This window comes from Paenibacillus sp. EB106-05-06-XG162, assembly GCF_058791655.1.
This window is the reverse complement of sequence record NZ_JBYTDT010000006.1, coordinates 230,685-318,824: the sequence shown is the minus strand read 5'-3', so window position 1 is coordinate 318,824 and position 88,140 is coordinate 230,685. Positions and strand designations below refer to the sequence as shown.

Sequence of the window (88,140 nt, the reverse complement as noted above, 5' to 3'; positions counted from 1 at the left end):
ATTCCTTTTGTTCCGCAATTGTTGGCAATTAAAGGGATTGGCAGGGATACCATAGCTGGATTTCTCGCTGAAGTTGGTGACATCGGACAGTACCGACATCCGAAGCAGATCATAAAGCTCGCTGGGCTGAGTTTGAAAGAAAACACGTCAGGCAAACACAAAGGGCAGACCAAAATTACGAAGAGAGGCAGGAAGCGACTTCGTGCCTTGCTCTTCCGAGTCATGATGCCGTTGGTCGCCAAAAATGCAGCCTTTCGAGCCCTGTACGAGTATTACACCAAACGGCCGGATAATCCGTTGAAAAAGATGCAGTCCCTAATCGCCTTATGTAACAAGCTGATTCGAGTCTTGTTCGGCATTATGAAAAAGGGGCATGAGTTCAATGAAGTCAAGATGATGCAGGATATTCCTCGATTCGCAGCGTTACCGCAAGCAGCATAAATGAAGTCGTTATGAGATTTTGAGATCGTAGCAAGAACAGATAAAAGAAGCACGGATGAGTCGGAACGCAACTATCCTACGGACGAAGATCCTGTCGGGCAGCATATCTGACCTCCACCTCATGGACAGGTTGAATGAAGGAATGTGGGAGCGTAGACTCTGTGAGACATGGGAGGGTTGACCTCCATGAGCAGATGTGGAGATCCATAGGTGCAACCATATTTTACCTCAGGAACCACTTTTTACAGAGGGTGGTTTGGGTAAAGATCTTTTGCGCATTCAACAGCCCCACATTTTTCTTTATCTTCAATTTGGTTCCACTGAGAATTTATCTGTAAGCGGTCAAATTCTAAGGATACGTGAGCATTTAAGAGAAAAGCGTTTCTCCATAGAGGGAGGATAACACAATAAAGGAATCCCTAAACTTTGGTAGAATCAATGTTATTATGAGGTGAATTAGATGAACTTTTCGGACAGATTGACTAGCATTGATTTTACGGATTTTATGGGACAAAAAGTAACAGATATAACTGCTATTGGACTAGAATTACTAAACGTGAAGCTTGTAGATGGAAGCTTAAACGTGGAATGTTCTTGGAGATTAAGGGGTAAAACCGATATCCTGGTTGGTATTAATGAACGCAAAGAAACCGATTTTATATCTATATTGAAAGAACATTTAATGAATACACCAATCTCAAATATCAGCCACTTTGTAACAGGAGACTTATTAATCGAGTTTGGAGGACAATATTATTTGGATTTGTTTGCCGATTCATCAGTTTTTGAGCAGTACCAATTATATCGTGGAGAGAGATTGTTTTTAATTGGCAGGTAAGAATTCGCGTTGAACTAACGGGACACGATAGCTCAATAAAGACAGTGCAGCAGCCGATAATAAAGAGGCTGCTATTTTTGTTGAACTAAAGGGATGATAGTATTATTAAATTATAGAAGGTTGTGGAAGCAACAAGATGTGTTGCGATGGTAGATATCATAATATATTTATGGAGGAATATTAATGCAACTTGAAGAAGCAAGGTTTGGATGTAAGTATCTGTTGTTTGGATTTACCTCTCCTTTTGTTCAAGGAGGACTTAACGATTTATTAATTGGGTTTAATACAACTGATGAATTTGAGGAACGTTTCGTGGATTCGGAAGATGAAATTTCAGTGACTGGGTACGAAAACTATCAGGTGCTGTGTACTCAGATATCTCAAGCTGTGTATTTTGATTCAGAATCATCATTACTTGAATGGGTTCAGAATGGGTTTGTATTGACTAGCGGGTAAAGGCAATATGCGTTTTGAAGCATAATCAAAATATAATATTGGATGATTGAGCTAACGGGACACGATAGTTCAATCGCAACAAGAAGGCAGCCGATTATCGATTCGGTTGCTTTTTTCGTTACGCTAACGGGCAGATAGTTAAGTGGACTCTTAGTTAGAACAATAAACATCAATACGGTATTTAACCATATATATGGTAAAGTTTAATATGGAGGTGAGTGATATCAAATTATCGATTAAAGTAATACTTTCTTTTCTAATTGTAATTTTCGTTTCCTTTATCGTTTATTCTATTTATCTAATAAATAACTCACCCTTGGTAGTGGCAGTTATCGGATCATCGTTTGAAAAACGTGTTTTATTAGTGGAAGTCGGGAATAACAGTAGTCTTGCAAAGATTAGTATTAATGAAGTCCTTGTTAACAACAATAATGAGCCAACAAAAGTAATGATTCAGGTGAGCAATTCGTTGAAGGGATTTATCATTTCGAGAAATTTCGAGGGGCAAGAAGAAAGTAAGTACAATTTTAGAGATCTGAAATCAATAGGACTTCAAACCAATACAGATCCGCAAAAACAATTAGATAAAGTAAATAAGGGAACTGCTACTGAAGACGATAAGATATATGCTATTACAATTGACAATGATGAACTTATTCAGAAGGTAATAATTAAATACCGTTTTCTGTGGCTTTCATATAAAAAGGTTATCACGATTTAAAGAACGATATCACGTTACACTAACGGGACACTTTATCTCAATAAAGACACTACGGTAGCCGCGCCAGTATGACCGACTGCAGTTTTCTAATCTAATGGGCTAATGAGCCAGTTAGGTTTATCTGGATGAGCTCGTATTCTAATTTCTGATAAGCTTGAATAACCTTATACAGAACAGAATACTCCTCATGGGAGAGGGAGGTCCGGATGAAGAGTCATCTTATCAGGATCGGAGGAGATAGCATGAGCTTTCTGGAGATCCTTGCATTGCTCACGCTCCTAATAAAGATCATTGAGTTGACTCAAAAAAAGGACTAATTATTTTGTTCAGTAAATGGAGGGGCTTTTTAATGCTTCCTCCATTTTAATTGATCACGTCCTCCAAATGCTTCCCCAATTTTCGGTAATGAGGAATCTGTGAGTTCTCTGGAGAGGTACATTGCAACCTGCCTCGGAAAGGCCACAGCTTTTGTTCGCTTGCGCTCCTTAAATACTTCAGATCGCAACCCATAATATTCTTCTATATATTGCTGGATCTTAGGGATTGTCACAACTTGTGGGGGACAGGAGGGAATAATATCTTTTAAAGCATCTACTGCTAATTCAACGTTAATTTCCTGGCTAACTAGGGTAGAAAATGCAACAACACGAATGAGAGCACCTTCTAACTCACGAACATTTGTGTTGATATTGCTTGCAATGTATACCATTGCTTCATGAGGAATGTGAATATTCTCTGCCTTAGCTTTTTTTAACAAAATTGCAATTCTCGTTTCAAGGTCTGGAGGCTGAATATCTGTTATGAGACCCCATTCGAAGCGTGATCGTAATCTTTCTTCTAGTGTTTGAATTTCTTTAGGCTTCCTATCACATGAGATAATAATAGCTTTGCCTTCCTCTAGAAGAGAATTAAATGTGTGGAAGAGTTCTTCTTGTATTTGATCTTTACCAGCATTGAATTGAATGTCATCAATCAATTTAACATCAATATTTCGATACTTACTTCTAAAAGCTTCACCGCGGTTATTCATAATCGCATTGATAAATTCATTAGTGAATTTTTCCGATGTCAAATATAAAACATTAGCATTAGGATTGTGCTCTAATACATATTGTCCAATCGCATGCATTAAATGAGTTTTACCACGAAGAAATAAAGCGTTGTTCAGTGCAGGGAAATATTGGTTGATCGAGGGAAGAGGACCCAGAGGGTTTTCAAGAGGTTATCGATATTTTACAAGAATTTAATCTAAAACATTCAGAATCATTAACTATCATTGGTCTTTAGAAAATATAAAAGTATAAATCAAATTAAACCATTAGAAGGGAATGAACAAGATTTGATCGATTCAGGAATACTCACCCTTTACATTGTTAGAAGGGGCATTCAAACAAACTTCAGGGAGAGGTGAGGAAAAGAGGCTGCATGTTCAGTTTCAAGCAAAGGTTGTCCTATAATGCATTTTGGTGCATAAGATAAGGACTTTTTTTTATTATGTTAGGTTAAGCGCTTAACTCATATCTGAGGAGGAACGAGATGTTGTGCTTAAGAAACAAAAAGTGGATAAGCATGATGACAGTTATATCTCTATTGCTCTGCCTTGTTGTACCGAATGGCGTTGTATTAGCGGATGAAGCCAATACGGCTCCTGCTGATTTAGGATTAGTAGGGGAATGGAAGTTTGAGAGTATGGTTGGAGGTGTAACGCCTGACACCTTCTTGAACAATGATATTGTAGTTTCGAAGGCTGCACAGGGAAGCGGTAAATTCGGTAAAGGTTTACTGCTTAACGGATATGACAGCTATGCTACGATACCGAATCATAACTTAATCAATACAGGCAGCGATTTCTCATTGAGCATGCTTGTTAATTTCGACTCTACATATACGAATCGGGACGTGGTGCTGGTACAGCAGCAAGGGGGAAGCAACACAACCTTGCTGAAGCGCAGACCCGATGGTCGTATGGAATCATCACTCGGCGGAGTAGCCACAATTGGAGCAACTCCAATCGAACCGAAAAAGTGGTACCATGTCGCGCTTGTGCGTGAAAGCGGAACAGTGAAGTTGTACGTCAATGGCGCCTTGGACATGACGACAGACAATACACAGATGGACTCGAATACAGGGGAAATCAGACTTGGTGCGGATACATTCCCGGATTCATCTAATGCGTGGCCTGGATATATCGATGAGGTTCAAGTGTATGACCGGGCATTGACGGATAAGCAAATACAGCAGGCGCCAGGACTGGTCTGGCCGGCGATTACGCTCAGTGGCAGCGCAGAGATGACGCTGTCTACCAATGATGCATATGTTGAAGCCGGAGCGACAGCGACTGATGCTGTAGACGGCGACCTTACAGCTAGTATCCAAAAGACAGGCCATGTCGACACGAGTAAGGGTGGTATTTATACCATTAAATATACGGTGTCGAGCAGTCGGGGAGATAGTGCAACTAAAGTGCGGACCGTCAAGGTGGTCCCACCCAAGACGCTGTCTCGCGCAAGTCGGGTATTGATTGATAGAGGGCTGCAAATGCAGACATGGATGCCTACAGAGGAAATGGGCAGACCATTCGCAACGCCAGAGGAATGGAAAGGAAGTAATTTTACAACGGCTACTTATTACGAATGGCCTCTTTACAACAAAAGTTTCCATAAAGCTTTACCGGATACGCAATGGTCACTCGTTCATGGTATAGACGGAGGTCCCAAAGATGCCGATAAGAATGGGTTTCTCACCCCGGATCAAGCAGCGAATGTAAACAACTTAATTACGATCTCGTTTGGGGATGAACAATCATATAGCGAGGATATTTTGAAGACATTCACGGATTGGTTCAAGCTGAGTCATCAGTTATATCCGAATGTACTTGCCCATAGCAATCAGCAGTCACGTCAGTGGCAGAGAGATAGCTTCGAAACGTACATTAAAACGGCAGAACCTGATTTGCTCACTTTTGATGATTATACGTTTTCGATGGGAGGTACGGATAAAAATCTGTTCACAACCGTACTTAACAATATTAATGATCAACGAACGATCGCCTTGGGAGGCTACGATAGAACAGGCCAAAGCCCGATTGCTTTTGGTCAATATTTGCTAGGCTTCAAGACAGGCCAGGAACCGGCTGAAGTTGGTCCGTATATTATTACAGAGTCACAAGTGTACGGTATACCATTTGCAACACTAACGCTGGGTGGGAAATGGCTGAGTATGTTCCGCTGGGAATATGATAGCAGGTATTTCTTATTCTTTGATAAAGATAGGAAGCCTACGCCGCAATATTATCAGTATGCAGAAATGGCCCGCCAAATTAAAAACCTAGGACCGCATCTGGTGAGATTGAACAGTACGGATGTATTTACGGTACCTGGTCAATATAAGGATGCAAGCGGGGCAGTTGTAAACAATAAAACACCGAAAGAAACACCTGTACTTAATAAATTTAACAGGCTTACGCACCCTTACTTAAGAAACATGACTGTCAAAAATAACGGCATAGAAAATAACGGACTAAATGGCGATGCACTTATCGGATTTTTTGATCCGCTTCCGGATACGCAATCATTCTTCGGATCAACGGATATGGAATACTTTATGGTTATGAACGGATTGACGACAGGAAACGGACTCCTGCCGGATCAGCAGCACGGATCAGGCGCTGAGACGAAACAAACCATAACGGTTGAGCTGAATTTGGCTAAATATACGCCAGATGCTATTAAAAGAGTGAGCAGAGAAACAGGCAAGCTGGAGGCGGTTGCGCTTAAATCTCTCGGCGGTAACCGTTATCAGCTGAACGTAACGCTGAATGGCGGCGTGGCGGATTTGTTCCAGTTAGACAAAACGAAGGTCAACTCTAGTTACGTAGCTTTGGAGTCAGCCAGCCTACCTAGTAAGTTAGAGCTCAATCCAGGCGAGACTAGCGCTCTAAGCCCGGTTGTGTCACCTGCTAGCGCGACGGAAAAGGGCGTGGAGTGGAGTTCCTCCAACGAGAGCATCGCGAGAGTTGATGCAAACGGCAATATTACGGCTGTAGCTGGAGGGAAAGCTTTCATAACAGCTACAACTGTCGATGGTAACAAAATGGCTAGGATTGAGGTTACGGTGTCATCAATGGCGATACCGGTCACAGGGATCACGGTAAGTCCTGCGGATGTTACGCTTTATAGCGAGGATTCAGTGAAACTGACAGCATCCATTATCCCGGATTATGCAACGAATAAAGCGTATGTGTGGTCAAGCAGCGACGAGACAATTGCAAGTGTGGATCAGACGGGTAATGTAACTGCTGTTGCGCCAGGTAAGGCTACGATTACGGCTACGACCGTTGACGGGAGCTTCACAGGGACTAGCTCCATTACGGTGCTCGATGCATCTAGTGAAGCATCGATGTCGGAGTTAATCGTCAATGGAGGAAGCGCGGATCTTTCTTTTAACAGCAATAAGTTGGATTATACATTCACCCTTAATGCAAGCGTGGATACAATGACGCTGCAGCCTCGGTTGAAGAACAGCAAAGGAACAATAGAAGTAAATGGTACGAAGGTGAACAGCGGCCAATTGATTACAGCCAAAGTTCCACTGGGCAACAGCAAGATCGTATTCGTTACGAAAGCGGTTGACGGAATCACGTCAAAAACGTATACCGTTACGGTGAAACGCAACAAGAACGTTGCGCTTGAAGCGAAAGCCGCTCGTGCGACTTTTACGGAACACGGTACTAATTGGAATATTGATACGAATGATTACACGGAGGGTGCGAATTTACCGTCTGCGATGATTGATGGCAAAGTCGAAACGTATTTCCAAAGCGCGAGAATAGAAGAGTTAAACCCAAAAGGTGAATTTAATCCGGCTCATAAGATTTTGCTGGAATGGGATGAGAATAATCTTCAGGACTTCAATAAACTTGTACTCGTTGTCAACAAAGCACAGCGGCAAGGATTAACGGTTCTGGACATTACGACGACCGAGGACGGAAAAACTTGGGATGAGTTAAATTCGAACAAATTAACCTGGCAGACTGATAGCGAGGATGAGTACGAGCGTATTACGATTGATTTGGCCGACTATAAAGCGCACTATGGGCCTGATTACAAAGGTATAAGAGGCATTTATATACTGCTGTGGAAAGCCAACTTGAATGAAGATAAGCGTTATGCCATATCCGAGATGGAACTCTACAATGATAAGGATGCGACGGAACCAGTAGCATTGTCGTTATCTGATATTCCGGCAACCGGGGTGAAGGTGAATCCGCCGTCTGCCGAGCTTCTTATTCATGGAACGACGAAGCTGACTGCTGTGTTTGAGCCGGTAAATGCGACCAACAATTCCGTTCAGTGGAGCAGCAGTGACGAGCGTGTTGCAACCGTTAACGGAAGCGGTATGGTTACTGCCATAAGTGCGGGAACGGCGATCATAACGGCAAAAGCAGGGGAAGGCGGCCTTCTTACTTCTTCAAGTACGATTAAGGTGATGAATCCAGAAAGTGATGCGTCGCTATCAGCGCTGCTGGTGAACGACGGTAGTACGAATATTGATTTTAATAGCAATAAAACCGAGTATACGATTAACATCGCTCAGGGCGCGGACACCCTAACATTGAAACCTACGATGAGTAAAGCTGACAGTACGATGAAGATCAACGACATTGCAGTTACTGCAAATCAATGGGTCACGGCTAAGGTACCGATGGGTAACAGCAAAATCCATATCGTCGTTACTGCAAAAGACGGAGTAACGATCAAGACGTACACCATTACGGTGAAACGAAATAAGAATATTGCACTTGAAGCGACGGTGGTCAATGCAACATACAACAATCATGGACGTGATTGGAGTGCCACCGATTACGACAACAAGAGCGAGCATTCACCGCTTAAGATGATCGATGGTGACGATAATACGTATTTCCAAAGTGCAAGCATGCCAATATTAAACGGAAAAGGTGAATTTGATCCTCCGCATCGGCTTATGTTGCAGTGGAATAGTGATGATCTCAAAGATTTCAATAAACTAACTTTGGTCGTTAATAAAGCACAACATCAAGGATTGAAGGTGCTGGATATTTCGACGACAGAAGATGGGGAGGAATGGCAAGAGACCAAATCTAGCGTCTACCTAACGTGGGAAACGGACAGCCCGGATACTTATGAACGGGTAACGATCGATTTGCCTGATTACAAGGAAATTTACGAGCACGAAGGACATGAATATAACGGATTAAAAGGTATTTATATATCTCTTTGGGCTGCGAACTTGGATGATACAGACCGCTACGCCATCTCCGAATTTGAACTGTACAATGAGAAGGATGCGACAGAACCGATAGTATTGACGGTAAACAATCCTGTGGCAACTGGTGTAACGGTGAACCCGCCATCAGCAGAACTTCTTATTCATGCAACGGTGAAGCTGAAAGCGGTATTTACACCAGCAGATGCGGTCAATACTCCGGTTCAATGGAGTAGCAGTGACGAGCGTGTTGCTACCGTCGATGGGAATGGAAATGTTACTGCGATTGGTGTAGGAACGGCCATCATCACGGTAACGGCGGGGGAAGGCAATCATCTTACCGCGTCAAGTACAATTACGGTAAAGCCTGATCCAGTAAAGCCAGATCCAGAAAATCCGTATCCATACTACTCTCCGGTAACGCCACCTACAGTGATTGTAGAAAAAGGCTCAATCAACTTGGTTGTGACGAAGGTAGATGCAGCAACTGGTGAAGCGAAAGCAGCCGTTGTCATTACGGACTGGAATAAGGCAGTTGAAACGGCTTCAACAGATGCAGCTGGCGTCAAAGTCATCAAAATTGACGTTCGGAAAGCAGATGGTGCAAAATCCTATGTCATCGAGCTTCCGAAAGAGGCAATTGCCTCGAATGATGTCAAGACGAGGATTGAGCTTTCCACAGAATTCGGAACAATTAGTGCTCCAGCTACTATGCTGAATTCCATGGATTTGACGGGTGTGAATAGCATTGCGCTGTCTATAGCTGCTGGGGATATATCATCATTGGATCCTGCTGTGAAGACGCAAATCGGTAATCATCCAGTTATCGAGCTTAGCGTCAAAATCGATGGGAAAACGGTTGATTGGAGCAATCCGAAAGCTCCGGTGAAAGTATCGATCGCTTATAAGCCTACGGCGGAAGAATTAGCCGATCCAGAGCATATTATTGTATGGTACATCGACAGCACAGGTAAAGCCTTGTCGGTACCTAGTGGCAAATATGATCCGGTAACAGGTATGGTTACGTTTATGACTAACCACTTCAGTAAATATGCGGTAGTTTTCGTCCACAAAACATTCAATGACATCGGTGGCTTATCATGGGCGAAAAAACAAATTGAAGTAATGGCATCCAAAGGAATCATCAACGGAACATCAGAAAACGCATTTGCCCCGAAAGAAACGATAACGAGAGCTGATTTTGTTGCGCTTCTCGTGCGGGCGCTTGAGCTGAAGGCTGATGGTATCGAGACGAACTTCTCCGATATTCCTGCTTCCGCCTATTATTATAAGGAAGTAGCAATTGCCAAGAAGCTAGGAATCGCTACCAGCACGGGAGATGGCAAATTCAACCCGTTGCAGCCGATATCCAGGCAAGATGCGCTTGTACTGCTTCATAAGGCGATGAAGGTCGCTGGCAAACCGATCGTTGACGGATCTGCTTCTGATCTGAATCGTTTTGTCGATAAAGGAGAAATTGCTTCATACGCACTAGATCGTATAGCTGCACTTGTCCATAGTGGCATTGTTAAAGGAGACGGCGTCTCTGTTCATCCAATAGCTACTTTGACTAGAGCTGAAGGGGCAGTCATGCTGTACGATATGTACAATAAAGAATAATTTGCTTATCTAATCAAGCTGTTCCTCAGTCATTTTGATGACTTAGGGGCAGCTTTTTTTGTTGCCGGGATGTTGATGTGAGAGGTTGATGATCTAATGACTGAGCTAGCGTTTAAGAAGTTGAGAGTATCCTTTTAGGAAGGGGATAGTACGTAGAATTTGACTAAAAAAATGAATGGAAATACGATTTTTGATTTCGTCTACTTTTCCATATCTACAGCTTTCTCATAAGACAATGAATAAGAAGCAATACTACTTGTATAATTTCGTATCTCAAGGAAAAAGGAGGTCCCCTTGGAAACCCATCTGTTCCCCATCAAGATTGCATTCATCGCCTTTCCCTTCATTGCCTTCTTACTAACACTGCCCTTTTTAATCTACAATTACAGGCGCTACGGTTAGCTTCCATTAAGTCAAGGCTCTCGCCAAGGACACTATAGTTTAATAAATAACTAAATCGCGGCAGCTGGCAATAGATCGGCAGCCGCGTTTCGCTATTCCAGCTAATAGCTTGTCAATATTTAATTATTAATGGTCGATTCCAAGAGTGGTATACTTAAAAAAAGATATGACAAATAACCGTCCCTTCGGCACAGGAATTTATTTCATCTTTTTCTATTTCATGCTGATCATTCTAGCCGAAATGCTTCTTTTGAAGTCAAGATGGCAAAAATCCAGTGAATGAGTTTGTTTACACAAGCAATTACCGCTACTTTGAATAGCTTTCCTTCCGCACGCTTTTTATCGTAGTAAGCTCTTAATTTCTTGTTTCTATTACTACGAATACCACATCGCACAGCTTGATACAGGGCTGTACGAAGCCTTCTGGAGCCATGTTTCGTGATTCTATTTTGGGTTGCCACAAACTTACCTGAAGCAAATACACTGGGATCAACACCAGCAAAGGCCACCAGCTTCTTTGCGTGATCGAACCGATCGATTTCCCCGATCTCGGCCAAAATTGTTGCAGCAATTTTAGTACCAATACCGGGTATCGATTGGATTAAATCATATTCAAGTAACTCTTCTGCCAGGGCATCTATCGATTTATTAAGGGATGTTAGATGGTCCTGGTATTGAAGAAGTAACTTAATCAGCAGCTGCATGGAGATCAAATGACTTGGAAAAGCCGTCTCCTTAAAGGGATTCCGCCTTGCTGCAGCCGCTAGGATTTGAGCGCGTTCCAAACACCATGAGGCGGATCTGCCGTGTCCAGTAAGACGTTGAATTTCAGTTGTAATTTCCTTCTCGGACATTTCTAGGACCCCTTTAGACGTCGGGTGTAAGGCTAGAAACCGAAGCGAAACTTTCGAATAGAGGTTACCGAACACGCCATGGTATTCAGGAAAAACCTGATCTAGAATAGCCTGGAACTGCAGCTTCGCTTGAACATACATACCCGTTAAAGATTCATGCTGACGAGTGAGAAAGCGTAAATTCATGAGATGCTGACCCCGTTTTTTGAGGGGTTCAAACTCTTCTTTATAGAACAGCGCCCCAAGTTGATAGGCATCAGCAGCATCCGTCTTGACCCGTCTCAAATTAGTTTTTTTTGCTTCATATGAGATTAACGGATTAATGACGATGTACAGATACTGGTGCTCATCCAGAAACTGAACAACAGGGCTATGATAATGGCCTGTTGCCTCCATTACGATGCAAGGGCTCATCCCTGCAGCTGATTCCACTGCTCTAACATAATTAAGAAAAGACGATAATCCCTCTAGATCATGATTAAATCTAAAGATTTTCCCATGAGGTACTCCACGGTCTAAAAAAGCTTATGCATGGCTCTCTCCCTTGGACACATCCAAACCAATGACTGGATTCATGACATCACTCCTGTAGTATTTTCACCGGCAACCCCTAACCTTCTTGTCTTCCATACTATCGCATGTGATACGGGATCAACGTCCCAACCAGCCTAACCATGGTTGAACAAGTAGGGGGAATGAACAGAATAGCTCTCGGGATCAAAGTCCCACGGGCAGAAACGTTCGATCCCCGGCTACCGCTATCTTACGACCACACAAAAATGAGGTCCACCAGAAAGATCTGGTGACCTCATAATACGAACGGGCAGGATAGTTCAAAAGTTTCGCGAATACCCTACATATGGAATTGTTTACGAAGTTCGTGAATAAAACGTTATCTGCAATTCCTGCAAACATGTATTAAAAGCCTTAAATAACTAAAACGGTTTCATAACCATTCATACACATTCAGTTACAGCGGTTCTGGAGTTTGCCCATGTTTCAAAAACAGAAAAAATCACAATAGAAAAAATCGAAAGGAAGAGGATCAATTATGCAAAAAGCAATAATAGTTTATTTTTTAACCGAAAAGAAAAACAATCTTGAAGAACTGAATAATTTATTATCTGAGGGTTGGAAAGTAGTAAGTCAAAGAGCGATGAGTGATGGAGGAAACAATGCAGCTATGTCCTTAGTAATTGTTGAAAAATAAATGTAAGGGATCAAAGACTAAAGAACACATTGGTTGTTATTCAAGATGGCAGAAACAGTAGATAACAATGTATTCACGCTTCGGGCCTTTCGTCCCTCGGTCCGTCGGAGGGCTTTCGAGGAAGCGGAATCAGGCGGACACACCTGCGAGGCTAAGTCCTGTCGGACCCGGCAGCTATGCTGCCTTAAGCCTCTCGGCGTCGTGAATACGGTAACGTTAGCTGAAATACCCGAATAATCAAAAGAATATAATAAACAAAACGCAAACAATGCTTTAATAAATTTTCTAAAAAATAGTATTTATAGAAAGGAACAAAAAGGATGAAAAATCTCATAAACAAAATAAGAACATTTATTTGGAAGTACTATGACAAACTTCAACACTTAATAATGACAATTGTTGTATTAGGGATAATTGACCTTTTTGCTTATTATGAATTGGCAATTTCGTTGATGTCTGCACTAGCACCTGAATTAGCTCCGATCATAGGTTTGATTTTTGTATGGTTAATTTATAAAGGGATAAAAAAATTTATTCAACTACAGAAAAACAAGAAGTATACATTTATTTTTTAAACCCATAACAACACATTTGGATAATTCGAGGAAGCGGGGTACTTCAGCTAAACATCATATCTACGCCGCGTCGCTACGCTCCTTGGTCTGCCCGATGCATTTCGAGGAAGGGATGTCAGGCAGACAACCCTGCGTGGCTAAGTCCGTCGGACCTGGCGCGTAATGTCGATTAAGCTAACGGGACACGATAGCGCAATAAACTACACCACGAGGATGCCGCATATTGAACGGCATCCTCGTTCAGCTAACCGGCAGGATTGTATAATCGCTTCACGAATCATTTAACTAAGAAATAAATAATTATGGGTGATTGAATGAGCATAGATGATTATAAAAACAATGATGATTTACAACTTTATGATTCAGTCATAAAAAAACTTATTATTGACCACGAAAACAAACAGATTGTGGTTCACTTTTTAAAAGTGGTTGGACGGATTGACCGAAGTAAACATAGTTTCACATACAAGGTTAAGGAGGCAATATTAACGTTCTCTGGTGTTGTGTACGCTAATTTGCCTTATTGCATGGAATTTGATGAGTGGAGCGAATTTTATCGTTCTGCAATAGTTAAGTCATCACGAATACTTGAAAGAGTACCCGAACGTGCAAAATCAAATAAACAATTACAACATATTTATTTAGGTATTGATAACGGCAACGAGTATAATCAACAGGACATTGTCTGTGCAAGTTATTCAATGGATTTAGGACCAGACGAATTCGTTTTACATGATGATTTTGAATGGTTATTCGAGGATTAAGACGAAATTTTTGTTGATTGAACTAACGGGACACGATAGTACAAAGACAACAGGCTGCCGGAACGGCAGCCTGTTCAGCTAATGAGCAGGGGGGGATCATGCACGACTAAGGTTCTATAAGCCCCAGGCATCAGAAAAATGGGAGTGGTTATAAAAATGTTGAATGTCATTGGGCACAGGAAGCGGTCAATGACATGGGTTCACGTTTAATTGGACCCTCTCAGTTGTCATGAATCTGATGATAAAGGTGATAAAAGTAATTTATACTACCATACTTTTGACCATTTCTCACGATTGCAAACAGTTGCGAAACCTATATTATGATAGAACTCACGACTGCCTCCGAAACAATAGGTTACTCCATATTTTTGAGTACGTTTCATGGCTTCGGTTAACGCAATCGTAGCGAGGCCCATACGGCGGTAACGTGGGTCAGTTGCAAGAGGCTCGAGGTAAGCAAAACCATTAACCCCATCTATCCACATTCCTGCAAAACAGGCATATTCTCCGTTTGGTGCTTTAATAATTGTTGTTAAGTCTTTTCGAAAATGTGGTCCACTCTGCATAAGCATTCTGCAATCCACATCATCATCAGGTTCATCCCCATGGTCAAAACCCCGCCATAATACATCGTTAATTTTCCGGATATCATTTTCATCCTCTAACGATATCAAGGTAAATCCCTCTGGTAATAAACGTTCACGAAATCCATTATCATAATTAAAGATAGTAACTGGCGATTTGGAAACTTGGTTATATCCTTTTTGTAAGAGTTCTTCTTTTAGCTGATCTTCATAGTCAAAAATCCAGATATCAAGATTTTTTTGATTATTACTCACTTTGAATAATTCATTTTCCGCATAATCGATCATAAGCGGCTTCATTTGCTCGTAATGGTTTTTTGTAATAAAGTAACATTCACCTATATTCATTTCGTAACAAGCAACAGCAATGATTTCCCCGTTCTCCTCCCATACATCGAATCTATGGGTCAGACTGTGATTGAAACTTGGGTGTGTATGGGCATATTCCCAGAATGGTTGCGAGATATTTCCATTAAGCTGGTATTTTTTAAAGTTTTGTCGGATGAATTCATTGACTCTTTCAAAATCAGAAAATAATTTATATCTCCTTAGTGTGATACCCATTAATTGTTCCTCCAAGATAATATTGTCTATCGGTTATTTTGTTGTACATTTCCTCAAAGGTTATGTAACAATAATATCCAGTTAATATAAGGGAGTCGAGGGGGAATATTTTTATAAATAATACTTGCCATAACAGCTAGTACGGTGAACCGTATCATAGAAGAAGTACGAATCATTAAGCAAACGGGCAGTATTCGATAACAAAAATCCATGAACTAATAACAATTCTCCATTTATCTCCTATTGGAAAAAGGATATATTGTTTTCAAACAATAAGATTAAGGATGGTGATGTAAATGGAAAATTGCCTTATTTGTAATCGAATCAATATGATAAAAGAAGATACAAATAAGTATTTTGTAGCAGAATTAGAAACAGGGTACGTGGTAATAGGAGACCACCAATATTTCGAAGGCTATACACTATTTCTCTGCAAAGATCATAAGTGTGAACTTCACGAACTAAATAGAGAATTTAAGGAAAAGTATCTTGTGGAAATGAGCATAGTATCTGAAGCCGTATTTAATGCTTTCAAACCAGATAAGTTAAATTATGAACTTCTTGGCAATGGTGATTCTCATATGCATTGGCACATTTTCCCGAGAAGACTGACTGAACCAACCCCAAAGTTTCCTGTTTGGTGGACACCTAAAGAAATCATGTATGCAGATGATGTTAAACCCAGCGATGAAGCATTGGAGGCGATGAAGAAAAAGTTATTACATGAGTTGAACTTTTTAATATTGAACTAACGGGACACGATAGTTCAATTAAGACATGAAGGCAGCCGGCCAGAATACGGTTGCTTTCTGCGCTATGTTTCCGGCAGCTCTAGTTGTCCTAACTATGCGGTGGTAGAAATGATTCATCAAGAATCCAATACTCGATTAGCGAATCAAGGTTATATTGATAGTTTAATATTTAAACATTGCCGAACTGTGACAAGAACATACCTATTCAACAATCGCTTCTAGAGCTTCTGTGGCAATGGTCTTGGATGCCTCGTTACCTTGCTCTGAACTCTCCGCAATGGTGTGCAGCGCTTTCTTGGCGATCTCCATCTGTGCGGTCAAACGGTCAACCATTTTGGCAAGATCGATGGTAAAGTCGTCTGTTAACTCGCCATTGCCTATTAAGACGACCGCAGTAAATTCGAATCTATTCTTCATTTTTATTTATCTCCTTCAGCTTGATTTCATTGCCGACGTAATCGGCCCCAATAGACGTAGGCTGGAATCCGATGCAATTCCCGTTGGGCCCATATTAAAATCATATGCTACCAAATGCTACTTTGTAAATAATTTCCTTTTTCCCCATCCTCACTGACGCGGCATCTTACGTTATCCTAACAGGGGACTATAGCTTAAAAAAATAACGAAAACTCGGCTGCCGACTTAGATCGGAGCTGCGTTTCGCTAACGGACAGTTTTGTGAAGGAGGCGAGTTTAATGCTATATATATTTAGCGGGTTGCCAGGCACCGGGAAGTCCACGTTATCGTCAGCATTGGCTAGAGAGTTACAGGCCGCGTATCTCCGGGTTGATGTCGTCGAGCAGGCTATGCGGGATGCTGGAACGTGGGTCGATGGACCTGCGGGTTACATCGTGTGTTATGCGATTGCATCGCAGAATCTCCAGTTGGGCCTCGATGTGATAGCAGATACAGTCAATCCCATCCAAGTAACGCGCCAAGCTTGGCGCAACGTAGCGGAATCTCTTGAAACTCCGTTTGTGGAAATCGAAGTGGTCTGCTCTGACGATCGTGAACACAGGCATCGCATCGAAACACGTGTAGCCGATATTCCCGGCTTTGTTCTACCCACGTGGGAGAAGGTCAGGAACCGACAGTACGATGCTTGGGACCGAGATCACATCGTCATCGACACAGCTCATCAAACTGTGGCCGAAAGCTTGACGACGTTATGTGAACAGTTGGATCGGGAGCGTAGAAAATTTAGTTGATTACACTAACGGAGAACGATAGTTCAATTCTCAATAGGAAAGGGCAGCCAATATTACGGCTGCCTTTTCCCCGCTAACGGGCAAAAACATGAAAATTCATAAACAAATTTGAATGTTTTTCATCAATTATTCCGTCTTTAATAATAGAGGGGGTGAAATCATGGAAGATCTACTCGAGACTGATCTTGTACGAAAATCTTCATACGGTGATCAAGAGGCCTTCACCAAACTGGTTCGACAATACTCAAACGTTTTATACGGAGTTGCTTACAGTCAAGTGAACGACTTCCATTTAGCACAAGACATTACACAAGAAGCCTTTGTTAAAGCATGGTATAAAATTGATCAACTTGCAGACACGGGCAGATTTGGGGCTTGGTTAATCCATATTACGAAAAATCTGTGCAAAGATCATTATCGTAAGCAGAGAGTGCATGAACTGCCTCTTAAAGAGGCGGAAGATATTCCCAATGAGTTATCATTAGAAGATCAGATAAAGCTTCAATTAGATATGCAAGAGGTATGGGAAGCATTCGATGTACTAGATGAGAAATATCGTACCCCGACACTTATGCATTTTATCGGGGGTTATAAAGCGAAAGAAATAAGTCTTTTACTTGGTATTCCGTTACGTACAACTGAAACTCGTATTAGAAGATCCAAGTCAATTTTAAAGCAGGAGTTGATTGAGTTGGTCGAAAAAAGTGCTCAAGACATAAAACTGGGTGAAGATTTCGTCGGCAAAGTAAAAGCACGAATTAAAAATGCGTTGCAGGTGAGATTAGTCACGAACCTTTCCGAAGCACAGAATTATTATCAAGAAGTATTAGGCTTTACGGTTGATGGATGGGGTCATGTAGAACGTGACGGTGTAGGTTTTTTGCTCCAACAAGCGCAAGGGCCTGATGATGTCCGCCCCAATAATAAGCCAGCTAAAAATAGTTACACTCAAGACTGGCCAGGACCACCAACGAGCTGGGATACTTATGCATATTCTGATTACGACGGCGTACAGTCGTTGTATGAGGAATTCCTTTCAAGAGGGGCTGCGATCGCATATGCTCCACAAATAGAGGATATGGGTGAAAGGAAGTGGAAGGAGTTCGCAGTAAAAGATCTGGACGGGTATGTTATCGTTTTTGGTGGGGGTAATTAATCCATTAGAGTAACGTGACACTTTAGTTGAATAAAATTCAATGTTGAGCAGGCTACAGCAGTCTGCTCATTTTTTTAAGCTAACTACTATTCAGGACATGTTAAATAGTGTATGACACTATTTAACAACTCTTATAGAATAAGGGCTAAAACCAACTTATCTACATATGTACAAAATACGGGTTTTGTGAAGAAGTATATATAAACAATGACATTTATAGTGTTTTACACATTTTGCCACATGTCAAATTTCTCATTTACTTATGTATACACCCCCGCCAATAATTGACTCTTTTTATTTCATCACTCTCATCATTCGTCTGTCAGCATAATAGATTTTTGCATGCATTTAGTAATAATTTTGATCTTACTCGATTATTTTCATTTGAATACGAATGAATTCATTTTGTGACTTCGTTATAATATTGAATCTTCCTAATTCTCATTGATTCATATAAACAATCAAAAAAGGCATGAACAAAAAGAGTTTTGCCTCTTTAAATTCATGCCTTATCCAGTAATTGATTGAAAATCTTTCTATTTCAACGATTGATTCTGAACTAGTTCGTAATGGTTTCCACCTCTACGACCGGAATATTCAGCATTTGATCCCCAAACTGCACATCTTTCGACTGTTCGAAGGTTCCGATAATAACCGCTGTTCCGATTGAATAGGAGAAATCGCCTTGTAATTGTATGAGACTATCCCCCATTTGGGCATAAACGCCGGATTCTCCGACCATGACGATATTCGCCGTAAAGCGAACCTTCATGTGCTGATACTGCCACAAATCCCCAACAACGATATCTGTAAACTGCTGTACGATTGCTTTCAATTCCAAGTCTGCATAGGTTTTCTGCATGGACACAGCTTCATTCAATAAACTTGCTTATTATCCCACAGTCGGTCGGCCTCCGCTACGTTATTCATTTTGAGAATGATATAACCCCCTTTTACCCCGATCAGGACCAGAACCAGCGCACACAAAAAAATCATCACATTACGAGGGGTTATCGCCCGAATGATCGTCATATAGTGTGACCCCTTTGGTCTTTTTGTTGAAAGTCAGGATCCCATTGATATTTTTCCGTGTAAATACGCATGACTTCTTCCGACAGCCGCCCCCAATCTTCGTTCGGATATTGTTCGATCATCTGGTAAAGGCGAAGGAAACGATCTTTTGGCAGATTATAGGCATAGCGTCTGACTAAACCCGAATAACTGCGAACGTAATGCTTCATGCGTACAGCGGCTCCGGCAACGGCAGTTAGAATGTCTCGACCCTGTTCCTGCCCCATAATTTCTGGCTCGTAGGCCATGATATATTGAAACGTTCGGTCTTTAATCAAGTCTCGTTTGATCTTTGCCAGCTCACCGATATATTCGACCAACATGGGTTCATATTTGCGTACAAGCAGCGGTTCAAGTTCTAAGTCCATATCTTTACGAAGCAAAAATGTCTGAAGCAGCGTCAGTTGGCGTATACGAATCATATCATTGTGCAATAGAGTGCTGATCTCACGCAGCATTTCGTAGCAACGCTGGTTATCGGTACCCCAGTTATCGATTGCTGCTTTGTAGTCCCGAATGATGCCGTCTTGGATTTTTTTCTGATTGGCATAGAACAGCTTACTTAATGCACGCGTACACTCTACATCCAGCACATTTCGTTGCACGATCCATAAGACGCCGATCAACACGATGCTGGCAATGCCGCAGAGCACCATCTGCAGCAACGTACTGCTTAAGAGAATGCTAATTAGACCGAGACACACGGCAACGAGAATCACCGTATGCATGGCATGCTCCGCGTTACGCTCTGCTTGTTTTTCGACAGGGATAAGATGAGGTTTGCCGCAATTCGGGCAGATCGTGTCTCCTAAGATCGTGAAAGCATGGCATTTCTTGCATACCTTGAGCTTTTCGTATCGATATTTTGTTTTATAATAAGACTTCAAAAAAACAGGGGTTTTGGAGTTTCTCTTGTTCATGCCTGATCACGCTCTGAATTCAGCATGTCGAGCAACGCTTTGTCGATCGTTGCCGGGTCTAATGATTTTTTACGGTGCCATCCATATTGAATACATTTTACAATGACAAAGAGAAACAAAATTCCAATAAATACGTATGCAAACATATGAGTTTCCTTTCTTTTTTACGTTTTACAAGGAGCAAGATTCTGGAAAAGTTGAAGTTCAATGGCTTTAACTATATCATAATGAAAGATTCGGGATTCTAGCAAACATCGTTCTTTTTTTGTATGATACGATACAAAACTAGATTTTTTTACATTATTTTCTTTATCCATTTCATCTCGCATTAAGCATGAATAACTAGAATAATAAATATGATCAAACAGAAAAAGGAGCCTTACCTATGTTTAAAAATAAAATCGGCCTTATGATCTTGATGCTAACTTTCTCGATGCTGCTTCTTCCACTGGCCGGTAGCATACCTGCTGCTCACGCGGCTGCCCAATCGTCTAAGATTGACGCGGTGCTAGTCGTGGATGTCAGTAACTCGATGAATAGCAGCGACAAAAATAAAATCGGCAATGAAGCGATGAAAATGTTCATTGACATGTTATCCGTTAAGGGCGATAAGGTGGGCATCATTGCCTATACGGATCGGATCGAGCGTGAAAAAGCACTTCTTGAAATCAAATCCAATACGGATAAACAAGATTTGAAGCAATTTATTGATCAACTGAATCGCGGCACCTATACGGATATTGCAGTCGGGGTTCGTGAAGCGGTTAAAGTGCTAGAAGATGGCGCGGATGCAAGCCACGAACCCATGATCGTCGTCCTTGCAGACGGCAATAACGCATTGAACAAGAAATCCAATCGGACGCAAGCACAATCAGACCAAGAATTGAATCAAGCCGTCGAAGACGCGAAGAACAAGAACATTCCGATCTATACCATTGGGCTCAATGCGGATGGCAAATTGAACAAGGAAGCTCTAGCAGACTTATCTACAAGAACAGGGGCCAAATCATTCGAGACGAGCTCGGCGGATGACCTCCCTCAAATTCTGAGTGAAATATTTGCCAGCCATTTGAAGCTTAATATTGTCCCTATTCAATCCCTAACGGGGAACGGAAGCTATCAGGATGTCACAGTGAATGTTCCGAATGCAAACGTCCTTGAAGCGAATATCTCCATTATGTCATCCAAACCTGTTGACATCAAATTAACGAATCCATCAGGACAATCTATTCCTGTTCCTTCCAATGAAGTCCTGATATCGAAGTCGAAGAGCTACACCCTGGTGAAAATGCTCAAACCTGTTCAGGGCGATTGGAAACTTCAAGTTAAAGGTGCGGACAAGAACAAAATCGACATCAATCTCGTCTTTAACTACGATTTGGATCTGGCGCTAGACCCGATCCCTCAGAAGACGTATAAAAAGGGAGATACCATTGACATTGGCGCCTATCTCACGAGTAACGGACAGAAGCTTCAAGACAATGGTCTCTACAGCAATATGTCAGCCGTCCTTAAAGTCAAAGACCTGGGGACCGGGAACGTAACGGAGATGCCTTTGACCAACGCGGGTGATCGCTTTAAAGGAACCTATACCGTCCCGGACCAGAGAGCCTATGAGTTAACCGTAAGAGCTGAAGAAAAGAGCTTCTATCGCGAGTCAGACCCTGTGACGATTAATGGGAAAGCAACTGGCGGAACTGCCGTCACACCGAGCCAGCCGGAACCCAAAGACGAGAAACCATTTCCGTTTTGGCCCGTTATTCTAGGCGTGATTATCTTGGCTGCACTTGCAACCGGAGGTTATTTCATTCTTGCAGTCGTGAGAAAAGCGAATCGCGGCTTCGTCGGTCAACTTGTCGTTGAAATCCGCGATGAGAATACCGGAGAGAAAAGCTACCCGCAGTACAAGAAGTTAAAAGCTTTTAAAGGCAAATTCAATTTACACCAACTCCTGCAACTCGCACCTGAGCTTAAGGAAACCGAGCATATTATCTTCTTCCCTGCCAAGAATGATCACATTCTATTGAAAAACCAAGCCTCTAGCTTAATCGAGAAATCAGGCCGTACGATAGATGCGAGCCGGGGATTGGAATTGAAGAGCTCAGACCGCATTACCGTCACAATGAGTAGCATTGATAAAACGATTTTTATCGAATATCTCGTATAAACGCGTATCAGAGATCCTTAAGGAGGAAATGAAATGAAACCCATCGTAAGAGAGCATATACAACAATTGGACGTATCCCTAGGCGGCGGTATCGTCAGTGAAAAGATCCGTGTCGATACGATCGACAACCCCATTCTGATCATCGGACTTGGCGGAACCGGAATCGACGCATTGCTCCGCCTGAAATACCAAATTAATCGTAGATTCAGATTACCTGAGGACCCGCTATCCAAGAAAAAACGCGACAAGCCCGACAATGTCGAATTTCTGGCATTTGAGACCAACGAACAAGATCGCGCGAAGAAATATAAAGGGATCGGTCTAGATCCATTGAATGAGTTCGTCCTGTTATCTAACGCAGAAATTGGTGGATTGCTGCAGAATCGCAGCATTCTTGAGCCTTACATTACCGACTGGTTATCGCCGGAGTTATCCATCACCGATGGCATGAACGGGGCTGCGGGGGTTCGTCAAGCCGGACGTCTTCTCCTCTTCACCAAAATTAATCAAGTTGTACAAGCAATCGACAAAAAGATCAAAACACTATCGGTCGGTACCAACAAAAAACTGATGGTGTTCCTGCTTACGGGTCTATCCGGCGGTACGGGTAGCGGCTGTTTCCTCGATATTTCCTATATCGTGCGAGGCATAATTGAACGCGATCACGGTTCTGCCGGCATCGACCGCGTCAATACCTTAGGGTACTTGTTCACGCCAGACATCAACTTATCGAATAAGAGCTTGAGTGAGCATACACGGGAATATATCAAAAAGAATGGTTATGCTGCCTTAAAAGAGTTGGATTACTGGATGAACGTAGACAGTCGCGGTGAGCGATTCCAGCAGCAATATGGCAATATCTTGACGGTCAATTCGCCTCTGCCTCCATTCAATCTGTGTCATCTGATTTCGGCGACGAATACCGAAGGCAAGCTGCTTGAGAATGCTTATGATTATTGCATGAATGTCACCGCCGAGAATATTACGAACTTCATGGCAAGCGAAGAGAAACAATCTGGCGAGGAATTCGCGATCCATGACTATATCAGCAATATCCGGACGAACATCGCCCAGATGAATAAAGCTTATCCGGCGAACTATGAATACAACATTATCGGGGCGTCATCCGCTGTTCTTCCGATTGAAGAAATGACGACTTACTTAGGCTACCGCTTATTTACAAAGATGGAGGTCATGTTCGAAAAATCCCCTTCACAAGAAGAAACGGAGAAATTCGCACGTAAAATCGGGGTTGATCTGGATTCCATGGTGAAAACTTTCGAATCCCGTATCCCTGAGCCTTTGACTGGTTACGAGAATAGCGAGCGGCTGAGCTACAACAATGTCGTGAAGCATCAAGTCATTAACATGGATACCGAGTTAGAGCAGACTTTCTTGACCCGTGCGCGTGAAGAATACATTAAAGTCAAAAAACAGCTGCCAGGTGAAATCGTAGCGCAGTTCACGGATCAAATTCGACGCATGTTCCTCCATCCGGAACAAGGTCCGATCTATGTATCGCGTCTCGTCTATACAGAGAAAGGCTTCTGCCTGCTTAAAATGCTTCTCTCTTACATCGAAACTTTACGTGATAATCTCGTACGTATCCCTCGCGATATTGAGGCAGCCCGTGATTTTTCGGAAGAGACATTAAGCGATGCTAGAAGTGCTTTTATCTCGAAGGATAAAAAGAAAAATGCCTATATCGATTCCAAAATCAGTGAGTATTGGCTTCATGCCGATTTGGAACGAACCGAGCAAATGATCGAGTTCTATGAAGACCTCTATGCATTGCTGAACTCCGAGAATAATCGGATTTACCATGTTTTTACAGAGATCTTGAACGCGCTAAAATCGATCTTCGAGAAAAATGGCGATATCTTAATCAATGCCGACGAACAAGCAGATCACAAAGGCAATAAGACATATTACTGGAATCTTGTCAGTGTACCGGACATTTCGAAAGTCATCAGCAAGATCATGGAGCAAAAAGAAGTCGACGATCTCATTCGTGATTTCGCATCCGAACTTCTGAACCACTCCAATCATTGGATCAAGGAGCAAGAGCTCGACATCGTCAGCTCCATCTCCGATTTCCTTTCGGAGAAATTCGGGGATTTGATCACGCAATCCATGGAAGAATTCCTTGTGATGAAATTCGGGCATGAAGAATCGATTGAGAAGTTCGTTGAACGCAATATTGCAAGTAAGCTTGACGAGGAAGCCGTACCGGTATTCCATTTGAGCAACAGCGCCGGCAATTTATACTTCCCTTCCTGGGGATTCGTATCCGTGCCAGTGCAAGCGCCGAGTATTCTGAAAGGGATCCGGAATTATCAGAATAACGCCGTGGGAAAATCCCATTTCACGGTTAAAGAAAGCGAAGTGAAGAACCGGATCTTCTGGTTGAATACACGTAATGGCGTTCCTCTCTTCGTCTATACGCCGCTTAAAGTGTATGAGGAAAGTTATGAGAGAACGATCCTAGATAAGGAAGGGATTGGACGTCATCTCGTGCAGACCGACAAAGTGAACTGGACGTATTTACCGTCTCCTATTCCGCAGAAGTCCTGGGGCGAAACCTACAGCAATGCTCGCGTACGTGATTACAACGCACGAATTCGCAATGAATTCACCAAAGCTGTGGAATGGAACATCATTAAACTGAAAGACGTCGATCAGACAACAAGCAATCGTTATGCTGTCGTGTTCACTGAGCCACTACATCTTGCAGATATTCTCGGCGGATTTGATATGCAATTGCATGCATCCAAGCCGAATCTTGGTGAGGTTCAACGTGCACGTGCAGAGCTTCGCCGTATGCTCGATGAAGGCTTGGTTCAAGAATCTACGAAGGATATCTTCGGAAGTATCCATGAGGACATGGCCAAAGAGAACTTCATTCGCTCACCGCAGTTGATTACACGTGTTCGAGAAGAGATCGCAAAGTATGAGGCAATTCAGGCCAAAGTAATTGAACTAGAAAAGGTGCTCGCCCAATTCCAAGGGGAAGAGAAATTGCAGGATCAATTTATTGAAGCCTTCTACACGGGTACGATTTGCAAAAAAGGCGCGCTCTACGTCTATGACCGGGATGCTGAGGAAGAAGCTTGGGAACCGTTCGCCAATTTGATGAAGAGCCGCGATTTCGTGGAATTCGAGATCTTCGAGCAGTTCCGTCAGTTGGATGAGAAGAACCGCAGCATGCTTATGCGTAAAGCGTCCCGCCGCAGTTCCGAGATGACAGCATCGGAGGATATTGCACCTCTCCTGTCCAAGCTCGAAGAGTTGTATGAAGTGTTCCTGGATGCCCGCGATCGATTAGAATATGAGAAAATCGAACTTGCGAATGGTGAAGAAGCGTATCAGTTCTACAAGCAAATGACAACGAAACTCCATGCGATTCGCAGAAAGTTGAAGTCCTAGTATGAAACCTTTATTACACCAATTCGCAACACAATATGCCTATGAAGAAGAACGTCTATCGGGCAAAGGCGATGATCTGAGCAGCTTCCACTACCCTACTGTATTTATGTATGTCGGGGATAAAGCTGCCGAAGCGATAGAGCCGATGATACGGATTCACGAGAAAAAATCGGTCAATAGCGCTGGAATCAAGTATGTGCATATTGCTTCTGAAGATGGCGCCAAGACTTCGGGGATAGGTACCGACCATCCTTCCCGTGTCAGCCGACTCGTCTTGCCCGTATCCACGGAAGAGCGAAACGACAAATCGCTTCGCAAACATATCTATCAAAGCTTAACCCAGCAAACACAGCCCTGGTTCGAACTGAACCGGGTGCTGCGCCAGGTAAGTCGTCATATTGCTGATTATGGTCGAAACTACGCTTCATTTGACCGAATTCATCTGTCTGTCATTACGCGGGTCGAAGACCCGCTTAATGTGTTTATTCCGGAGGTAACCTTGCTCGCGCATAGCATTCTGAGTCAATCCTTTAAATCCGTACAGATGGATCTGTACGCGCTCATCAGCGAGCGGGATCAAGTCGAGACCTTCGGCTACAGCAGTTCGCTCGGCGTTGCCTTTCTTCGGGAGTTAGATACGATGCAGCGCAAGGACTATTCGTTCTCTGCGCCGCTACAAGTCACAGAGGATGGCATATCGATTCCTGTTACGCATGCGGCCTCCCCTCTATTCGATCTGGCATACATCCTATCGGATAAGAATGAACGCGGGATTTCATCCCCGAGTGACATGCAGGATAATTATGAGATCATCTGCCATATCAGCTTGCTGAAGAACCGCAAACAACAAGAAGCAACATTCGAGATGAACCAGAACAGCTATAACAACACTTCATTCAAGAACAACTTAATGACGGAATCGGGACGGCAAGGCTATGTATCGGCGGGCATTTCCAAAATCAAACGGCCGAATCAATCCATCGCATTGACAGTGCTCTACCACTTCCATCAGGGACTGATTCATCGCATGCAAAGAGAACTACATGTGAGCAATGCGGAAAAGCTCATGTATTTCGGCCTCGATCCTGGAGCGATCGATAGACTACTCACCTCCCTCCTTCCTGATGCGGGGAAAATTGATGATATGAGTGGGATCATGTCGCGTGAGATGAGTTATTCACAGTTGAAGGCCCTATCCCTCGAGGACGCGGAACGAGCGCTTTTCGGGGAAGGCTGTCAAGCCTATTTTCACGCTAATTTTGTACAAGAAGCGAATTTAGCCGTTGACCAACTGGATATTAATGCTCTTTTGCAGCGTTCAATGGAGAAACAAGCGTCGCTGTTCACGCAGGTCGGATTCATGCAGTTGTTCCAATGGACGAATCCATGGGTCGAGCATGAGAGTATTCTGCCGGTGATACGCAGCCTGATTCGACAACGAGAATCGGAGAAAGACTTCGTTGTCTCTGAGCTGGAACAACTCTATCAGGAAAAAGTCGATAACCAGACATTTAAGCGAATGCCATTTATGGATAAGCACAACGTGCGCAGTTTCATCCGCTTTTTCTTTGAGAAGATCTATTGTAAAAAGCTAGAGAGGCTTCGGCTTGAGCTGGAAATCGTCTGTATGAAGCGGGTTGAAACGGCTTTAGAGCAGCTACATGTCATCTATCAGCGGCAGGTCCAGCAGGTTCAGGAGCTTCGTGATGCCCTTCATGAAGCAGCGCTTGAAAGTATACGTACAGCAGATGATTATATTGGGCAGAACATCATCGAGTTCTATGAACGGATAACTCAGAGCGTCATGGAAGATCTAGAAGCGAAGCGCGGGCAGGAAATTTTCTTCGATGAACGTTATATGGGCAGCATCTCTTCGCTGCTCCATCAAGGCAACGAAGCCTATGCTAAGAAACTCATGGCCGTCTGTCGGCAACATCTACTAACAGCCGAACCGTTCCAGCAAACCTTTGAAGAAGAGTTGCTGCAGCGTGCGAATGTGACCATAGCCTATGAGAACAAACAAGTGTTATCGAAGGATGAACTATTTAAGAAGCTCTACCGTACGCTCGAGGAACAGGCAGGAATTCATATCCGCCTGTTGGATTACACACATGAACATCGCTATGAAGAGAAATATTTCTTCGGTGATTATACGAGCGAATTCATTCGCTATGCCTTGGGTGCAGACGAGACTACTCGTATCTACAAATTAGGCTGTGTGCATGAGAAACGGAGCAGCGGCGTTGATAAATTGAATATGATGGGCGGTTTCCACGTCGAAGATTTAATGTATTATCGCAACGGTAAAATTTACTATGAAAGCTATATGCAAAATGAGTATGAATTTCACGGTGTGGATGTTCATCAGTTGTCAGAGCTTCGCTAAATCAAACCGATACAGGTTCCATAGAGAGGATGATTGTCGTTGCAGCGCAAGATCAACTTACTACTCGTGTTATTCAGTATCATCGGAGGCTCCATCGGTTTTGCGGTTGGTGAAATGATCCTTCATACCTTGCTTGATTCGATGCCAACGTTCGTCGTGGTTGGCATTTATTTTGGCTCCCTCGCCTTTTTCATCGGGCTATTCTGTCTCATCGCAGAGATGATTGCACCGCGACTTAATGGCTCGTCGTGGCGGCAGCGGTATGTCGGAATGTCTTGGAAATTACTTGTTCCGGTCACGCTTGTGCTGCTGTTCGTTGTCGGGCTTGCACTCGAAGCCCTCTACCATATCAATGTCGGCGGGGCGAAGCCTGTCAAAGATATCGTGCTTGTGATCGACAACTCAGGCAGTATGACGGAGACGGACCCGAATCAAGATCGCTACGCCGCTGCCAAACGTTTAATTCAAAAAATGGACAGCGATAATCAACTCTCGGTCTTGGTGTTCAATGATCAAGTTGAAGTCATCCAACCGTTTACCGCAGTGAACAATCAAGCTGCCAAAGACGAGATCACGGCGAAAATCGATGCCCTGCAGCAGACCGACGGTGGAACGAATATTGCACTTTCCTTGGATGAAGCCATGAAGCAAATTCAGGAGAAAGGAACCGCGCAGCGAGGAACGATGGTCATTCTTCTCTCCGACGGTTTTAGCGAAATCGATACGAACCAGGTGCTTGCTAAATATGAGCAGAACCAAATTGCGATCAATACGATCGGTTTAAGTCTTGTCAACCCAGAGGGTACCGCCCTCTTGCAACAAATTGCTGATCGAACAGGCGGACAATATTACGATGTTACGAAAGCCGATGATCTATCGCTCGTGTTCCAGAAAATCTACGATAACCTTGGTAATCGCACCCTAGTCACAGAAAGATCGGACAACACCAAGGATAACGCTTATTACATGATTTTGCGGATTATCGCTTTACTACTCATCGGTACAGGAATCGGCTTATCGCTAGGTCTCGTCTTTGACAATCGCCATCTCGCCCGGAGCTTTATGATAGGCGGATCCGTTGCAGGACTTTTAGCTGGTTTATTGTTAGAGTTTGGATTATCCGGACACCCATTCACCGATGGGTTGACACGGTTCATTGCAGCACTGATATTAGCAGGCGTGATTGGCTTGTTCACATGGATCGTTCCTATTCAGGAATATCAACGGCTGCGTCAAGATCGTCATCGCAACATCCATGCCGGTCGTCCGAATCAAAGCTTCGATAATCGGGCCCGAGACCAACACAACAAAGGCTTTTAGTTAACACCTAGGGAGGCGCAATAACCATGCAGTTTATGGATGCCCATGCTACATCCCCCATCATACGGGACCTTCAATCAAGCGTAAATGACAACCGTTGTACGCTCCGATGGCTGTGGCCAAGCGACGTCCAATCCGTTTACATTCATAAAGTACACGCGAGCGAGCAGGTTGATGATACGCCTGACGCTCGCGCCTTAAAGCTCTATACCAAGGATGAATTCAAAGCAAATCATGGCTATCAGGATCGATTGGACGGTGTCGGCCGCTGGATCTATACGATATACGCCAGCACGACCGTCGATGGAGAAACGCGATTAATTCGACAACCTGAGTATGGGAATCGCATTGAAGTCAGTACAGGAAAAGCGAATATATATTACTCGATTCGTCTCAAAACCGGTTTCTTTCAGAAATTCAAAACGGCGCAAATTCAAGTGACCTCGGAAGTCCCCCTTGCGAAAGACGTACTCTGTTATGTTAAAAAGCAAGGCGGCTACCCGACGCATAAAGAAGATGGGACGGTCTATCCATTCGTAGAGCCATTTCCTGCAGGCAAGACGGTCTTACCTGTCATTGAAATCGGCAAGAACGATTTTATTCGATTATTCTTTACAGACGGCCGGAAATACGGGCATGTATATGCACTCATACCGGAATAGGAGGAGCACCCATGAGTTTTTTCGATATATTTAAAAAGAAACCGCAAGCAGCGCCAAGACCGCTGTTTTACGATATTGTATGTCCCTATTGCTTCCGTAAATATGCACCCGAAGATGTGGTCTTCCGTGCGGCACATCACCGGGAAGACGATGAGAATTATGCGCTTCAAGAAGATGACATCTTGAATCGTTACCGCCAGCAATTCGGTTTAGATTCCGTCTACGATATGGAAGCCATTCTCTACCCGCACGACATTCCTGAAGAGCATCACATCTACTCCGATCATGTCCTGATTGGGTTGAACGATCGATACGGCGTTGTCACGCGTCATCGACTATGCCCGCACTGCCATAATGAGTTGCCGATCACAGCTGGCAAGGTGCCTAGCAATATTATCTCGATCATCGGGGCCTCCCAAGTCGGGAAATCGGTCTATATGACCTCCTTGATCCATACGCTGCAGCATATGACAGCAGATCATTTTGACGCAGCCTGCATGCCACTCAATGCAGAAATAAGCCGCAAATTCCGCACCATGTACGAAGAACCACTTTTTGAACGCGGCGATCTGCTCGCTTCAACCCAAAAAGAGAAAATGCAAGAACCATTTATTTTCCAGTTCGTGTTCAAGGATGAGTCCAAGCCCCCTCTCACCCTTGTATTCTTTGACGTTGCAGGTGAAGGCATGGTCGATCAAGACTATCTGGGGCTGCATGGACAACATATCAAGAATTCCGCCGGCATTTTATTCATGGTCGATCCGCTTCAGATTCGTTCGATTCGTGAGAAAATACGGTTGAAATACGGGGATACCGAAGGCGACTGGATCCCGCAATACGATGAACCGCGTGATGTCGTCCTGACGATGTTCGGCGATTTCATTGCGTATGAGGAGAAGACGAAGACGAATATCCCGACGGCTGTCGTGTTGACGAAGAGTGATATGCTTCACTCGCTCAAAGATGAAGACGGCGATTATGTCAAGCCGAACAGTAATATTTTCAATAACATGATTCATCGCAAATGGCTTGACTTAACCGAATTCGAGAACATTGATGGCGAAATTCGACGTTTCATTGAGAAAGTCGATCGCCCTTTCAAGGGAACGATGGATGTCTATTTCTCCAATACCGCCTATTTCGCGGTTTCAGCACTTGGGAGCAATCCCGTTAACCAAAAGATGCAGGGCGTTGTCAGTCCCATCCGTGTGGACGAACCATTCATCTGGCTGTTATATAAACTGAATTACATCGAAGGGAGAGAAGAACGTTGAATACCCCGTCACCGAAACCCATCCAACAACAAATGTATACGCGAGAGCGGCGTGGTATTTTTCGTTCCAATGAAGGTTACGATACAGTAGCTCGTTCCAATGGGTTGGATAGCAATTTCATTAAAAAAGTGCTCCACCCTGCCTGCTTCTACGATGCTCCGACAGAGCTGTCCGTGCTTGGAGAAAAGGACGTCAGCGCTTATCCGAAAGCCATGCATTTATATCGCACGGAATCGGGGCAAATCGTATTTGGTACAGGTGTGTATATGCCTGCCGATTTCACGGGCATGCGAAGTGCTTTCTTCATGCATAACTATGTGATTCCAGCAGAGCGTGCCTCAGAAGTGATTTATAACTATGATGCGTGGTTGAATGCTTCTTTCGCCACCACGTATGATATTGAACAAGGGCAAGATTTGCCTGAATTGAACGAACTTCCACTGGGCGCTGCTACCACTCCTTCTCTACCTTATCGAACACAATTGGCGCATATGAACATCGATGAGCACGTGTTTAAGCAGTTGCTGTTCGCCGTGATGGCCTCGATTCAAGGAAAAAAGAAGGTTTATGTCACTCTGGATGTGCCCATCGAGGACCTATCCCTCCATGCCGTGAAATTAATCGAAATCTTATATGCCAGCATGCCACATGCCTACCGCAAACAATTCGGCTTCGTGACGTATGCCAAAGAACCTGTCAGCAAAAAAGGCATTCATCTCACGCTCATGGAGAAAGGAAGCTTGCGAGCGAACGATAAAAATATCGAGAAAGATTACACGTTCGATCTTCCTTCAAACCGCATCAACAATATGGATTTGGATTGGTCCAAACAGCCTTATATCGATTATGCGTGGGATCATCTCGATCACTCGCATGTGATGGAGGACTTCTTCCGATTTGCCGATCGGATGCTCGCTGATCTGGAACCGCTTCGCCAGATATCCATTGTCAGTTATCATGAGCTAACGTTGTTCGAACAGCTACTTCAGGGACAATACCATGAATATGACAAGAATCAGGTTGCCTTATTACGCGCGTTAATCGGGTATTTAACGCCACCAAATGCGATGGTCGCCAAAGAACGGTTAAATGCTCTATTCCATACGTTGTTCACAAGAGAATACACGCATGTTAAGCAGAGACAGATTCCGGACCCTACGATTGTGGAATGCTTCCGCGATTACGATCGGTTGAACCCCGCTGCGATTGAAAAGGATCTCTCAGGTTTCTTGATCCGGGCAATTAATAATGCGAATGCCGAGCAACGGCAAGATATGGCTCTAGCATTCTACGCCATCGCGGAGAGTGTACCCTCACTACGCCAGCTCTTTTTCGATACGATCTTGCAGGTCAATTTCGCAAGAACTCTGTTCGACCCGTACATTCAGTATCAATTCCAAGCCATGAGCTCCGTGGGCGATATCGTCCATGCCATTCAGCACTGGGTGATCCATCATCCGCAAGTCCGGAGCAGTAACGTTTTTCTTGAGATTGCCAAGTCAGAACTTACCGAGAAATTACGGAGTGAGTCTGAGCCTGTGTCCGCCGTCTATTCGATCGTGAATCAACTGGATAAGCTTGCGATTCAAGTGGAGAAGCAATTCGGAGGCAAAGATACTTATTTTATCGATCAACTTATCTATTCAGCTCAGCTCTATTTACTTAAAGAATTAAATCTTGATGCCATCACGCTGAATCAGCTTCTACAAATTGATTTCTTAGAACACGAGGATGAGATCAAGGAATGGGCTGCCCATTTCAATCAACAAGTCCGATCACAGACGAATGTCATGCTCGCTGCGTACCGATGGTTCCATGAGCAGAATCCCAATGAATCCATCTTCGAAGGCCTTTCAGCTGTGGAAATGGATCGGTTGCAGCAGCTCGGGCGGAAATGGATGCAGTACGACATTAAGCCGGCTCAATTCAGACGGATAATCATGGCGTTCTACAGTGAATCTTGCGGAAGCTTGATCGATTACAGCGGTTTATTGCAATATATCTATCAACATGCACAAGACAAAACCATCGTCTATCAATTCATTAATTGGTCGGAAAAGCATCGTTATTTCACGCGATCTCAGAAGCTTCATGCCGCATATTCAGCAGCAATTCTTTCTTATTTTAAGAAAGTCGATCCGACTGCCTTTAAGAACCGGACGAATCGCAAACAGTATTTCGATACGGCGGGACCGGCTCTGAAGGCGGTATATGATAAAGCTGCTATTGAAAACTCACCGGTACTCCTTCGCATCCTAAAAAAACATAAGAAAGCAAGCCTTCTTGCATTGGTTCTTGTGATTATTGTTGGCGCAGCTGCAGGGATGGCTGGATCCGGGGTATTCAGCAAGAAAGCGCCCGAACAGATCAAAAAAGCGGAACAACCTGTCACTACAACACCGCCGACCGAGCAGGTTCCAGACATCATTGTTCATGCGGAGAACATCCCAATCGATGGAGAAGAACAGACCCAGCTTGTATTTCAATTTCGTGATCTAGCGCAGTGTACGGCTTTCGAGCCGAAAACGGTACAAGTTGAGAAAACAGATGGAACGAAGACCGACTATAGCAAGACACTAAAATTAATTCACAATTGTAGTGATACCGTAACGGATACAAAGAAAGATACCAAAGAAACAAATCCGAATCCAGAAAATGGTGCAGATCCAACAAGCACGACGAATGGCACAGCTTCTTCTGCCGAAGACGTCGTACCCTCCTATCCAGGACAAGTTATCATTCAGCTGGGCTCCAAAGCGGATATCCCCCAGGATAGTACCGTGATCATCAATGAGACGAAATACAAACTTTCTCTACCACCGAGCACCGCGTCGGGAGAATCGATCAATCATTAATTAACGTACTTAAAGAACTAAAGAACTCCCCTTCGTATAAATCTTGAAGGGGAGTTTTTTGTCCGGCTATTTACTTATGGGCAAAATCGGTTCTCGATCAAATTCGATCGCAATGACCGTCGCTTCATCGGGCTAGGTGCCATCCGGCCTAGGTCTACATTTAACAGCAGGTTTCCCATTTACTCGCCACTTCGAGCAATTTCATTTCAACTGGCTATACAAAAAATCAACCACATGCATGGCATGCATCTCGTGGCTATTGCCATGTTTTTCAATGCCATGCTTCATCTGCAGCAGACAGCCGGGATTGCTGGTTAATAGAACGTGCGCCTGCGTCTTCTTGACGTGCTCCATCTTATGTTCCAAGATGCTCCCGGCCATTTCTGGCTGTGTCAAGTTGTAAATACCAGCCGAGCCGCAACAACGGTCTGCCTCGAACAGTTCGACGAACTCCGTTCCTTCCACACGTCGTATCAGATTTCTCGGCGCATCCGAGCTGCGCATCACGTTGCGCAAATGACAGGACTCCTGGTACGTGATTTTGGTCGCATGCCCCTCTGCCGTCTTGCCGAAGGACTGAGGCAGATTACCTTGATCCACCAGAATTTTGCTAATATCGACTGTGCGCGAAGCGAACCATGCAGCATCCGCACTCCACTCTGGTTCATCGTGAAGCAGATGTCCGTAATCGACGAGCAACGCGCCACAACCGCCAGCGTTGGAAATGATCCAATCGACACCAGCTTCCTTAAACGCGCCAATGTTCCGTTTGGCTAGTTCCTTGGCGCCAGATTGTTCACCGCTATGCGCATGAAGCGCACCACAGCAATTCTGGCTTGCTGGGATGACGACGTCGAAGCCGGCCGCATTAAGCAACCGAACGGTGTTGATATTCGTCTCCGTAAACAGGATATCCATGATGCATCCGCGAAATAAGCCGACGGTGGCGATCTTCTCCCCTATTGCCGGGTGCCAGGTCCCAATCGTCTCGACGACACCCTTATCGGAAGCCTCGGGCAAAATCTTCTCCATGTCTCGCATATGTGCAGGAAACAGCTTCATGAGTCCTGCATTTCTCGCAAAGCTCTGTAATCCTGATTGTTGATAGAATCTAAGCGCTCCTCCGACCATCCTTACTCGATTCTGATATGGGAACACGCCTTTGAAAGCTACTTTACGCGCAAGCTTGATCCACCAGCGATGGAAGTCTGTATGTTTCTCCACCGCGTCCCTCGCCTGCTCGATTAATTGGCCGTATTTCACGTCGGCCGGACATGCTGGTTCACATGCGCGGCAGCCCAGACAGTGATTCATTTGCGTCTCGAACTGCGCATTTGGCTCCATGATGCCGTCGACAACGGCTTTCATCAAGGCAATCCTGCCTCGTGGCGATTCCGCCTCAACCCCTGTCTCGCGAAAGGTCGGACAAGCCGGCAAACAAAACCCGCAGCGCATACAGTTGGTCAGCTGGTCGTAATCGAGCGTCTGCTTTAGTGTATTCACCATAGGGCTGCAAGCGGGAACAGCGCCTGCCAAGCCGGGTGCTGTCGGCAATGAATTGGATCGTAGGTCTGTCTTAGCCATGATCGATGACCACCCTTTTACGCGACTCTTTGGCGAACAATTTGCCGGGATTGAGCAAGTTGTGTGGATCGAATGCCATCTTGATTCCTCGCATCATCTCGATACCGGCGCTCCCCACTTTCCATTCCAGATATGGAGCCTTTACCATCCCAACGCCATGTTCGCCCGTTATCGTGCCGCCAAGCCGAATCGCCGCTTCGAAAATTTCTTCGAAAGCTGCTTCGACGCGATGTACTTCTTCCTGGTCTCGTGCGTCTGTCGTTGCAGTAGGATGTAGATTCCCGTCGCCGGCGTGACCGAAAGTACATATCTGCACGTTATATTTCTGGGCAATTCGGTTAATCTCCAGCACCATATCGGCGATTCGCGAACGCGGAACTGTAGCGTCTTCCAGTATTGTCGTCGGCCGCAGGCGGGCGAGCGCTGTAAAAGCGCTGCGTCGCGCCGTCATCAGCTTCAAGGCATGTTCCGCCGATTCAGCTACTTCAACTCTTGCAGCGTTCTCGCTCTGACATATCGACGCGATGACTTCGATATCTCGCTCGACCATCTCCATCTCGCCATCTTGTTCGATCAACAGGATGGCTTCCATATCGAGCGGCAAGCCTAGCTTCGCAAAATCGTCGACGACGCGTATCGTCGGATTATCCATGAACTCCAGCGTTGCCGGGATAATCTGGTTCTTGATGATGCTGGATACGGAGCGAGCCGCCCCGTAGATATCCTTATACATCGCGATCATCGTCTTCTTATACTTGGGCGGAGGAATAAGTTTAAGCGTCGCTTCCGTAATCACTGCAAGTGTCCCCTCCGAGCCGACGAGCAGCTTGGTCAAGTCATAGCCTGCTACGTCTTTCATCAGCTTGCCGCCCGTACGGATAATTTCGCCATTCGCCAGTACGGCCTCAAGACCAATGACGTAATCTTTCGTCGTCCCGTATTTGAGCCCCCGAAGGCCACCGGAGCATTCCGCGATATTGCCACCGATTGTCGAAATTGCCATACTACTCGGATCAGGCGGATAGAACAAGCCTAGGTTCTCTATATGGGTGATAAATTCCTTGGTGATGATCCCGGGCTGTACGGTCGCTGTCAGGTTATCCATATCGACATCTAGGATCCGATTCATGCGATGCATGACCATCACGATCCCACCATGCACGGGAACCGTCCCACCGCATAAGTTCGTGCCCGAGCCCCGACTGACAAGCGGAATGCGATGTCGGTTCAGCACTTTCATGACGGCTGCGACTTCTTCGGTGCTACCAGGGTAAATGACACCATCCGGAAGCGCCTGCTGCATTGGCGTTCCGTCATAGGAATGCGTTACAAGTGACTCAAGATCATCATGAAAAAATGTATCGCCCACAATTGAGCGCAGCTCACGTTTAACGACTTCCTCCAGCACAATCAACACCTCAACATCTCATAAATTTTAGAAGCAACGAATTAGTCAGGTCATCTGATGACTTTATGTTGGGTTTAGTATACACTAAAATAAATGGCATGAGAACCACATTTCGGAAGGAATGAATGAAACTGATGAATACGCTTCAACCCAAACCGCTAAAAAGCTCCGACTGGGTCATGCAGGACCTAAAACAAAAAATGGAAGAAGGCCTCCTCCTCCCAGGCGACCGACTTCCATCTGTCGTTGATCTTGCCCTGCAATATCAAGTTGGTCGTTCTACAGTACGGGAGGCACTTAGCTCCTTGAAGGCAATGGGCATGCTCGATGTCCGGCAAGGAAGCGGCACGTTCGTCCGTGAACAACCGATCGAACTCCCTCATCCGGCCCACCTGCATCCTGAATCTTGGATAAGCCGCGCGAAATCAATTCGACATCTTCTTGAAGTACGTCGCGTCCTTGAGACTGGCTGTGTGTCTCTTGCGGCAACCCATCGAACGGAGCAAGACCTTGCCCTGCTGTCGAATATTCTCGAAGAGATGGCATCCAAGTTGGATGACGAGGTATTCGGCGAGCAAGCCGATGTACAATTCCATGAGACAATCGCTCGAGCAACCCATAACCCCATGCTAGCCGATTTGATGTCGTCACTGTCGCAGCAGATTCACGAGACGATGAAGGATACCCGTACGTTATGGTTCTACGCCGAACGCTCTTCGGCTGAACGTTTGCTGAGGGAGCATCGGGATATTTACGAGGCGATCGCCGATTGCGAAGGCATACGAGCACAGCAGCTCATGGAGGACCATATCGCCAAAGTCGAACGTGTCCTGGATCCTGGTTGATCAACTGCATAAAAATCGTGCGCAAGCCGGGGTATTTCAGACATATCTTCCCCCGGTCTGCGCACGATTTTTCATTTCATTTCAACGTTATTTTCTTTTTCCACGTCAATTCATCCCCTTGGTCATTGCGGAAAAGGAACTTGACCTCCCCTTCTTCGCCGCTCATCGGCTGAGGATAGATGAAACCCGCGAACTGTCCATCACCGCTAATGTAGAAGCCATCTTCCCCGTTCGCACCATGCTGAGCAGCTTCTTGCAGCGTATTGACGATCTGATTCTTCGAAGAAATCCACTGCATTTCAGCGAGCGAATACCCTTCAGGCAGCTTCTTCACGACAAAATCGAAGCTTTTCTGCTCAGTAGGCTTGGGCGTCTGATCAATAATAATCAGAATTTCTTTGTCCAATGGCTTCGAATCCTTCTCGCTAACTGGTGCCTCTTGATGTGCGGGTTCAGATCCCTTCACCGCAGAACCGGTGTCCGATGGCGAGCCGCAAGCACTTATCAGAAGCAGTATACTACCAACAATCAACAACATGATGTAGCGTCTTTTCTCCATACCCACTCTCCATTTGTCTATTAATATCATTTACTTCGCTTCCGCTTGTTCCAACGTGAAATGAAACACAACACCTTGGTCCGTATTCGCCGCACCATACGTACTGCCATGCAGCTCCAGAATATGCTTGACGATGGCGAGCCCCAGTCCCGTACCGCCAGATTTGCGATCACGTGAACGTTCGGCACGATAGAATTGATCCCAGATCCGATCCAAATCTTCCGCGTCAATAGGAGGGCCAACATTAGCGATAGCGGTCTTAATCTGGCCATGCATTGTTCGCTGTATATCAATTCGGATGGTGCTTCCTTGCGACGCATGCCGAACGGCATTGCTTAATAGATTCAGTACCACTTGCTCGAGCCGTCTAGGATCTGCGCTGACAACCCAATCCGAATCCGTTTGTATATCGATGTGAAGCTGCTTACTCTCCAGCTGATGAGCGAACGAGGCAGTAACGCGATGGATCAACTCCCCAAGCGATATGTCTCTGAGGTGTAACTGAATTGCCTTCGCCTCGAATTTGGATAACTCCAGCATATCCATAATCAATGCGTTCATTCGATCCGTTTCACTCACGATCAGCCCAAGATATCGCTCTCGTTTATCGACAGCCACATCATCCTGCAGCCCTTCTGCGAACCCTTTTACGATGCCTAATGGCGTCTTTAACTCATGGGAGATGTTCGCGATCAATTCTTTGCGAAGCTGCTCGGAGCGCTGCTTCTCTTCCATTTCCGTGTGCAGCTGCTCATTCGCCTGCTGCAGGTTCTGCAATGCGGCATTCAGATTTTGCGATAATGTGCTCATACTTCTCGATAAATCCCCGAATTCGTCCTTGGAATGAATCTCGGGCTGGACACTGAAATCCAGCTGTGCCATGCGCCCTGCCGACTTACTGAGCTTCACTAATGGCCGTGAGATGATTCGCGAATACATCAACGAAAGGATCAGCACAAGAATAAGAATAACCGGCGCCATATAGATAAAATATTGCTTCAGAATTGCTACCGCTTCGCCTACGGGCTGAAGCGAGGTGAGCGCAAAGACATACCGATCCTCAACCAGCGATGTGGATAGTGGAGCTACAAGGACTGCGTATCGGATGCCGCTCCATGGATCAAGCCATTCCGTTCGAACAGAAGAATTACGATCCAGCTCAGCTTGGTGCATGTCTTTCTGGAGCAACCAATCCATCAACGCGTTTCGAATCAGCGTATCTTGATAGAACGGATTGAAGGATCGCTGCTCGGGCAAGATGAAATCTGTGATCTTGCCTTTGACACGTACAAGTCCCTCACCAGGGAGTGTTGCTACCTGACTTTCCTGATGGATATTGACTGGCTGCATAATCGTATCGTTCTCATCCATGAAAATACCGTCAACCAGCAGCGTATCGCCAATTCGCAGCCCAGTCGGAATATCGTTCAGCATCATCCCTTCGGATGCGATCCGAAGCGTAACCAGCTTTGAATCTGTTGCGATTTGAATAAAATACGGATCGACGCTTCGTTGCTCGAACTGACTGTTCAGAATCGCCACGCTGGCGTTGTTCTCATTCATGAAGGTGCCTAATGCGCGAGAGGCCTCGATTCCATTGGATTCTGCAGCAAGATACCGCGTACCGAATCGCTCGATGCTCTGTTCGAGATGATTTATTTTTGTCGCCCGATAGAACCGTTCAAAGAACAACCCCTCAGCAAGCAGAGCTAGCGAGAACACAAGTAGGATCAGGACAGAGGTGATCACAAACAACTTTCGTACAACTCCGTTTTTTCTCATGATTCCATCTCAAATTTATACCCCGAACGAATGACCGTCCGAATAAATCGCCCTTCGCTTCCTAATTTGGCGCGTAATTTCTTCACATGGGTGTCCACGGTACGCAGATCCCCAAAATAATCAAATCCCCAGACAGCATTCAATAGATAATCCCGTGATAGAACCTGCCCATCATGCTTCATGAACACGAGGAGCAACTCGTATTCCTTCGGCGATAGGTTAATGAGCGTTTCTGATACCATGACCGAATGCGCCCTGCGGTCCACCGTGATATGCCCATACGTGAGAATGTCGTTCTCCCGTCCGATTGTTCCCTCCGTTCGTTTCATGAGCGCGATCGCACGGGCGACGAGCACCTTTGGACTAAATGGCTTGGTGACATATTCATCCGCACCCAGCTCGAAGCCCATAATCTGATCATCGTCCTCCGTCCGCGCGGTTATGATGATAATGGGGACGTCTGACTTTTGCCGAATTCTTCTGCATACCGACCACCCGTCCATTTCCGGCATCATAATATCCAGCACAATCAGGTCGATCATGGCCTGTTCGAAAATCTCCAGCGCTTCTCTCCCGTTCTCCGCTTCATATACATCCCATTGTTCTTTCTTGAAATAATCTGTAATAAATTCACGCATGAGAACATCATCTTCAACGAGCAAAATACTTCGCTTCATCCATTATCACCCCAAATCAACCGAAAACTGTCTGAGCTTAGAACGACGGTAATTCATCCATACTACTGATTTTATTTATTGATCGCGAACACGACGATCTGATCATCCTGCGGTCGGATCCATACTTCTCCATCTCCAACCATGACACCCTGCCAGTTGACGAATACATCCTTTGCTTTTTGCGCAAGTAGTTTTTTCTTCACCTTGTCCGTCATAATCTGATTGTATTTTTCGATAAACTGCTTTTTCGACTTAATCAGGACCGTTTTTCCTTTATGGTTGACATGTAATGGATAGGATATGAAGTTCGCAACTTCTTTTTTATTGTTCGACACGACGGCTTTCTGCAGTTTGCTTAGAAAATCGGTAAACGCAGCTGGATTATCGATGCCCGCCACCTCATACGGGTTCTCCATGGCATGGATGGCATAGACTGCAAGTTGCTGATCGATGACGCTCATCCACATCTCGCCTTCGCCAATCATGATCCCATTTGCATTGACGAATACATCTTCAGCATTCTGCGCAAGCAGTTTCTTCTGTACATGGCTTGTCATGATACGATCGTACTTTTGCACGAATTGCTCCTTGGTATAAATGATTATTTTCTTACTATTTTTGATCAAATTCAAAGGATAAGACATGTAAGTCGCTACTTCGTTAAGATTATCCTCTGCAACTGCTTTTTGCAATTTTGCAAGAAAAGTCGTGAACACCTTAGGGTCGTCAATACCAGCATTGGCAAATGGTTGATCCTGCTCACTCTTCACCGTTTGCATTATTGTTGTCGCTTGACTTGCTGTTGATTTCGCCGGTTCTGCCCATACTTGACCTACCAAAGCTCCCGTTGTGATGGTTAATGCTAATAAGATCGCTGTTTTTTTCATGATTTGTTTCCCTCCGTTTTCTGTTTACAAATCACAGTATAAAGTGCCGATGTGTACTTCATGTGTACTCCCGATGAACATGGTGTGCTGTATCGCGTCCAAACAAGCAAAAACGCCTCCGGCGTCCTTTCAAGGACGGAAAGCGTTTATGCGAGAAATATATGAAAAGTTTATTCGTGAAACTTATAAATTCTTATAATTCAAAAAATACCGCGATCATCGCGGTTAATTAGAATGGATACGATGCTAAATATAAGAACAACCAAGCTATGAATAGTAGAATATAACTTCAATGCGGCGTACCTGCCAGCATCCCGAATAAGAAAGGGACACTAACCATCGCTCATCCCCCATGCTCATGTGGAATTACGATGTTCTTGGACTTCAATTCTGTTCACCCTCCTCATCGTTACGCCGATTTCTTCCGCCCTGTTAAGAGTAACATTAGAAATGATATGAAGACCATGGAGATCGTCCACATCCAAGCCATCGTCATATTCCCGGAATCAACCGCTACAAAAATCGCTGTAGGGACAGTTTGCGTCCTTCCAGGAATATTCCCCGCAATCATGAGCGTAGCCCCGAATTCACCTAGACTTCGAGCGAAGCTGAGGATATAAGCAGTTATTACCGATGTAAAAGCAATTGGCAGCGTAATATAACGAAATACCTGCCATTCACTCGCCCCAATCGAACGCGCAGCATCTCCTAATTGATAATCTATCGAATGGAACCCTGTTTTCATCGTCTGATAGACGAGCGGGAACGATACGACGACAGATGCAATCACAGCGGCTCCCCACGAGAAGATGATCGGTGCGGAGAATAGCCATTCAGCGAATTGACCAATCCAGCTTCGTCGCCCTAGTGCAACGAGGAGCAGGAAGCCAACTACGGTCGGCGGCAGCACGAGAGGTAGCATAAAAGCGGTCTCTAGCAGCACTTTACCCTTCACCGAGCTTCTTGACATTCGCCATGCCAATGTAACGCCAATGAGTGTACTCAGCACACTGGATAGGAGTGCAACCTGAAGGGATAATCGAATCGGGGTCCATAGCTGAACCCAATCGATCTCGATCATGTTCATTTCACTTCCGGGATGGAGAATCCGTATTTCACGAAGACGTCCATTGCTTCCTTCGATTGAAGATAGGTATATAATTGTTCAACTTCTTTGGCATGGGTTGTCGCTTTGACGATTCCGATCGGATAGGTAATAGGTGAATAAGATGATGGATCTACGGTATAAGCAATCTTTACTTGATCCGATGTGACTGCATCCGTTTTATACACGAATCCAGCCTCCGTATTCCCGGTCTGGACATATTGGAGTACCTGTCGGACATCCTTCGCTTGGACCAATTTGGACTGTATGTCATCCCATACACCCGCGTTCGTAAGTGCCTCCTGCGCGTACTTCCCGGCAGGGACAGTTTCGGGAATGCCAATGGCGATCTTCTGAATATCTGCTTTCAGAAGGTCTTTCGCTTCTTGTATGGAGATGGACGGTTTCGCAGCCGTGATCACAGTTAATTCGTTCGCAAGCAATTTCTTCTGTTGATCCTGCGACACAAGCTGCTTGTCTACAAGCGTCTTCATATTTTTAGTAGCGGCAGATAGGAATAGATCAACAGGTGCCCCTTGCTCGATCTGCTGCTGCAGTGCGCCTGATGCCCCGAAGTTAAAATGCAGCTTCACACCACTTGTCTTCGCTTCATAATTCTTCTGAATTTCTTGCAAAGCATCTGTAAGACTTGCTGCAGCGGAGATGGTTAATTCAACCGATTTCGTGCCAGAATCCGTCTTTTCATCCGTCTGTTTCGTCCCACATGCTGAGATAATGAGTGCCATTGTGAATAATAGAACGAGCAATTGCGTACCTCTTTTAGTCAAAAGATTAATCATCTATATCCCTCTCCTATCCACCAATTTGTGACATTCTACGAGCTGTAGGCGTATGTGATATTTCTTCATCGCCTTGTAAAAATTTCGACATTTCATGATTTTCCGGTTTCGTACTCAGTGCATCCAGGAAAAGTTGGCGCATGGCCTCATCATTACCGACGACGCTGCGTACTTGGAATTGTTCTGTCCAAGCCAAGCATGGTTTAATATAACCGTCTGCCGTCAGACGTAGGCGATTACAGGTTTGGCAGAAATGCTCGCTAACTGGATGTATCAGTCCAAAGCTGCCAATAGCGCCGTTCAGACGATAATTCTCCGAAGGACCGTTCCCTTGAATCGTCGTAACCGAAGCGTACTCCCATTGCTGCTCGGCACATACTTCCATCACGCGAGTGAGTGACAAATAGAGGTTCTTCCATTGCGTATCACTGTGACCGATGGGCATGTATTCGATGAATCGTACATGGATATCCCGTTCTTGCGTTAGCGCGATAAAATCAGCGATCTCATCATCGTTCAGCCCTTTCATCAGCACAACATTCAATTTGACGGGACTTAAACCTGCCTTCACACAGGCATCCATGCTATCAAGCACTTTCCTTAAATCCCCTCCGCGCGTAACCATTTTGAATCGATCAGCTTGAAGGGAGTCCATGCTAATATTGACGCGTGTAAGGCCAGCTTCCTTTAATCGCTCTGCACGCGGAGCAAGGAATATCCCATTCGTCGTTAGCGATATATCTTCGATCCCAGGTATATTCGCGATAATCGCTACGAGCTTCTCAAGTTCTTTCCGAACAAGCGGCTCCCCGCCAGTAAGACGTATCTTGCTAATCCCCATCCCAGTGACGACGCGTACGACTTCTGCAATTTCTTCATAGGTTAGAATCTTGTCTGACGGCTCGAACTCCATCCCTTCCTCGGGCATGCAGTAGATACAGCGTAGATTGCAACGATCCGTCACGGAAATTCGTAAGTAGTCATGCTGCCGTCCGAATTTATCGACTAAACGCGGAATTGACCCTGTCATCCTCAAACACTCCTTTCAGAAGTTATCTCTCATCTTCCTTCGGTATATCCAGGGCCATAGGACGACCCTCAGGATAGGCCTGCTGGTTCAGTTGATCGCCAATCCATTCGGAGCCGTCTTCGCCATGCTCTTTTTTCCAGATCGGGACAATTTGTTTAATCCGTTCAATGACGTATTCATTCGCTTCATAGGCTGCTTTGCGATGCGGCGAGGATACGGCGATCACCACGGCGATATCCGATATCTCTAACCGACCCACGCGATGCGTCACCGCAACGACGGTATCTGCCCAGCGTTCACGAACCTCATGCCCGATCCGCTCCAATTGCGCGACCGCCATGGTCGGGTATGCTTCATACTCGAGATATAACGTCCGTTTACCGTAGGTTAATTCACGTACCGTACCTAAGAATAACGTGATTGCGCCTGCTTCCCGCCGTCTGACTTTATTCGAGACTTCTTCCGGCTCTAACGGTTGATCTGTAATCACAAATAATGAGCTGCTCATACGGATGCTCCTCTCTTATGCTACTCGCTCTCACGTCGATAATCGCCGCTTTTTCCGCCTTGCTTCTGTTCTAGATAGGTAGGGCCTAACACCATATCTTTATCTATCGCTTTGCACATATCATAAATCGTCAGTCCGACGACCTGCGCAGTAGTTAACGCTTCCATCTCAACGCCAGTCACGCCGGTTGTCTTCACTTTCACGCGAAATGATAATGTCTGCTCATTCTCCACCTCGAATGAAATATCAATGCCCGTAAGAGGTAGCGGGTGACACATAGGAATGAGATCTGCTGTCTTCTTCGCTGCCATAATGCCTGCGACTTGAGCCACCGCCAGTACATCGCCTTTGCCAATCGATCCTTCTTGGATTCGACGCAATGTCTCCGCACGCATATGAATTTGACTCTTGACTACGGCCATCCGCTTCGTCTCTGCTTTATCCGTGACATCAACCAAATGGGCTCGACCTTGTTCATTAAAATGCGTTAATTGCTCACTGCTCATCTGCTTAACCCCTTTCTTAACCACCGCTTACGGGAGGCAACAATGCGACCGTATCATGCGGCTCGATGACGTGCGTCTGCTCGACAAATTGTTCATTGACCGCGATCATGACATGGTCCAATAATAATGTCGGATAACGCTCTCGCAATGTCTGTACGAAGTCAGCCACGGTGATTGAGCCGAGCTCTAAGTCCAAGCTAGATGTACCTAGCTGCTCACTCAAATGCGCAAAACATAGTAATTTTATAACGTCCACCTTCCTCACTTTAATATCATAAAATATTAACTAGCTTAAGTATCTTTGATATAGCTTTTTGGCTTCGAGCGCATCCGAAGTGCCATGGATCAGTGCTCTACCATCCTGGAAAATAACGAGGCAGTATCCGCCCTCTTGAATTTGAAGGAGATATGGATTCGACTTCACGTCAGCGTGCAATTGCACAGCATGAGAGGCTACCAGATCCAAATCTAGCGGCTCTTGACGCGGATAACGGATCCAAACGGAATCTCGACCGCATAATACTTCTGTCCGCATCACCGACTCCGACTTCAGATAAGGATAGCTCGGTTGTGTCCCGCATGTCGGACAAGCCTCGCGCTTCCCCGCCCTATTCATGCGAATGGATTGGAACATGTTCGACCATAGATCGAAGACGGTAAATCGATCCGACATCTGCGATGCATTCCCGGTCAACCATTTAAGTGCCTCGGCTGACTGCAATGAGACGACCATTTGCACAGCTGGCGCAATGATCCCTTCTCGATCACAAGACGCGGAGCCGATTGGCATACGTTCCATCACACAATGCAGACATGGTGTCCTCCCCGGAATGAAATTGCACATCACACCATAGCTGCCTGAACACGCCCCATAGATCCAAGGAATTTGGTATTGATATGCAGCATCATTGATGATATATCGAATGGCAAAATTGTCCGTTGCATCGAGCATCAAATCCACGTTCGATGTATCCAGCAATGATGTAAAATCCGATGCTGTGCAATCCATCACATGTGTATGTACCGTTATATCTGCGTTGATCTGTTTAATACGGTTCGCCGCCGCCACTGCTTTGGGCAATTGATCGATTGCATCCTGCTCGCAATAGAGCGACTGCCGCTGCAGATTGCTCCATTCCACGTAATCTCGATCAATGATGGTGATCGTACCAACGCCCGAACGTGCTAGAATTTCCGCATTTCCGGAGCCGAGCGCACCCGCTCCAACGATCAGAACGTGTTTAGCCGCTAACTCCTGTTGCCCTGCGGTACCGATAGGCCCAAAGTTCTGTTGTCTGCTATATCGATCATGAGACATGGTCGCTTCCTCCTTCCCGTTCTTGAAGTAATGCGATGTATTGCTCAGGTGTATCCACATCTTCTATAAATTGATAAGCTATATCCGCTTCAATCCAATCGCTCTCCCCTAGACCTAACCAATGAATTGAATCCAATAACCCAGATCGCCGGTACTGGTGCGATTCGAGTCTCTGAATGATAGATGGCAGCATCCGATGAGGTCGATACACCCCATGTAACATTTGATGCTTGCCATCGACAACGGGGAGAACCGCGTCAATGCCCTTCATAAAATATCCGGAATATAAATCAAACCGTCCTTTGACCATTTTTTATAGTATGAAGCATCGTTCGTCACGATGATCGTCTCGTACAAATTGAACGCATAACGTTGATTTGCCGTTCGATAAAATGCTCCCCTTCATAGATCAAGAGCGCTTTATTCCGGCCATTCATCCGAGAATTGCGGCCTCCAGCCAGAATAATACCTGTTAACATATGAGCACCGCACCCCCTCGATGAATGATTATTGACGTTTACGATACACGACATAGCTGCGTTTTAGATATTTGATTGGAAAGCTTAGCATGTGAACGAGCCTTGTAAAAGGAAATACGGCAAACAGTGCTAGACCTAAATTGCAGCACCGGTACAGCAGGTATGACTGAATCATCATCAGATCGTAAGATCATTCTCCTCACCCCCTCCTAATAAAATCCCTTCAACGGAATGACCTCAACGAACGAGCCTGCCGCATAGCCTTTCGGCGATCCTGGCAGACATATCAAGCAATTCGCATCCCGTAAGGACACGGTCACACTCGACATATCATACCCTACGGGTGCTGCCGTTAGCTTTCCTTCTTGTTCTGTCATGACACCACGGACAAAACGTGTAAAACGATCTGATTTCACATAGTCCACAGTTAATGTCGCCATGACCCGAGGTTCAGGCACAAGGTCTGCACCCAACATGCCTCGCAGCGCTGGACGAAGAAACAATCGACATCCCACATAACAGGCAGCTGGATTCCCTGAGAGCGCGAATAGGGGCTTCCCTTGCCATAGTCCAAAGGTCGTCGGACTTCCCGGGCGCATCATCACCTTGTTGAATAACAGGTCGCCATCCCAATCTTGCGTTACATCGTAAAGAATATCATGATCCCCGACGGACACCCCGCCCGTCGTTACGACGACATCATGAACATAGAGCGCTTCAAGAATCACTTGCTTCGCGATCCTTGCATCGTCTGGGACACGTTCCAACACGATTGGAATACCACCGAACTCCGTTATCGCTGCAGCTAGCATATACGCATTACTGTTCCGAATTCGTCCAGGCTCTAACGTGTCTTCCACACGGAGCAGCTCGGCACCCGTTGCAAGAATGGCGACCCTGGGCTGCTTATAGACTTGTACCGTATGGATGCCGAACATGGCGAGTAACGCAACTTCACCCGCACCGATCCGAACACCCGAACGCAGTACCGTCTCGTTCACTGCAATCTCTACGCCAATCGGAGATACATTCTCACCCTCGACAACGGAACCCTTCACTTTGCACATTTCTGTGCCATCCGGAGAAATGTCTTCTTCCGTCATCTCATATTTGATTACTGCGTCTGCACCATCAGGAACCGATGCGCCTGTCATGATACGAATGCATTGACCCGAGCTTAATCGCTTCTCCGATACCATCCCCGCAGGCACATGATCTATAATCTGAAGTGAAATCGGTGTACCGATCGACGCCTGCTTTGTATCTTCAGACATCACCGCAAAACCATCCATACTTGAACGGCGAAAATGCGGCATTGGCTGTGGTGCAACAAGCTCCACAGCCAATGTTCTGCCTATACTTTGCAGGATCGGTACTTCTTCCGTTGGCATCACATGTACGCTTTCAAACACGAGACTTGTAGCCTCATGCACACTAATTGCTTTGCGCATAAAAGTCTGTTGTTGTTTTCTACCGTTCATGGAAGCACCTCCCGCATCTATTTTGTACTCGATCGTATGACGAATTGATCACTGCAAAGTATCCATTGGTGCATGGCGCATCTATTGTAAGGGGCTCAGTCTCTATATTCGCCTTCAACACTTCCGTCTGAATCAAAATACTATAAAGTGACTGACCGATCCCATCATGCAGTTCACACGAGTTGCGTTTACGTTCATTTTCTTGTGCGGTTAGGATCGAGTGAGTAATCATTTTGGCGATCTGATGCTACTCTTCCTGCCGTTGCTGCTCAATCGAAGTTTGATGTTTCTCACATTTATATATAAGATCAAGATCTATAAAATACACATTAAAATTTATGTTTACATAACTATTATTATGGAAATGAATTTATCACTACGGACAGTCATATTGAATATACAGAACAAACGTTCTATACTATATAAACACAGCATATGTATGCGATATTCGGAGATAAAAGGAGAAATCAGAAGATATGATACGAAGTTTTGATGTAAATCAACGTATGGAACACTATCATGTATCCGGGATGAGTATGACAATGATTCGAGACGGTCAAATTCATAAGACAGAAACGTATGGCGTTATTGAAGCGGGTACTTCTACGCTAGTTGACCAGCAAACTCTGTTCCATGCTTGTTCCATTAGCAAATTTGTATCGTCCATGTTGGTCATGAAGCTCGCTTCACAAGGCATCCTAGACCTAGATGAAGATGTTAATGATAGACTCACGTCGTGGAGAGTTCCTAATAATACATATACGCAAGCTTATAAAGTCACCCTTCGAACCTTGCTTAGTCATCAAGCCGGCATCATAGATCCCGAGAACAGCTTCACCGAACTAGATCCCAACAATTCTATTCCTACAATGGCGAATCTATTAACTGGAATCACCCCCTATTGTAAAGAATCGACCATCGTAAAATACGAACCTGGGAGCGAATTTCATTATTCTGACGCAGGATTTTGTATTATTCAGCAGCTTATCGAAGACGTTACAGGGAAGCCTTATGGCGTCACCCTGGACGAACATCTATTTAAGCCTTTACATATGAGTAATAGCACTATTCTAACGTCAATTCATTCAGGAAATAGAGACGGTCTTGCGAGCGGTCATCACCGAAGTGGCGATGTTGTCGATGGCAAATATACGATCTACCCTTATCCAGCAGCTGCCGGACTATGGTCCACGTCAACAGATTTAGCACGCTTGGTCATTGAACTTATGGATTCCCTTCGAGGGCAGAGTAAATTAGGGATATCGGAGAAATATGCACGAGAGATGATCACCTCACAAGGGTGTAGAGAATGGACAGGTTTAGGCGTGTTTTTAGAGAGCAACGGTCAGGATATGATATTCTCATCTCTTGGCTGGGGGGTCGGATTTCAATGCATGATCGTCTCAAATCCCTATGTAGAGACTGCTACGGTCATCATGACCAATACGGATACAGGCGTTCATCAACTCGAAGGATTGATTGGTGAAATATTACGTTCCGAATCGGATGTACGAATCTAAATATGGGCATGACTGCCGATTCCCTAACCGGCAGTCTCTATTATTTCACATCGTTAATGAAATGACTTCCAGAACTCCCCATCCGTATCAATCATGTTCATGATCGAAGCAAATGGAATCGTAAACGTAGGGAATCCTGCGGCATACGGAGCAATTTCATAAGGCGCAAAATAGATGTGAAGCGCATCCTCCGTAACATAGAACGGTTGATCGGGCTTAATACCCGTGTAGCTGCCAGGAAACACATAAGAATATTGTGGATCCTCTTTAATTTGCGTACCGATGATCCGACTCAATTCTTTCACGTAATTGCTATCTGGCTTAAACAAGTCTTTCAATGTATACATGTGTCCATTGGTTAAGTTGATCATCACATGCGTCTTCATCGGCATCCCATGGGCCGCTCCGATCGGATAATTGTATCCGTCAAGCTGCAGCACTAGGAGATTCTCCTTATAGAAAGTAACATCAAAATCGCCATCATACGTGTAATTGAGCTTCTTATCGGATGGAATCGGCTTCACCTGCGACATTTCTTTCAGCTTAGTATTCACGTTCTGTTGGGCAGTGACATCGGACATCCCTTCAATTTGCGGATAATAGACGAGATAGTTGGGATTGGGCTTAAATTTCTCTTCTTTCACAGCATAAGGCGCCGTTAAAGGGATCACCGTATTTTGCTGCCAGATGACCCGTCCCTCTCGGTCGATATAAGATAAGCGGCGATCGATGAAGGCTTTGATCAGATTCTTGCGTTCAAGCGTCAATGTGCCACTACCGTCAACACGTGGGTAACCTGATGCAGGCTTCCCGCTCCGATCAATGAAATATGTCTGTCTGGCATCCGTAGCAGAAGCTAAGCCGTCATCGAAATTTTCAACATTCGTATAGATGAAGTCCGACAATCGCTTGCCATTCCAATCCGCGATGGCATAGATCGAACCGATAAAGGGTTGCTCTGGATCCACCGCATTCCCCAGTGCGAACCGTTCATCACCCAGATCTCGAATGTCGTTATAGATCGGCTGGATGATGAATTCACCCTTTTTATTAATCACGCCGTAACTCGATTTGTAACCCTCAGCCGTATTCACGATGGCCCTTCCGTCATGGAATGGAAATGCCATCGTAAATGTAGGTTGGATCACGATCTTACCGCGTTCATCGATATAACCGTACTTGCCCGCAGAATCATGCTGGAAGGCTAGCAGTCCATCGCCAAGGGGGCCGACAAAAGTATACTTGTAAGTTGCTAGTTGACGGCCATTCGGATTGATGAGCGCATACTCTTTATCTTTGATTTTTACGATAGCCTTGCCATCATTGAAATCCCCGGCTTCTTCGAACTGAGCTGGAATAATCTCATTGCCCTTTTCATCCAAATACCCATATTTGCTGCTGCTGTCATTGGTGATATAGAATACAGCGCGATGTTCACTCATATCTGAGATGAATGAATACGCATGTTGGGTCAGTACATTCCCCTTCTCATCGATCATCTTAAACCCATCACGATCAATCACGATCGCTCTGCGCTCCTTAAAGGAGTTAATTGAATGATAAATAGGCTGAACAACGTAACGTGCCGACGCATCGATCACGCCATATTTGCCTTTCTCACTAACAATAGCTAAGCCATTATCTTGGAAATCACGCGCATCATCGAATCGAGGCTGGATCACCATCTCACCTTTGGCATCAATATAGCCCCATCTCGTTCCTTCTGTCGTCTTACGTGAAGCGGGAAATAATCCAACCGACCGCCGAGGCATATCCTTTTGCTCCTCCAGCATGTGCTTGATATGCCGTTCAAGCTCCAGCAAGTCTTCTCGCGAAGGATACGGTTGATTGAAGCTAAGTGCCTTGCGGACAGAAATGAGTGCTGATTGCGGCATACCTGCGCGGTACTGGGCATCAGCGAGATAATACCAATAAAATGGATAGTCGGGATGCTGCTCTGTCATTCGTTCGTAATATCGAACAACGCGAGGGAAATAGTAAGGATATAAATCAGGCGCTGGCTCGAAAGTCCCATTATGCCATCGGAAAACCATTACTCGATAAGCTTCCCCCGTATCATGGATCCAGAGCGCGATATCGGCTACGCCATTTGTTCCTGTCGGACCCGGCATATCTTCCACTTCGATATAACTGTAATACATATTGTCAGGCGCAATATCTCGCAGACCATCCTTCGTCAACGTATAGACGGACAACTTCGACCAGATCGAACCGATCTGCCAACCGACGAGCAGATTATTCTGTCCAGGCTGAACGACCGGCGCTGCAGTCAATAGCGTTACGCCGTAGCCCGGACCTTTTACCGTTGCAACCCGCTCCCACTTCCCATTGAAATTTTGTAGCACAATCAAATGTAGTTCACCATTCAGACGGTACACAACAACGATTTCCGGCATAGAGCTTCCGGTTAAATTCGTTGCATAGACAGCCGCATGTGCGTTAGGCTTATCGATCAAGATGATTTCCGAGCCCGGTGGCAAATGCGCCTTGGCGACCTGCATCAACTGATCTATGTTCTCGGACATGCCAGAATCCTCCTCTTTCCCGCTTTCTTCGCCTAATCGTATGCGGGTTATCGGAAGATATGCTGAATTAAAGTAATGAGCGATCGTTTTATTCCCCATAGGAAATATTAATTATTTCCCAGGCGAGCGCAGGATTCGATTGGAACCGCTTACATATCTATGAAATTCGACGTTCGTCGCCAGATTGAATCGACATATTCTATCAATCGCAGTCGCTATTTCAGGATTTGCTGGGCAAGTAACGGAAGATCGGAAGCAGTGCTCGTTGCGATAAACCCACCATCAGCCGTACTATCAATCGCTAATAATGTCGCAAACCACCGATTCGTGATTATTTCAATCTTTTTTTATTTTATGTCATTAAATTAATTATAAAAGGAACGACGTCCAATCAAGAACGTCGTTCCTTCATCAGTGCACTATCGATTCAATATTAACGTTGCAATAGCAGCAAGGTCTGCGATATCGACCACGCCGTCACGATTAAGGTCTGCAGCTTTGATCTGCTGCCAATTTGGATCCGAGGCAGATTTGCCGTAGCTAGTTGCTGCAATTGCAAGGTCACCAATGGTCACTTTGCCATCATGATTGAGATCGCCTGGAACGCCCTGAGGAACGGTAATACCTATCGTTTTCGTAGATCCCTTTGCAGTTAATTCCTTCCCTTGTTGATCCGCGACCACGGCTTTGTCAACGGAGACTTGAGCCATCGCCTCCACCGATACTGTCTTCGCTTGGAACGTCACCATCAATACCTTCGAGTCTTGCGTCACAGCATGATCGGCACCTGTACTCGCGATGATGAATCGCAGCTTACCCGGTTCATTCAGACTGCTGCTGACGATCTGAAGTCCTGTGTCACTTGCAGCTGCAGAGATATAGTCAAGTAGCTTCTCATCGTACTTCAGCTCGATATCTTGCGCATACACAGCGTCTTGAATGGATTTGAGATGAACTTGGACGGTCATCCGCTCTCCTGACGCGATAGCTTGCGGAGCAACCAGTTCGGTTCGTAGTTCCTTCGATGGATTCACATTTCGATTAATTGAAATGACAAGTATCTGTTCCTTCTCTAGATTCCCAGCATAATCCATACTCCGATAACGAACCGTATTCTTACCCTCCTGTGTCAAGAGAATGGGGTCTTTATATTTTGTCCATTCTCCATCTTTGATGCGATATTCGATCCGTGCAACCCCCGTCTCCGAATCGCTCGCAGAGAGGGATAACGTCACATCTTTCGTAAAGGATCCATTCTCTCCATCGGGTACTGCTGGATTCGTCTGCGCTGTCGTGACGGGCGCTATAATATCACTTGTTGCTGCACCATATACATTGAATCCATCGACGATCAAATAGGAACTATTTTTCTTAACCCCCTTAATGATATGAATCCCTGGTGTTAAGCCTTGCTTGCTAAAGACGACCTTCTGGTAGATCCGAGAAGGATTATAGTTACTAATCGTTTGCTGGAATACGTTATCGATGTAGATATCGACATCGCCTTCATCACTGTTCACTTGCGCAATATAATCAATTCCTGTGCCATGAAAAGTAAATTCGAAGAAATCCCCGTTCGTTTGTGTCGCATACAAATCATTGTAGTACGAGTTGGCGCCGCCGCGAGCAGCGTTTTTGTAATCCCATCCGGTGCCCGTGTATTCAACACCAGCCGTATCATTCAGACGTTCGTTCCCCGACATCTTCTTCCATTGAACAGATACGGAAGCCTGATTACGCCATATTTGTGCGTACAGTATTCCGCCTGGTGCGACACGATTGTAGATATTCCAGAAGCTCGACTTGGTTGTAATTTGCTCGCCGTTCAATTGACGCAGTACATCGCCTTGCTGCAACCCCTGTAATTTCGCATTCGAATCTGCGGGGACTTGATAGAAATATAAGCCATTGGTATCCCCTAGTCCGACCGACGACATGACCGCATCGGAATAGATACTGCTTACTTCTGCGCCCATAAGCGGTTCAATATCCGCCTCAGTGGTAGGATTTCCTGTTGACCATTTAATTCCTGGCGGTGTTGGAGCCCCTGGCTTGCCGAATTGATTCATCGGGAAATTCACGAATCCTCGAGCGATTGCTGGCGAGCCTGCTTGCACCGTGAAATCTTTTTTCGTCACATCGGTAAAAGGTGATGCACCAACGAACAGCGGATCTGCGATAACGGAGTGTGTATCAAACCCTGAATTCATCCAAGCAGACGTGATATCCGCAACCGCCTTACCGTTATTCCAGAACGTATTATTGTCGTAGAAGGTGCCTGCCGCTTTCGGATCGTCTTGAATGAAATCGTAGGGATTATCCGTAACAAAAATATTCTTCTCGATCACATCATTACTTCCCTCGTATGCGACATGGAAATGCCCGCCACCATTCACGATGATATTGTTATGGACTTTTCGAGAGAACCCTTCACGAAGTTTAAATCCGGCATTCAGCATGAGATTGTTGTAAATATCGTAGTTCGAAGATCCGTCATCCAGATCAATATCCCATGCCGAGTTATGCCAGATGCGATTGTTACGAATGACCGTCGTCTCCATCGCATCCAAGAAAGCATATTGTTTCTTCACCGCATCGCCACCGCTCAAGGACCAGAACCGATCCCGTCCCCACGCGTTGAATGGTCCGTGATCACTTGTCTCTAGGACACAATCGAAAATATCATTGAATTCAATGACATGGCCGCCCCACGTTCCATCGTTAATGTTCACACCTGACCGAGGGCTATGATGGATTGTATTATGGCTTATCGTAATATTGCGGCTAACCGATACATTCACCCCAGCGGATTGCTTCTCGAATACCCCCATGTTGAACATGTGATTGTTATTTACGGTGATGTTCTGAGGGTAATCATTTGTGAGCGGACCGGGCGTGGTATCTTGAATATCGGTGTGTTGATTCGACCATGTAGAGGGATAGCGAACCGCGCTTTGCAGACCAACAATTTGCACATCTGTCGCACCTGATCCAGAAAATTCATTGTTCGATATTTGATGATTGCGATTATAGCCATTCACGAATATGGCGTTGCCGCCTACCTGATCGAATACTGAATTCTGAATGGAGATATTCTCTGCATCTTGGACAAAGACCGTACCGGTACGCGCGACAGACCAATCGCCTCTCATGAGTCCTGCATAAGGCTTATTGAATAAGGTGCGATGCGTCTCAGTAAATGTAAAATTTGAGAAGGTTAAATGCTTCACTTTGTCTGTTGCCGTGCCCGTAATTCGCAGCAGCTCATCTAAGACAGCAATTTCAATGTTTGCCTTATTCAGATCCGTTCCCGTTGGAGGATTGAAGTATAGCTTGCCACCTTTGCTATCATAGAACCATTCGCCTGGTGCATCGAGCTCTTCGAATATATTCTCCACCATGCGATAGGTAGCATGCAATGTGCTCCCACGATTGTTATCTCCGACCCATTGTAGATTTGGCGATCCGTTCGAAGCGTTTACGCCTGTGATCTTGAACGAGTTCCCACCCCATTCATTCCCATGCAAGCCTCGGACGAGTCCCGTCGTCGGATCACTCCATTTGGCAACACGACTTGGGGCAAGCGCATCCGCAGCGTACCCACCTAGAATAGCAACGTTCGGATCATAATTTGGATACCTCGCCAAGATCTGTCGCTGTGAATTCAGGAACAGACCATCGAAATCAAGCCCTGCTCCAATATCAGCAACTTTAATACCCCCTTGGTAGTCACGCCAAGTCGGTGTTAATTTCTTACCTCCGCTCAAAATAACTTTTTCTCCTTCATAGGCGGAATAAATCACTGGTTTGTTGGTTTGACCGGAATCTTGCGGATTAAATACGAGTGTTTGATCCAAATAATAGGTCCCACCTCGCACCCAGATATGTATTGGCCCGATTGATGACGATATAAGGTCTCTTACAGCGGACTGGGCTTTGGCAAGAGTGCGGAATGGAGAAGTAATCGTACCTGTATTGTTGTCGTCACCATCCGTCGCCACGTACACTTCTGTCGATGCCGCATGCGCGGTTTTAGGTACAGTCACAGTTGCAATTGCGCTGAACAATAATGCCGAAATCAGTGATAAACACATCACCCGATAACACCTACTTTTCCATTGCATGATCAAACCTCCATATTTATCATGATTTTGTATTCGCTTACCTGATTACACGAAGATTATAACGCCGGACCTCTAAATTTTTCATAGATTATCTTCTTGAAAATATCGATTAATCTACTTACATAGCAAAAAGGCATGAACTTCGAGGACTTCACCTCAAATTTCATGCCTTCTGTATTGTCATTCAAACTCAACTATGGCGCTCGTTTCGGTAACATTTTCACATAAGCATCCGATAGTTTCATGAATTTCAGGATATAATCGTAATCCTTCTTATAAGGTGTTAGATCCGATACTGGTTCCAGCGTACTTAGATTAATGGCCTTACCATCGTCGAACCCTTTGCCAGGAATGAACAGAATATCATCGTTAAAGAACGAGCCTGTTGGCAAGTAATAGCGCATCCCAATAATATTATGATCAATATTCAATAGATCATGACCGAATGCCGTGAAATGCTGATCTTCCAGCGATATTCCCATAAGATTCGCAATGGTCGGCATCATATCCACTTGACCGCCAACCCGATCGACGACTTGGCCTTTCTCCATCCCGGGAACGTGAATCATGAATGGAATATTAAATCGGCTCACATACTCATTATATGGAATACCCAGTGATTTACTGAGTTCCTCCGGATTATTATCTTGCGGTTGAAGTCCAAAATGATCACCATAAACGACTAATACCGTATTCTCCCACATGCCATTCTCCTTGAGTGAATCAATCAATTGTCCAAGGGCATAGTCCGTATAATGCTGCGCATACATATAATTTCCGATTTGCTTCGATGCTAAATCTGCTGGCAAATCAATCGTTTTCGCACGATCTGGTACTTTAAAAGGAAAATGACTGGATACCGTGACAAATTGCGCGTAGAAAGGCTGCTTTTTCTTACTAATTTCTGATAGCTTCTCCACGCCGACACGATACAATTCCTCATCTGACGCCCCAAATTCATTAAATTGATCATTTTTGAATGAGGGTTTATCGAAGTATTGATTGAAAGCCAACGCAGGATAAAGACGTATCCGATCCCAGAACTTCACATCATTGACATGAAACGTATTCGTTGAGTAATGATCCGCACCGAGAAGTCTCGGTAAGCTAGGAAGCTCACGATCCGCATATCCCGTAGACATGGCGATGGCACCTGTCGGGTAGATCGAGGTGTTTGACATGAACTCCGCATCCGACGTATTGCCCGGGCCAATTTGCTGGTAGATATGCGGGAAATAGAAGCTATCTTTGGCTAATTGATTGAGCACAGGTGTAATCTCCTGATCATTGACCTTCAGATTGATGAGGAAATTCTGAAATGCTTCCATTTGAACAACAATCAGATTCTTCCCTTTGGCAGCTCCAAAATGAGCGGGTTTCTGTCCTGCTTCAAGCGGCTTGTCCCGATAAGTAAAGGTGTCTTCAGAAGTTTGAACCTGCTGTGTAACTTCCTTAATGTTACCTTCTTCAACCATCTTGTTCGTCTCTCTAGCCTTGAGCGCGATTGCAAATTGATAATCGATGAACCCAATATCCTGTGCAAGCGCAAGTTCATTATCCATCGCTTTGTTCTGCATCACCGTTCTACCCGATAACACAAGGCAGATGACTGTGACTGCAACCATCCCGATTTTCCAATATCGACGTTGAATCGGACTTGAATCGGCTGGCAGTCGACGACGCGTAAATAACCAAATGACAGCCATCACGAGCGTATCGAGGAAATAGATATAGTAGATTGGACGAATCGTCGCTTTCACACTATCCCCGATTTCGGTCACCTGATGAAGTGCCGTTAAGGCCGTATACGTTGCAACTGACCCGAAATGATCATAATATAATGTCGCGGCAAAACAGATGAACGATAGCAATAAATTGAATCCCCAGTAGACATATCGTTTGGATCGCATGGGTAAGATTAATTCTAGAATACCGAAGATTGCGCAAATCGCGAATACATCTCGAAGCAGTTGAACCACAGACATCTGCTCGAAAAAGAAATATCGCATCAGGACGAGCTTCCCGAATGCGCATAGGATCGCCCAGAAGAAGATTGGAATCTTCTTCGCAAATGTGTTTTCCATTTCTCTCATTCTTCTCTCCTATTTCGATTAAGTTTACAAGATTTTAATATTTTCATAGTATATCAGATTTCGCCCAGTCACTTCCATTCATATATTCCAACCAACACAAGAAGACCCTTCCACTTCTTCCAAGAAGAAATTGAAGGGCCTTCTATCCTTATCTCGTTGATACTGTGCTAATGTTAATCATTTGAATGTATAGCTGTCTCGCGACTTGAATATCTGTCGTCCCATGGACGAGTGCCCTGCCGTCAACGAATAATACGATTCGCTGCTCATCCCTATGTGCGCTAAGCAGAAAGTCATTCATGATGTCCACTTGCAGCTGTCCTGAATGATATTGCCGAATTTGTTTCGATAATGTCCTTAGATCCAGCTTCATCGCTTCAGAAGGACGAAGATGGACCGTATCACGCCCACAGAGAATCGCTGCTTTCTCTGTTGCAGGCGCTTTAAGAAATGGATACGTTGCTCGATCGCCGCAGCTAGCGCATCCCCGCTTCTTCATCGCTTGGATATTGATGGCGGTGTACTGATTGTTCCATAGATCGAATGAAACAAGCTTTCGGTGTAGCGCATCAGGGTTCCCCGTTAACAGCTTAAATGCCTCTGCCGTCTGATGCGCCACGACCATTTGAACCGCTGGTGCAATAATGCCGTCCACGTCACAGCTCTCTCCACCATTCGGAATGATGTCCATCATACAGCTGAGGCATGGTGTAACCCCTGGGAGAATTGTGTAGGATAACCCATAGCTCCCGATGCATGCACCATAAATCCATGGAATTCGGTATTTCACAGCAATATCGTTCAAGATGAATCGCGTTTCGAAGTTATCACACGCATCCAAAATGAGGTCAACACCTGTAATAAGTCGTTCTAAATCTTCCCCTCGCGCGTCCAAAACGTACGCATCGATCTGGACATTGGCGTTAATCCGTTCCAAATGCTGTTTGGCTGCGATCGCCTTTGGCATCCGCTGACGTACGTCCTCTTCCGTATACAATTGCTGACGCTGCAGATTACTCCATTCCACATAATCGCGGTCGATGATCGTGACATGCCCCACGGCCGCCCTGACAAGGGTTTCCGCGCAAGCGGACCCGAGCGCTCCCGCACCGACGATCAGGACATGACACTCGGCCAGTTGCTGTTGTCCAGCCGCACCGATCGGTGCAAAGCTCATCTGGCGTGAATAGCGATCGAAAGACGGCTGGTCTTGCTCCGCCATCATACCGTAACCATTCCCTCAAGCGGACTGCTCGCCGAGGCATATCGCTTCACAGGAATTCGTCCGGCTTCAAAAGCTAACCGCCCCGCCTCAATCCCTTGCTTCATCGCGACAGCCATTTTGACGGGATCGCCTGCCCCAGACACCGCTGTATTCAGGAGCACTCCATCTGCGCCAAGCTCCATTGCAAATGCAGCATGCGATGGGGCACCGATTCCTGCATCGACAATGACGGGCACGACCGCTTGCTCAATGATAAAACTTAAATTAATGGGGTTAATAATTCCTTGTCCTGAACCAATCGGAGAAGCGCCTGGCATGACGGCATGCACACCCATCAGTTGAAGTCGTTTGGCGAGCTGCACATCATCGGAAATATAGGGCAATACGATAAAGCCTTCATCAAGCAGCATCTCACAAGCTTTTACCGTTTCGATCGGATCCGGAAGCAAGGTTTTCAGGTCTCCTATCACTTCTACTTTGATCATATCGCATAGGCCGGAGGCCTTCGCAAGTCGCGCAATCCGTACTGCTTCTTCTGCAGTTGAAGCCCCTGCCGTGTTCGGTAACAGGGTGTATTTGGCCAGATCAAGCATTTCTAGAAAGTTCGGTTGACTAGGCTCGAAAATATTCATACGCCGTACCGCGAACGTTAAAATTTCAGTCTCAGATTTCTCGACCGCTTCTTTCTGAACTTCAAAGTTCGGGAACTTTCCGGTTCCAAGTAACAGACGAGATTTAAATGAATGAGGGCCAATCGTAAGCAATGCAATTCCTCCTTTTAGATTTTCTGATAAATTTGGCTGCCGGACGCTTTGAATTCATTCGATTTCTCTTCTAAGCCTTGGGCTGCATACGCTCGAATATCCTGTGTAATCCGCATGCTGCAGAATTTGGGCCCGCACATGGAACAGAAATGCGCTGTCTTCGCGCCTTCCGCCGGCAATGTCTCGTCATGATATTCCATTGCACGCTCCGGATCGAGCGAGAGATTGAATTGATCTCGCCAGCGGAATTCGAAGCGGGCTTTGGATAACGCATCATCGCGCTGCTGGGCCCCAGGGTGACCTTTGGCCAGGTCAGCAGCATGTGCTGCGATTTTATAGGCAATAACACCTTCACGCACGTCATTCTTGTTCGGCAGTCCGAGGTGCTCCTTCGGTGTAACATAGCAGAGCATTGCCGTTCCGAACCAACCGATCATCGCGGCACCGATGGCAGATGTAATATGATCATACCCTGGCGCAATATCTGTCGTTAGCGGACCGAGTGTATAGAATGGAGCTTCTTGACAGACTTCCATCTGACGATCGACATTCTCCTTGATCATGTGCATCGGGACATGTCCCGGCCCTTCGATCATCACTTGAACATCATGCTTCCACGCGATTTGCGTTAATTCCCCCAGCGTATCGAGCTCAGCGAATTGAGATTCATCATTGGCATCCTGAATGCTTCCTGGACGAAGACCATCTCCGAGTGAAAATGCCACATCATACTTCTTCATAATCTCGCAGATTTCCTCGAAATGCGTATATAGGAAATTCTCTTCATGATGCGCTAAACACCAAGCTGCCATAATCGAACCCCCACGTGATACGATCCCCGTCAGGCGATTCGCCGTTAGTGGTATATACCGGAGCAGAACACCCGCATGGATGGTAAAATAATCAACGCCTTGCTCCGCTTGCTCAATGAGCGTATCGCGGTAGACTTCCCACGAGAGATCTTCCGCCTTGCCGTTCACTTTCTCGAGCGCTTGATAAAGCGGTACCGTACCAATCGGAACCGGAGAATTGCGAATGATCCATTCCCGCGTCGTATGAATATTTCTCCCTGTGGAGAGATCCATCACCGTATCTGCACCCCAACGCGTAGCCCATGTCATCTTCTCAACTTCTTCCTCAATGGAGGAAGATACCGCTGAATTCCCAATATTCGCGTTAATCTTCACGAGGAAATTCCGCCCGATAATCATCGGTTCACTCTCTGGATGATTAATATTCGATGGGATAATGGCTCTCCCACTCGCGACCTCATCCCGGACGAACTCTGGCGTGACATGCTCACGAATCGCGATATATTCCATTTCTGCGGTTATGATGCCTTGGCGCGCATAATGCATTTGGGTGACATTTGCACCTTTTTTCGCCCGCAATGGACGACGATTCAGTCCTGGGAACACGATCGTCTGATCTGCATCCTCCGCTCTGCGCAGTCCGTTATCCTCCGGTTTCACCTCGCGCCCTTCATAGAACTCGACATCGCCACGATCTAGAATCCATGCTTGACGATGCGGGCACAAGCCTTCTTCAATATTTGTATGTAATGTTGTATCTGTATAAGTTCCGCTCGTATCGTACACGCGCACAGGTTCATTGATCTCAATACCTCGGCTGTTCTCTGTTGGGCTGAGCGTAATCTCACGCATCGGAACCCGTAGATCCTCGCGCGAGCCTTGAATATATACCTTTTGACTGTTAGGAAAATTAACTTGTGACATCTTCTCCTCACCCTCCGCCTACAAAATGTACAATCTCAATACGTGCACCTTCATCTACAATACGATCTACAAAATGATGCTTATCAACGATCTGTGCATCAACCTCCACAACGACAATGCGGTTCTCGAGTCCGAAATGCGCTAATACATGTTGTATGGTAGTCACATGCTCAGGCAGTTCCACGGGCTGACCATTCATGATTAATTTCATGACCTCACCCCAGTCATTTGATGTTCTTTCGTCCATCGCATCGAAGGGATCTGGAAGGCAGATAAATCTGCTGCAGGTTCCTTCTCTTCAATTAGATCTGCTATCACGATTCCCGTGAGCGGACTGAGCAGAATCCCGTTACGATAATGCCCGGCAGCGATCATTAAGCCATCTAGTTGCGGATGTCGACCTATATATGGCAGCCCATGCGGTGTCTGCGGCCTTAGCCCGCTCCACGTTCGACTCCACTCCGCACCGCGAATGGAAGGAATTAAACGTTCTGCAACGTCCATCAATGCCAAGATGCCGCCGACCGTCACTTGTCGATTGTAGGTATGCGGTGTCACCGTGGCACCAATCAATAGTTCTCCATTGGCCTTCGGTACGATGTAACAATCGTCTGTGTATATCGTTTTACGAATAAGCGGAGTATTCGTTTTTACCGCAATACACTCCCCTTTGACAGGATATAGCGGCAAATCGTATCCAGTGGATCGGAGCAAGAACTGTGACCAGATGCTGGATGCGATAATGACATGATGACAATAGTGGGTACCGTCTTGTGTACGAACACCGACAATTTTGCCGCCTTCACGAATCAACTCATACACCTCCGTATGCTCACAAATATCTGCGCCGAGATCTGATGCTGCCTTGGCATACGATTGGGTTAATGAAGGGGCCATGACCTGATGGTCTTGCTCCAAGTAGAGCGCTCCATACACATCGGAGCCTAACGCTTTCTCCATCTCCTTCGCTTCTGCAGCGGACAACCATTGTGTGGCTTCACCCCACTGCTGCTGAATTGCAGCTTGTGTATGATAACGAATAACATCTTGTTCACAGGTTGCAATACGCAGCAGGCCATGCTGGACAAGTCCAATTTCAATCCCGCTACGTTCCTTCAGGTCAGCCGCAAGTGCGGGGAACATCGCTCGACTGTGTCGTGCAAATTCAAATAATGGTGCGGATTCGATGAATTCCGCTTGCGCTGCCAGCATGCCTGCCGCAGCACCCGAGGCTTCGGAGGCGATCCGGTTACGCTCTAAGACTCGAACTCGGATGCCTCGAGCAGATAAATGATACGCAATCGAACACCCGATGACACCTCCGCCCACGATGATGACGTCAACTGTTTGCTGCATGGAATGACCTTCTTTCGTTAAGCTTTGACGCATATTGCTTAGCTGCTGTTAGAGGATCCACAGCGGATACAATTCCGCTAATTACAGCGATCCCTTGTGCACCTTGCTGCATCACATCTTGTACCTGATCAGGCTCGATCCCACCAATACCGATGACCGGAATTGATACTGAAGCGGCTACTTCTCTTAAGGCCTCAAGCCCACGTGGAGATAAGCCCGGCTTCGAACCGCTCGCGTAGATATGGCCATAGAACAGATAATCCACTCCTTCTGCCTCACAGCGGATGGCTTCTTCAACCGAATGCACGGACCGTCCAATGCGAAGTCCTTGTGACATTTGCTTCACCTGTTGAATAGGTAAGCTGTGATGTGTAAGATGTACCCCACCAATTTGAGCGGCACATGCGACATCCACGCGGTCGTTGATCACCAGTTTTTGAGCTGGAACCCCTAGCTGCAGCATCCTTTGCAATGTCTCAACCAATTCTTTGGCTGTGCTATTTTTCTCTCGTAGATGAATAAATTGAACGTGCGGATGTACTTCTGCAGCAATCACTACAAATCGCTGCAATGGTATGGATCCAGGTGAGATAAGATGTAGTTCCATGGTGTCTGAGCTCCTTTCTTGGAACGCAAAAAGACCACTTTTCCGCAGAAAAGTGGTCGTCAAGCTCCATAAATAAACTCCTAAAAAGGATGAAGCGAGCCTCAACACTTCCCTACGCTGGTATTAACCAGATCAGGTTCGAAGGGTCCGGTAGATCCGTCTCAGCCCTTAAAAGGCTCCCCTAGTGTGTATTGCTTATCAAGTTACCAACAATATAGCACAATCTTACTTTGTTGAATAGGATAAAATTTCAAGAAGAATCCCAAGTCCTCTAAGCTACGCGATTGGTGTACCATTCCGTACCTGTTGATCAGGTTGCAAGAGTACCACATCACCTTCCTCGGGCACACCGCCAATCACCAATACCTCCGATTTGAATCCTGCAATGCGTCTTGGTGGGAAATTTACGACTGCGATCACTTGACGGCCAATCAGTTGTTCAGGTTCATATCTTTTTGTAATTTGAGCCGATGATTGCTTGATCCCTAGATCACCCATATCAATGGTTAATTTTATTGCAGGTTTACGGGCTTCTGGGAAAGGTTCCGCTTGGAGGATAGTTCCTACTCGCATATCTAATTTCAGAAAATCTTCTATATCTGCCATTTTTCAACGACCTCCTTTTGCACTATTTTATTTGAGAAGTGTGGTTGAGACAAGTTTATGCATAATTGGTTTACATAACATTTATTATGTAACTTTTGTTACTGATCATTCTTAAGGAGCCGATTGGCAAGACCAAGGAATCAATTCTATGTCCTCATCGGCACACGGATTCACCTCATCCATCTATGTATAATCATACTAAATTAATGTATATTTAACAACGACACTACTATCCCGATGATGTAAATAAATGCTTCGAAATAGTTCGTTTCGTTGAACTCTATCCGGCAAGATCACATGTGACTGTTACGACTTGCGAAGCTCCTGTTGCAATCATTTAGATTCAATGGATCCCTTTCCACGACAATCAACCGATTGCCATTTCTATACCACTTTTTGCTAAGCGCTAACTAACCAAATGCCTGCTGCTCGCAGGTTATAAGTACGGTTTGACCTGATTTTCTCGTTCCTTCCAACCCTCTGCCCGTTCGAAATTGTATTACTTTCCAGAAAACATGATTTATCTGAAAAGCCCTTCCACTACATTAAGACATATGGCGAAGCGTTTCATTAACCTAGGTTCATACTGTGACGAATTCGGCTTCATGCAACCGAGGTACTACCTAGATAAGATGCAATATGATATTGTGGGATTCTTGCATGAAGTCCAGTGTATAAATGTATAAATATACAGTATTGTTGTTCTGTTGTACAGAGCAATAAATTCATCTCACGTTATTCTTTTTTTCATCTACAATCGTACTGCCAGCTTTCTTCAAATCGTTCTCAGCATACATCTCGGTCTTACATCTTTTGAATTGTAGCGAATGAGACTGAGCAGTATTCACGGTCATCCAAAGCTTGAATATGAATTTATCAGATTTTCCACAAACCATCCGAAATGGGATCAATTCGACTGAAGCCAAGTAATGGTCTCTTCAGCATATCTTCCATAACTTAGGCTCCTTGTTTTATTTCACGAAATTTAGTTTACATAACATAAATTATGTTACTGTTTTACCAAAGCTCCCACCGTAGGTATTTTCCCTGAAAATTTATCCATCGCCATCTTCATCTGTTTATTATCAATATGTGTATAAATTTGTGTCGTTTCAATGCTCGCATGACCGAGCAATTCTTGCAGAGTCCGTATGTCCGTCCCGCTTCGAATTTGCATTGTCGCGAACGAATGACGCAGCTTATGACTTGATAATCGCATATTTACGAGCTCAGGCAGCTGCGCTTTCAGCTTCTCGAACGTCTGATCTGCAATCGTCTGGATCATGCGGATGGATAATCGACGACCGAATTGTGAGATGAAAAATGCCTGCTCTTTCCCTTGGTTTGGGGCTCGCCGCTCCTCTTGCGCACGTATCAGAATCAGATGCAATTCGGTGGGAAGCGGGATGACGCGCCATTTGCGTCCTTTTCCAAGAATGTGAATGGATCCGTCTTGATGTAGATCTTGGATGTTCATACGATGGATCTCACCAACACGCAAACCAGCAAAAGCCATAAGAAGCAACATCGCTATATTGCGGTTGTGATATTTGCCTTCCACCCGATCAAAAAATTGATATAGCTGGTTCTCTTCTAGATAAGTCGGGATCCGATTCTTTACCTGTTTCGATTTCGCGACCGAGGCGGCAGGATTAACTTGTAAATGCTCCATCTCATTCAACGATTTATAGAAAGCACGGAGAGATGAAAGTTTACGATTTCGCGCTTCATCTCCCGCTCCTCGCTCTCGTGTAACTGACAAGAATCGCATAATCTCCATCTTACCCAGTTTCGACAGTTCTGCCGGATAGACTCCTTTGAGAAAACTACGAGCATCACTCATATACGCCGACTGCGTCGATTTCGACATCCCTTGGTTTTTCATCCATATCGAAAATAATTCTAACTCGAGACTGTATGCCTCAATCAAGTCATATTGCGTAAGTGTCACGAATTTCCCCCCTCTTCTTTTTATGTATTTATTCATTGCATCAGCGTGATTGAATTCTGGCATCTTCCAAGAAAAAATTCCAGATATCTACCATTTTCTCGAAAATATAAACCTATCAATACCTATTATAATATGAAAAAAGTTTATTTAAAATGAAATTGCATGAAATATGTATTTCACGCAATTATTTGATGGCAAAAAAAGAGAGTTTGCGCTTGAAATGATACGCATTAACTCTATGCATTCTTCACTTTCTATTCTATATCTCGGGATTAATTACTTTCACCTTTATTGCGCCGAAACAGTGAAATCCCACCGAAACCACTGATAACAGCAATATAAAAACCAGCATCATACCACCAACCCGTGTTATGCATTTCATATAACCTGATATTCTCTTTGAATGCGCCAATGATTAATGAAATAGGAGCGATCCATCCATGCCATATTCCCCAGAAAAATCCCGCATGATTTTCAGCGTTATTCGTCCCATCTCCAGGCACGCAACCCGTTAGAAGAGTCATAAGTAGCAATACTGTTGCCAACATGAAGAAGTGTTTTAATTTCATATCCATCACCTTTCAACGAAGTTATTCTTTACTCAATCAATATATTTAAAGTATGGCTATTTGATTCTCAAAATTCTCAATAAGGACCTCTGAGCAACTCTTAAAATTTGGGGGTTATATCTTATTTCACTTTATTTCTGGGGCCAGCCTCCCCAAAGATGAAGTTTATTTCCGTCAGGATCCAGTACATGGAAAGAAAGGCCGCAACCTCCATTATCCGCTATACTATCAACTTGCTCATTCTCACTAACCAGTTTCTTATATAGATCTTCAAGATAATTTATCTAGAGAGTAAAAAGTCGTTTTTTCTTTCGTCTTTATTAAAAAATCGTCTGACTATCAGTAATTTTCAGTTGAGCTTGATCATGACTTACTGGTCTCAATAAATCCAAGTTCAAATACGTCCTTGTCACCTTCCCTCAACAACCTTTTCTATTCATAATATAAGCCGAAGGGGATTCCTTCATCATTTTTTTGAACACACGATAGAAATGCGACGTATCGTAAAACCCCAAATATTCGGATATTTCGGTGACTGACATGGTTGATTCGAGCAGCAGACTACTTGCTTCCTGGACACGCAGTTGATGTACGTATTCGATTGGCGTCATGCCTATCGCTTTCTTGAACATGGCGATCGTGTAATTCGGTGAACGGCCGATAAGCTTCGCTAGTTCACTAATTTGAATGGATTCTCGATAGTGTGTCTGAAGCTCTAGTTGAATTTTTCGGGCCAAATAAAATTTAATCGGTTCAACGGCGGGGCTTACGGGCTCACGTTTCACAATTCCAAGCAGCTCAATCAAAATACCGAGGCAGATGGACTCATGAAATGGATTTCCCTCCCATTTTTCTTGAAAAAGGCGTGAGAATCGTTTGAGCACATATTCGTAGTTACTTATTTTCATCCGAATAAAATGAATATGCAGTAAATGCTTAGCACCAGCATTAGCATCGTCTATCAAATTAAACAATACGGTATATTTCCTATGCGGCTCTTCTGTATTGCTTCCCGCTCGTACCGTACCTTTCGGTATCACCAATAAATCTCCTGCCTCAACCCGATGCGTTACGCCGTTAATGGTATAGGTCGCCGTTCCTTCCACCATGAGGACAATAACATGGTATGGAATTGCCTCGCTTACTGTATTCCAGCCCGGTATGCAATCATCATAATGTACCGCTAGTAAGGTAAACATAGCAACGGCCCTCTCAATCTAGAATGTTAGTCCCAGCATAGCAATCCTAGGTCCGGCATGCAAACAATAAAACAATCTTTCAAGAATTAAGTGATCAAAATTACAGTTGTTTTGTACATCTGAAAGACATTACGTACATCGTGCTCAGAGCAGCACTTCTATATAATGGAGACAAACATTTATACGGGAGGCTGACGTACATATGAATAATAACACCAAACCGAATATCCTATTTATCATGAGCGACGATCATGCTGCGCACGCCATGAGCTGCTATAGCGGACGCATTAACCAGACGCCAAACATCGATCGGATTGCTAAGGAAGGCATTCGCTTTGACAATTGTTTCTGTACGAATTCGATCTGTGCACCTAGCCGGGCAACGATTCTGACAGGCAAATACAACCACTTGAATGGCGTTCGTACATTGTATGAAGGCTTCGACGGTCGGCAGGATCACGTAGCCAAAATGCTTCAAGGCGGCGACTACGAAACAGGCATGATTGGTAAATGGCATCTCGGCCAAGGCGGCAATTATGACCCGACCGGATTTGATTACTGGAACGTGCTGATTGGCAACTGGGGCCAAGGCGAATACCACCAGCCTACTTTCTCTGAAATGGGTGAGGATCGTGTTTACGACGGTTATGTGACGGACGTCATCACTGATTTATCAATCGATTGGCTGAATCGCAGGGATCAGGAGAAGCCATTTTTCTTGATGTGCCACCATAAAGCGCCACACCGCCCATGGGTACCAAGCGACAAATACGCTACTATGTATGAGGATGTTACGATTCCCGAGCCGGAAACTTTCAATGATGATTATTCAAATCGTGCTACAGCCGCCAAAGAAGCGACGATGCGGGTGGAAAGTGATCTAACGCTCGTTGATGTGAAGGAGGAAACACCCGAACATCTGACGCCAGAGCAAGCAAAAAGCTGGAAATACCAGCGATATATGAAAGACTATTTACGTTGCGTGGCTTCCATTGATGAAAATGTTGGACGATTGCTCGATTATTTGGACGAAATGGGGATTGCGGACAATACAATTGTTATTTACACGTCTGATCAAGGTTTCTTCCTCGGTGACCATGGATGGTATGACAAACGTTTCATGTATGAGGAATCGCTTCGTATGCCGTTTATTGTACGTTATCCGAAAGAAATCAAACCGGGCGAGATTACGGAAAAAATGGCCCTAAACGTGGACTTTGCGCCTACCTTCCTCGATTATGCAGGTTTGCCTATTCCAGACGACATGCAAGGCTATAGCCTTCGGCCAATTCTCAATAGCGAACATCCAGAAGGTTGGCGGACATCGATGTATTATCGTTACTGGATGCATCGCATAGACCATAACGTGTTCTCGCATTATGGGCTGCGAACCTACCGCTATAAGCTTATCTATTATTATGCTGACGGATTGGGAGTGCCTGGTACTTTGGATGAATCAAACCAACCCGAGTGGGAATTGTTCGATTTGCATCAAGATCCATCCGAGCTCAATAACGTGTATGAGCAGCCAGAGTACGCTGAGATCGTCAACACATTGAAGGCTGAACTCCATGCGCTGCAGGAAGAGGTCAAAGATGATCGGTATGTGCTCGATGTTGACTAAAGAGCCACAACTGGACTAAATTATTTTCGTCAAGAATACAGTTATTGAACTAAGCAGCCTTAGTTCGGGATTCAACCGGACTAAGGTTATTCAACTCTCAGAATCTATTTAATCGTGTCATACAAGTCTACTTCAATGTTATTTACTTCCCTTTGTCCCCATTCATCTGAAATTTCCAGATGCCATGATCTTAGCGATCGTTCATGTTTATTTTCTTCAATCCAACGATGTAACTTATCATATGTATTTCTAATTTCATAATTAGGCCCTTTATGACTTTGGACAGCATATTTTTGACTCGGAACTACGATAGAAACCATCCCTTCAGGAACTTGTGTAATGTCATTTACCTCAACACATACCCAGTAACCATCTTCCTCTTCCGTGGAGTCCTCAACGATAAATGCACCAATGAGTCTAACTGGGTTCACAACATGATTAATCTCATTCAGTCTATCTTTAAGTGTAAAAGAAGCTTTTGGGATTTCATTGACATACTGGTCACCAGGACATAACACTCTGAAACCAACTAACTTCATTTCTTTGAGTTCAACGACTTTCACAGGACTCACTCTCTCTTTCGTTGATATTGTTTTTAATGCTTTGCATAACTCTCATATAACGTTGTTGAATTCCCGCCCCATATCACCTCATCCAAGGCCGGCGCTATCTCCAAATCAGAATCATTCTTCAATTGGAATATAAACATCTACATTGTTAGGCCACTATGGGTCTTCAAATTTATAGACTTCTATGGCCATTGCTCTCTTGTTATTGCTGATTTCATTCTCTTGTAAATAATGATGTATTGCTGCATATGGATCATCTTCTGATCTTGTTTTCCCGTATTTATGAGTAGGGATTGAGAATCCTAGCATGCCAGCTGGAACTTCTTTCAGTTCCGTTACTTCCATGCAAATTAGATATGTAAACAATGTCTCTGATGTAAAGCTCAAACAAACGTATTCCGATGGGTTAATAATTTCCGTTATTTCATCTTTCCGATTTAAGAAAACATGCTTCGCTTCTTCAACTCGTCTTGGATCATGGTTTGCAAATGCGGAAGTCACTGCAACTCCAACAAACTTCTTTTCTTGTAATTGTACAACTTCAACTTCGTTATTCATATTCATAGACGATCCGCCTTTCAAAATGTTTCTTGAATATTATGTTAGTATAGGTTGTATATTCAATAGCCCTATTTCAACTGATGTCTCTATGTAACCAATTATCTGATCAAACGTAAAAACATTAAGTTTTTCATGTAAAATTTCGTTTTCGTACTCCATATCTCCTAATACATAAGGAATGAATTCTTCAACCTCTTTGGACTTAACCTCTTGCAAATCAATGATTGTAGGAAGATAACTGAGCTTTTTCCTCAATTCATTTGTAAATCCATAGTATTCTAGTAATTTCCCATTGAGTAATCGGAAATCATTATGGTACGAACGATATAATTCTTTATTAACTTCCATTCTGTTTCTTAACCAAGGAAGATTAAAACCTTTGAGCCATATATCATCAGCTATTAAATGTGTAAAATACCCCAATACATAATGGCTTTCTACTAGCGAGCTATATTTATGTAAAAATCCTTTATAATCAACGTATCTTGAATAATCTCGTACTTCACCTTTAAAGAAATGTGATATATCTTTTGTTGAAACAGCATCTGGAGCAATGCTTCCAATTAAAAACGCTGTTCTATCTTCCATCGACAGACAATCTGCAATTCTATTAGCAATAATCACGTGCATTATTCTTGAACCCATAATTCTTATCACCCTTCAATCGTTTCTTAAGCCGTAGGCGATTGAACGCGACACGGTTAGGTAGTGCATGAGCTTGATTCTGCTTCCTCGAAATCTCTCTGGCGATCCCAGATCCAACGGACGCATCGTGATACATTATTAGACGATGACTGTGCCTTCCCTGAAAGTTCCATCAAACAATTAGTCTATAAAGTCTTCTCAAAAATGTATAAGTCATCTTCTTCTCTAACTTTGGTGTATCCGCACTTTGTATAAAAGTGATGATTCTTGACACACCAGCTAGGAGTATCAAGCCACCATTTGTTGCTATCCGGAAAAATCCTTTCAATTTCATTCATAACTTTCATACCGATACCTTGATTCTGAAAGTTTGGATCAATAAAAATTCTTCCTAGATTATGTACTTGATTGTTTCCTATAAATATCAAAGCCCCCCCAATTATTTCTCCATCAAAGAGTACCTTGAAATATTCACAATTTTGCATCATCTCTTCTTGCCAACTTTTAGAATCGTATCCAAATGGTCCACCGATTTCGTTATTATTGAAATGTTTTGATTCTTCATCAAAGCTGGCCTTTTGTATTTCAGCGAGTTTTTGTGCATCATTTTTTATTGCTAGTTCTAGTTTCAACACTGGATGAACCTCCATTTATTTATGTTCTTGTTTTCCCGAATCATCACCGATTTAATGCCGAAAGGCCCGGAGCGATGAGCTTGATCGGTGCATGATTGTCTGTATGGTAAGCCCCCTTAGCGGGAACAGGGTGTGATCTGATGCCAACGCCCTTATCCAATTTTCTCTCAATGTCATTGTTATCTTCTCAGCCTATAATCTAAAAAATCAATTAATAATTTACATGAGTTTATACAAGCTTTTTGTTTGAATAACTTTTGATCATTAATAGTGTTTGTATTTGCTTTATCTGATACTGATTTAAGACCCATAAAATTAATATTGTTTAGATAACAAACATGAGCAAATGCTGCCAGCTCTTGATCCACTGCAATCGCTAGAAATTCTGTCATCAGCTTGTAGCTTATTTCATTATCACGTATTCGCTGATCGCCCGAAACAAACGTTCCAAAATGTACACACTCTGCAGTATTCTTTGTAAATTCTTTAAACATAGAAATGATCTCTTGTGTTGAATCAATGATACTACTTCTTCCCAAGTAGGCATCCAATGGATCACTAGAGATACCAGCGTCTGTAACGTCATGTTGTATCGTTTTTTCTGCAATAATAATATCTCCACCGCTTACTTCTTCTGATAACCCTCCGCATATTCCAGTCATAAATAATTCTTCTGGAAAATATTTAGTAATCAGTAATTGTGTACAGCTAGCTGTCTTGACCTTTCCGACTCCAGCTACTACTGAAATAATATGTAAATTGGCTAACTGATGAGTATAAAAAGTCCATGCAGCAACTGTTTCAGTTTTAATTGGTTTATATTGCTTTAACAAATATTGAAGTTCTGGCTCCCAAGCCGCGATAATACCAATTTTCTTCATTTATTACTCCTATTCTAGGTTTTTACTACCGAACCGACTAAAATAAGGGGCCTGGTTCCTACTAATATCGCAGTTCACGAATATAATTACTCAAAGTAATCACCTCGATTCCTCAATAATTTCCACTTTCTTTGCTCCGCCCTGAGCTGGATATGAATTATCGACACCACCTTGATACCAGACCTCCAAGAGTTGACCAACTTTATATTTATTTATGTCACCAATAATAAGCCATACTGCGTTTGGTGCTTTATCCTTTAATAATTGTGTTTTTGTTTCTGTTTCTAATTCATTTATTGACACATTCGAGACCACAAGGACACGTGATTCCTTAATGTCTATAATTCTCCCTTGAAAATCAGGTGGTTTTGAATGACTACATCCAGCGATCAATCCGATCAAAAACGTAAAAGAGATAATTCTTTTCATTTAAAATCCTCCAGATAAAAAGGAAATATATGAATTCAGGTTCTCATTGCCGACCCGCACCGTCAATGCAATGTTTATATGATGTAGCCACCTTATTCGAATCACTCGCAATATCACTTAATAGGGACATATACTTGAATTGATTCCCACAATTCATCACCTGGGAATTCGAGAATATAGCAATGACTTTCACTGTTCTGTAATTCATTTCTCTCGATTAAGAAGTTATTGAGTCCACTGTATACATCTTTGATAGAATCATCTTTTCCCTTATGAATCACCATGTAACGTTGTTCAGGAATTGTTATTTGTTGTAATCTCCCTCGGTAGTTTCCTTGCACAATTGTCCCTTCAGTCTCTATACATACAAAATAGATTAGTTCTTCATTCTCTACTTCCACAGGACATGGTTGAAAAACCCCGAACCAAGGTTTTCCATTCCATGTTTTTACGTCTTTTACGTGTTCCATTAATTCTTTTACTGCATTTCCGACTTTATCACCCATATTAGTGAGGCCTTTGCAAGGAATGCCTAGAATATTCAATTTCTTGAGATTTACAATCTCAGTAGTGATGGTCAAGTGAATCATCTCCTTAATTCTTAAGACTTCTTGGTTTTGCGGTTATTTCATATAACGATTTTCTATTCCCGAATCCGAAAGACTTAAGGTCCTCGCGTTCAATCCAAGCGAAGCGACTCGAAGGATCCGACCGCAACGCTATTTCGAATCAACTCTCCATCCATTCTACTTCATTCATTAGTGGTTTAAGATTCTCACCTTCAATTACGATTATTGTCATTCCTAGTTCTGATCCCGATTCATGTATCTCTCCAGGCTCCCAATATGCCGCGTTACCAGATCGAATATCATATCTTATCCCTTCCTTACCCATTACCCACCCTTGCCCATTTAGGACTAAAAAGAGTTGGTCTACTGTAGCTTTATGCGATCCTATAATCCCGTCAGTCCCTATAAAAACACATCCAATATGTACTGGTTTCTCCTGTTGAATTAGTCTTGTGAAAACAGACTCTTTGCTATTGAAATTCGTAATTTCTCTTCCTGTTTCTTTTTGAAAATTATATATTCTCAATAAAAACAACTCCTTTAGATATAAAGAAATTTAGCATCAATTGAACTTATACGTTCTCCGATGCACTACAAGCAAAGTGATATAGCGTTTGTGTGCCTGAAACCGAGTGGCTTAAAGGAGCTGAGCGACTGGGTGGCTACACCACTAGGCCATCTAGGGTTGTTCGCTGACTCAGCTAATATGCTTTCGCGCACCAAAGGCCGCACGGCCCACCGCGTAGATACGGTTTAGATGAAGTCAGCTGCTTCTTCTAGTTATCTAAGTCCCTCTTTCACGATACTTATTAATTCTTATTTATGGTCTGGATGGCAAGCTAATTTCTTGTATATCATCTATCCACTCGGGGTAATATTCCCGTTCTTTACATTCTTCAATTAGCCTTTCGATGTACTCTTTGTCAATACTAGTAAATAAATGTCTATCCTCAAATAATATCCAAATCAGATCCTTAAGATTTCGCTCCTCTAATGCTAGGTGCTCTTCCTCTGGATCTGTTCCTAACCTACAACTCTGATTCCCAATATGAATTAAGAACGTATGATGATTCTCAGCTATTTCACGATTAAACTTATAGATAATTCGACCATCAATATGTGCTTCTTCCCGTAGTTCTCTTAACACTGCTTCCTCTGGAGTTTCACCTTGTTCTATTCCACCACCAATAAAGGAATGACGTAATTCATTGTCGCTGGACACGATTCCATATGCAAATAACATTGCTCTATCTCTAATAATAATTGCCTGAGCGCGTTGCCGCATTCTTATCATCCTTTATGAGTTTTAATGGATTTATTAGCAGATTCACTATTGACGAACCCCTTTAGGGCTATCCGCTGAATCCTTTTTTTTGTATCATGCCTATGTTACTTACATCAACTTTCATCTTTATTTAAAACTCTACATAGACCGGTGCTCCCTCTGTCTTTATACTCTTTTCATTTCTTTCTCTGAAGTTTATAAAGGTGACCATCATTATTGCTTCTTCGAATGGAAAAAAGCCAGTTTCTATAGGAAATGTTTTAGTTTAAACAAATCCTGAAAAGACATTTTACTTACGTGCACACATATTTTTAAGATAAAGTTTCAAAATCCTTAAAATCAACTCGCCAATCAGTCACGAACGCCGGATAATACCCTACCCGGTAAGCTACTCTTTGAGAGGCAATATTGCTTGAGATAACATCATAAGTTGGTACACAACCACGTTTTAATATTTCAGAAGTTAATCTGTTTACAAGATAAGTTGCCAATCCCAATTGACGGTATTCAGGTAATACATCTATACCAATTTGCCACATCTTTGTACATACATTACATGCCCCTGCCATACCAACAATTTTACTATTTTTCTTGGCAAGTACGACCAATACAGTATGATAGGGATGATTCATGTCAGATATAATTGAATTATCAAATCCATTAAGCCCCATTAACATGGGAACCTCATCCTTCTCAACTACTTCATATGAAAAATCGGCTGGTGGTGATATCGGCTTTATTTTTTCTAAATCAGGAAGGAAATGTAGGTATAGTCCTCTGATGAATGGTAAGGAAAATATCGAATCCCTGTCTTTTCCTTGCATATGCGTTTTGGCAATAGACAGTCGTTCCGGCGTAGCCGATACCACAATTGATTTGCCCATAGACAAAATTTCAAAATATCGCTCTTTTCGCGGATACGGCCTGCGTCCGGGATTTTCTTTTGCATCTACAAAAATAATACTGTCTTTTTCTCTGTTTAAGTCGTCAATTGTACAGTTTAGGTCAATTGCAAGCTGTGATTGTACGATGTGTATCATTTCTTTTTGTGTCATCATCGTTATACGCCCTTTCTCAGATACGGAATCCTCAAAAATTCATCTTTTAATTTACTCATCAAAATTTGAAATAGTCTATGAATCTACTATGAACTTAGAATATCTTTTCAATCGGTTACATCAACAGATAGCGTTGGTACCAATATTATTTCATCTATTTTACCTTCATCATGTATTTTTACGGCTGTAAGCGCTTTAGGCAGATATGCCCCTGTATCTATATTCAAAGTTTTGCTTACACTATCAAATTCTGCCTTACCTGATTTACAAGGCGTATGCCCGATAATCTGCAGTTTACCAATATTCTTTAGTTGTCCCCTATTCCACAAGACGCTTTCTGGATGAGATTCTTCAAATGGGTTTTCTGCTGCCAAAGAAATACCTGCATGACTAATAAAGGCATGATCCGTTTCAAAGTACAGAGGTAGCGATTTCAACCAAGAAATATAGTGAACTAGATCTAATGATTTTCTTTTAAATTGATCTAATGTCTCTTGTCCACATTGTTTTAACCAATTCTCATTTCCTTCTTCTAAATGAACAATAACTTCAAACTCATGATTTCCTTTAAGAAAATATACCTTATCGGGATTCTTTTGTAATTCAATCGCATATAAAATTGTCTCAGGAGAGAACTTCCCTCTATCCATTAAATCACCTAGTTGCACTAAGATCTGTTTACCACTATTCCAATGCTCATTAATTAATTTAGTAAAAGTATGATAACAACCATGTACATCACCAACTACGAATAGCTCCATGTATAACCTCCATAAAAAGTCTTGCGGTATGTATAGCGTTGTTATGTTCCCGAAACCGAAGGGCTTGAGGCAGCTTGCTGCCGTGTGGCTCTGCTACTTAGCTTTGCAGGGTTGTCTGCCTGCATCTACTTCACCGAATTGCCTCGAGCAGATCAAGGAGCGTAAGCCCCGCAGTGGGAAAACGGTGCTAGCTGATGCGGATGCATTTCTTGATTTACTTTCTTAAGTCATTTATATTTCTTTACAATATTGTTTTGATACATGTTTTTACATGTGTTATTATATAGTTAATAAAGACCAAGTGCTGTGAACACTTGGTCAGTACAATTGGCTTGGATGGTTTATTCCCTTCTAGGTCACAAAGGATCAAAACCCACCTTCGGCTATCAATCTTAGGGTGGGTTTTACTTTTTCTTGTTGTTATTATTGATGTAAGTTAAAAGAGCAAGAATAAATGATCCAAATAGGAACATAAGCGTTAATGCATCTTTCACTTCCATGGCTTCACCTCCTTTCGAAGGGAAACCATGCCCACCCAAGATTCAATTGTAGTTATATTTTACCTTTATTTACATCTACGTACAAGTGTTCTTACATTTCTTTTTATTGGTCTTATAGTTTATACTGCATCCCTTTCACATAACGTTGTTATGTTCCCGAACCCTACACCGCCCTAAGCGCCGGGTCCGACGGACTTGGGCGGTGTAGGGTTGTCTGCCTGAATCTCTTCCCCGAAATGCCTCAGGCAGACCAAGGGGCGTAAGCCCCGCAGTGGGAAAACGATGTTATATGAAGTGTGGCGCTTCTTCAAGTTAACTTTCAAAATCATCGTCTTTCATATGTATAGAGTCTTCCGTTTCTGGGTTTTATAAAGCCCTTCCCCTTATAACCTCTTCGAATTAATTCTTTACTTAGAGATTTCATAAAAGCCCCATGGCTTACTACTAATATATTGGTTTCTTCATATGTCTCTAGCCTATTAATGACATACCTTGCTCTTAATAATGTTTCATCTCTACTTTCCTCCTGTGACTTATGTGAGAAGTACCAAGCCACCCGCCCCATAAATAACCAAATACTATAATGTAATTTGATTCTTGATTGAATAACCGACCGAATTCCTATTTCTCTTAGTTGATTGGTTCTAATTATATTGCCTTGGTACATAAATTCAGCTGTTTTAATAGCTCTTGATAAATCACTTGAAAGACATACATCCCAATTCAGGTCATTACTAATATGTTTCGCTGGCGTAATATCAGATTTATTATATTGGTCTACCCATTGATTGAATTGTTCAGATGTCATCCATTTAGAATCAGGTCTATATGTAACTTTAAAATGTCTTACTAATCCAATTTTCATAAGCCTCCTAATTTTTTTGTATTGGTTTCGCCACATTTCGCATAACGTTTTGTGTTCCTGAACCCGAGAGGTTTAAAGGAGCGTAGCGACTAGGTGGCTCCGCCTCTTTGCCTCGTAGGGTTGTCTGCCTGATTTCACTTCTTCGAAAATCCTCGGGCAGACTAAGGAGTTAAAGCGACGCAGTAGGATAACAGTGTTATATGATGCCAGTGCCTTATCTATTCCTTTAGTTCTAAATTCCTCTAGTTGCGATCTAACATCTGTATAGCAGAATACATCAAAATATAATACTCCATCAACCGATGAGATGGTTTCACATCATCAGGATTCTTTGCTGGATGGAGTATAAATGTAACAGAATCTCTATTCATATGTACATGTTGTACGTCCGGACCTCGACTAGTTCATAACTAAATCCAAGTCTCTTATAAAACTCAATTGATTTTTCGATATCTCTTACAAGTAAGACCATTGTAGGTCCAGATATTTTTACTCTTGCCATCTTGAACTCGCCTCTAAAATATTTATTATAGTTTGTTACACTGATTTCCCGATCCACAGAGGCTTAAGGTAGCACCAGCGACGGGTGGCTCTTCTACTAGCCTCACAGGGTTGTCTGCCTGAATTCACTTCCTTGAATTAAGCCCCGAAGCGGGAACACAGTGTTATCTGATGCCAAGGCCTTCATCGAATTTTCTCTCAAAGTCATGTTGTTATCTTCTCTGCCTATAATCTAAAAAATCAATTAATAGTTTAAATTAATCCAATTTCATTCCCTACCGGGTCAACTAAATAAGCAAGATAAAAATTATCAAATTCCATCTTACCTCTTACAACTTGCGCTCCCAGTTCTAATGATTTATTTATTGCATCATCGATGCTCTCAACTTCCCTAAAACAGACGAATAAAAACTTGCAGCACGTTCCGGATCTTGACTACTTAATTCAAATAATACAACTCGACCCATATTATTCGCCCCCCATAATTGGGATTTACACCCATTAATATAATACCGAATACTTGTTCTTATGTAAATAATTTTGATATTTTATGTTTTCCGCCGATTTCTTATAACATTCTTGTATCCACGAGCCCGAATGCTAGCGTTCTACTAAACTCGTCAAATGGGGGACATGACAAAATGTCATATGAGAAAACCTCTATCGAAGCCTTTCGAAGATGAGCGACTGCGATTAGATGTAGGTTTTATCGCCAATCAGAAAGTCGTTTTTGCATGCCAAAAACTTATACTTTCATTTCATATGTGGTAGGCAGGTGAGAAAAGACGTGCTTGAGCGAATAGGAAGTTGCTCAAACACGACTTCGTCCTTAGAACAATATAAAAATTCTCACCCCTGCTTCGTTCCCACCCGCTTCGCAAGTTCGACTAAATCAAAGCCTTTCAACGCACCTTCGACGAGTTCAGGCAGTAATGCAGGTGTACAAGCAAAGCAAGGCGTTCCATCCCGAGCGAGCTGCTTCGCAACATGTTCATCATAGAAAGGCTGACCTTGATCCGACAATGCGAGTAAGCACATCGTCCGTACACCCGCTTCACGCAGTTCACGCATGCGTCGAATTAGTGCGGATTGATTGCCGCCTTCATACAAATCCGAAATGATGATAAACAAGGTCTTCTTCGGCTCTTCCACAAATTGCTCGCAATAGGCTACAGATTTGTTAATATCCGTTCCACCGCCCAATTGAATGCCGAACAGCATCTCCACTGGGTCATTCGCGCATTGCTCTGTTAAATCTACCACTTCTGTATCGAATACGACAACGCGCGTTCTGAGCGCAGGAATGCTTGCGAATATCGAGCCGATCACCGAAGCCCATATGACCGAATCAGCCATCGATCCGCTCTGATCAATATCCAGAATAACCGTCCATTCCTGACTGCGCTGGGCCCGATCGAAAAAGTAGAACTTCTCCGGTATGATCTGACGGCTCTCCCGATCATAGTGCTTCAAATTTCGCTGAATCGTACGTTTCCAGTCGATGCCGCTCACGGAAGGAAGCGGGGAATGCTGACGACGATTAAGAGCTCCCGTTACCGCACGTCGGATGTCCTGTTCGAGACGTTTGACGAGTTCTTCTACAACAGAGGATACCAACATTCGTGCCGTGTCCTTCGTCTTCTCCGGAATTTTACCCTTCAGCGATAACAGCGTGCCAACCAATTGGATATCTGGCTTCACATGAGCAAGGACTTCCGGCTCGAATAAGAGTTGCTTCCATCCCTTTCTTTCCATAGCATCGTTCTGAATGATCGAGACCACGTCCTCAGGGAAACATTGTCTGACATCACCGAGCCATTTGGATAGACGTGGTGCGGACTTGCCGAGGCCTGCATTCCTCCCGGTTGAAGACCGAGCGTTATGTTGGCCTGCCTCTTCTTCACCGGTATCATCATAGATTGCCGCCAAGGCTTCATCCATAATACTCTCTTCTTCCGATAACGCAATACTCCCGCCTGCACAACAGCCTGCAAGCTGCTTTTCTGCAGAAGCGCCTAATATCATTCTCCATCTCGATACCGTCTGTGAATCTACATAGTTATCCATGGTCAAAAATCCTCAAAATCAAAATCATTTAGCTCGTCAATCATCTTTACTTCGTCCTCCTTCAATTCCCCCGTCAAGATCTCAGCTGCTTGATCTGCATGAACTCCCCACAATTCGCCTAATAATTCGGCAATCATCGTCTTCTCCCGCGGAGCGAACGAACTAAAAGCACGCCGCAGGAAAACCAGCGCACGAGCAAATTCATCATCACTCAGCGAGACAATGTACGCATTCAACTGCTCCCATAAGCTCTGCCGAGATAGAAGGGCATACCGATTGCGCTGCGACAACCCTTCAAACCATCCTGCACCGAGATCTGCTGGAATGCCGGGAGAGAGCCTTCTAGATACCTCTTCAGCACATTGCTGAGCGGTGATGGCTTGGCGTTCCATCAAGATAGCGCAAGCAAAACCGGAGAGACGCGGATTCCGATCATCCCGTTCTGATAAATGCAGCAATTCTTGAAGCCATAGGGATTCATCCACCTGTTCGCTATGCTCCAAGGAAATTCGGTTCAGCTCATTCATCGCCGACATCATGTCGGTTGCCGCCTCGTCATTACATTTCGCTGCATCCAGGAGGAACAGGCACGCCCGCATAAATAACTGTTCCAGAAGCGGCAGCAGCCGTGCGGTATCCATGCGACGTAAGCCACCGTAACCGATAATCATGGACAGCTCCTTCGCCGCTGCAGCGATCTGGATCACATCACGGCTATCTGCAGCAAGTCGCTGCAGTGTCTGCCGCGCGGTTTCCATCTGCTCAAGCATACGGCAATCGCATGCCGTACGGATCAGCCAAGATGCTTCCGCGATGGTACTGCAACTATCCAACTTCTGCTGCAGCACATACGCAGAGGCTACTTCAATCGTCTCCCCAAGAAGCGTCGATTCCACCACCTGAATTTCGACCTCAGGAGACCATTGAATGACCCAATGCTCAGCCCAAGTTGCATGTTCCTGTCCGCTAGGACGAAGCTTCGCAAAAGAGATGCCAAGCCATGCTAGTCGATGCAATAACGTGGACCGATTCAAATCAAGGAAGGCAGATTCTTCCGATGTAACCCGACGATTCTCACGTAAATCGAGTGATAAATCGGTAGCCACGGTTGTCTTGTACTTCTCGAGCTTCAATTGCTTCAACATGCGGTTCAGATCATCCTGAATCGGAGTCTGGCTGACACCTTCAGCCAATGAGCCGATGGCTGTTCCGACATCAACGCGTGCGAGCGCTTCTGCGATGACAGAGAGATCGCCGCGCCCCAGTAATGTCTGGGCAGCATCTCTCAAATCCCGTAGGGTTGGCGCGCTCCCTCCATGCAGGGCTGCTAGTGCTTCGGCAAGACGAACGGCTTCGATCACTTCAGCGGTTGAACGATGGTTCCCCGTCTCCCGCATCCACCTTGCAATCGATGACAAGTAATAATGCGGCAGCTCCTCGAGCGTATTCGTCCGCATGCGCTCCCACATCATCTCATAATAATGCGGTGCATGATTGCCTGCCCCATAGCCGGACATCGAAGACAGCTTATAATACGAGTAAGGCATAAGTGTCAGCTTCGTCTTACGCGATGGCAGCTGCGTCCATTCTTGATCCGTCATCACATGGGAATCTTGCGCAAGCGCAGCCGCATGATAAGCTCCGCAGACGACAACAATGCGGTTCGGTTCATGGCCTGCGGCAATCGTGTCTTGAATCTGTCTCCACATATAAGCCTCTCGAACCGCGTTATAGGCGTATTCCACCCGTTGATGCTGTCTCTCGTCCTCCTCCGTCAGTTCGCGCATCTGTGTAGAGAAGGCAATAATCGCCTCCTGATAGGCTCCCTTACTCGGATTGAGCTCATAATTACGCTCCCAGTACATATCGTAGTCATGTTCGCCCGCAATCGCGGCGATTCGACTGTAGATGGAAGAATCATCGAAGGAATCGGAACCAGAAGGCTTTCCATCTTCCGTTTCTTCCTCTTCCACGTCCTCTTTTGCTTCCAATCGCAGCTGCTGCATCGCAACCGTAACCGAGGACGGTAGGTCGATAAATACGGCGTGGGCTCCATTCTCAGCTGCCCATTTCATCGCTTGAAACTCTGGGGAGTAGGCAGCAAAAGGCCATAATACCGTTCGAACAGGGATATCCTCCGTAAAGGCGAGAATAGCGACAGGCGGAGTCGTGTTTCGATTCGTTAGATGATGGATCTCCGAGTTCGCATCCGATGGTCCTTCAATGAGTACGGCGGTTGGCTGCACTTCCTGCAGCAGCTCCAGAAGATGCAAGGAGGCGCCGGGTGACAGATGCCGCACACCAAATATATGTACAGCGGCCGTCGCTACGCTATTCACTCGTTCATCTCCTTACAGGCTGTGTACAAACCTCGCCATTCTGCGCCGCGCTTCTTCATCACATTGTCGAGATACTCTTTCCAGACCAGTTTATCTTTCACGTCATCCTTGACGATGGCTCCTTGTAATCCCGCGGCAAGATCTTCATCGGTAATTTCGCCGTTGCCGAAACTTGCTGCTAATGCCATGGAGTTCGTCAGCAGAGATATCGCCTCTGCCGTGGAGATCACGCCCGCAGGAGATTTCAGCTTCTCTTTCTTATCGAGTGTCATCCCGCTGCGCAATTCCCGGAAGATGGTTACCACTTTGATCAATGCCTCATCCGCAGGAACAGCAGCTTGCAGATCATAGGAGGAAGCAATTTCTCGTACCCTTTTCTTCACAATCTCGACTTCGGTGTCCATATCGCTTGGTGTCGGCAGGATCAGAATATTGAAGCGACGCTTCAGGGCCGCCGACATCTCGTTGACGCCCCGATCCCGTGTGTTCGCCGTTGCGATAATCGAGAATCCTTTCCGAGCACTAACTTCCCGGCCCAGTTCCGGAATCGAAATCGTCTTCTCCGATAAAATGGAGATCAGCGCATCCTGCACCTCGGAAGCACATCGTGATATTTCCTCGAATCGGGCAATGCCGCCAGTTTCCATCGCCCGCATCACAGGGCTCTGCACAAGTGCCTCAGGTGTTGGCCCACTCGCCAATAGCATCGCATAGTTCCACGAATATCGAACATGCTCCTCACTGGTACCCGCCGTCCCCTGAACAACAAGGCCGGAATGTCCGTAAATGGCGGCAGTTAGATTTTCGGATAACCAAGATTTTGCCGTACCTGGCTCTCCTATTAACAGGAGCGCACGATCGGTGATCAGTGTCGCGATGGCCATTTCGATCAACCTTTTGTTGCCGATATATTTTGGTGTGATCACCGTTTTACCGACTTTCCCTCCAGTAATGAACGTGAGTACGGATTGCGGCGACATTTGCCAGCCTACGGGAATCTTCCCTTTATCTGCTTTCTTCAACGCAGCTATTTCTTCTTGATATAATTGCTCAGCGGGCAGCCGCATCATATCTTGCAATTGCTCTTGACTCGTAACCATCTTCTCATCTCCTCAAGATCTTCATTCTGTTTATATACCAACGATCGTAATCACACGGAATTCGCCACGAAAGCTTCTTGCTTCTTTATCTCCATATCATTCCATACATATTGCAGCTGTTCCCGAGCGGTATACCGATATTTCTGGATCATTTCAGACAACCGATCTTGATAGGTGAAAGGCAGCTGATACAGATATTCCAGCACATGGCCTTCGAACGTATAAAGGTTGCTGCTCCGCTTTTGTTCAAGCACATTCATGAGTAATTCCGACCGGATCGAAGCATCCACACCCGCACGTTCAAGGCCAAGAAGCAGAATTTCAAAGGATTGATGACGCAGATCTGTCATGTCTTGCATTCGCTCCATCAGAAATGACTGTGATTCCGAATGGTCCGGCCGCGCGAAGACGCAGACGAGCTGGGTGGCTTGAACCTCAATCAGCCAATCTAACCATCGTGAATCCCACAGCTGTGCGACCTGTTCTACAGGCATCATTTCCACTTTGCGCAGGTAAGTAGTCTCTTCAGGGGAATTCCACAAACTAGGGTAAAGCTGATAGGGATAGGCAATCAATTGCTGCTCAAGGATCGATAGGAACTGCTTCAGCTTTTTCTGGGTCTCCTTATTGGTCTTCATCTTCCATTTATTTCGAACGGATTGCACATAGTGCTCAAATAACTGGGCTGGCGAGAGCTGCCGGAACGACGCACGGAAGGCATAAGATAAATAGCGCGTATTATGTTGTTCCAAACCATATAGAGCTTCCAAGGCTTCCAACAAATTTTCGTGTTCCAAGTACTGTGCTGCGGCATCCATAAGATCCAGTCCAGCAGAAGAGATATACAAAGAATATTGTTGTGTTACCTCAGTAAATAGTTCATATAACGGATCACTTCGTTTCCCTTCCAAAGCGGTGAGATAGTGATTTATTTTTATCTGCGATGCTTCGGCCTTCTTCTTATCTTCTTTGTACGCAAGTGCATGCTTCAGCTCTTCACTGAGATCACGAACCAGCCATGCCGTTAATTGTTCCGAGCTGCATTTGGCCGCGGCTTCAGCTGCGATTTCGATGTCTTTGCCCGCAAAAGCCTCATAGATCCGTTCAACCGCTGTCTCGGAATTTATGACTGCTAAGGCTTGATAGGCAGCTTCACGTATCGCTTTCTTCTTATCTTTCGTCCAAGAAAGCAATGCTGACGCATAGGAAGTCTGATCCGCTAGTAAACGAATCGCCGTCACGCGAACTTCCTCTGACCCGGATTCAGCTGCCTGAAAGATCAAATCCAATACATCTTCTCCGCCCGCCTGCCCGATCACTTGAATCTTGCGGCTCTCTACCCTGCCTCCCATCGGATCGAAGCTGTCGATCAAATAAGGCACGACCTCAGCTCCGTAGGAAGGCAGGATCTTCTGCATTGCAAATTCAGCGATTTCCGAATAGGGATCCCCAAGCGCTCGAACGGCAAGGGCCAGCAGACGAAGATCCCGGAACATGCCCTCTTCGAATGCGTGAACAACCACCTCATACCGATTGCTCCCTGTCGTCGTGAGCGCCTCCTCCACAGCAGCCAGCTTGCGATACGGTAGAAATGTAGATAAGGAAACGGGGCGATGTTCTAGCGGTCCAAGGTCACCCTGTGGTGCTGTCATGCCTTGTGTTCGAAGCACGGAGGTAAGGAGTAGATTCAAATCCTGCAGTAGTTCTGCAGATGGATAGTTTTCTATATCCGCAGGCTCAATCAGAGCCGCAATCCCTTCGGCTAGTCTTCTAAAAATCGGAGCTCGCTCGCCAAGCTGCTGGAATTGCGGCAGCATCCGTTTTAGTCGGTAATCACCGAGTGCCAGATCGCTTCCAGCGATGTAGATTCGACGCAGCTCTTGATGGAGCTCCTGTAATAATGCTGTACTCATGTTCATTCCTCCTAATACAAGAGACGGAGCATTTCCGCATCTTTCAATATCGTTAAGGGCATTGCCGTTAACCGCCCCGTGTCCATATCGTGCTCGAACC

Annotated in this window: 73 protein-coding genes, 3 pseudogenes and 1 riboswitch (1 of these 77 cut by a window edge); of the genes and pseudogenes, 21 read left to right on the top strand and 55 right to left on the bottom strand. The window is 44.6% G+C overall.

All coding sequences use genetic code 11. The features are described 5' to 3' along the window. The 4 genes from AC3WU2_RS16120 to AC3WU2_RS16105 all read left to right on the top strand — a co-directional run. The coding region (locus AC3WU2_RS16120; protein ID WP_492455845.1) for a transposase at positions 1-441 on the top strand (441 nt) is incomplete at its 5' end. Positions 442-901: 460 nt separating this feature from the next. After that, positions 902-1,279, top strand: coding sequence for a hypothetical protein (locus tag AC3WU2_RS16115; protein WP_492455843.1), 378 nt, complete (start codon positions 902-904; stop codon positions 1,277-1,279). Between the two features lie 183 nt (positions 1,280-1,462). Continuing rightward, on the top strand, positions 1,463-1,735 hold the full coding sequence (locus tag AC3WU2_RS16110; protein WP_492455841.1) for a hypothetical protein: 273 nt from the start codon (positions 1,463-1,465) through the stop codon (positions 1,733-1,735). A gap of 214 nt (positions 1,736-1,949) precedes the next feature. After that, on the top strand, positions 1,950-2,456 hold the full coding sequence (locus tag AC3WU2_RS16105) for a hypothetical protein (RefSeq protein WP_492455839.1): 507 nt from the start codon (positions 1,950-1,952) through the stop codon (positions 2,454-2,456). 370 nt (positions 2,457-2,826) lie between these two features. On the opposite strand, the pseudogene dnaA reads toward AC3WU2_RS16105, so the two are convergent. Further along, positions 2,827-3,618 (bottom strand): annotated as a pseudogene (dnaA, locus tag AC3WU2_RS16100) (chromosomal replication initiator protein DnaA); the annotation flags it as partial. Between the two features lie 407 nt (positions 3,619-4,025). On the opposite strand from dnaA, the gene AC3WU2_RS16095 reads away from it, so the two are divergent. After that, positions 4,026-10,322, top strand: a complete 6,297-nt coding sequence (locus AC3WU2_RS16095; RefSeq protein ID WP_492455837.1) for an Ig-like domain-containing protein — start codon at positions 4,026-4,028, stop codon at positions 10,320-10,322. A gap of 629 nt (positions 10,323-10,951) precedes the next feature. Here the strand turns inward: AC3WU2_RS16095 and AC3WU2_RS16090 are convergent. Continuing rightward, positions 10,952-12,154: pseudogene (locus AC3WU2_RS16090) on the bottom strand (IS110 family RNA-guided transposase). 475 nt (positions 12,155-12,629) lie between these two features. Here AC3WU2_RS16090 and AC3WU2_RS16085 point away from each other — a divergent pair. After that, complete coding sequence (locus tag AC3WU2_RS16085) at positions 12,630-12,788, top strand: hypothetical protein (RefSeq protein WP_492455835.1); 159 nt, start codon at positions 12,630-12,632, stop codon at positions 12,786-12,788. Positions 12,789-13,677: 889 nt separating this feature from the next. Further along, a complete protein-coding gene (locus AC3WU2_RS16080; RefSeq protein WP_492455833.1) occupies positions 13,678-14,127 on the top strand; it encodes a hypothetical protein in 450 nt (149 codons plus the stop codon). Between the two features lie 266 nt (positions 14,128-14,393). Here AC3WU2_RS16080 and AC3WU2_RS16075 read toward each other — a convergent pair whose 3' ends face one another. Continuing rightward, positions 14,394-15,275 (bottom strand): GNAT family N-acetyltransferase, encoded by an 882-nt coding sequence (locus tag AC3WU2_RS16075; RefSeq protein ID WP_492455831.1) that lies wholly within the window; start codon positions 15,273-15,275, stop codon positions 14,394-14,396. A 296-nt stretch (positions 15,276-15,571) separates the two neighbouring features. Here AC3WU2_RS16075 and AC3WU2_RS16070 point away from each other — a divergent pair, with 296 nt between their 5' ends. Next, positions 15,572-16,027, top strand: a complete 456-nt coding sequence (locus AC3WU2_RS16070) for an HIT family protein (RefSeq protein WP_492455829.1) — start codon at positions 15,572-15,574, stop codon at positions 16,025-16,027. A 201-nt stretch (positions 16,028-16,228) separates the two neighbouring features. On the opposite strand, the gene AC3WU2_RS16065 is transcribed toward AC3WU2_RS16070, so the two are convergent. Then, positions 16,229-16,444 carry a hypothetical protein gene (locus AC3WU2_RS16065; RefSeq protein WP_492455827.1) on the bottom strand — a complete coding sequence of 72 codons (216 nt, stop codon included), beginning with the start codon at positions 16,442-16,444 and terminating at the stop codon, positions 16,229-16,231. Between the two features lie 279 nt (positions 16,445-16,723). Here AC3WU2_RS16065 and AC3WU2_RS16060 point away from each other — a divergent pair, with 279 nt between their 5' ends. Both AC3WU2_RS16060 and AC3WU2_RS16055 read left to right on the top strand, forming a co-directional pair. After that, positions 16,724-17,236 carry a P-loop nucleotide/nucleoside kinase family protein gene (locus tag AC3WU2_RS16060; protein ID WP_492455825.1) on the top strand — a complete coding sequence of 171 codons (513 nt, stop codon included), beginning with the start codon at positions 16,724-16,726 and terminating at the stop codon, positions 17,234-17,236. Positions 17,237-17,396: 160 nt separating this feature from the next. Next, the gene (locus AC3WU2_RS16055) at positions 17,397-18,392 is read left to right on the top strand and encodes a sigma-70 family RNA polymerase sigma factor (RefSeq protein ID WP_492455823.1); all 996 of its coding nucleotides are present in this window, start codon (positions 17,397-17,399) and stop codon (positions 18,390-18,392) included. A 559-nt stretch (positions 18,393-18,951) separates the two neighbouring features. Here the strand turns inward: AC3WU2_RS16055 and AC3WU2_RS16050 are convergent. Together AC3WU2_RS16050 and AC3WU2_RS16045 are read right to left on the bottom strand one after the other, a co-directional pair. Continuing rightward, a complete protein-coding gene (locus AC3WU2_RS16050; protein ID WP_492455821.1) occupies positions 18,952-19,254 on the bottom strand; it encodes a hypothetical protein in 303 nt (100 codons plus the stop codon). 166 nt (positions 19,255-19,420) lie between these two features. Continuing rightward, entirely contained in the window at positions 19,421-20,383 is a 963-nt protein-coding gene (locus tag AC3WU2_RS16045; protein ID WP_492455819.1) for a hypothetical protein, read from the bottom strand. Between the two features lie 385 nt (positions 20,384-20,768). Here AC3WU2_RS16045 and AC3WU2_RS16040 point away from each other — a divergent pair, with 385 nt between their 5' ends. The 7 genes from AC3WU2_RS16040 to AC3WU2_RS16010 are packed head-to-tail and all read left to right on the top strand — an operon-like array spanning position 20,769 to position 34,473. After that, positions 20,769-22,550 carry a vWA domain-containing protein gene (locus tag AC3WU2_RS16040; protein WP_492455817.1) on the top strand — a complete coding sequence of 594 codons (1,782 nt, stop codon included), beginning with the start codon at positions 20,769-20,771 and terminating at the stop codon, positions 22,548-22,550. Between the two features lie 33 nt (positions 22,551-22,583). Further along, complete coding sequence (locus AC3WU2_RS16035; protein WP_492455815.1) at positions 22,584-25,976, top strand: tubulin-like doman-containing protein; 3,393 nt, start codon at positions 22,584-22,586, stop codon at positions 25,974-25,976. 1 nt (position 25,977) lies between these two features. After that, positions 25,978-28,362, top strand: coding sequence for a transcription initiation factor TFIID (locus AC3WU2_RS16030; RefSeq protein WP_492455813.1), 2,385 nt, complete (start codon positions 25,978-25,980; stop codon positions 28,360-28,362). Positions 28,363-28,401: 39 nt separating this feature from the next. Then, positions 28,402-29,682, top strand: a complete 1,281-nt coding sequence (locus AC3WU2_RS16025; protein WP_492455811.1) for a vWA domain-containing protein — start codon at positions 28,402-28,404, stop codon at positions 29,680-29,682. A 26-nt stretch (positions 29,683-29,708) separates the two neighbouring features. Further along, positions 29,709-30,344, top strand: coding sequence for a beta-mannanase (locus AC3WU2_RS16020; RefSeq protein WP_492455809.1), 636 nt, complete (start codon positions 29,709-29,711; stop codon positions 30,342-30,344). 11 nt (positions 30,345-30,355) lie between these two features. Continuing rightward, on the top strand, positions 30,356-31,618 hold the full coding sequence (locus AC3WU2_RS16015) for a hypothetical protein (RefSeq protein ID WP_379346632.1): 1,263 nt from the start codon (positions 30,356-30,358) through the stop codon (positions 31,616-31,618). Next, positions 31,615-34,473, top strand: coding sequence for a GAP1-N2 domain-containing protein (locus AC3WU2_RS16010; RefSeq protein WP_492455807.1), 2,859 nt, complete (start codon positions 31,615-31,617; stop codon positions 34,471-34,473). Before AC3WU2_RS16015 ends, AC3WU2_RS16010 begins: the two co-directional genes overlap by 4 nt. A gap of 201 nt (positions 34,474-34,674) precedes the next feature. Here AC3WU2_RS16010 and AC3WU2_RS16005 read toward each other — a convergent pair whose 3' ends face one another. Then, the gene (locus tag AC3WU2_RS16005) at positions 34,675-36,057 is read right to left on the bottom strand and encodes a (Fe-S)-binding protein (protein ID WP_492455805.1); all 1,383 of its coding nucleotides are present in this window, start codon (positions 36,055-36,057) and stop codon (positions 34,675-34,677) included. Then, positions 36,050-37,465 carry an FAD-binding oxidoreductase gene (locus tag AC3WU2_RS16000; protein ID WP_492455864.1) on the bottom strand — a complete coding sequence of 472 codons (1,416 nt, stop codon included), beginning with the start codon at positions 37,463-37,465 and terminating at the stop codon, positions 36,050-36,052. The genes AC3WU2_RS16005 and AC3WU2_RS16000 overlap by 8 nt, the downstream gene beginning before the upstream one ends. Before the next feature lie 125 nt (positions 37,466-37,590). Here AC3WU2_RS16000 and AC3WU2_RS15995 point away from each other — a divergent pair, with 125 nt between their 5' ends. Then, entirely contained in the window at positions 37,591-38,310 is a 720-nt protein-coding gene (locus tag AC3WU2_RS15995) for a FadR/GntR family transcriptional regulator (RefSeq protein WP_492455803.1), read from the top strand. A gap of 76 nt (positions 38,311-38,386) precedes the next feature. On the opposite strand, the gene AC3WU2_RS15990 is transcribed toward AC3WU2_RS15995, so the two are convergent. The 16 genes and pseudogenes from AC3WU2_RS15990 to AC3WU2_RS15915 all read right to left on the bottom strand — a co-directional run bounded on the left by AC3WU2_RS15990 (position 38,387) and on the right by AC3WU2_RS15915 (position 49,674). Continuing rightward, a complete protein-coding gene (locus AC3WU2_RS15990; protein ID WP_492455801.1) occupies positions 38,387-38,869 on the bottom strand; it encodes a hypothetical protein in 483 nt (160 codons plus the stop codon). Positions 38,870-38,899: 30 nt separating this feature from the next. Beyond that, complete coding sequence (locus tag AC3WU2_RS15985; RefSeq protein ID WP_492455799.1) at positions 38,900-40,651, bottom strand: sensor histidine kinase; 1,752 nt, start codon at positions 40,649-40,651, stop codon at positions 38,900-38,902. Next, complete coding sequence (locus AC3WU2_RS15980; protein ID WP_492455797.1) at positions 40,648-41,328, bottom strand: response regulator transcription factor; 681 nt, start codon at positions 41,326-41,328, stop codon at positions 40,648-40,650. The genes AC3WU2_RS15985 and AC3WU2_RS15980 overlap by 4 nt, the downstream gene beginning before the upstream one ends. A gap of 71 nt (positions 41,329-41,399) precedes the next feature. After that, positions 41,400-42,215: a hypothetical protein gene (locus AC3WU2_RS15975; RefSeq protein ID WP_492455795.1), complete on the bottom strand. Its 816-nt coding sequence runs from the start codon at positions 42,213-42,215 to the stop codon at positions 41,400-41,402. A 409-nt stretch (positions 42,216-42,624) separates the two neighbouring features. Continuing rightward, a complete protein-coding gene (modB, locus tag AC3WU2_RS15970) occupies positions 42,625-43,302 on the bottom strand; it encodes a molybdate ABC transporter permease subunit (protein ID WP_492455793.1) in 678 nt (225 codons plus the stop codon). After that, complete coding sequence (gene modA / locus AC3WU2_RS15965; RefSeq protein WP_492455791.1) at positions 43,299-44,120, bottom strand: molybdate ABC transporter substrate-binding protein; 822 nt, start codon at positions 44,118-44,120, stop codon at positions 43,299-43,301. Before modA ends, modB begins: the two co-directional genes overlap by 4 nt. A gap of 13 nt (positions 44,121-44,133) precedes the next feature. Continuing rightward, on the bottom strand, positions 44,134-45,150 hold the full coding sequence (gene moaA / locus AC3WU2_RS15960; protein ID WP_492455789.1) for a GTP 3',8-cyclase MoaA: 1,017 nt from the start codon (positions 45,148-45,150) through the stop codon (positions 44,134-44,136). 22 nt (positions 45,151-45,172) lie between these two features. Then, positions 45,173-45,658 (bottom strand): molybdenum cofactor biosynthesis protein MoaE, encoded by a 486-nt coding sequence (locus AC3WU2_RS15955; RefSeq protein ID WP_492455787.1) that lies wholly within the window; start codon positions 45,656-45,658, stop codon positions 45,173-45,175. A 20-nt stretch (positions 45,659-45,678) separates the two neighbouring features. Further along, complete coding sequence (moaC, locus tag AC3WU2_RS15950; RefSeq protein ID WP_492455785.1) at positions 45,679-46,164, bottom strand: cyclic pyranopterin monophosphate synthase MoaC; 486 nt, start codon at positions 46,162-46,164, stop codon at positions 45,679-45,681. Positions 46,165-46,180: 16 nt separating this feature from the next. Further along, positions 46,181-46,420: a molybdopterin converting factor subunit 1 gene (gene moaD / locus AC3WU2_RS15945; protein ID WP_492455783.1), complete on the bottom strand. Its 240-nt coding sequence runs from the start codon at positions 46,418-46,420 to the stop codon at positions 46,181-46,183. A 30-nt stretch (positions 46,421-46,450) separates the two neighbouring features. Then, complete coding sequence (locus AC3WU2_RS15940; RefSeq protein ID WP_492455781.1) at positions 46,451-47,482, bottom strand: ThiF family adenylyltransferase; 1,032 nt, start codon at positions 47,480-47,482, stop codon at positions 46,451-46,453. Further along, positions 47,472-47,753, bottom strand: a complete 282-nt coding sequence (locus AC3WU2_RS15935) for a hypothetical protein (protein WP_492455779.1) — start codon at positions 47,751-47,753, stop codon at positions 47,472-47,474. The genes AC3WU2_RS15940 and AC3WU2_RS15935 overlap by 11 nt, the downstream gene beginning before the upstream one ends. 64 nt (positions 47,754-47,817) lie before the next feature. Then, on the bottom strand, positions 47,818-47,961 hold the full coding sequence (mobA, locus tag AC3WU2_RS15930) for a molybdenum cofactor guanylyltransferase (RefSeq protein ID WP_492455777.1): 144 nt from the start codon (positions 47,959-47,961) through the stop codon (positions 47,818-47,820). Between the two features lie 28 nt (positions 47,962-47,989). Further along, a pseudogene (locus AC3WU2_RS15925) lies at positions 47,990-48,097 on the bottom strand (respiratory nitrate reductase subunit gamma); the annotation flags it as partial. Positions 48,098-48,170: 73 nt separating this feature from the next. Then, a complete protein-coding gene (locus tag AC3WU2_RS15920; protein WP_492455775.1) occupies positions 48,171-49,442 on the bottom strand; it encodes a molybdopterin molybdotransferase MoeA in 1,272 nt (423 codons plus the stop codon). Then, positions 49,432-49,674, bottom strand: a complete 243-nt coding sequence (locus AC3WU2_RS15915) for a histidine kinase (protein ID WP_492455773.1) — start codon at positions 49,672-49,674, stop codon at positions 49,432-49,434. Before AC3WU2_RS15915 ends, AC3WU2_RS15920 begins: the two co-directional genes overlap by 11 nt. A 244-nt stretch (positions 49,675-49,918) precedes the next feature. Between AC3WU2_RS15915 and AC3WU2_RS15910 the strand changes: the two genes are divergently transcribed. Beyond that, on the top strand, positions 49,919-50,962 hold the full coding sequence (locus tag AC3WU2_RS15910) for a serine hydrolase domain-containing protein (protein ID WP_492455771.1): 1,044 nt from the start codon (positions 49,919-49,921) through the stop codon (positions 50,960-50,962). 53 nt (positions 50,963-51,015) lie between these two features. Here the strand turns inward: AC3WU2_RS15910 and AC3WU2_RS15905 are convergent, their stop codons facing one another. From AC3WU2_RS15905 to AC3WU2_RS15845, 13 genes are all read right to left on the bottom strand, one after another. Then, the gene (locus AC3WU2_RS15905) at positions 51,016-53,508 is read right to left on the bottom strand and encodes a WG repeat-containing protein (protein WP_492455769.1); all 2,493 of its coding nucleotides are present in this window, start codon (positions 53,506-53,508) and stop codon (positions 51,016-51,018) included. A gap of 419 nt (positions 53,509-53,927) precedes the next feature. Then, positions 53,928-57,632 carry an OmpL47-type beta-barrel domain-containing protein gene (locus tag AC3WU2_RS15900; RefSeq protein ID WP_492455767.1) on the bottom strand — a complete coding sequence of 1,235 codons (3,705 nt, stop codon included), beginning with the start codon at positions 57,630-57,632 and terminating at the stop codon, positions 53,928-53,930. Between the two features lie 194 nt (positions 57,633-57,826). After that, a complete protein-coding gene (locus AC3WU2_RS15895; protein ID WP_492455765.1) occupies positions 57,827-59,725 on the bottom strand; it encodes an LTA synthase family protein in 1,899 nt (632 codons plus the stop codon). Between the two features lie 148 nt (positions 59,726-59,873). After that, entirely contained in the window at positions 59,874-60,950 is a 1,077-nt protein-coding gene (locus AC3WU2_RS15890) for a ThiF family adenylyltransferase (protein ID WP_492455763.1), read from the bottom strand. Continuing rightward, entirely contained in the window at positions 60,947-61,720 is a 774-nt protein-coding gene (locus AC3WU2_RS15885) for a thiazole synthase (protein WP_492455862.1), read from the bottom strand. Before AC3WU2_RS15885 ends, AC3WU2_RS15890 begins: the two co-directional genes overlap by 4 nt. Before the next feature lie 8 nt (positions 61,721-61,728). Next, a complete protein-coding gene (gene thiC / locus AC3WU2_RS15880; protein WP_492455761.1) occupies positions 61,729-63,450 on the bottom strand; it encodes a phosphomethylpyrimidine synthase ThiC in 1,722 nt (573 codons plus the stop codon). Between the two features lie 7 nt (positions 63,451-63,457). Continuing rightward, complete coding sequence (gene thiS, locus AC3WU2_RS15875; RefSeq protein WP_492455759.1) at positions 63,458-63,661, bottom strand: sulfur carrier protein ThiS; 204 nt, start codon at positions 63,659-63,661, stop codon at positions 63,458-63,460. Next, a complete protein-coding gene (thiO, locus tag AC3WU2_RS15870; protein ID WP_492455757.1) occupies positions 63,658-64,806 on the bottom strand; it encodes a glycine oxidase ThiO in 1,149 nt (382 codons plus the stop codon). The genes thiS and thiO overlap by 4 nt, the downstream gene beginning before the upstream one ends. Next, on the bottom strand, positions 64,790-65,413 hold the full coding sequence (locus tag AC3WU2_RS15865; protein WP_492455755.1) for a thiamine phosphate synthase: 624 nt from the start codon (positions 65,411-65,413) through the stop codon (positions 64,790-64,792). Before AC3WU2_RS15865 ends, thiO begins: the two co-directional genes overlap by 17 nt. A 92-nt stretch (positions 65,414-65,505) precedes the next feature. After that, positions 65,506-65,606, bottom strand: a riboswitch (TPP riboswitch). 83 nt (positions 65,607-65,689) lie between these two features. Continuing rightward, positions 65,690-66,019: a chaperone CsaA gene (gene csaA, locus AC3WU2_RS15860; RefSeq protein WP_314589292.1), complete on the bottom strand. Its 330-nt coding sequence runs from the start codon at positions 66,017-66,019 to the stop codon at positions 65,690-65,692. A 1,009-nt stretch (positions 66,020-67,028) separates the two neighbouring features. Beyond that, positions 67,029-67,970 carry a tyrosine-type recombinase/integrase gene (locus AC3WU2_RS15855; RefSeq protein ID WP_492455753.1) on the bottom strand — a complete coding sequence of 314 codons (942 nt, stop codon included), beginning with the start codon at positions 67,968-67,970 and terminating at the stop codon, positions 67,029-67,031. A 272-nt stretch (positions 67,971-68,242) separates the two neighbouring features. Then, complete coding sequence (locus AC3WU2_RS15850) at positions 68,243-68,539, bottom strand: hypothetical protein (RefSeq protein ID WP_492455751.1); 297 nt, start codon at positions 68,537-68,539, stop codon at positions 68,243-68,245. 419 nt (positions 68,540-68,958) lie between these two features. Next, complete coding sequence (locus AC3WU2_RS15845) at positions 68,959-69,738, bottom strand: helix-turn-helix domain-containing protein (RefSeq protein ID WP_492455749.1); 780 nt, start codon at positions 69,736-69,738, stop codon at positions 68,959-68,961. Positions 69,739-69,940: 202 nt separating this feature from the next. On the opposite strand from AC3WU2_RS15845, the gene AC3WU2_RS15840 reads away from it, so the two are divergent. Beyond that, positions 69,941-71,362: a sulfatase family protein gene (locus AC3WU2_RS15840; RefSeq protein WP_492455747.1), complete on the top strand. Its 1,422-nt coding sequence runs from the start codon at positions 69,941-69,943 to the stop codon at positions 71,360-71,362. A gap of 104 nt (positions 71,363-71,466) precedes the next feature. Here AC3WU2_RS15840 and AC3WU2_RS15835 read toward each other — a convergent pair whose 3' ends face one another. From AC3WU2_RS15835 to AC3WU2_RS15785, 11 genes are all read right to left on the bottom strand, one after another. Beyond that, positions 71,467-71,925 (bottom strand): GyrI-like domain-containing protein, encoded by a 459-nt coding sequence (locus AC3WU2_RS15835; RefSeq protein WP_492455745.1) that lies wholly within the window; start codon positions 71,923-71,925, stop codon positions 71,467-71,469. A 162-nt stretch (positions 71,926-72,087) separates the two neighbouring features. Beyond that, positions 72,088-72,495: a GyrI-like domain-containing protein gene (locus AC3WU2_RS15830; RefSeq protein WP_492455742.1), complete on the bottom strand. Its 408-nt coding sequence runs from the start codon at positions 72,493-72,495 to the stop codon at positions 72,088-72,090. Between the two features lie 33 nt (positions 72,496-72,528). Further along, positions 72,529-73,137 carry a zinc dependent phospholipase C family protein gene (locus tag AC3WU2_RS15825; RefSeq protein ID WP_492455740.1) on the bottom strand — a complete coding sequence of 203 codons (609 nt, stop codon included), beginning with the start codon at positions 73,135-73,137 and terminating at the stop codon, positions 72,529-72,531. Positions 73,138-73,322: 185 nt separating this feature from the next. Beyond that, positions 73,323-73,772 (bottom strand): GNAT family N-acetyltransferase, encoded by a 450-nt coding sequence (locus AC3WU2_RS15820; RefSeq protein WP_492455738.1) that lies wholly within the window; start codon positions 73,770-73,772, stop codon positions 73,323-73,325. Positions 73,773-73,951: 179 nt separating this feature from the next. Beyond that, positions 73,952-74,653: a 5'-methylthioadenosine/S-adenosylhomocysteine nucleosidase gene (mtnN, locus tag AC3WU2_RS15815; RefSeq protein WP_492455736.1), complete on the bottom strand. Its 702-nt coding sequence runs from the start codon at positions 74,651-74,653 to the stop codon at positions 73,952-73,954. 99 nt (positions 74,654-74,752) lie between these two features. Further along, positions 74,753-75,082: a YobA family protein gene (locus AC3WU2_RS15810; RefSeq protein WP_492455734.1), complete on the bottom strand. Its 330-nt coding sequence runs from the start codon at positions 75,080-75,082 to the stop codon at positions 74,753-74,755. A 113-nt stretch (positions 75,083-75,195) separates the two neighbouring features. Further along, positions 75,196-75,672, bottom strand: coding sequence for a GyrI-like domain-containing protein (locus AC3WU2_RS15805; RefSeq protein ID WP_492455732.1), 477 nt, complete (start codon positions 75,670-75,672; stop codon positions 75,196-75,198). 139 nt (positions 75,673-75,811) lie between these two features. Then, complete coding sequence (locus tag AC3WU2_RS15800; RefSeq protein ID WP_492455730.1) at positions 75,812-76,177, bottom strand: cupin; 366 nt, start codon at positions 76,175-76,177, stop codon at positions 75,812-75,814. 294 nt (positions 76,178-76,471) lie between these two features. Further along, entirely contained in the window at positions 76,472-76,936 is a 465-nt protein-coding gene (locus AC3WU2_RS15795; RefSeq protein WP_492455728.1) for an NUDIX hydrolase, read from the bottom strand. A gap of 311 nt (positions 76,937-77,247) precedes the next feature. Then, positions 77,248-77,994, bottom strand: a complete 747-nt coding sequence (locus AC3WU2_RS15790) for a GNAT family N-acetyltransferase (protein WP_492455726.1) — start codon at positions 77,992-77,994, stop codon at positions 77,248-77,250. Between the two features lie 107 nt (positions 77,995-78,101). Further along, positions 78,102-78,755, bottom strand: a complete 654-nt coding sequence (locus AC3WU2_RS15785) for a metallophosphoesterase family protein (RefSeq protein WP_492455724.1) — start codon at positions 78,753-78,755, stop codon at positions 78,102-78,104. Positions 78,756-78,783: 28 nt separating this feature from the next. Here AC3WU2_RS15785 and AC3WU2_RS15780 point away from each other — a divergent pair, with 28 nt between their 5' ends. After that, positions 78,784-78,981 (top strand): hypothetical protein, encoded by a 198-nt coding sequence (locus AC3WU2_RS15780; protein WP_492455722.1) that lies wholly within the window; start codon positions 78,784-78,786, stop codon positions 78,979-78,981. A gap of 178 nt (positions 78,982-79,159) precedes the next feature. Here the strand turns inward: AC3WU2_RS15780 and comI are convergent, their stop codons facing one another. The 7 genes from comI to AC3WU2_RS15745 form a co-directional block, all read right to left on the bottom strand. Next, entirely contained in the window at positions 79,160-79,255 is a 96-nt protein-coding gene (comI, locus tag AC3WU2_RS15775) for a competence inhibitor ComI (protein ID WP_492455720.1), read from the bottom strand. A 325-nt stretch (positions 79,256-79,580) separates the two neighbouring features. Then, positions 79,581-80,120, bottom strand: a complete 540-nt coding sequence (locus tag AC3WU2_RS15770) for a histidine phosphatase family protein (RefSeq protein ID WP_492455718.1) — start codon at positions 80,118-80,120, stop codon at positions 79,581-79,583. A 1,350-nt stretch (positions 80,121-81,470) separates the two neighbouring features. Further along, positions 81,471-82,688 (bottom strand): VWA domain-containing protein, encoded by a 1,218-nt coding sequence (locus tag AC3WU2_RS15765; protein WP_492455716.1) that lies wholly within the window; start codon positions 82,686-82,688, stop codon positions 81,471-81,473. A gap of 2 nt (positions 82,689-82,690) precedes the next feature. Then, positions 82,691-85,027, bottom strand: a complete 2,337-nt coding sequence (locus AC3WU2_RS15760) for a DUF5682 family protein (RefSeq protein WP_492455714.1) — start codon at positions 85,025-85,027, stop codon at positions 82,691-82,693. Next, positions 85,024-86,127 (bottom strand): AAA family ATPase, encoded by a 1,104-nt coding sequence (locus AC3WU2_RS15755; RefSeq protein WP_492455712.1) that lies wholly within the window; start codon positions 86,125-86,127, stop codon positions 85,024-85,026. Before AC3WU2_RS15755 ends, AC3WU2_RS15760 begins: the two co-directional genes overlap by 4 nt. A 50-nt stretch (positions 86,128-86,177) precedes the next feature. Then, the gene (locus AC3WU2_RS15750) at positions 86,178-88,040 is read right to left on the bottom strand and encodes a HEAT repeat domain-containing protein (protein ID WP_492455710.1); all 1,863 of its coding nucleotides are present in this window, start codon (positions 88,038-88,040) and stop codon (positions 86,178-86,180) included. 11 nt (positions 88,041-88,051) lie between these two features. Further along, on the bottom strand, positions 88,052-88,140 hold the 3' portion of the coding sequence (locus AC3WU2_RS15745; RefSeq protein WP_492455708.1) for an SWIM zinc finger family protein. Its footprint extends 1,351 nt past the window's final position; the window shows 89 of its 1,440 coding nt (coding positions 1,352-1,440); its start codon lies off the right edge, out of view; it ends in the stop codon at positions 88,052-88,054.

Coding starts and splice junctions, on each gene's coding strand:
- AC3WU2_RS16115 (WP_492455843.1), top strand. CDS start 902: ATGAACTTTTCGGACAGATTGACTAGCATTGATTTTACGGATTTTATG.
- AC3WU2_RS16110 (WP_492455841.1), top strand. CDS start 1,463: ATGCAACTTGAAGAAGCAAGGTTTGGATGTAAGTATCTGTTGTTTGGA.
- AC3WU2_RS16095 (WP_492455837.1), top strand. CDS start 4,026: ATGATGACAGTTATATCTCTATTGCTCTGCCTTGTTGTACCGAATGGC.
- AC3WU2_RS16085 (WP_492455835.1), top strand. CDS start 12,630: ATGCAAAAAGCAATAATAGTTTATTTTTTAACCGAAAAGAAAAACAAT.
- AC3WU2_RS16080 (WP_492455833.1), top strand. CDS start 13,678: ATGAGCATAGATGATTATAAAAACAATGATGATTTACAACTTTATGAT.
- AC3WU2_RS16075 (WP_492455831.1), bottom strand. CDS start 15,275: ATGGGTATCACACTAAGGAGATATAAATTATTTTCTGATTTTGAAAGA.
- AC3WU2_RS16070 (WP_492455829.1), top strand. CDS start 15,572: ATGGAAAATTGCCTTATTTGTAATCGAATCAATATGATAAAAGAAGAT.
- AC3WU2_RS16065 (WP_492455827.1), bottom strand. CDS start 16,444: ATGAAGAATAGATTCGAATTTACTGCGGTCGTCTTAATAGGCAATGGC.
- AC3WU2_RS16060 (WP_492455825.1), top strand. CDS start 16,724: ATGCTATATATATTTAGCGGGTTGCCAGGCACCGGGAAGTCCACGTTA.
- AC3WU2_RS16055 (WP_492455823.1), top strand. CDS start 17,397: ATGGAAGATCTACTCGAGACTGATCTTGTACGAAAATCTTCATACGGT.
- AC3WU2_RS16050 (WP_492455821.1), bottom strand. CDS start 19,254: ATGCAGAAAACCTATGCAGACTTGGAATTGAAAGCAATCGTACAGCAG.
- AC3WU2_RS16045 (WP_492455819.1), bottom strand. CDS start 20,383: ATGAACAAGAGAAACTCCAAAACCCCTGTTTTTTTGAAGTCTTATTAT.
- AC3WU2_RS16040 (WP_492455817.1), top strand. CDS start 20,769: ATGTTTAAAAATAAAATCGGCCTTATGATCTTGATGCTAACTTTCTCG.
- AC3WU2_RS16035 (WP_492455815.1), top strand. CDS start 22,584: ATGAAACCCATCGTAAGAGAGCATATACAACAATTGGACGTATCCCTA.
- AC3WU2_RS16030 (WP_492455813.1), top strand. CDS start 25,978: ATGAAACCTTTATTACACCAATTCGCAACACAATATGCCTATGAAGAA.
- AC3WU2_RS16020 (WP_492455809.1), top strand. CDS start 29,709: ATGCAGTTTATGGATGCCCATGCTACATCCCCCATCATACGGGACCTT.
- AC3WU2_RS16015 (WP_379346632.1), top strand. CDS start 30,356: ATGAGTTTTTTCGATATATTTAAAAAGAAACCGCAAGCAGCGCCAAGA.
- AC3WU2_RS16005 (WP_492455805.1), bottom strand. CDS start 36,057: ATGGCTAAGACAGACCTACGATCCAATTCATTGCCGACAGCACCCGGC.
- AC3WU2_RS15995 (WP_492455803.1), top strand. CDS start 37,591: ATGAAACTGATGAATACGCTTCAACCCAAACCGCTAAAAAGCTCCGAC.
- AC3WU2_RS15990 (WP_492455801.1), bottom strand. CDS start 38,869: ATGGAGAAAAGACGCTACATCATGTTGTTGATTGTTGGTAGTATACTG.
- AC3WU2_RS15985 (WP_492455799.1), bottom strand. CDS start 40,651: ATGAGAAAAAACGGAGTTGTACGAAAGTTGTTTGTGATCACCTCTGTC.
- AC3WU2_RS15980 (WP_492455797.1), bottom strand. CDS start 41,328: ATGAAGCGAAGTATTTTGCTCGTTGAAGATGATGTTCTCATGCGTGAA.
- AC3WU2_RS15975 (WP_492455795.1), bottom strand. CDS start 42,215: ATGAAAAAAACAGCGATCTTATTAGCATTAACCATCACAACGGGAGCT.
- modB (WP_492455793.1), bottom strand. CDS start 43,302: ATGAACATGATCGAGATCGATTGGGTTCAGCTATGGACCCCGATTCGA.
- modA (WP_492455791.1), bottom strand. CDS start 44,120: ATGATTAATCTTTTGACTAAAAGAGGTACGCAATTGCTCGTTCTATTA.
- moaA (WP_492455789.1), bottom strand. CDS start 45,150: ATGACAGGGTCAATTCCGCGTTTAGTCGATAAATTCGGACGGCAGCAT.
- AC3WU2_RS15955 (WP_492455787.1), bottom strand. CDS start 45,658: ATGAGCAGCTCATTATTTGTGATTACAGATCAACCGTTAGAGCCGGAA.
- moaC (WP_492455785.1), bottom strand. CDS start 46,164: ATGAGCAGTGAGCAATTAACGCATTTTAATGAACAAGGTCGAGCCCAT.
- AC3WU2_RS15940 (WP_492455781.1), bottom strand. CDS start 47,482: ATGTCTCATGATCGATATAGCAGACAACAGAACTTTGGGCCTATCGGT.
- AC3WU2_RS15935 (WP_492455779.1), bottom strand. CDS start 47,753: ATGAAGGGCATTGACGCGGTTCTCCCCGTTGTCGATGGCAAGCATCAA.
- mobA (WP_492455777.1), bottom strand. CDS start 47,961: ATGTTAACAGGTATTATTCTGGCTGGAGGCCGCAATTCTCGGATGAAT.
- AC3WU2_RS15920 (WP_492455775.1), bottom strand. CDS start 49,442: ATGAACGGTAGAAAACAACAACAGACTTTTATGCGCAAAGCAATTAGT.
- AC3WU2_RS15915 (WP_492455773.1), bottom strand. CDS start 49,674: ATGATTACTCACTCGATCCTAACCGCACAAGAAAATGAACGTAAACGC.
- AC3WU2_RS15910 (WP_492455771.1), top strand. CDS start 49,919: ATGATACGAAGTTTTGATGTAAATCAACGTATGGAACACTATCATGTA.
- AC3WU2_RS15905 (WP_492455769.1), bottom strand. CDS start 53,508: ATGTCCGAGAACATAGATCAGTTGATGCAGGTCGCCAAGGCGCATTTG.
- AC3WU2_RS15900 (WP_492455767.1), bottom strand. CDS start 57,632: ATGCAATGGAAAAGTAGGTGTTATCGGGTGATGTGTTTATCACTGATT.
- AC3WU2_RS15895 (WP_492455765.1), bottom strand. CDS start 59,725: ATGAGAGAAATGGAAAACACATTTGCGAAGAAGATTCCAATCTTCTTC.
- AC3WU2_RS15890 (WP_492455763.1), bottom strand. CDS start 60,950: ATGATGGCGGAGCAAGACCAGCCGTCTTTCGATCGCTATTCACGCCAG.
- thiC (WP_492455761.1), bottom strand. CDS start 63,450: ATGTCACAAGTTAATTTTCCTAACAGTCAAAAGGTATATATTCAAGGC.
- thiS (WP_492455759.1), bottom strand. CDS start 63,661: ATGAAATTAATCATGAATGGTCAGCCCGTGGAACTGCCTGAGCATGTG.
- thiO (WP_492455757.1), bottom strand. CDS start 64,806: ATGCAGCAAACAGTTGACGTCATCATCGTGGGCGGAGGTGTCATCGGG.
- AC3WU2_RS15865 (WP_492455755.1), bottom strand. CDS start 65,413: ATGGAACTACATCTTATCTCACCTGGATCCATACCATTGCAGCGATTT.
- csaA (WP_314589292.1), bottom strand. CDS start 66,019: ATGGCAGATATAGAAGATTTTCTGAAATTAGATATGCGAGTAGGAACT.
- AC3WU2_RS15850 (WP_492455751.1), bottom strand. CDS start 68,539: ATGAAATTAAAACACTTCTTCATGTTGGCAACAGTATTGCTACTTATG.
- AC3WU2_RS15845 (WP_492455749.1), bottom strand. CDS start 69,738: ATGTTTACCTTACTAGCGGTACATTATGATGATTGCATACCGGGCTGG.
- AC3WU2_RS15840 (WP_492455747.1), top strand. CDS start 69,941: ATGAATAATAACACCAAACCGAATATCCTATTTATCATGAGCGACGAT.
- AC3WU2_RS15830 (WP_492455742.1), bottom strand. CDS start 72,495: ATGAATATGAATAACGAAGTTGAAGTTGTACAATTACAAGAAAAGAAG.
- AC3WU2_RS15825 (WP_492455740.1), bottom strand. CDS start 73,137: ATGGGTTCAAGAATAATGCACGTGATTATTGCTAATAGAATTGCAGAT.
- mtnN (WP_492455736.1), bottom strand. CDS start 74,653: ATGAAGAAAATTGGTATTATCGCGGCTTGGGAGCCAGAACTTCAATAT.
- AC3WU2_RS15810 (WP_492455734.1), bottom strand. CDS start 75,082: ATGAAAAGAATTATCTCTTTTACGTTTTTGATCGGATTGATCGCTGGA.
- AC3WU2_RS15805 (WP_492455732.1), bottom strand. CDS start 75,672: ATGATTCACTTGACCATCACTACTGAGATTGTAAATCTCAAGAAATTG.
- AC3WU2_RS15795 (WP_492455728.1), bottom strand. CDS start 76,936: ATGCGGCAACGCGCTCAGGCAATTATTATTAGAGATAGAGCAATGTTA.
- AC3WU2_RS15790 (WP_492455726.1), bottom strand. CDS start 77,994: ATGATGACACAAAAAGAAATGATACACATCGTACAATCACAGCTTGCA.
- AC3WU2_RS15785 (WP_492455724.1), bottom strand. CDS start 78,755: ATGGAGCTATTCGTAGTTGGTGATGTACATGGTTGTTATCATACTTTT.
- AC3WU2_RS15780 (WP_492455722.1), top strand. CDS start 78,784: ATGTATAGCGTTGTTATGTTCCCGAAACCGAAGGGCTTGAGGCAGCTT.
- comI (WP_492455720.1), bottom strand. CDS start 79,255: ATGGAAGTGAAAGATGCATTAACGCTTATGTTCCTATTTGGATCATTT.
- AC3WU2_RS15770 (WP_492455718.1), bottom strand. CDS start 80,120: ATGAAAATTGGATTAGTAAGACATTTTAAAGTTACATATAGACCTGAT.
- AC3WU2_RS15765 (WP_492455716.1), bottom strand. CDS start 82,688: ATGGATAACTATGTAGATTCACAGACGGTATCGAGATGGAGAATGATA.
- AC3WU2_RS15755 (WP_492455712.1), bottom strand. CDS start 86,127: ATGGTTACGAGTCAAGAGCAATTGCAAGATATGATGCGGCTGCCCGCT.
- AC3WU2_RS15750 (WP_492455710.1), bottom strand. CDS start 88,040: ATGAGTACAGCATTATTACAGGAGCTCCATCAAGAGCTGCGTCGAATC.